Source organism: Bordetella genomosp. 11, assembly GCF_002261215.1.
Lineage (GTDB): Bacteria > Pseudomonadota > Gammaproteobacteria > Burkholderiales > Burkholderiaceae_B > Bordetella_C.
Genome location: NZ_NEVS01000001.1, coordinates 854498 through 967990, shown reverse-complemented (window position 1 = coordinate 967990; position 113493 = coordinate 854498). Strand labels below are relative to the sequence as shown.

At 66.7% G+C, this 113493-nt stretch carries 105 protein-coding genes and 2 pseudogenes (2 of these 107 only partly in view); 36 read left to right on the top strand and 71 right to left on the bottom strand.

Features of this window, described 5'->3' with window-relative positions; translation table 11 throughout:
* From CAL28_RS04375 to CAL28_RS04345, 7 genes are all read right to left on the bottom strand, one after another.
* On the bottom strand, positions 1–1335 hold the 5' portion of the coding sequence (locus CAL28_RS04375; protein WP_176463867.1) for a N,N-dimethylformamidase beta subunit family domain-containing protein. It extends 933 nt beyond the left edge of the window; 1335 of the gene's 2268 nt are visible here — the first part of the coding sequence; the start codon lies at positions 1333–1335; its stop codon lies off the left edge, out of view.
* A 36-nt stretch (positions 1336–1371) separates the two neighbouring features.
* On the bottom strand, positions 1372–2067 hold the full coding sequence (locus tag CAL28_RS04370; RefSeq protein ID WP_094840153.1) for an ABC transporter ATP-binding protein: 696 nt from the start codon (positions 2065–2067) through the stop codon (positions 1372–1374).
* Between the two features lie 2 nt (positions 2068–2069).
* Positions 2070–2846, bottom strand: coding sequence for an ABC transporter ATP-binding protein (locus tag CAL28_RS04365; protein WP_094840152.1), 777 nt, complete (start codon positions 2844–2846; stop codon positions 2070–2072).
* Positions 2843–3814, bottom strand: a complete 972-nt coding sequence (locus CAL28_RS04360) for a branched-chain amino acid ABC transporter permease (RefSeq protein WP_094840151.1) — start codon at positions 3812–3814, stop codon at positions 2843–2845. The genes CAL28_RS04365 and CAL28_RS04360 overlap by 4 nt, the downstream gene beginning before the upstream one ends.
* Positions 3814–4674: a branched-chain amino acid ABC transporter permease gene (locus tag CAL28_RS04355; protein WP_094840150.1), complete on the bottom strand. Its 861-nt coding sequence runs from the start codon at positions 4672–4674 to the stop codon at positions 3814–3816. The genes CAL28_RS04360 and CAL28_RS04355 overlap by 1 nt, the downstream gene beginning before the upstream one ends.
* An 87-nt stretch (positions 4675–4761) precedes the next feature.
* The gene (locus tag CAL28_RS04350; protein ID WP_094840149.1) at positions 4762–5982 is read right to left on the bottom strand and encodes an ABC transporter substrate-binding protein; all 1221 of its coding nucleotides are present in this window, start codon (positions 5980–5982) and stop codon (positions 4762–4764) included.
* 24 nt (positions 5983–6006) lie between these two features.
* Entirely contained in the window at positions 6007–7380 is a 1374-nt protein-coding gene (locus CAL28_RS04345) for an aminotransferase family protein (RefSeq protein WP_094840148.1), read from the bottom strand.
* Between the two features lie 285 nt (positions 7381–7665).
* Here CAL28_RS04345 and hisD point away from each other — a divergent pair, with 285 nt between their 5' ends.
* The 3 genes from hisD to CAL28_RS04330 are packed head-to-tail and all read left to right on the top strand — an operon-like array spanning position 7666 to position 10756.
* The gene (gene hisD / locus CAL28_RS29955; RefSeq protein WP_094840147.1) at positions 7666–8985 is read left to right on the top strand and encodes a histidinol dehydrogenase; all 1320 of its coding nucleotides are present in this window, start codon (positions 7666–7668) and stop codon (positions 8983–8985) included.
* Between the two features lie 2 nt (positions 8986–8987).
* Positions 8988–9749, top strand: a complete 762-nt coding sequence (locus CAL28_RS04335) for an SDR family NAD(P)-dependent oxidoreductase (RefSeq protein ID WP_094840146.1) — start codon at positions 8988–8990, stop codon at positions 9747–9749.
* The gene (locus CAL28_RS04330) at positions 9746–10756 is read left to right on the top strand and encodes a LacI family DNA-binding transcriptional regulator (RefSeq protein ID WP_094840145.1); all 1011 of its coding nucleotides are present in this window, start codon (positions 9746–9748) and stop codon (positions 10754–10756) included. The genes CAL28_RS04335 and CAL28_RS04330 overlap by 4 nt, the downstream gene beginning before the upstream one ends.
* A 75-nt stretch (positions 10757–10831) precedes the next feature.
* On the opposite strand, the gene CAL28_RS04325 is transcribed toward CAL28_RS04330, so the two are convergent.
* The 7 genes from CAL28_RS04325 to CAL28_RS04295 all read right to left on the bottom strand — a co-directional run bounded on the left by CAL28_RS04325 (position 10832) and on the right by CAL28_RS04295 (position 15908).
* Complete coding sequence (locus CAL28_RS04325; RefSeq protein ID WP_094840144.1) at positions 10832–11899, bottom strand: FUSC family protein; 1068 nt, start codon at positions 11897–11899, stop codon at positions 10832–10834.
* A 94-nt stretch (positions 11900–11993) separates the two neighbouring features.
* Positions 11994–12602: a trimeric intracellular cation channel family protein gene (locus CAL28_RS04320; RefSeq protein WP_094840143.1), complete on the bottom strand. Its 609-nt coding sequence runs from the start codon at positions 12600–12602 to the stop codon at positions 11994–11996.
* A gap of 112 nt (positions 12603–12714) precedes the next feature.
* On the bottom strand, positions 12715–13314 hold the full coding sequence (locus tag CAL28_RS04315; protein ID WP_094840142.1) for a YbhB/YbcL family Raf kinase inhibitor-like protein: 600 nt from the start codon (positions 13312–13314) through the stop codon (positions 12715–12717).
* A gap of 81 nt (positions 13315–13395) precedes the next feature.
* Positions 13396–13590 carry a hypothetical protein gene (locus CAL28_RS04310; protein WP_094840141.1) on the bottom strand — a complete coding sequence of 65 codons (195 nt, stop codon included), beginning with the start codon at positions 13588–13590 and terminating at the stop codon, positions 13396–13398.
* Between the two features lie 2 nt (positions 13591–13592).
* Entirely contained in the window at positions 13593–14513 is a 921-nt protein-coding gene (locus tag CAL28_RS04305; protein WP_094840140.1) for a 2-deoxy-5-keto-D-gluconate 6-phosphate aldolase domain-containing protein, read from the bottom strand.
* A gap of 17 nt (positions 14514–14530) precedes the next feature.
* Positions 14531–15208 carry an HAD family hydrolase gene (locus tag CAL28_RS04300; protein ID WP_094840139.1) on the bottom strand — a complete coding sequence of 226 codons (678 nt, stop codon included), beginning with the start codon at positions 15206–15208 and terminating at the stop codon, positions 14531–14533.
* 187 nt (positions 15209–15395) lie between these two features.
* Complete coding sequence (locus CAL28_RS04295; protein ID WP_094840138.1) at positions 15396–15908, bottom strand: DUF1993 domain-containing protein; 513 nt, start codon at positions 15906–15908, stop codon at positions 15396–15398.
* A 290-nt stretch (positions 15909–16198) separates the two neighbouring features.
* On the opposite strand from CAL28_RS04295, the gene CAL28_RS04290 reads away from it, so the two are divergent.
* Complete coding sequence (locus tag CAL28_RS04290) at positions 16199–17704, top strand: FAD-dependent monooxygenase (RefSeq protein ID WP_094840137.1); 1506 nt, start codon at positions 16199–16201, stop codon at positions 17702–17704.
* A 12-nt stretch (positions 17705–17716) separates the two neighbouring features.
* On the opposite strand, the gene CAL28_RS04285 is transcribed toward CAL28_RS04290, so the two are convergent.
* From CAL28_RS04285 to CAL28_RS04255, 7 genes are all read right to left on the bottom strand, one after another.
* Positions 17717–18529: an amidohydrolase family protein gene (locus CAL28_RS04285; protein ID WP_254925979.1), complete on the bottom strand. Its 813-nt coding sequence runs from the start codon at positions 18527–18529 to the stop codon at positions 17717–17719.
* Between the two features lie 101 nt (positions 18530–18630).
* Complete coding sequence (locus CAL28_RS04280; RefSeq protein WP_094840136.1) at positions 18631–19617, bottom strand: Bug family tripartite tricarboxylate transporter substrate binding protein; 987 nt, start codon at positions 19615–19617, stop codon at positions 18631–18633.
* Positions 19618–19736: 119 nt separating this feature from the next.
* Entirely contained in the window at positions 19737–20654 is a 918-nt protein-coding gene (locus tag CAL28_RS04275) for a LysR family transcriptional regulator (protein WP_094840135.1), read from the bottom strand.
* A 40-nt stretch (positions 20655–20694) separates the two neighbouring features.
* Positions 20695–21678, bottom strand: a complete 984-nt coding sequence (locus CAL28_RS04270; RefSeq protein WP_094840134.1) for a D-2-hydroxyacid dehydrogenase family protein — start codon at positions 21676–21678, stop codon at positions 20695–20697.
* A complete protein-coding gene (locus CAL28_RS04265) occupies positions 21675–23051 on the bottom strand; it encodes an MmgE/PrpD family protein (protein ID WP_094840133.1) in 1377 nt (458 codons plus the stop codon). The genes CAL28_RS04270 and CAL28_RS04265 overlap by 4 nt, the downstream gene beginning before the upstream one ends.
* 59 nt (positions 23052–23110) lie before the next feature.
* Entirely contained in the window at positions 23111–24085 is a 975-nt protein-coding gene (locus CAL28_RS04260; protein ID WP_094840132.1) for a Bug family tripartite tricarboxylate transporter substrate binding protein, read from the bottom strand.
* A gap of 85 nt (positions 24086–24170) precedes the next feature.
* On the bottom strand, positions 24171–24875 hold the full coding sequence (locus CAL28_RS04255; protein ID WP_254925978.1) for a GntR family transcriptional regulator: 705 nt from the start codon (positions 24873–24875) through the stop codon (positions 24171–24173).
* Between the two features lie 303 nt (positions 24876–25178).
* On the opposite strand from CAL28_RS04255, the gene CAL28_RS04250 reads away from it, so the two are divergent.
* Positions 25179–26699: a methyl-accepting chemotaxis protein gene (locus CAL28_RS04250; RefSeq protein WP_440588349.1), complete on the top strand. Its 1521-nt coding sequence runs from the start codon at positions 25179–25181 to the stop codon at positions 26697–26699.
* Positions 26700–26819: 120 nt separating this feature from the next.
* Entirely contained in the window at positions 26820–27437 is a 618-nt protein-coding gene (locus tag CAL28_RS04245) for a class I SAM-dependent methyltransferase (RefSeq protein WP_094840130.1), read from the top strand.
* 6 nt (positions 27438–27443) lie between these two features.
* On the opposite strand, the gene CAL28_RS04240 is transcribed toward CAL28_RS04245, so the two are convergent.
* From CAL28_RS04240 to CAL28_RS04205, 8 genes and pseudogenes are all read right to left on the bottom strand, one after another.
* A complete protein-coding gene (locus tag CAL28_RS04240) occupies positions 27444–27860 on the bottom strand; it encodes a VOC family protein (protein ID WP_094840129.1) in 417 nt (138 codons plus the stop codon).
* A gap of 251 nt (positions 27861–28111) precedes the next feature.
* Positions 28112–28801, bottom strand: coding sequence for a helix-turn-helix transcriptional regulator (locus CAL28_RS04235; protein ID WP_094840128.1), 690 nt, complete (start codon positions 28799–28801; stop codon positions 28112–28114).
* A 188-nt stretch (positions 28802–28989) separates the two neighbouring features.
* On the bottom strand, positions 28990–29622 hold the full coding sequence (gene leuD, locus CAL28_RS04230) for a 3-isopropylmalate dehydratase small subunit (RefSeq protein ID WP_176463866.1): 633 nt from the start codon (positions 29620–29622) through the stop codon (positions 28990–28992).
* A 1-nt stretch (position 29623) separates the two neighbouring features.
* Complete coding sequence (locus tag CAL28_RS04225) at positions 29624–31069, bottom strand: 3-isopropylmalate dehydratase large subunit (protein ID WP_094840126.1); 1446 nt, start codon at positions 31067–31069, stop codon at positions 29624–29626.
* Positions 31070–31163: 94 nt separating this feature from the next.
* Positions 31164–32165 (bottom strand): Bug family tripartite tricarboxylate transporter substrate binding protein, encoded by a 1002-nt coding sequence (locus CAL28_RS04220; protein WP_094840125.1) that lies wholly within the window; start codon positions 32163–32165, stop codon positions 31164–31166.
* A 206-nt stretch (positions 32166–32371) separates the two neighbouring features.
* Positions 32372–32823 (bottom strand): annotated as a pseudogene (locus tag CAL28_RS04215) (GNAT family acetyltransferase).
* A gap of 322 nt (positions 32824–33145) precedes the next feature.
* Entirely contained in the window at positions 33146–34033 is an 888-nt protein-coding gene (locus tag CAL28_RS04210; RefSeq protein ID WP_094840124.1) for a LysR substrate-binding domain-containing protein, read from the bottom strand.
* Positions 34034–34194: 161 nt separating this feature from the next.
* Complete coding sequence (locus CAL28_RS04205; RefSeq protein ID WP_094840123.1) at positions 34195–34554, bottom strand: hypothetical protein; 360 nt, start codon at positions 34552–34554, stop codon at positions 34195–34197.
* Positions 34555–34755: 201 nt separating this feature from the next.
* On the opposite strand from CAL28_RS04205, the gene CAL28_RS04200 reads away from it, so the two are divergent.
* Both CAL28_RS04200 and CAL28_RS04195 read left to right on the top strand, forming a co-directional pair.
* Positions 34756–35343, top strand: coding sequence for a TetR/AcrR family transcriptional regulator (locus tag CAL28_RS04200; RefSeq protein WP_094840621.1), 588 nt, complete (start codon positions 34756–34758; stop codon positions 35341–35343).
* Positions 35344–35467: 124 nt separating this feature from the next.
* On the top strand, positions 35468–36508 hold the full coding sequence (locus CAL28_RS04195; protein WP_094840122.1) for an alpha/beta hydrolase: 1041 nt from the start codon (positions 35468–35470) through the stop codon (positions 36506–36508).
* Between the two features lie 59 nt (positions 36509–36567).
* Here CAL28_RS04195 and CAL28_RS04190 read toward each other — a convergent pair whose 3' ends face one another.
* Positions 36568–37191: a Vgb family protein gene (locus CAL28_RS04190; RefSeq protein WP_094840121.1), complete on the bottom strand. Its 624-nt coding sequence runs from the start codon at positions 37189–37191 to the stop codon at positions 36568–36570.
* Between the two features lie 48 nt (positions 37192–37239).
* On the bottom strand, positions 37240–38460 hold the full coding sequence (locus CAL28_RS04185; protein WP_094840120.1) for a helix-turn-helix domain-containing protein: 1221 nt from the start codon (positions 38458–38460) through the stop codon (positions 37240–37242).
* A 105-nt stretch (positions 38461–38565) separates the two neighbouring features.
* On the opposite strand from CAL28_RS04185, the gene CAL28_RS04180 reads away from it, so the two are divergent.
* Positions 38566–39441, top strand: coding sequence for a DUF2182 domain-containing protein (locus CAL28_RS04180; RefSeq protein ID WP_094840119.1), 876 nt, complete (start codon positions 38566–38568; stop codon positions 39439–39441).
* Positions 39442–39516: 75 nt separating this feature from the next.
* Here the strand turns inward: CAL28_RS04180 and CAL28_RS04175 are convergent, their stop codons facing one another.
* Positions 39517–41070, bottom strand: coding sequence for a DHA2 family efflux MFS transporter permease subunit (locus tag CAL28_RS04175; RefSeq protein ID WP_176463865.1), 1554 nt, complete (start codon positions 41068–41070; stop codon positions 39517–39519).
* Between the two features lie 176 nt (positions 41071–41246).
* Here CAL28_RS04175 and CAL28_RS04170 point away from each other — a divergent pair, with 176 nt between their 5' ends.
* A complete protein-coding gene (locus CAL28_RS04170) occupies positions 41247–42248 on the top strand; it encodes a ketopantoate reductase family protein (RefSeq protein ID WP_176463864.1) in 1002 nt (333 codons plus the stop codon).
* 28 nt (positions 42249–42276) lie between these two features.
* On the opposite strand, the gene CAL28_RS04165 is transcribed toward CAL28_RS04170, so the two are convergent.
* The 4 genes from CAL28_RS04165 to CAL28_RS04150 are packed head-to-tail and all read right to left on the bottom strand — an operon-like array spanning position 42277 to position 46868.
* Positions 42277–43656, bottom strand: a complete 1380-nt coding sequence (locus CAL28_RS04165; protein WP_094840116.1) for an MmgE/PrpD family protein — start codon at positions 43654–43656, stop codon at positions 42277–42279.
* A gap of 40 nt (positions 43657–43696) precedes the next feature.
* Positions 43697–44686 carry a Bug family tripartite tricarboxylate transporter substrate binding protein gene (locus CAL28_RS04160; protein WP_094840115.1) on the bottom strand — a complete coding sequence of 330 codons (990 nt, stop codon included), beginning with the start codon at positions 44684–44686 and terminating at the stop codon, positions 43697–43699.
* 45 nt (positions 44687–44731) lie between these two features.
* Positions 44732–45526 (bottom strand): SDR family NAD(P)-dependent oxidoreductase, encoded by a 795-nt coding sequence (locus CAL28_RS04155; protein WP_254925977.1) that lies wholly within the window; start codon positions 45524–45526, stop codon positions 44732–44734.
* Positions 45519–46868, bottom strand: a complete 1350-nt coding sequence (locus tag CAL28_RS04150; protein ID WP_094840113.1) for an MFS transporter — start codon at positions 46866–46868, stop codon at positions 45519–45521. Before CAL28_RS04150 ends, CAL28_RS04155 begins: the two co-directional genes overlap by 8 nt.
* 277 nt (positions 46869–47145) lie before the next feature.
* Between CAL28_RS04150 and CAL28_RS04145 the strand changes: the two genes are divergently transcribed.
* Complete coding sequence (locus CAL28_RS04145; RefSeq protein ID WP_094840112.1) at positions 47146–47853, top strand: GntR family transcriptional regulator; 708 nt, start codon at positions 47146–47148, stop codon at positions 47851–47853.
* 37 nt (positions 47854–47890) lie between these two features.
* Here the strand turns inward: CAL28_RS04145 and CAL28_RS04140 are convergent, their stop codons facing one another.
* Positions 47891–48676, bottom strand: a complete 786-nt coding sequence (locus CAL28_RS04140; protein ID WP_094840111.1) for a class I SAM-dependent methyltransferase — start codon at positions 48674–48676, stop codon at positions 47891–47893.
* 98 nt (positions 48677–48774) lie between these two features.
* Here CAL28_RS04140 and CAL28_RS04135 point away from each other — a divergent pair, with 98 nt between their 5' ends.
* Together CAL28_RS04135 and CAL28_RS04130 are read left to right on the top strand one after the other, a co-directional pair.
* The gene (locus tag CAL28_RS04135; protein ID WP_094840110.1) at positions 48775–49662 is read left to right on the top strand and encodes a LysR family transcriptional regulator; all 888 of its coding nucleotides are present in this window, start codon (positions 48775–48777) and stop codon (positions 49660–49662) included.
* A gap of 76 nt (positions 49663–49738) precedes the next feature.
* Positions 49739–50319 (top strand): annotated as a pseudogene (locus tag CAL28_RS04130) (IS5 family transposase).
* 13 nt (positions 50320–50332) lie between these two features.
* On the opposite strand, the gene CAL28_RS04125 reads toward CAL28_RS04130, so the two are convergent.
* The 4 genes from CAL28_RS04125 to CAL28_RS04110 all read right to left on the bottom strand — a co-directional run bounded on the left by CAL28_RS04125 (position 50333) and on the right by CAL28_RS04110 (position 53794).
* Positions 50333–50827 (bottom strand): VOC family protein, encoded by a 495-nt coding sequence (locus CAL28_RS04125; RefSeq protein WP_094840109.1) that lies wholly within the window; start codon positions 50825–50827, stop codon positions 50333–50335.
* A gap of 148 nt (positions 50828–50975) precedes the next feature.
* A complete protein-coding gene (locus CAL28_RS04120; protein WP_094840108.1) occupies positions 50976–51971 on the bottom strand; it encodes an NAD(P)H-quinone oxidoreductase in 996 nt (331 codons plus the stop codon).
* A 1-nt stretch (position 51972) separates the two neighbouring features.
* Positions 51973–52344: a carboxymuconolactone decarboxylase family protein gene (locus CAL28_RS04115; protein ID WP_094840107.1), complete on the bottom strand. Its 372-nt coding sequence runs from the start codon at positions 52342–52344 to the stop codon at positions 51973–51975.
* Between the two features lie 13 nt (positions 52345–52357).
* Positions 52358–53794: an NAD-dependent succinate-semialdehyde dehydrogenase gene (locus CAL28_RS04110; RefSeq protein WP_094840106.1), complete on the bottom strand. Its 1437-nt coding sequence runs from the start codon at positions 53792–53794 to the stop codon at positions 52358–52360.
* 350 nt (positions 53795–54144) lie between these two features.
* Between CAL28_RS04110 and CAL28_RS04105 the strand changes: the two genes are divergently transcribed.
* The 5 genes from CAL28_RS04105 to CAL28_RS04085 all read left to right on the top strand — a co-directional run bounded on the left by CAL28_RS04105 (position 54145) and on the right by CAL28_RS04085 (position 60966).
* Complete coding sequence (locus CAL28_RS04105) at positions 54145–55089, top strand: LysR family transcriptional regulator (protein ID WP_094840105.1); 945 nt, start codon at positions 54145–54147, stop codon at positions 55087–55089.
* 138 nt (positions 55090–55227) lie between these two features.
* Complete coding sequence (locus CAL28_RS04100) at positions 55228–55893, top strand: GntR family transcriptional regulator (protein WP_094840620.1); 666 nt, start codon at positions 55228–55230, stop codon at positions 55891–55893.
* Positions 55894–55897: 4 nt separating this feature from the next.
* Entirely contained in the window at positions 55898–56785 is an 888-nt protein-coding gene (locus CAL28_RS04095; RefSeq protein ID WP_094840104.1) for an isocitrate lyase/PEP mutase family protein, read from the top strand.
* Positions 56786–57003: 218 nt separating this feature from the next.
* Positions 57004–59718, top strand: a complete 2715-nt coding sequence (gene acnA, locus CAL28_RS04090) for an aconitate hydratase AcnA (RefSeq protein ID WP_094840103.1) — start codon at positions 57004–57006, stop codon at positions 59716–59718.
* A 219-nt stretch (positions 59719–59937) separates the two neighbouring features.
* Complete coding sequence (locus tag CAL28_RS04085; RefSeq protein WP_094840102.1) at positions 59938–60966, top strand: Bug family tripartite tricarboxylate transporter substrate binding protein; 1029 nt, start codon at positions 59938–59940, stop codon at positions 60964–60966.
* Positions 60967–61008: 42 nt separating this feature from the next.
* On the opposite strand, the gene CAL28_RS04080 is transcribed toward CAL28_RS04085, so the two are convergent.
* The 5 genes from CAL28_RS04080 to CAL28_RS04060 all read right to left on the bottom strand — a co-directional run bounded on the left by CAL28_RS04080 (position 61009) and on the right by CAL28_RS04060 (position 65963).
* A complete protein-coding gene (locus CAL28_RS04080) occupies positions 61009–61362 on the bottom strand; it encodes a type II toxin-antitoxin system PemK/MazF family toxin (RefSeq protein ID WP_094840101.1) in 354 nt (117 codons plus the stop codon).
* An 11-nt stretch (positions 61363–61373) separates the two neighbouring features.
* Positions 61374–61646 (bottom strand): AbrB/MazE/SpoVT family DNA-binding domain-containing protein, encoded by a 273-nt coding sequence (locus CAL28_RS04075; protein ID WP_094840100.1) that lies wholly within the window; start codon positions 61644–61646, stop codon positions 61374–61376.
* A gap of 335 nt (positions 61647–61981) precedes the next feature.
* On the bottom strand, positions 61982–62668 hold the full coding sequence (locus CAL28_RS04070) for a Fe2+-dependent dioxygenase (RefSeq protein WP_094840099.1): 687 nt from the start codon (positions 62666–62668) through the stop codon (positions 61982–61984).
* Positions 62669–62692: 24 nt separating this feature from the next.
* Complete coding sequence (locus tag CAL28_RS04065; protein WP_094840619.1) at positions 62693–64894, bottom strand: TonB-dependent receptor; 2202 nt, start codon at positions 64892–64894, stop codon at positions 62693–62695.
* A 181-nt stretch (positions 64895–65075) separates the two neighbouring features.
* On the bottom strand, positions 65076–65963 hold the full coding sequence (locus CAL28_RS04060; RefSeq protein ID WP_094840098.1) for a LysR family transcriptional regulator: 888 nt from the start codon (positions 65961–65963) through the stop codon (positions 65076–65078).
* 135 nt (positions 65964–66098) lie between these two features.
* Between CAL28_RS04060 and CAL28_RS04055 the strand changes: the two genes are divergently transcribed.
* Positions 66099–66812, top strand: coding sequence for an SDR family NAD(P)-dependent oxidoreductase (locus tag CAL28_RS04055; protein ID WP_094840097.1), 714 nt, complete (start codon positions 66099–66101; stop codon positions 66810–66812).
* Between the two features lie 55 nt (positions 66813–66867).
* Positions 66868–67113 carry a tautomerase family protein gene (locus CAL28_RS04050; RefSeq protein ID WP_094840096.1) on the top strand — a complete coding sequence of 82 codons (246 nt, stop codon included), beginning with the start codon at positions 66868–66870 and terminating at the stop codon, positions 67111–67113.
* Between the two features lie 55 nt (positions 67114–67168).
* On the opposite strand, the gene CAL28_RS04045 is transcribed toward CAL28_RS04050, so the two are convergent.
* On the bottom strand, positions 67169–68149 hold the full coding sequence (locus tag CAL28_RS04045) for a Bug family tripartite tricarboxylate transporter substrate binding protein (RefSeq protein ID WP_094840095.1): 981 nt from the start codon (positions 68147–68149) through the stop codon (positions 67169–67171).
* 189 nt (positions 68150–68338) lie between these two features.
* Between CAL28_RS04045 and CAL28_RS04040 the strand changes: the two genes are divergently transcribed.
* The 4 genes from CAL28_RS04040 to CAL28_RS04025 all read left to right on the top strand — a co-directional run bounded on the left by CAL28_RS04040 (position 68339) and on the right by CAL28_RS04025 (position 74938).
* Entirely contained in the window at positions 68339–69247 is a 909-nt protein-coding gene (locus CAL28_RS04040; protein WP_094840094.1) for a LysR family transcriptional regulator, read from the top strand.
* Positions 69248–69439: 192 nt separating this feature from the next.
* Complete coding sequence (locus CAL28_RS04035; RefSeq protein WP_094840618.1) at positions 69440–72820, top strand: acetate--CoA ligase family protein; 3381 nt, start codon at positions 69440–69442, stop codon at positions 72818–72820.
* Between the two features lie 17 nt (positions 72821–72837).
* On the top strand, positions 72838–74022 hold the full coding sequence (locus tag CAL28_RS04030) for an acetyl-CoA C-acyltransferase family protein (protein WP_094840093.1): 1185 nt from the start codon (positions 72838–72840) through the stop codon (positions 74020–74022).
* Positions 74023–74059: 37 nt separating this feature from the next.
* Positions 74060–74938, top strand: a complete 879-nt coding sequence (locus tag CAL28_RS04025; protein ID WP_094840092.1) for an SDR family NAD(P)-dependent oxidoreductase — start codon at positions 74060–74062, stop codon at positions 74936–74938.
* Between the two features lie 3 nt (positions 74939–74941).
* On the opposite strand, the gene CAL28_RS04020 is transcribed toward CAL28_RS04025, so the two are convergent.
* From CAL28_RS04020 to CAL28_RS03995, 6 genes are all read right to left on the bottom strand, one after another.
* Positions 74942–76090 carry a DUF1501 domain-containing protein gene (locus CAL28_RS04020; protein ID WP_094840091.1) on the bottom strand — a complete coding sequence of 383 codons (1149 nt, stop codon included), beginning with the start codon at positions 76088–76090 and terminating at the stop codon, positions 74942–74944.
* Positions 76087–77496: a DUF1800 domain-containing protein gene (locus CAL28_RS04015; RefSeq protein ID WP_254925976.1), complete on the bottom strand. Its 1410-nt coding sequence runs from the start codon at positions 77494–77496 to the stop codon at positions 76087–76089. Before CAL28_RS04015 ends, CAL28_RS04020 begins: the two co-directional genes overlap by 4 nt.
* Before the next feature lie 14 nt (positions 77497–77510).
* The gene (locus tag CAL28_RS04010) at positions 77511–77999 is read right to left on the bottom strand and encodes a periplasmic heavy metal sensor (protein ID WP_094840090.1); all 489 of its coding nucleotides are present in this window, start codon (positions 77997–77999) and stop codon (positions 77511–77513) included.
* Positions 77996–78418: a hypothetical protein gene (locus tag CAL28_RS04005; protein ID WP_094840089.1), complete on the bottom strand. Its 423-nt coding sequence runs from the start codon at positions 78416–78418 to the stop codon at positions 77996–77998. Before CAL28_RS04005 ends, CAL28_RS04010 begins: the two co-directional genes overlap by 4 nt.
* Positions 78408–79007 (bottom strand): RNA polymerase sigma factor, encoded by a 600-nt coding sequence (locus CAL28_RS04000; RefSeq protein ID WP_254926024.1) that lies wholly within the window; start codon positions 79005–79007, stop codon positions 78408–78410. The genes CAL28_RS04005 and CAL28_RS04000 overlap by 11 nt, the downstream gene beginning before the upstream one ends.
* 169 nt (positions 79008–79176) lie before the next feature.
* Positions 79177–79479, bottom strand: coding sequence for a YXWGXW repeat-containing protein (locus tag CAL28_RS03995; RefSeq protein ID WP_094840087.1), 303 nt, complete (start codon positions 79477–79479; stop codon positions 79177–79179).
* Positions 79480–79680: 201 nt separating this feature from the next.
* Between CAL28_RS03995 and CAL28_RS03990 the strand changes: the two genes are divergently transcribed.
* Both CAL28_RS03990 and CAL28_RS03985 read left to right on the top strand, forming a co-directional pair.
* A complete protein-coding gene (locus CAL28_RS03990) occupies positions 79681–80127 on the top strand; it encodes a GNAT family N-acetyltransferase (RefSeq protein WP_094840086.1) in 447 nt (148 codons plus the stop codon).
* Positions 80124–80705 carry a nucleotidyltransferase family protein gene (locus CAL28_RS03985; protein ID WP_094840085.1) on the top strand — a complete coding sequence of 194 codons (582 nt, stop codon included), beginning with the start codon at positions 80124–80126 and terminating at the stop codon, positions 80703–80705. The genes CAL28_RS03990 and CAL28_RS03985 overlap by 4 nt, the downstream gene beginning before the upstream one ends.
* Before the next feature lie 5 nt (positions 80706–80710).
* Here CAL28_RS03985 and CAL28_RS03980 read toward each other — a convergent pair whose 3' ends face one another.
* Complete coding sequence (locus CAL28_RS03980; protein WP_254925975.1) at positions 80711–81847, bottom strand: MFS transporter; 1137 nt, start codon at positions 81845–81847, stop codon at positions 80711–80713.
* An 84-nt stretch (positions 81848–81931) separates the two neighbouring features.
* Complete coding sequence (locus CAL28_RS03975) at positions 81932–82918, bottom strand: LysR family transcriptional regulator (protein ID WP_254925974.1); 987 nt, start codon at positions 82916–82918, stop codon at positions 81932–81934.
* A gap of 190 nt (positions 82919–83108) precedes the next feature.
* Here CAL28_RS03975 and CAL28_RS03970 point away from each other — a divergent pair, with 190 nt between their 5' ends.
* Positions 83109–84521: an MmgE/PrpD family protein gene (locus CAL28_RS03970; RefSeq protein ID WP_094840084.1), complete on the top strand. Its 1413-nt coding sequence runs from the start codon at positions 83109–83111 to the stop codon at positions 84519–84521.
* Between the two features lie 60 nt (positions 84522–84581).
* Here the strand turns inward: CAL28_RS03970 and CAL28_RS03965 are convergent, their stop codons facing one another.
* From CAL28_RS03965 to yghU, 9 genes are all read right to left on the bottom strand, one after another.
* Positions 84582–84782 carry a putative motility protein gene (locus CAL28_RS03965; RefSeq protein WP_094840083.1) on the bottom strand — a complete coding sequence of 67 codons (201 nt, stop codon included), beginning with the start codon at positions 84780–84782 and terminating at the stop codon, positions 84582–84584.
* Positions 84783–84873: 91 nt separating this feature from the next.
* On the bottom strand, positions 84874–86208 hold the full coding sequence (locus tag CAL28_RS03960; protein WP_094840082.1) for a ferredoxin reductase family protein: 1335 nt from the start codon (positions 86206–86208) through the stop codon (positions 84874–84876).
* Between the two features lie 164 nt (positions 86209–86372).
* Positions 86373–86672 carry a DUF3325 domain-containing protein gene (locus tag CAL28_RS03955; RefSeq protein ID WP_094840081.1) on the bottom strand — a complete coding sequence of 100 codons (300 nt, stop codon included), beginning with the start codon at positions 86670–86672 and terminating at the stop codon, positions 86373–86375.
* Positions 86669–88438, bottom strand: coding sequence for a PepSY-associated TM helix domain-containing protein (locus CAL28_RS03950; RefSeq protein WP_254925973.1), 1770 nt, complete (start codon positions 88436–88438; stop codon positions 86669–86671). The genes CAL28_RS03955 and CAL28_RS03950 overlap by 4 nt, the downstream gene beginning before the upstream one ends.
* 20 nt (positions 88439–88458) lie before the next feature.
* Positions 88459–90888, bottom strand: a complete 2430-nt coding sequence (locus tag CAL28_RS03945; RefSeq protein WP_254925972.1) for a TonB-dependent receptor — start codon at positions 90886–90888, stop codon at positions 88459–88461.
* Positions 90889–90954: 66 nt separating this feature from the next.
* Positions 90955–91980 (bottom strand): FecR family protein, encoded by a 1026-nt coding sequence (locus CAL28_RS03940; protein WP_254925971.1) that lies wholly within the window; start codon positions 91978–91980, stop codon positions 90955–90957.
* A gap of 7 nt (positions 91981–91987) precedes the next feature.
* A complete protein-coding gene (locus CAL28_RS03935; RefSeq protein ID WP_094840612.1) occupies positions 91988–92509 on the bottom strand; it encodes a sigma-70 family RNA polymerase sigma factor in 522 nt (173 codons plus the stop codon).
* A 163-nt stretch (positions 92510–92672) separates the two neighbouring features.
* On the bottom strand, positions 92673–93026 hold the full coding sequence (locus CAL28_RS03930; protein WP_094840079.1) for a DOPA 4,5-dioxygenase family protein: 354 nt from the start codon (positions 93024–93026) through the stop codon (positions 92673–92675).
* A complete protein-coding gene (yghU, locus tag CAL28_RS03925; RefSeq protein WP_094840078.1) occupies positions 93023–93910 on the bottom strand; it encodes a glutathione-dependent disulfide-bond oxidoreductase in 888 nt (295 codons plus the stop codon). The genes CAL28_RS03930 and yghU overlap by 4 nt, the downstream gene beginning before the upstream one ends.
* Before the next feature lie 207 nt (positions 93911–94117).
* Between yghU and CAL28_RS03920 the strand changes: the two genes are divergently transcribed.
* The 5 genes from CAL28_RS03920 (at position 94118) to CAL28_RS03900 (ending at position 99847) form a co-directional block, all read left to right on the top strand.
* Positions 94118–95752 (top strand): ATP-binding domain-containing protein, encoded by a 1635-nt coding sequence (locus CAL28_RS03920; RefSeq protein ID WP_094840077.1) that lies wholly within the window; start codon positions 94118–94120, stop codon positions 95750–95752.
* 497 nt (positions 95753–96249) lie between these two features.
* Positions 96250–96966 carry an ABC transporter permease gene (locus tag CAL28_RS03915; protein ID WP_094840076.1) on the top strand — a complete coding sequence of 239 codons (717 nt, stop codon included), beginning with the start codon at positions 96250–96252 and terminating at the stop codon, positions 96964–96966.
* A 121-nt stretch (positions 96967–97087) separates the two neighbouring features.
* Positions 97088–98023, top strand: coding sequence for a glycine betaine ABC transporter substrate-binding protein (locus tag CAL28_RS03910; RefSeq protein WP_440588348.1), 936 nt, complete (start codon positions 97088–97090; stop codon positions 98021–98023).
* A 10-nt stretch (positions 98024–98033) separates the two neighbouring features.
* A complete protein-coding gene (locus CAL28_RS03905; RefSeq protein WP_094840075.1) occupies positions 98034–98687 on the top strand; it encodes an ABC transporter permease in 654 nt (217 codons plus the stop codon).
* Positions 98684–99847, top strand: a complete 1164-nt coding sequence (locus tag CAL28_RS03900; RefSeq protein WP_094840074.1) for an ABC transporter ATP-binding protein — start codon at positions 98684–98686, stop codon at positions 99845–99847. Before CAL28_RS03905 ends, CAL28_RS03900 begins: the two co-directional genes overlap by 4 nt.
* An 8-nt stretch (positions 99848–99855) precedes the next feature.
* Here CAL28_RS03900 and cydC read toward each other — a convergent pair whose 3' ends face one another.
* Positions 99856–103482: a thiol reductant ABC exporter subunit CydC gene (gene cydC / locus CAL28_RS03895; protein ID WP_094840073.1), complete on the bottom strand. Its 3627-nt coding sequence runs from the start codon at positions 103480–103482 to the stop codon at positions 99856–99858.
* Positions 103483–103589: 107 nt separating this feature from the next.
* Here cydC and CAL28_RS03890 point away from each other — a divergent pair, with 107 nt between their 5' ends.
* The 3 genes from CAL28_RS03890 (at position 103590) to CAL28_RS03880 (ending at position 106245) form a co-directional block, all read left to right on the top strand.
* Positions 103590–104552 (top strand): LysR substrate-binding domain-containing protein, encoded by a 963-nt coding sequence (locus tag CAL28_RS03890; RefSeq protein WP_094840072.1) that lies wholly within the window; start codon positions 103590–103592, stop codon positions 104550–104552.
* A gap of 48 nt (positions 104553–104600) precedes the next feature.
* Entirely contained in the window at positions 104601–104861 is a 261-nt protein-coding gene (locus tag CAL28_RS03885; RefSeq protein WP_094840071.1) for a hypothetical protein, read from the top strand.
* Between the two features lie 214 nt (positions 104862–105075).
* Positions 105076–106245: a zinc-dependent alcohol dehydrogenase gene (locus CAL28_RS03880; RefSeq protein ID WP_094840070.1), complete on the top strand. Its 1170-nt coding sequence runs from the start codon at positions 105076–105078 to the stop codon at positions 106243–106245.
* A gap of 7 nt (positions 106246–106252) precedes the next feature.
* On the opposite strand, the gene CAL28_RS03875 is transcribed toward CAL28_RS03880, so the two are convergent.
* From CAL28_RS03875 to CAL28_RS03865, 3 genes are read right to left on the bottom strand one after another with little or no spacing between them, the layout of a single operon-like run.
* Positions 106253–107809 (bottom strand): efflux transporter outer membrane subunit, encoded by a 1557-nt coding sequence (locus CAL28_RS03875; protein WP_094840069.1) that lies wholly within the window; start codon positions 107807–107809, stop codon positions 106253–106255.
* Positions 107809–109389 carry a DHA2 family efflux MFS transporter permease subunit gene (locus CAL28_RS03870; protein WP_094840068.1) on the bottom strand — a complete coding sequence of 527 codons (1581 nt, stop codon included), beginning with the start codon at positions 109387–109389 and terminating at the stop codon, positions 107809–107811. Before CAL28_RS03870 ends, CAL28_RS03875 begins: the two co-directional genes overlap by 1 nt.
* Positions 109386–110597, bottom strand: a complete 1212-nt coding sequence (locus CAL28_RS03865) for an HlyD family secretion protein (RefSeq protein ID WP_094840067.1) — start codon at positions 110595–110597, stop codon at positions 109386–109388. Before CAL28_RS03865 ends, CAL28_RS03870 begins: the two co-directional genes overlap by 4 nt.
* A gap of 116 nt (positions 110598–110713) precedes the next feature.
* Here CAL28_RS03865 and CAL28_RS03860 point away from each other — a divergent pair, with 116 nt between their 5' ends.
* On the top strand, positions 110714–112015 hold the full coding sequence (locus tag CAL28_RS03860) for a UDP-N-acetylglucosamine 1-carboxyvinyltransferase (protein ID WP_094840066.1): 1302 nt from the start codon (positions 110714–110716) through the stop codon (positions 112013–112015).
* A gap of 106 nt (positions 112016–112121) precedes the next feature.
* Here CAL28_RS03860 and CAL28_RS03855 read toward each other — a convergent pair whose 3' ends face one another.
* From CAL28_RS03855 to CAL28_RS03845, 3 genes are all read right to left on the bottom strand, one after another.
* Entirely contained in the window at positions 112122–112439 is a 318-nt protein-coding gene (locus CAL28_RS03855; protein ID WP_094840065.1) for a DUF4148 domain-containing protein, read from the bottom strand.
* A 201-nt stretch (positions 112440–112640) separates the two neighbouring features.
* A complete protein-coding gene (locus CAL28_RS29670; protein WP_094840064.1) occupies positions 112641–113270 on the bottom strand; it encodes a hypothetical protein in 630 nt (209 codons plus the stop codon).
* A 158-nt stretch (positions 113271–113428) separates the two neighbouring features.
* Positions 113429–113493, bottom strand: the 3' end of a protein-coding gene (locus CAL28_RS03845) for a DJ-1/PfpI family protein (protein ID WP_094840063.1). The gene runs 601 nt beyond the window's last position; only the last 65 of its 666 coding nucleotides appear in the window; the start codon falls outside the window, past its right edge — the gene reads right to left on this strand; the stop codon is at positions 113429–113431.

Below are 113493 nucleotides of genomic sequence, written 5' to 3'. Positions count from 1 at the left end.
ATACCCCGGGCGCATCGTCAGGATGGGCCGCAGCCGCGACGACAGGCTGATGCCGGCCGTATCCTTGTGGCGGTTATAGGTGGACGCGCCGAATCGGGTGACCACATCGGGGTTGTGCGGATAGGCGCCCCATGCGCGAATGCGTTGCTCCAGTTCGCCCGCGTAATTGCCACGCGCATGATTGGCGTAGGCCTGGTAGGTCAATGTCGGCGCCAGGAACAGGATCCTCGCGCGCGGTCCGTCCGCGCCGGGCGTCACGTAGAAAGGAATGGTGTCCTTGCCCAGGCCATTGTCCACCTCCAGGCCATACACGCCGGATTTCATGCCGGGCGGTATCTCCAGGTTCAGGGCCTCCCGCCAACCGCAGTCGGCCAGGGCGTCCGCGTGGAAATACAGCGCGGCGTACTCCGCCGGGGCCCGCTTCCAGTCCTGGTTCAGGCCGGTCCACGCCGAGCCGCGCACCGCCCGGCCGGGCATATTGACCAGATCGAGGTCGGGCATGCCAGGCTGGGTGCCGGGAATGCGCGGGTCCTGCATCCCGGCGGACAGGTCCCAGGCGGCGATCAGCCGTTCCGGAAGCTGGGCAGCCGTACCCGCATCCGCGCCGACTGCCGCGACGGCATGCAGCGTGGGCGCTTCCACCAGTCCATTGAAACCCGATGCCGGATGGCCCTGCCATAACGCCCCCAGGCAGAGCCGCGTGGGTGGCGGCAGGCCCGCATCCGCCATTGCCTGCCCGGTCCGGGTCGGGATTGCGGGACCGGCGCCCGGCGTACCGGCCGGCACGTGGCTCAACGACACATCCACACGGCCTGTCTGCCTGTCCACCATCCACTGCACCGCTTGCCAGCGATCCTGCAGCGGATGCAAGCCGGTGGGCAGGTCGCGCGTCGCGCCGCCTTGGCCGTCCAGCACGCGCACGCGCAGCTCGCCCCGGTCCAGCACCAGGGCCAGGCCGTTGGTACCTTGCTCGTCCTGCAGGCTGGCGAGTACCTGCGGACTGTCGTCGCGCAACAGCGTGGGCTTGCACCGCAAGCTCAGCTTCAGGCAGCGGCCGTTGCCGTCGGGCAGCGCGGGCAGCGCGGCAAGCGCGCAGGAGCCGGAATACACCGGCTGGTCCAGGCCGGCATACTCCGCCTGCAAGGGCAGTGCCACGGGTTCGAGCTTCATGCCCGGGCCTTGCGGGTTGGGGTCCGCGCAATGGATGCGCACTACCCGCGCGCTGAATGGCCGGTTGCCTGCCGAACTGATCCGAAAGGACAGTCGTTGTCCGGGCCGCGCGCTGAAGGGGGTGACGTAGCCGACGATAGGCGGGTTTTCAGGGGATGCCGTCATGGGTGCGGATTCGTGTTGGAAATGGCGAACATGGCTTCAGTGCACCGCCAGGTATTGTTCGAGGCGCGCGGGTGTGGCGCGTGCCTCGGCGCTGCCGAAGCTGTCCGCCACCGCGCCGTTTTCCAGCACGACGACGCGGTCGGCGATGTCCAGCGCCATGTTCAGGTTCTGCTCCACGAGCAGGATCGTCAAATCGTCGCCTTTCAGCTGGTTCAGTACATTGGCGACGGCCTTGACCATGATGGGCGCGAGTCCCTGAGAGGGCTCGTCCAGCAGCAACAGGCGCGGTCCCATGGCCAGGCCGCGCGCCATCACCATCATCTGTTGCTGGCCACCGGAGAGTTCGCCGCCCTTCTTGCGCAGCAGCTCCTTGAGCAGCGGAAACAGGTCCATCAGGCGATCCAGCGTGTAAGGCGAACCGGGCCGGTAGCCGAGCATGATGTTCTCGCGCACCGTGAGCAACACGAACGGGTCGCGCGTTTCCGGCACGAGCGTCACGCCCAGCCGCGAGATGGCATGCGGACTCAGGCGCGTAATGTCCTTGCCGTCGAAGGTGATGGTGCCACTGGCGGCGCCGTTCAGGCCCATGATGGAACGCAGCGTCGTGCTCTTGCCGGCGCCGTTGCGCCCGAGCACGGCCACCACTTCCCTGTTCCCGATCTCGAACGAGACGTCGTGGATGGCCTGGCTGGGACCGTAATAGGTATTGATGGAATCGACTTTGAGCAACATGTTCAGAGTCCGAAGTAGGCGGCATGAACGGCCTGGTTTTCGGCGATCTCGGCCGCCGTGCCGGCGGCAATCAACGTGCCCCGGTTCATCACATGGATGCGGTCGGAGATCTCCATGACGACATTCATCTTGTGCTCGATCATGACGATCGTGTATTGCGGCTTGATGGCCGCGATGAAGGTCTTGACGCGCTCCGTTTCGCGCTGCGACAGGCCGGCCGTAGGTTCGTCGAGCAGAAGAATGCGCGGGCGCGTCGCCAGCGTGACGGCGATCTCCAGCAGGCGCTGGTCCCCGTAGGACACCGCGGCGGCCAGCGTGTGCTCGTACTGCCCAAGCCCGAGCTCATGCAGCAGCTGGCTGGCCTGCTCGCGCAGGGCCGTGTAGCGGTCGACCCTGCGCCACCAACCCACCCGGCCGCCCCGCGCGGCGCGATACGCCGCCAGCCAGACGTTCTCCAGGAACGTCAGTTCCAGGTACACGCTGGAGATCTGGTACGAGCGGCCCACGCCGCGCCGCGCGATCTCGTGCGGCTTGAGCCGGGTCACCGACTCGCCTTGCAGCAGGATATCGCCGCCGCTCACGGGAAGATCGCGCGTCAGCAGGTTGAACAAGGTGGTTTTGCCGGCGCCGTTGGGGCCAAGGATGCTGTGCAGCATGCCGGCCTCGAACCCTATGGACAGGTCTTCTATGACCACGTTCGCGCCGAACTTCTTCGTGACCCCGCGGGCCTCGTAGGCATACGCCGGCGCGGCGTTCGCGGACGTCATGACGGCGCTCATGGCGTGCTCCTTTGCTGGCGGCGCGCGGTGAAAAGCCCCCGCACGCGCTCGAACAGCTCGATGGCGCCGCCTTTCAGGAAAAGGACGACCAGGATGATGAACAGGCCGAACAACAGCGGCCAGCGTGCCCAGATCAGGCTGAAGAACCCCTGCAGCCAGATGAACAGCGCCGCCCCGATGATCGGGCCGAAGATCGACGACATGCCGCCGATGATGACCATGAACACCGCCGTGCCGGAGTTGGTCCAGGAAATGGCATCGATGGGCATGATGCGGTAGAGCATCGCGAAAAGCGCACCGGCCACGCCCGAGGCCGCGCCCGCCGCCACGAAGGCCAGGAGTTGCGCGCGGTAGACCGAATAGCCCAGCGAAGCGGTGCGGCGGGCATTCTGCCGCGCGGCGTTCAGCACCAGGCCCAGGGGGCTGTGCATCAGCTGGTACAGCGCGGCGAAGACGGCGACGAACAGTACCGCCGCGAAGATGTAGAAGTTCTCGTGTATCGACATATCCAGCCTGCCGAGGCCCGGTACGTCCAGGTCGGGACGGCGGATCCCGCCCAGCCCGTCTTCGCCGCCCGTGACGCTATGCCAGCTATACGCCAGGTAATAGATCATCTGATTGAACGCGAACGTCAGCATCATGAAGTAGATGCCGGTACGCTTGATGCTCATCATGCCCACCACCAGGGCCACGGCGGCGCTGCCCGCGGCCGCCAGGACGATACCCGCGACCAGCGGCAGGTCCGTGTTGATGAAGACATACCCGGCGACATAACCCCCCACGCCAAAGAAAGCGGCCTGACCGAAGGAATACAGGCCCGCCACGCTCACCAGCAAATAGGTGGCCAGCGCGAAGATGCCGTAGATCAGGATCTCCGTGGCGATGTTGATCGGCATGCAGAACGGTGCCGCGATGGCGACCGCGATGGCTATGGCGGAAACCGCATAAGTCGAGGCGATACGTTTCATCAGCGTTCCCCAAACAGGCCCTGGGGCCGGATCATCAAGGTGGCCACCATCGCCACGTAGATGAGGACGGTACTGGCGGACGGCACGAACACGGACGACACGCTCTGGATGACGCCCACCAGCACGCCGGCCGCCAGTGCGCCGTAGAGGGAACCCAGGCCGCCGATCACCAGCACGACGAAGGCAATCGAAAGCATCTCCGAACCCATGGTGGCGTTGGCACCCAGCAGCGGCAGCACCAGCCCGCCCGAAAATCCGGCCAGGCCGGTGCCCAGCGCGAACCCGGCCGTGATCAACCGGGATACGTCGATGCCGAGGCACTGCGCCATCTCGCGCTTGTCGATGCCGGCACGAATCTGCGAGCCGAGCCGGGTGCGCTCGATCAGCAGCCACACCACCGCGATGGTCAGCGCCGCCATCACCCCGTTGAAAGCCAGGTACCTGGGAAGATAGGTGAAGCCCAGGTCGAAGGCGCCCTCCAGCCATTCGGGCGCCGCCGCGCTCAGGCCCATGGGCCCCCAGATAATGATGATCAGCTGTTCCAGCACCAGCGCCGTGCCGAACAGGAAAAGCAGCTGGTACAGGTAGGGGCCGTTCATCAGACGCGCCACCCCGAGTTTTTCGACCAGCACGCCTACCGCGGCGGGAACCACGAAGGCGATCGCCAGCGCGAGCGCGAAGGGGATTCCGGCCTGCAGCGCGGCGTAGCAGGCATAGGCGCCCAGCGCGTAGAAGGCACCGTGCGCGAAGTTGGGAACGTTCAACAGCCCCTTGATGATGGAAAGTCCGAACGCGGTAAGCGCGTAGATCATCCCGATCGCAAGTCCGTTCAGGAGCTGCGCGGCTAGCAAGGAAATCATGGGTTGCCCTGATGAATAGGGCCACCCGGCGCGCTCATGCGCCGGGCAGCGTGCGAACCGGGGTGGCGGTGCGAGCCTGACGCGGCCTTACGCCGGCCGCTTGCATTCGTTAAGCTCGGGTGGCTGCTGCTTGTCGCTCTGGGCCACGATGGTCGCCAGGTCGAACTCGTTCTTCATGGCCTGGGGTGCCTTGCATTCGATCACGTAGTACGGACGTATGGTCTGATGCGTGCGGGCGTCGATATGCGTCGGCCCATAGATGCTGTCGAACTGCATGCCTTCGAGCGTCTTGATAACTGCCTCCACGTCAACGGATCCCGCCTTGTCCATGGCCATCAGCAAGGTCCGCACCGAGTCATAGCCATAGGCCGCCGCATAGGAAGGCACGTTCTTGTACGCTTCCAGGTAGCGCTTGACGAACGCCTTGTTGATCGGCGTATCGATGTCCTGATAGTAGTTCAGGCCCAGGATCATGCCGCTGCGCATGGCCGGCGACAGCTCGCGCATTTGCTCCACTTCGAGGGTCCACGGGCCGACCAGCCGCACCGACTTCACGCCAAAGCTGTGGAATTGCCGCACCGCGGTCACGGCGTCGGCGCCCGCGGTCAGCAGGCAGATCAGGTCGGGCCGGGTCGACAGGGCTTTGGTGAAATACTGGGTGAACTGCCGCTCGCCGGAGGGATGATTGTCGTTGCCCACCAGTTCCAGCCCCAGCTCCTTCGCGGCCACCTGGGTGTAATGCAGCAGCGATTGCCCGAAGGCGTAGTCCGCCGTGATCGTGTAGATCTTCTTCTTGTCCGGCAAGGTCTTGCTGACGTATTCCAGCGTCGCGCGCAGCGCGGTGTAGGCGTGCGCGGACCATTGGAAGGTGTACGGGCTGCAGCGCGATCCCGTGAAGTCCTCCGACCCGCCGGCGGCGTACTGCAGCACCTTTTCCTGGCGCGCGACCTCGAGTTCGGCCAGTCCCACGGCGCTGGAGAAGTTGCCGACGAAATAGCGCAGCTTGTCCGTGCCGATCGCCTCGGTCAGGCGGCGCACGCCCACGGCCGGTTTTCCTTCGTCGTCGCGCACGATCAGTTCGATCTTCTTGCCCAGTACCGTGCCGTTCCGTTCTTCGAGGGCCAGCTTGGCGCCCTTATGGACCAGGTCGCCGGCATAAGCGAAAGTGCCGGTCTGCTGCGAGATCACGCCCAGGGTAAGGGTGTCGTCCGAGCGCTGTGCCCACGAGATGCCGCCAAGCGACGATCCCAGGGCGGCGACGCCGGCCTTCAGCAAGGTGCGGCGGTCCAGTTTTTTGTCTGTCATCATTATGTTCCCCTTGAAAGCGCCGGCTCAACGCGCGGCTTGGTGGTTTGCGAATCCCATCTCCGCGCCGAAGGTGGTCAGCCCACGCTCCAGCCGCGCCAGCAGATCTTCCATCTCGGTCTTGCTAATGACCAGCGGCGGCGCAAGCAGCGTGGCATTATTCAGCGGCGGGATGCCCGCCGTATAAACGATCAGGCCCGCATCGAAGCAATGGGCCGTGAAGCGCGCGTTGGCATTGCGCGACGGATCCGGCGGTGTCCCGGTGACGGGATCCGTGACGAACTCGAACCCCCACAGCAGGCCGCGGCCGCGAATATCGGCGATCCACGGGAAGCGGTCCGCCAGCCGGCGCAGCCCGGCCTCCATCTGCGTGGCGCGCGCCGCCACGTTGGACAGCACATCGTTCCTGCGCATGTAGTCGACGACCGCCAGGCAGGTCGCGGCGGACAGCGGGTTGGCGCTGAACGTATGGCCGAAAGGCACGGTCTTGCCGGTGGCGGCGAAGGTTTCCACGATGCGCTGATGAAACAGGACCGCGCCCATCGGCGTATAGCCCGAGGTCATGCCCTTTCCCGTGGCGATCATGTCGGGCGCGATGCCATCGTGGTCGCAACCGAACCACGTGCCGGTACGTCCCATGCCGGTGATCACCTCATCGGAGATCAGCAGCACTTCGTGGCGGTCGCAGATTTCGCGCAGCGTGCGCATGTAGCCCACCTCCGGCGTCAGGGCGCCGCCGGCGGCGCCCACGACCGGCTCCACAATAACGGCGGCCACCTTGTCGGCGCCATACTCGCGGATGACACGGTCCCACACCATGGCGCCGTGGCCTTCCACGTCCTGGCCCGACAGCGGAAAGCGGTAGGGATAGGGAGGAGGGGCGACCGCGAAGGTGTGCAGCAGGTCGCCATAGTCGGCGCGACGCGCGTTATGCCCCGACATGGAGAGCGCGCCCATGGTCATGCCGTGATAACTGATCGCGCGACCCAGGACGTGCGCCTTGCCGGGCCGGCCGCGGTCGCGCCAGTATTGCCTGGCCGTGCGCAGCGCCAGTTCGGTGGCTTCGGATCCGCTGTTGACGAAAAACGCGTGGCTGATGCCCGTGGGCGCCAGGTCGACCAGCGCCTGTGCCAACGCTTCGGCCGCCGCGTTGGTGAAGTGCGTGCGATACGTAAAGCACGCCTTTTCCGCCTGGGCATGCATCGCATCCAGCACCTCGCGCACCCCATGGCCTATCGATACGGTCATGGCGCCGCCCGAGCCGTCCAGGTACTGGCGACCCGCGGTGTCGTAGATGTAGACGCCCTGCGCCCGATCCACCACGGGCAGGCGTGCGCCCAGCGGCTGCTTCAGGAGCACGTCGATGTCGGCTGGATTGAATACGTATTCAGAATTGGGCATGTTGGATCGGTTCCGACCAGGCCGCGCGAGGCGTCAGCCGGCATTTCTTCGCAGTTTCAGGGAGGGAAGTCGGGTTGGCGGGGGCCGCGTCAACAGGTTGACTGCGGTGAATTCGGATTCTTAACGAACCGCGGACGAGGTGCTATGGGGGTTTTCCCGGCGCGCCCGGACGCGAGGTCGTCGAAAGGCCATATGCGGGTAAACCTGTATTTGCATACGTATGCAAAGCTCCGATGGTAGTCAGCCCTGTTGACCGCCAATCACCATAAGGAGCCCCGCCCAGCCATGATCCGCTACCTGAAACGCGGCCGTACGGCCCAAGTCAAGACCGAGGGCGACGCCCAGGTTCGCGCCACCGTCGAAGGCATCATCCGCGATATCGAAACGCGCGGCGACGAAGCCGTGCGCGAGTACAGCCGGAAGTTCGACAACTGGGATCCCGCCGATTTCCGCCTGAGCCCCGACGAGATCGCCCAGGCACGCCGCCAGCTATCGCAGCGCGAGATCGATGACATCGCATTCGCGCAGGCGCAGATCCGCAATTTCGCGAGTATCCAGCGCGCGTCCATGCAGGATGTCGAGGTGGAAACCTATCCGGGCGTGGTGCTGGGCCACAAGCACATCCCCGTCAACGCGGTGGGCTGCTACATCCCGGGCGGGAAATACCCCATGCTGGCCTCCGCGCACATGAGCGTACTCACCGCCAAAGTGGCCGGCGTGCCGCGCATCGTATCCACCGCGCCCCCCTACCAGGGGCGCCCGCATCCCGCCATCGTCACCGCCATGGACATGGCGGGCGCCGACGAGATCCTGGTGCTGGGCGGTGTGCAGGCCCTGGTGGCGATGGCGGTGGGTACCCCCAGCGTAGCACCGGTCGATATGCTGGTCGGCCCGGGCAATATGTTCGTGGCCGAAGCCAAGCGCCAGCTCTATGGCCGCGTGGGCATCGACCTGTTCGCGGGCCCCACGGAAACCCTGGTCATCGCCGACGACAGCGTGGACGGCGAACTGTGCGCGGTCGATCTGCTGGGCCAGGCCGAGCACGGCCCTACGTCGCCCGCCATCCTGCTTACCGACAGCGAAGCGCTCGCGCGCGCCACCATGGACGAGATCGAGCGGCAGCTGGACAAGCTTCCCACCGCCGCCATCGCGCGGCAAAGCTGGAACGATTGCGGCGAAGTCATTGTCTGCGACGACATCGACGAGATGGTGCGGGTCGCCGACGAGCTGGCGTTCGAGCACGTACAGGTCATGACGCGCGATCCCGATCATTTCCTCAAGCACATGACGAACTATGGCGCCCTCTTCCTGGGTCCCCGCACCAACGTCAGCTTCGGCGATAAGGTCATCGGGACCAATCATACGCTGCCGACCAACCGCAACGCGCGTTATACCGGCGGCCTGTGGGTCGGCAAGTTCCTCAAGACATGCACCTACCAGCGCGTGCTCACCGACGAGGCCAGCGCCGCGATTGGCGCGTACTGTTCCCGTCTCTGCCATATGGAAAATTTCGCGGGGCATGGCGAACAGGCCAATATCCGCGTGCGCCGCTATGGCAATCGTGCCGATCTGCCCTGGTACCAGCCGGTGCGGGAGGATGCATGACGATGCTGCCCGCCAGCCCCAGCTTCCGCCTGGATGGGCGCCGCGCCTTCGTCACCGGCGCCAGCGGTGGCCTGGGCATGGCGGCCGCCACCGCGCTGGCCCGTGCCGGCGCGCACGTGACCCTGGCCGCGCGCCGCGAGACCGAACTCGGGCAGGTCCGCGACGCCCTGCGGGCCGAGCGGCTGTCCTGCGACTACTGCGTGCTGGATGTCACGCAGCCGGCTCAGGTCGACGCCGCGGTGGCCCGCGGCGAACCCTATGACGTGCTGGTGAACAACGCCGGCATGAACCGGCCACGCCCGTTGACGGAGCAAAGCGACGAGGATATCGATGCGGTACTCGACCTGAACGTGAAGGCCGCCTTCTACACCAGCCGGGCCGTCTCCCGGCGCCTGATGGCGGAAGGACGCCCGGGGGTCGTCATCAACGTGTCGTCGCAGATGGGGCACGTCGGCAGCCCGCGGCGGGCGCTGTATTGTGCAAGCAAGCACGCGCTGGAAGGCATGACCAAGGCACTGGCCTGGGAACTCGGCCCGCATAGCATACGCGTCAACTCCCTGTGTCCCACCTTCATCGACACGCCGCTGACAGCGCCGATGTTCGAGCAGCCGGGTTTCCGGCAGTGGGTGACCGACCGTATCGCGCTGGGGCGCGTCGGCCGCCTGGAAGAAGTAATGGGCGCCGTTCTGTTCCTGGCCAGCGATGCGTCCAGCCTGGTGACGGGCAGCGCCCTGATGCTGGACGGCGGCTGGACGGCGGCATGAAATCGGGCCCGCGTGCGCAGGATGTCGCCGCCCTGGCGCAAGTATCGCAATCGGCGGTCAGCCGCGCGTTCACGCCGGGCGCCAGCGTTTCGGAGGAAACGCGGCGCAAGGTGCTGGCCGCGGCCCAGCGGCTTGGGTATCGGCCCAATGCGATGGCGCGCAGCCTGATCACGCGCCAGAGCCGCATCGTCGCGCTGGTGATGAGCTACCTGGAGAACCAGTTCTATCCACTCGTAGTGCAACTGCTGTCGCAGCGCCTGCAGAAGGAGGGATACCATGTGCTGATGTTCATCGCCGAGATGGACGAAGCCGCGGATGGGGTGCTGGCCGATATTCTGCAATACCAGGTCGATGGCATCGTCCTGGCGTCGGCCATGCTGTCGCCCACGCTGGCGCACAGCTGCGCCGAGGTCGGCGTACCCGTGGTGCAGTTCAACCGAGTGTCGGATCTTGGAGGGCTGGCGCGCCATGCGACCAGTTCGGTCAGCTCGGATAATGCCGGGGGTGGACGCATGGTGGCCGAATACTTGCTGGCGCATGGCTATCGCCGTCCCGCTTTCCTCGCGGGCCTGGAGGACTCTTCGACCAGCCTGGAACGCGAGCGCGGCTTTACCGAAGCGTTGGCGGAAAGCAAACGGGAAGTGATAAGCCGCGAGGCAGGCCACTACAGTTTCGATGGCGCGCAAGCGGCCGTGCGCCGGATGTTCGCAGGCCCGGACGCGCCGGATGCCATTTTCGCCGCCAACGACCACATGGCCATCGCGGCCCTGGACGTGCTGCGGCAGGAACTGGGATTGCGCGTGCCCGCGCAGGTGGCTGTCATCGGCTTCGACGACGTCCCGCAAGCGGCCTGGGGGGCGTACCGGCTTACCACCGTGCGTCAATCCGTGAGCTCCATGGTCGATGCGACGGTCGGCCTGCTGCTCGAGCAGATGCGCGGCGAGATACGCGCGCGCGATGTCGTAGTCCCTTGCGTGCTGGTGGAACGGGATACCGTGCACCGATAGCGCCCGCATGCCGGTCCGGGCGGAAATCGCCGGGCGCCTGCGAACGGCAACTCGGGCCAGGCGGCCGGCAGGCGCTCATTGCCCCCGGGAAAGCCCGCCCCGCCGCTCTCGCAAGGGCAATATCCAAAGCGCCGCCGCCAAGCCCAATGTCCCACCCAATATCGTCTGCCAGGTACGCGCCGCCAGGAGCTCGATGGAATGCTGCCCGCTGGCCGCCAGCGTAACGACGAGGGTGAACGCGAACGCCCCACAAGCAATGTCATAGCGCTTAGGCAGCGCAATACCGTACAGGACCATCGCCAACGCACCCGCGCTCCATAGCAGCACCGGCGCATGCGTGGCCAGGGGCAGGCATATCAGCCCCAGGGGCACACCCACCAATGTGCCCACGATCCGCCGTCGCACACGCTCGACGGTGCCGGATGCCGTGCTCGCCACGACATAGGCCGCGGCCGTGACTGCCCAAACGGATTCCGCCAGCCCGAACGCCTGGTTGATCGCAATGGCTATCACCGCCGCGATAGCCGCCTGTATCCCCATGATGGTTTCGGGGGCCAAGGGCCAGCGGTTCGGAATATCCGCTGGCGAGAGCGCCCCGACCGTCCCCGTGTACTCGAACCGGCCTGCCAGTAACCTGGGGATGATGGCGGACGGGATCGCTATCGATACCGCCACGCCGACCGACACCAGGTCGGTGCGGTCGAAGTTGAAGCTATACGCCAGGATTTCGCCGATGTAGACCTGCGACCCCATTCCCGCGCCAAGGACGCCGAATCGCTTCAGGAATCCCACCAGGAAAGCGCCGAGCACCAGCGCGAATTCCGCGCCCGCCGGCATCAGGCGCGCCAAGGAGGGTCCAACGCCGATATACAGCAGCGCCCCAAGTCCCGATGTCGCGCACAGGACCGCAAGGTCGCGGCACGATGCGCCAGGGGTCGCGCGGGCTTCCGAGACGCTCGCCCAGAGGGCATAGGCCCCGGCCAGGAACGCGAGCGTGGCAGGCGGCAGCCGCAGGGTGGCCAACGCGTGCACGCCGCCCAGCATCGCCGCAATGCCGTACGCCGCCACCAGCCGCAGCCCCTTGATGCGACCGTGCCCGTCGGGGTCGAGGTCCTGTAGTCGGGCCAGCAGCGATGGCATCATGGCGAGTGTCCGGTTCGATCGTTTGTGGAAGAAGCACGTTTTGCTATTCCGGGGGCTGCCGCCGGCGCCCCCATCCCGTGCGCGGCGCGGTCTGCTATTCCCGGGCACCCGCCACGGGCAGGCGCCAGCCGCGACGGATGGCCATCAGCCGCAGGCCGAAGCAAACCAGCGCGCCGGCCAGGGTGGCAGCGATGGCGGGGACGTCGAGCATTTGGCCGACCACTACGATGCCTGCGCCCGCCAGGGCCGCGACGGCGTAGATATCGGCGCGGAGTACGGCGGGGATTTCGGCCGCAAGGATATCGCGGACCATACCGCCGCCAATGCCGGTGAGCATCCCCAGCAGGGCCGCCATCAGCGGGTTCAGTCCGAAGGCGAGCGCTTTCTGCGCGCCAGAAACCGCGAAGAGGGCCAACCCCGCGGCATCGAAGATCAGTACGGGACTGCTCAGCTTCTCGATGGCCGTGGACCAGTAGAAGGTGATCGTCCCGGCCAGCAACGAGACCGCGAGGTACCGCCAGTCGCTGATGGCGCCGGGAGGTACCGATCCGATCAGCAGGTCGCGCGTGATGCCGCCGAAATTGCCGGCGACGAACGACAGCACGAGCACGCCGAAAAGGTCCAGGCGCCGCTTGACGCCGGCAGTCGCTCCGCTCAGGGCGAAGACGAAGGTGCCGGCAAGATCGAGGATCAGAAGCAGCATTTCGGGAGCAGCGTGTCGGTGGCCTGGGGGACCGCCATATTGCCAGCCATGCCAGGGCGGCGACAACAAGTCCGTCGCACCCGCCCGTCCGCGAACGGCCACGGACGGTCGATCACTTCGGAATCGTTTTCGCGGGGCGTCCGTAGCGCAGCATAACGCTGGAATACGCCAGCACGTGCCCGCGCATTTCCTCGATCAGTTCGTCCCGCTTGAGCCCCGACTTCAACGCCCCCGGCTCCAGGTCCAGCGCATACGCCTGGAAGATGTAGTGGTGCGGCTTGTCCCCCATCGGCGGGCAGGGCCCGTAGTATCCGGGACCGTTCGTGCGGTTGGTCCCCGGCGTGGATCCCTCCGGCCCTTTCGCGCCTACGCCGCGCGCCAGGGTTTTGGTCGATGCGGGGATGCCGTAGACGACCCAGTGCACGATGCCCAGGCCTGTCGCGCCGTCCGGATCGTAGACCGTAACGGCGTAGCTTTTGGTACCGGCCGGCGCGTGGTTGAAATAGAGCTCCGGGGATATGTTCTCGCCCCCGCACATCGCCCCTGTCGCATCCTTGGCGTTCGCTGCGTTGGCGCGGCTGAGCGATGCATTGTCCATCAAGCCCTTGGCGACCAGCTCGAAGGGGGGTGCCGCGGTCGCGGACATCGCCCACGACAGGCATAGCGTGCCTGCCGCGAAACCGGCCACGCGTGAACGGAGGGATCGGGTCATTTGGAGCTCCTTCGGTTAGCGCCGGGGGAATCCCGGCGTCGAGACGTTGATAGACAAGCTACCGGTCGAACCCGTTCCCGTTCAATGTCCCGTCGCCGGATAATCCGGCCCCGGGTCGCTGAACCCGCCCATGCTCCAGGGGTTGGCCGCGCCCGGATGCGGCGGGCCCGGATGATTGAATTGGTCGCCAGCGCAGCCGCCCAGCAGCAATCCCGCCACGCATACCGCGGCGATGGTGGCGGCGACTTTCCTGACGCTAATCTGTTGCGTTTCCATGATCAGCTTCGTGCATCGCGCGCACGCTCGAAAATGTCTATCCATTGTGCATATTGTGTGCCGATACGCTGCGCGGCCTCTTCGCGGCCGACCTTGCCGGCCTCGTAATCGGCGACGGCGCTGAAGAAGCTGGTGCGCCCGACGGCAAAGCCGATGAAGCCGGGCACCGGCGCAGCCGTTTCCAGCCAGGCGCGGACTTTGCTGTCGTCCGCGCCGCGGCCCAGGACGATGCAGCTGACGCGGTCGCGGCCGCTCCGGCGTGCCTGCCGCACCACGCTTTCGCAGTCCTCGCGGCGGTCCAGCCCTTCGATTTTCCAGACGTCCGGCTCGACGCCGGCACCCTGCAGGGCGCTGATGGCCTCAATCATCAGCGTGGGCCGCAGCCGCAGGTCGTAGACATCCTTGTCGCCGTTGACGGAGGCCATCTGGGCCTCCGTGGCGGGCACGAGCAATTCGAACATCAGGCGCCGGCCGGCATCGCGGCAGTAGTCGGACAGCGCGCGCAGCCGGGACGCCTGGCGCCGGTTCATGGCGTCGTCGTCCTGCGGGTTGTAGCGCACCAGCACCTTGGCGAAGGTCGGATCGAACTCTTCGATATGGTCCGCGTAGTCGTCGCCATATTCGAAATGGAATTCGTCGGATCCGCTGCGTTCGACGGACAGCGCCGTGACGTAGCCGCGCCGGCGGGCATCGCGCAGGATGGAAGCGCCGAATTCCTCGTCGACCAGGATGCCGGCCTTTTCCCGGGCCAGGCCGCGCTCGGCCGCATTCAGGAAGCCTTCGTAGATCAGTTGTTTGCTGTCTTCCACCTTGGCCTGCTGCGCCGCGCTCAAGGGTGGCTTGAAGTTGAACATGCTCTTGACGTACGAATTGCGATGATCGAACGGCAGCAGGTACAGGGCTTGGTCATAACCGGGTTGCATGGCGGCCTCCTGGAAAATCAATCGTCACGGGCACGCGGCGGCGATGCCCGGACCGGAATATCGGCATCGGCCAACTGGCCGATGCGGTCCAAGGTAATGTCGGCGGAGGGATAGCTGGCGTTCTCCTCGTCGTTCAGGGCATAGTGCCCCTGGCGCACGAAGACGGTGGTGACCCGCTCGCCCCAGGCGCGCTTGATGGCGGCCAACAGGCGCAGCTTGTCGTCGACCATCACGTAATGCGGCGCCGGATGCGCTTGCGCGATCTGCGCCAGCATCCGCTCCTTGTGGACGTGGATCAGGACCCGTCCGTCGACGGCATCCCACAGGCCGGCGGCGCGGATCTTGTGCGGCTGGAACACCACGTCGCCATCCGAAAGGATGACGGCCTTGCCCACGCTGGACAATGCGTCCAGCGCGCCGGGGAATACGGCGCGCTGGAACGGGTACTCCATCAGGAAGGTGGACACCTGGACCAGCTGCGCATCGTTCGCGCCAGGCTGGCGCAGGTCCTGCAGACTGCCGAGGTAGTCCGCGTAGCCGGATTCGTTGCGGCGTTTTTCGTAGACCTGCCGATAGCGCCTGACGGCGTCTTCGCCCAGGACGTCGCGCAGGCGTTCGTCCAGATCGCGGTTCATGCGATCGTTGTCGAACAGTGTGTTGTCGACGTCGAACAGGAATAGCGGTTCGTCGCGCATGCCGTCAGGCCTCCGCAGGGTTGCGTCGCACGGGGGCGCCGGGCGCGCCGCGCGGTACCTCAGGTGTGCTCGGTAGCGAGCACCCATGGTAAGCCAGCGCGGCATGGCACGGCAATCGCCCGACGGTAACGCCGCTGTAGCACTCAGCCGGAAATCAGCCTGTCATGCGCCGGCGCCCGCCCTGGAATCAGCCGGGATACGGACCGAGGAAATCCAGTTTGCCGATCGGGACCCCGCTATGGCGCAGGATGCCGTAGGCCGTCGTGATGTGGAAATAGAAGTTGGGCAGCGCGAAGGACAACAGGTAGGCGTCGCCCTGGAACGTCGGCTTGAAGTCGCCGAAGGTCAGCTGGACGCTTTTGCTTTCGCTGCCTTCCAGCGCGGACGCCGGAACGCTTTGCAGCCAGGCCACGGTATCGGCGATGCGCTTGCGCAGCTCGGGAAAGGTGGTTTCGACGTCCTCGAAGCTGGGGGCATCGAGGCCGGTCAGGCGCTTGACGGCGAACTTGGATGCGTCGCTGGCGCGCTGAATCTGGCCTGACAAGGGATACATGTCCGGCGCCAGGCGGGCATTGACCAGCGTGGACAGGTCCAGGCCATTCTGGGCGGCATGCGCTTCCGCCTTGTCCAGCAAGGCGGTCAGCACGTTCAGGGCGCGGACGAAAACAGGGATGGAAGCCTGGTACATCGACAAAGGCATGATGGGTCTGCTCCGGTTCTATGGGAAAAGGCGGGACGGGCAAGGGACCCGGCCGCGCCATGCACGGGCGGATAGTAGCGTCCCGGCGATGAAGGAACGGCGCACAACCCTGCTGGCGAGCGGGTGAATGAACCGGCGACATCGTTGCATGCCGCGCCGGAAGCGCTTTCCCGATCCCTCGCGCCACCGGCATAATGCCTCCGGCCGGCAACCGCCGGGAACCCGCGGGCGGGTCGCGGGCGGGCATATGGCGCGGACAGGCCCGGCCTGGACGCATCGGAGCGTAACTTATGAACCACCCCGTATTGGTCGTGGGCGCGGGCCCCGTCGGGCTGACCATGGCGATGGCGCTGAAGCGCCGCGGCGTGAACCTTCGGGTCATCGACAAATCCTTCGCCCGCAGCGACAAATCCAAGGCCCTGGTCGTCTGGCCGCGCACGCTCGAATTGCTGGAAATCCAGGGTTGCGCGCCGGCGTTCATCGCCGCCGGCATCCGCGGCCGGGGGGCGCGTATCTTCGCGGAAGGCAATCCGCTGGTGCACGTGCGCTTCGACATCGCGCGCAGCGCCTACGATTACGCCCTGATGATCCCGCAGAGCGAAACCGAGCGTGTACTGGAGGAACAGCTGGCAGCCCTGGGAACGCAGGTCGAACGCCGGGTCGAACTGCTTTCCTTCCAGGACAATGGCGATAGCGTCGGCGCCGTGCTGCGGCATCCCGACGGCCGCGAGGAAACCGTGGACGCCGCCTACCTGTGCGGCTGCGATGGCGCGCACAGCACGGTACGCCATGCGCTCGGCGTGCAGTTCGACGGCAGCACCATGCCGTCCGACTGGGTGCTGGGCGATGTGCACATCGAAGGCGACCTATCGCGCGAAGAGCTGACGATCTGCTGGCAGCAGGACGGCGTGCTGGCCATCTTCCCCATGGGCGAGACCCGCTTTCGCGTCATTGCCGATGTCGGCGCGTCCTCCGTGGCGGCGCCGGCGGCGCCCACGCTGGAAGGCCTGCAGGCGTTATTGGACGCGCGCGGTCCGCAGGGCCTGCGCGCCTACGACCCGTTCTGGCTAAGCGGCTTCCGCATCAACGAGCGCAAGGTGCGGGACTACCGGCGCGGCCGGGTATTCCTGTCCGGCGACGCCGCCCACGTGCATAGCCCGGCGGGCGGCCAGGGCATGAACACCGGCATGCAGGACGCCTTCAATCTGGCCTGGAAGCTGGCCATGGTGTGGCACGGCCAAGCCGCCGGGACACTGCTGGACAGCTACTCGCCGGAACGCAGCGCCATCGGCGACCAGGTCCTGCGCAATGCGGGCAACATGACCCGTATCGCGTTGCTGCGCAATCCCATCCTGCGCGAGCTGCGCAACCTGGCGGCGGGCACGCTTTCGCGCATCCCGGCGCTGCGCCAGCGCATCGTGGACCAGTTGACCGAACTGGACCTGCACTATCGGGAAGGCGGCTCGCTCACGCAATCGCCGCGCGGCGCGGCCGAACACCCCTCGCCGGGAGACCGCGCGCCGGACATCGGCCTGCGCAGCACCGACGGCAACGCCCGCAACCTGTACGCGCTGCTGGCCACGGGCCGCTTCGCCGTGCTGTCGGTGGACGCGCCCGCCGTGGACCTGCCGCAAGGCACGCGTTCCATCGCCGTGGCGGCCGTGGCCGCCGCCGATACCGCCTACCAGGCGGGCCACGTCTACCTGGTCCGTCCCGACGCCTATGTGGCGCTGAGCGTGCGCGCCGGCGACGACGCCACGATCATCGCCGTGCTGGAACGGCTGGAGGCCGGCTGAGCGGCGCGGCGCTCAGGAAAAATACAGCTCCAGCGCGTTCGGCCCGTACACGCGGCGCCGCGCGGCCTCGTCCGGGATGGCCTGCTTGAGCCAATCTATCGCGCGCCGGTAATCGGTGTCCTTTTCGCCGCCGACGAAGGGGCAGTCGCTGGCCCACAACATCTTGTCGTAGCCGACGCGGCGGCAAAGCTCCTGCGCGCAGCCCAGCGCATAATCCCCCAGGCGATAAGCGCCGGACAGCTTGACCCAGGTACGGCCCTTTTCCACGGAGGCGACCATCGCGCGGAAACCGTCGCTGTCGACGCCCTTGGCGGGATCCGGCCGACCGATATGGTCGATGACGATCTTGACGCCGGAACGCTCCAGGTAAGGCAGCACCAGCGGCAGGCGCGGTCCGTCGATGTGTACGTGCACATGCCAGTCCAGGTCCACCAGCCGGCGCAGGAATTTACGGTAATCCCAGCTATCCAGGTCCGGCAGCTGCGGCATGCTGATAAAGGGCAGCCGGACGCCGACGATGCCGTCGCGGTCCATCTGGTCCAGCACGACGCGCTCGATGGACGGTTCGGCGATGATGGTCCCGCGCAGGCGCGGATTGCCGCGCACCGAATCGATCACATAGTCGTTGTAGTCGCCCCAGGGGCTGGCCGCCGCGATGACCGCGTAGCGCACGCCATACTGGTCCATCACCCCGGTCAATTGCTCCACGGTGAAGCTGTATGTGGGAGCGTGGCGCGGATTCGGGATCAGCGGCATGTCCTGCTTGAAGACATGCACATGGGTGTCGACCAGAAGGCCTTCTTCGGGATACGCCGTATTGCTCACGTAGAACTCCTGTTGGCGGCGCGAACGCTGCCATGATCCCCGTCTCGCGACGGAGCGTCCGGCAACCGCGCCATTGCTATGCCAGCCGGCCGGGCTTGCGCTTATTGGCGCTGGATGCCCGCCTGCTGGATCACCTTGCCCCACTTGTCGATGTCCGTTCGCAGGATCGCGCCCATCTCTTCCGGCGTGCTGCCCTTGGCCTCGGTACCCAGGTCCAGGAAGCGCTGCTTGACGTCGGGCATCCGCAATACCTCGTTCAGCTGGGCGTTCATCACCTTCACCGCCTCGTCCGGCACGCCTTTGGCGGCGAAGATGGCATTCCAGCCGGTCACGTCGTAGTCCAGGCCGCTTTCGCGGACGGTGGGCACCTTGGGCAGCCAGGCGGAGCGTTGCGTACCGGTGGTGGCGATGGGCGTGACTTTGCCGGCGTCGACGATACCCTTGACCGCCGCGTAGGACTCGAAGGCGACATCGACGTCGCCGCGTATCAGGGCCGTGACGACGTCGGCGGTGGTCTTGAACGGAATGACGGAAGCGTTCAGCCCGGACGTGGATTTGAACAATTCCGCCGACAGGTTCTGCGTGCTGCCGGGATTGATGGTCCCCAGGACGATAGGCCGCTTCTTCGCTTGCGCCAGCACATCGGCCAGCGTATGCAGCGGGCCGTCGGCCTTGGTCAGCAGGATCAGGTCGAAGTAGGCGACGGTCGACACCGGCGTGAAATCCTTCACGGGATCGTAGGGCAGCTTGAACAGCGACTTGCTGATCGCCGTGCCGTTCGAAAACGCGATGAAGGTATAGCCGTCATGCGCGGCATTCAGCGTCGCGGTGCCGGCCACGATGCCGCCGGCGCCGGGGCGGTTCTCGACGATGATTTTTTCGCCGTAGCGCTCGCCCATCTTCTGCGCCACCAGGCGCATCGAAATGTCCGCCAGCCCGCCCGGGCCGAAAGGGATGATGAAGCGTATCGGTTGCTCGGGATACCGGGCCAGGGCCGGCGCGGCGGCCAGCACGCCAGCCAGCAGCGCCATGCAATAGGCGGCACCGCGACCTGCCCGCGCCAACGATCGCGCGATCGATCGGATCATGAAAGTCTCCCTGGTTGTTATAAGCGGCGTCCGCGGTGCGCCCGCACCGTTCGGACATCGTGTTGACCGGGAGTCTAGGCAGGCGGGAGGGCCCGCACAAATGAATTGTTTGGCGGGATTTATTCGCCGCGTTCATCTTCCGCGCGCGGCAATCCCGCGCGCAGCGCATCGACCAGCAGGTCGCGCAGCGTCTGGGCCGGCCCGGACAGCACGGCGCCGCGGCGCGTCAGCACCGCCAGGCGGCGCGCGATGCTGGGCTGCAGCAATGGGCGTGTCACCAGGCCGTCGGCCTGCGCCACCGAAAGCGCCGGCACCGCGGTCAGCCCCAGGCCCGCGCGCACGAAGTCCAGCGCGACCGCCGTATGCTGCGTTTCGTAGGCCCAGCGCAGCGTCAACCGCCGCTCGCCCAGGGCGTCGTCGATCGCCGTGCTGTTGCCCGCGGGCAGGCTGATGCGGATCAGGGTCTCGCCCTTCAAGTCATCCCATTGCACCGCGCGCCGGCCCGCCAGCCGGTGATCGGCCGGACAGACGAGGACGAAAGGCTCATCCGCGAAGGGTTCGACGGCCAGGTTATGGGGATTCGCCGCGACCACCGAAATGCCGAATACCGTGGTTTCGGCGTGGGTCAGTTCGGCGATCTCCTGGATGGAATTGTCGAACACGCGCACGGCGATCGCCGGATGCAGATCGCGAAAGCGCGCCAGCGCCGGCGCGATGCGATGCGCGGCCAGCGTGGGCAGGCATCCGAAGGCCAGCCATTGCGGCGCCGTACGGCTGTGCTGCCGCAAGGCATCGTAGGAAAGCTCGAATTCGCGCATGGCGGCGCGCACGCGCGGCAAGAGCGCGCGACCCGCGTCCGTCAAGGTGACGTCGCGGGTCGTGCGGGCCAGCAGGCTCACGCCCAGGCTGGACTCCAGCTTGCGGATACGATGGCTGACGGCGGTCTGGGACAGGCACAGATGGGCGGCTGCCTGCTGGAAGCCGCCCTGCTCCACGATGGCCAGGAACGCCTGCATGCCGAGAAAGTCGATTTGCATGCGTCCTATTAAAACGCAATACCGCCGTGCTGCCCGCGACCTATTCCTTCAGGGTGTTGGGCACCGGCTCGCCGGCCAGCCAGGCATCCAGATTGCGCCGCACGCCGCGCGCGAACTCCTGGAATACAGGCTCGGCGACGAAGCCGTAATGCGGGGTCAGCAGCACATTCTCCAATCCCAGCAGCGGATGCCCCCCGGGCAGCGGCTCGGCGTCGAACACGTCGAACGCCCCGAACCCCGGGCGGCCGGCGCGCAGGGCCTCCACCAGCGCATCGGTGTCCATCAGGTCGGCGCGCGAGGTATTGACCAGGATGCTGTCCTGCCGCATCAGGGCCAGGCGCTCGCGGTTCAGCAACTGCCGCGTGGGAGGGGAAGGCACCAGGTGCAGGCTGACGACCTGCGAGGTACCGAGCAGGTCCTCCAGGCTGACCGACGCCGCCCCGTGTTCGGCCGCGCGGGCGGCCGTCATGTTCGGGCTCCAGGTGACGACTTCCATGCCCAGGGCCCGGCCCACGGCCGCCACCCGCTGGCCGATCTGGCCCAGGCCGATAAGGCCCAGCCGCTGGCCATGCAGCACCGGCGGCAGGAAGGCCACGCGCGCGGGATCGCGCCACGTCGTGCGCGCCGGCGTCAGCCTCAGGTCGGCGATACCCCGCGCGGCGGCCAGGATCAGCGACCAGGTCATCTCGCAGGTGCTGGCCTTGGAAGGCCCCCACTCCGTATGACTGACCAGAATGCCCCGTTCAAGCGCCGCCTTCAGGTCCAGCTTGGTATTGCGCGTGCCGGTGTACAGGATATGCCGCAGGTCGGGCAGCCGCTGCATCAGTTCGGCCGGCATCGGCGTGCGGTCGCGGATCAGCACCACGCACTGCGCGCCGCGCAAGGCATCCAGCAGGGCATCGCCGCGCAGCATCGTGTTGTGCAGCACGACATCCGCCCTTGCGCCTATCGCCTTCCAGTCGACGCGCTCGCGCAGGGCGTTTTCCCAGTCGTCCAGGACGACGATCTTCTGTTTACCGCTCATGCCTTCGCCCTTGCCAGCCCAGCGACCTTGCGGGCGTCGGGTGCGTTGCCCAGGTCCCAGCAGGCCTTGATCAGGTCGCGCGTCTGGTCGGCGCCGAGGATCTGGTCGGACATGCCGCTGAACTTGGCTTCCAGGTCGGCGTCGCTCATGGGGCGCTGCAGGGAACCGATGGCGTGTTCGACGAAGATATGGACCTTGCTGCCGTCCTTCAGCGTCGCGACCGCGTCCACGCTGGCCTCGTCGATGGCGTCATCCACCGTGGCGACGACCTTGCGGCGCACATCCACCACGTCGGGACGATTGACGATGTCGTCGGCGTACTCGTCTTCCGAGGCCCGGCCGAAGATCAGGCCGGCCGCGCAGCCGTGATACACGCTGAACTTGCCCTGCAGGCCGTCGGCGGGTTCCTTCTTGCCGGTCAGTTCCAGTACCAGCGAGTGCACGCGCAGGTCGATGCGCTCCAGGTTCTCCGGCGTGACGCCCTTGGCGCGCAGCTGCACGCAGGCATCGATGCTGGGATGAATGACGATGCCGCAGGCGAAAGGCTTGTACGTATTGAACGAGATCTCGAAGCGCTTGCCGAGCTCGTCGGTGATCTCGTTCCAGTCGAACTTGGTCGACGCGACCTGCGCGAAACCGCGCGGGGCCTCGATGGCGCGCTTGCTGGACGTGAAACCCTCGCGCGCCATCAGCGCCGACATCAGGCCGGCACGGGCGGCGCCGCCCGGGTGAAAAGGCTTGGTCATGGTGCCGAACTGCTCGCGCAGGCCGACGGGCTGCGAGGCTGCGATGCCCAACGCCATCTGCGTCTGGTCCACGCTCAGGCCGAGCAGGCGCGCGCACGCCGCCGCCGCGCCGAAGCCGCCGGTCGTGCCGGTGATATGCCAGCCGCGATCGTAGTGCTGCGGATAGACCATGTTGCCGATGCGGCAGGCCACATCGATGCCGATGACGACGGCATCGATGATCTGGCGGCCGCTCGCGCCGGTCAGTTCCGCCAGCGCCAGCACCGCCGAGCACACCGGGCCCGCGGGGTGGATGATCGTCTTCAGGTGCGTATCGTCGAAGTCGAAGGTATGCGACGTAATGCCGTTGATCAACGCGGCGCTGGCGATGTCCACGCGTTCGCGCCGGCCCAGGATGGTGGCTTGCTCCGAGGGCTTGAGCACCTGCACCGCGTGCAGGGCCGCGAGCGCGGCCTCATGGTGCGCGGCGCCGACGGCGCAGCCCAGCCAGTTCATGAAAGTGCGATGGGCCTCGTGGTCCACCTCGTCGCTCCAGCCGCGCGAAGGATGGTTGACGACGAATTCCGCCAATGTGCGGGTCACGGGCGGCGCATTGTGATCGGCATCGATCTTGGTGTTCAGGGCCATGCGTTTCTCTAGGTTGGAGGTGGTGAAAATCCGTCGGCGGCGGCGCCGCCGTCAAGTGGTCATGCATCCAGGCTGATGTGCTGCGCCTTGGCCAGCTTGGACCAGCGGTCGAAATCCTTGCTGACATAGGCGGCGAACTGCGCCGGCGACATCGGCATGGGGATGATGGCTTCGGTGTCCAGCTGCTTCGTCAGCGCGGGGTCCTTCAGGACCTTGTTCAGCGCGGTATTCAGGGTTTGCACGATACCGGAATCCATGCCGGCCGGGCCGGACACCCCATACCACTGAAGCACGTCGTCAAAGCCCGTCATGCCCAATTCCTTGAACGTCGGGACATCGGGAAAGGCGGGATTGCGCTGTTCGCCTGTCAACGCGATGGCGCGCACGGCGCCGGAGCGCAGGTGCGGAACCGCGGCGGCCAGGCCGGGGAACATCGCCTGGGTCTGCTGGCCGAGCAGGTCGGTAAAGGCGGGCGCGATGCCCTTGTAGGCGATATGCACCATCTTCGTGCCGGCCTGCTGCTGCAGCAGCTCCATCAGCAAATGCGTCAGCGAACCGGCGCCGGCCGACCCGTAGTTCATATTGTTATGCGCCTTGGCGTAGGCGATGAACTCCTTCAGGTTGTGGATCGGCAGCTTGGCATTCACGACCAGCACGTTGGGCGTGCCGCCTATCATGCCGACGGCCGTGAAATCCTTGATCGGGTCATAGGGCACCTTGCGCGTGGCCGGGCTGGTGCCCAGGGTCGCGACATAGCCCTGCATCAGCGTGTAGCCATCGGGCTTCGAACGCATGGTCTTCTGGCAGGCGATCACGCCGCCCCCGCCGCTCTGGTTTTCCACCACGAAGGTCGCGTCCAGTTCCTTGCCCCACGCGCTGGTCGTGGCACGTCCCACGTAATCGCTGCCGCCGCCGGGCGCCACGGGCACGATGTAGGTGATCGGGTGGTCGGGGTACTTCGATGCGCCGAAAGAGGCGTAGGGCAGGCTAAGGGCGGTAGCGCCGGCGCCGAGCAGGAAGGAACGACGATTCACGGTATGTCTCCTTGTTGTAGCTGGTTTTTTACGGAATGGGACGAAGGTTGGTATCGCGCCGCGCCGTCCCGCGCGGCGGCACGGTTCATATGGCGGATAGGCGATCGTGGGCGTTGATAACGTGATCGGCGAGCAGCCGCGCGCAATGGTCGGCGTGCGCCGTCGTGATCGAATCGCGCAAGGCCTGCACGATCTGCTTGTGCTCGATGTTGGACTGTTCCCGGTGCGGTTCGGACGACAGGTTCTTCAGGCGCGCCAGGTGCAGCTTCTGGATGACCTCCCGGTAAGTCCTGGCGATCTCCCGATTGCCGGCGTACTCGATGAACAAGCCGTGAAAGCGCAGGTTCTCGCGGTAGTACGCCTGCGGATTCGCATCCCGGATAGCCTCGTCCATGGCCCGGACGCAAGGCTCCAGCGCGTCTACCAGCGCCTGGCGGCGCTCTGCCGGCAACTGCGACGCCATGCGGCCCGCATGGCTGTCCAGGATCGAACGGAATTGATAAAGATCGCGTACCTCGTCGTCGGAGAGTTCGCGCACGTACACGCCGGAATGCTTGCGCGACACCACCAGCCCCAGGCTTTCCAGCTCGCGCAGCGCCTCGCGCACCGGCACGCGGGAGACGTTCAGCCGCTCGACCAGCTCGGATTCCCGCAGGGCTTGTCCCGGTTCGAACTCGCCGGCCAGGATCTGGCTGAGAAGCCGGTCGCGCACCAGCTTGCCCAGCGAGGTGTTCTTGATTTCCGCGAATGTGTCTTGCGCGATGGGCGCCGAGAGCCAGTCCATAGCCATCCGAGAATTGCCGTTTGTCTAATCGTATACGATTATACGAGATACCGCACCGACTGGCCTATCCCCAGGCCCCCCTGCTTCCCGCCTTACATCCCTTCTCCGTCGTCCGGGCCGGCTGCCTGGCCCGCCCCGTCCTGCCCCACAGACGCCAGCCTATTGGCTTGCTGCCTTTTTGCCTCGCCGTCCCGCGGGTTTGGCCGCGCGCCGACCTCGATTTGTCGCAAAATCCGAAATTTTCTGCGACAAGTATTCACAAACTGATTTAAATTCGCTTCAATTCGGGATTTGTGCCCGATTCAGGACATGCCAATGCGAGACATCGCTTTTCTCCTCGAAGCCTCCTACCGCCGCGTCGATCGCGCGATGCTGCCCCTGCTATGGGTGCTGTTCGCCGTCGCGCTGGGCCTGGCCCCGCAGTACGGCCGCTGGACATCGGCGCTGGCCGTCGGCCTGCCGGCGGTGATACTGCCTTCCCTGCTGATCGTATGGTGGCCGGCGCGGCTGTTCACCCGCCTGACCGTGGCGACGGCGCTGATGGTCTTCGCCGCGCTGCATATCCATCTGATGTCGGGCATGACCGACATGCACTTCGGCGTGTTCGTCCTGCTGTCGCTGCTGCTGGCGTATCGGGACTGGCGGCCCATCGCCTGTGCCGCCGCGGTGATCGCCATCCACCATGTGTCCTTCAATTTCCTCCAGCAGTGGGGCTATGGGGTCTCCTGTTTCACCAGCCCCGGGCTGGGCATCGTGGCGCTGCACGCTTCCTACGTCGCGGTGCAGGCCATCGCGCTGGGCTGGCTTGCCTGGCGCATGGAAAAGGACGCCGTCACCGCCGAGGAACTGGCGCGCCTGAGCGCCCATCTGGGCCGTGAGGACGGCGTGTTCGACCTGCGTTTCGGCAGGCTGGACATGAACAGCGAACTGGCCAGCGCCTTCAAGGCCACCATGGACGCCGTGCACCTCACCATGAGCCATGTGCGTGTCGGCGCGCTGGCCATGTCGGGCGCTTCGCGCCAGCTCATGGAGGGCAACGGACAGCTGGAAGAACGTACCCGCATCCAGGCGGAGTCCCTGCAGCGGACCGTGGCCTCCATGCAGATGCTGGCCGACAATGTCCACAATAACGCCGCGAGCGCGGATACCGCCGCGCAGCTGGCAGTGACCGCGCGCTCCGTGGCCGGATCGGGCAGCCAGGCGGTCACCGAAGTGGCCAACGTGATGGGCGAGATCCGCCAGGAGGCGCAGAAAATCTCCGAGATCACCGGCCTGATCGACAGCATCGCGTTCCAGACCAACATCCTGGCGCTGAATGCGGCGGTGGAAGCCGCGCGCGCCGGCGAAAGCGGCCGCGGCTTCGCCGTCGTGGCCTCCGAAGTGCGGGCGCTGGCCCAGCGCAGCGCGACCGCGGCCAAGGATATCCGCGGCCTGATCACCGCGTCGCTGGACAAGACGGACAACGGCGCGCGCAAGGCCGACGATGCCGCGGCGGTCATGGGCGAAATCGTCGACAGCGTCGAGCGCGTGGCGACCATCGTCGCCGAGATCGGCCATGCCAGCCAGACGCAGCGCACTGGCATCGATGAAGTGAACGCCGCCGTCGCCGAGATCGATGAACTGACCCGGCAGAACGGCGCCCTGGTGACCGCCGCCGCGGGCGCATCCAAGACCCTGGAAGCCCAGTCCGCCCAACTGATGGAGGCCATCGGCGCCTTCCGCCTGTACGACAGCGCGGAAGCGGCGCTGATCCGCGAGCCGGCGCGCGACGAGGACGAGTACAGCGACGCCTCCGGCCCGGCCGCCATGGCGCCCTTGCTGCCGGCCTGAAGGCCAGGGACGCGACCGCCATGACGGCGTAAAAGCGCCGTGCTATACAGGACGCCGAAGGCATGGATCGCTGCCCCGCGCCCATGCCCGCGCGACTGCAGGCAGGGTACGGAGAAACGCATGCCATCCAAGGAGCACTGGGAAAACGTCTACGCCAGCAAGCCGGCGACGGCGGTCAGCTGGTACCAGCCGCACGCCGCGCTGTCGGTGGACATGATCCAACGCATCGGCCTGGGCCTTGACGCCGCCGTGATCGACATAGGCGGCGGCGCCTCGACGCTGGTGGACGATCTGGCCGGATGCGGATACGGCGACCTTACCGTATTGGATCTTTCCGGCGAAGCGCTGGCCATCGCCCGCCGGCGTCTGGGATCGCGCGGCGCGGCGGTCCGCTGGCTGGAAGCCGACGTCACGGCCGCGGCGCTGCCGACGGCACGGTTCGACATCTGGCATGACCGCGCCGTCTTCCATTTCCTGACCGATGAAGCGGACCGGCGTGCCTACGTCCGGCAAGTCATGCGGGCGGTGAAACCCGGCGGGCACGTCATCGTGGCGACGTTTTCACCGGACGGCCCCGCCGAATGCAGCGGACTGCCGGTGGTCCGGTACGATGCCGACACGCTGCATGGGGAGTTCGGCCCGGCATTCCAGTTGGTCGGACACGAGGATGAAGCCCACACGACGCCGGCCGGCCGCATCCAGCACTTCGTATATTGCCACTGCATCAAACCGCACTAGGCGTGCTCACGCCGCGATGGCTTCGTGCTCTTGCCGGCCGTGCCGGTGGGTGTTCGAGTCGCCCGGCCGGAAAACGCGCAGCCGATGGCCGTCCGGGTCCAGCACCACGAAGGTACGGCCGAAATCCATGTCCGTGGGCGGCTGCACGACCGCCAGGCCGCGGGCCTTCCAGTCGGCATACAGCGCGTGCAGGCTGTCGTCATCGCCGACGGGAATGCCCAGCTCGCATCCGCCGCCGCGCGTGATGACCATGGGTTCCGCATCGCGCCGCGACCACAGCCCCAGGCGGATGCCGGAGGACAGGTCGAACAATGCGAAGGTCGGCGAGGCTTCCACGGGCTTGCAGCCGAACAGCGATGAATAGAACGCCGCGCTGGCGACGGGGTTTTCGACGAAAAGCAAAACGTGGTTGGGGTGTGGCATGGTGCTTTCCTCTTTTTCATCGGCCGGACGACCGCGCGCGGCATCCGGGCATCCGGATGCAATGCGGTAGGCTATCCAGCCCTACTGTCAGAAATTGTCAGTAGCGTTGGCCGTCACTGGAATATCGTGGTGCCGGCCGAACGCCATGTCGCCGTATCGAACGACGGTCGAGGCCCGGCGGTCTCGACAACAGGCCGTCCGCCGTCGCGACGCCAGGCGGCGCCGTGACCGGCCGTACGATCAACAGGCCGTCATTCCGGGGTCGCGGCCGACATCAGCGCGCGCCAGGTTTTCAGCAGCGCCTGCCGGCGTTCCGGATAGCGGTCGCCCGGCGCGGCCAACGTGACGATGCGGTCGGTGCGAAAGTGGCGGAAACCCTGGCGCAGCTCGCACCACGCCGCCACGATGCGCACGCGCTCGAAAAATCCCAGCGCGAAAGGCCAGATGACCCGCGCCGTTTCGGCGGCGTGTTCGTCGCGATACTCGATGCGCAGTTTGCGCTCCCTGCGTATGGAGTCCCGGATCAGCGCGACGTCCGCCGTATCCGTCACCTGCTCGCCCGGGACCACGAACAGCGCGCCGTCGTCGAATTCGTGCCCCAGCTCCGGCGGCAGCACCGCGGCGATTTTCGCCAGCGCGTTGCGTGCCGCCTGGCCCAGCTGGCTGTCCGCGTGTTCGGCCACCCAGCGCGATCCCAGCACCAGCGCCTGGATTTCCTCTTCGGAAAACATCAGCGGCGGCAGCATGAAGCCGGGCCGCAATACATAGCCCACGCCGGCCTCGCCCTCGATGTGCGCCCCTTGCGCCTGCAACAGCGCGATGTCGCGGTACAGCGTACGCAGGCTGATGCCCAAATGCCCGGCCAGCAGCGCGCCGCTCACCGGATAGCGGTGGCGGCGCAGCATCTGCAGCAGGTCGAGCAGCCGTTGGGCGCGTGACATTGGGTTGGGGGCGGGATGGCGCCTGGATCATTGGACGGAATTATGCCGTCCGGCGCGCCGGCGCGGCTGCCAATTTCAACGCAATTCCTGCCCAAAAGTCCGAACGGCGGAGTCGGACCGTGACTTGGCCCGGCGCCGCCGACCGTCTCCGCGCCCCCCCCGCGCTGGAGGCGCGGGCGCTTCGTCCGCTAATTCGCGCGCGGCAGCGCGTATGCCCAGGGCCGGCCGCCGGTATCGCGGCCGCGGAACGCGTCGATATCCTGGCGCATGGTCAGCGTCAGGTCGATCTCGTCCAGGCCGCCCAACAGCATCGCGCGCAACCGCGCGGGCGACGGGAACGACAGCACCTCGCCGCGCGCCGTGGTAACGGTGTTGCGCTCCAGGTCGACGTCGATCAGCGCGTCGGCCCCGCGCGCCATCGCGTCCGCCGCCATGGCCTCGACCGTGGGTTCCGGCAGGATCACCGGCACCATGCCGTTGCGAAAGCAATTGCCGTAGAAAATGTCGCCGAACGACGCGGCAATGATGACGCGCATGCCCCATTGGCGCAGCGCCTTGGGCGCGCCCTCGCGCGACGAACCGCAACCGAAATTGCGGCCGGCCAGCAGGATAGTGGCCTCGCTAAAGGGTGCGCGGTTCAGGATGAAGTCGGGATTCGGCGTGCCGTCCGGCCGCGTCTTCCATTCCGAGAACAGGCCTTCCTTCAGCACCCCCGGCTCATGCGCGCGCGGCAGGAAGCGCGACGGAATCATCTGGTCGGTATCGATATTGATCTGCATCAGCGGCGCGGCGTAACCCCGGATGCTCGAAAATTTTTCCATGTCAGGCTCCGCTCGGCAATTGGCGCACATGGGTCATGCGTCCGGTCACCGCGGACGCGGCCACCGTGGCCGGACTGGCCAGGTGCGTGCGCGACCCCAATCCCTGCCGGTTTTCGAAATTGCGATTGGTCGTGCTCATGATGCGCTCGCCCTTGAAACGGTCCTTGCCTTGGGCGCACAGACCGCAGCCCGAGTCGTGCCATTCGAAACCGGCCTCCAGGAAGACCCGGTCCAGGCCCTCTGCCTCGGCATCGCGCTTGACCTGGGTGCTGCCCGGCACGCAGATCGCCGTAACGCCCGCGGCCACCTTGCGGCCCTTCAGGACGGCGGCGGCCTCGCGCAGGTCGGACAGCCTCGCGTTGGTGCAGGAGCCGATATACGCCGCGTCGATGCGGACATCCTGCGCCCGCGTGCCGGGCTCCAGGCCCTGGTAGCGCAGCGCGCGCTCGACCCATGCGCGTTCGCCGGGGTCGGCGTAATCCGACGGCGACGGAATACGGCCGCTGATGGGAATCACGTGCTGCGGACTGGTGCCCCAGCTCACCTGGGGCTCCAGCGCCGTGCAATCGATGTCGATTTCGCGGTCGAAGCGCGCGCCGTCATCGTGCGCCAGCGCGCGCCAGTGCGCCTCCGCGGCGTCCCATTGCGCGCCCCCGGGCGCGAACTCGCGGCCGTACAAATACTCGTAGGTCGCGTCGTCGGGCGCCACGAAACCGTACTTGGCGGAGAACTCGATGGCCATATTGCACAGCGTCATCCGCGCCTCGATCGGCAGCGCGGCAACGGCCGGCCCGGCGAACTGCACCGCGTGCCCCGTGCCGCCGTTGGCGCCCACGCGCGAGATCAGGTTCAGGACCATATCCTTGGCGTACACATGCGGCGGCAGGATGCCGTGGAAATTCACGCGCATGGTTTTGGGCCGCGTTTGCATCAAGACCTGCGTCGCCAGGACATGCTTGCACTCGGACGCGCCTATCCCCCAGGCCAGCACGCCCAGGCCGCCGAGCGTACAGGTATGGCTGTCCGGACAGACCACCGTCAGGCCCGGCAGCGCGATACCGAGCTCGGGCGCGATCACATGGGCTATCCCCTGCCGCGCGTCGTCCACGTCGATGAAGTGCAGCCCCAGTTTGCGCGACAACAGGCGCGACTCGTCGATCAGCTGCGTGCCGATGTCGTTCCAGCCCTTGCGGATACCGATGCCGGGTTTGGTTTGGACCGCATGGTCGATCAGGCTGAACACCTGGGCGGGGCTGGCGACGGCGCGGCCTTCCTGCCGCAGTTCGCGCATGGCAACGGTGCCCATGGCTTCGTGCAGCATCAGGCGGTCGATCTGCAGCAAGTGCTCCCGCTCGTCGAATGCCTTGATGAAATGCTCGTCCCAGATCTTGTCGAAATAGGTGCGCGGCTTCGATGCAGCCGCGCCGGCATGGGCAGTTTCAGCCATGTTTCTTTCCTCGATAGGTATGGCGGTCCCGGAGGCCACGCTCCGGAAGCCGTCCTTGCATGCCTCGCGGCCGGATCCCGCGCCGGCGGCGCGTTCAGCCTTGCGCCGAGATATGGGCGGTTTCGATCACCTTCCTGTACTTCGCGATTTCGCTCTGGATGTACGCCGCGAACTGCTGCGGCGTGCCGGGCATCGCCTCCGTGCTGTTCTTGTCGAACGCGGCGATCACATCCGGCAGCGCCAGCGCCTTGTTCACTTCCTGGTTCATCCGCATCACCACGTCGTCGGGCGTCTTTGCCGGCGCCAGCAGGCCCGCCCACGTCGCGGAAACGATGTCGTAGCCCTGTTCGCGCATCGTCGGCACGTCCGGCGCGAAGCGCGAACGCTTATCCGTGGCCATGCCCAGCACGACCAGCTTGCCGGCCTGGACCAGATCGCGCAAGTCCAGCCAGGTACCGAACATCATGGTGGTATGGCCGCCCAGCAAATCGGTCAGCGCCGGCCCCTGGCCCTTGTAGGGGATATGGGTGATATCCAGGCCGCCCATCTGCTGCTTCAGCATCTCTCCCGCCAGATGCGGTGTCGTGCCCACGCCGAACGAGCCGTAGCTGAGCTTGCCCGGATTGGCCAGCGCGGCCTTCTTCAGGTCGGCCAGGCTCTTCAGGCCGCTGCCCGGATACACCGCCAGCGCCTGGTCGGACGCGCCCATCATCGCCACGGGCCGCAGGTCGCGCAGGCTGTCATAAGGCAGATGCTTGACCAGCACGCTGTTGACACAAAAGCTGCCCGCCACGCAGACATACGAGTAACCGTCCGGCGCCGACTTCGCCACGAAATCGACGCCGATCACCGTGCCGGCACCGGGCTTGTTTTCGACGATGGCCGCCTGGCCGACGCTCTGTCCCACCTTGGTCCCGATCAGGCGCGTCACGAAATCGGTGGTGCCGCCGGGCGGGAAAGGAACGATCAGGCGCAGGGGCTTGTCGGGCCAGTCCGCCGCGCGCGCGGTGCCGGCCAGGCCGGACATTGCCGCCAGAGCGGCACCGCCGAGCAGCATGCTGCGGCGCGATAAGGACGAATGGGCGATCGGTTGCATGGAAGGTCTCCGCGTTATGGGTGGCGCGCACACCTATCGCGAGGACGCGCGCAAGAGCCGGAGGCGCGTCTTCCATCGCGCGCTCCGGCGAAAAACGTGGAGTATCGTGACTGCCCAGGGGGCCGGCAAATTGGTTGGACCAGTAAAGCGATGCCCCGGCGTTCCGCCCCTTCCGGGGCGGCGCCAGGACAGCGCTACCAAGCCCATCAGCCCACGGCCTGTTCCCGCGTATCCGGAATCAACCGTTTGCCGTAGCTGATCACATCGTCCTGCCTGAACCCCAGCACGCGGTAGAAGTCCTGCACCGCCTGGTTGTCGCCGCGTATCAGCAGATTGATCTTGGGGCAGCCGGCCTGGATAAACCGCTGTTCCACCGCATCGATAAGCGCCTTGCCGTAGCCGCGCTTGCGGCAGGCTGGGTCGACCGAAAGGTAGTTGATCCATCCGCGATGGCCGTCGTAGCCGGCCATGACCGAGGCGACGACGCGATCGCCGACCGTTCCCACCAGGAACCATTCGGGCTGCACCGTCAGCTTGCGCGCGATGTCCCTGTGCGGGTCGTTCCATGGACGGGTCAGCCCGCAGGCGTGCCAAAGCTGGATAACGCAGCTTCGTCGCGCGACTGGTAGGGCCGGATGTCGAGATCGGGGTGATGCATGCTTGCGCTCCTTGAAGGTAGGGAACGAAGGCCGGGGACATCACCGCATGGGCAGATAGAAAAACGCAAAGGCCACGGGGATGTCGTGGCCTTCAGGGTGGATCGCCGGATCAGCGGCAATCGAACGGCATGAAACCACTCAACGTCGGCGTCGAGTGATTCGTCGGAAAGCGAAGGCGGCGGGGATGCCGATGATGGATGTATTCACTTGCGGTGTCGGGATTTTGCCGGCATGGATGGCGGGCTCGCGGGAAACGTTCCTGCCGCAGCGTGTCCAGGTATGGTGGCGAGCTTACCCTGGCATGTCGACGCGTGGCAAACCTTACCGGCGGGACGCAGCGCCGGCGTCGCTCGCGTGCAACGACGCGCGCAGCCAATCGATAAATGCGTCGGCCTGCGGCGCAAGGGTACGCCCGGCAGCCGGCAAGGCGCATAGACCGCCGTCGAACGCCACCGTGCCAAACGGCGCGACCAGCCGCCCTTCGCCGAGTTCGCGCGCGATCAGGCGTTGTTCGACCAATGCCACGCCCAGGCCCGACAGCGCGGCCTCGATACAAAGGTGGGTATGCGGGAAAGCCAGCGTGTCGCCGCGCGCGACGGACCGGCCCGTCTTCGCTTCCCACTGATCCCAGGCGCTGGAGGTGTATTCATGCGCGATGCGCGCACGCTTGCGCGGGGGCAGTTTCGCGTAATCCGGCGTGCACACCGCGGCGAAGCTTACCGGCGCCAGCGGGAGCGCGCGGCGGCGGTCCGCGTCGCTATAGCCGGAAAGATCCCAGGCCAGCAGCAGATCGGCGCCCTCGTTGCGCATTTCGCGGGCGGACGTCATGGACAGGCGGATGCGGATGTCCGGATGCGCCCGGTAGAACGCCGCCAGTTGCGGCACCAGCCAGCGCATGGCGAAAGTCGCGCTGCAGGCCACGTGCAGGCCCGGGCCGCGCGCGTGGCGGCCCAGCCTATCGTAGGCTTGCTCCAGCTGGTCGAACACCGACCGCACGGCCACGTGGAAATCGCTGCCGGCCTGCGTCAACCGCAGGCCGGTCCCGTCCTTTTCGAACAGCGCGACGCCGGCGTGTTCATGCAGCAGGCGCAGATGGCGGCTGACCGCGCCATGCGTGCGGCACAGTTCTTCGGCGGCGCGAGTCACCGATCCGGTACGGGCGACGGCTTCGAAAGCCCGCACAGCGGCGAGCGGAGGCAATTGGCGCAAGGGAAAGCCCGATGATGAATATCGCCGCGATCATTCAATAAAAATCGCCTTGGATCAAGCGGGCCGTGCCGTCGCGCCTGCGATAAGGTCCTTGCCTGACGAACGGACGGGGCGCGCGGCTGCCCGCGCGCCCCGTCCATCACCGGCTGGCCGGTGCGCGTTTACTTGCCATATTTGGCCTTGGCGTCGGCCATGCACGCGTCCTTGGCGTTGCCGCTCATGGCATCGCACTTTTCCTTGGCGACCTTGTAGTCGGCGTCACGCTTGTCCTTGTTGGCATCGTGGCGGGCTTCGGCCTGCTCCTTGCCCGCCTTCTCGTCCGCCTTGGCCTTCTCGCGGGTGGCCTTGGCCTGCTGCTCGCAGACGTCCTTGTCATTGCCCTTCATGCCATCGCACTTCTTCTGGTCGGCGCGATACTGGGCATCGATGGCCTTCTCTTTCGCGCTTTCGGCGTGGGCACCCACGGAAAAGGCGGACAGGGCGATCAGGGCACTTGCGAGAACCGGCTTCATGGCGTTCATATACTTCTCCTCATGATTTGGCACCCGGCCTTCCTCTTGCAATGAACGAGGAGGCCGTGGCGCGGGTGCGGCCCTATGCCGCACCGCGGTCCGGATAGAGCAAGTGCTGTGCCGCGGCGGACGCGGGCCCCCAACATCGCATGCATTGCCCAAAAAGAAAAAGCTTGCGTTATCTATCTGTCAGTAGATAGAATGCCTTCCATGGAAACGACGACCGTCCGCGAACAGCTGTTGAACCATGCCAGGGTGCTACTGATGACCCGCGGGTACAACGGCTTCAGCTACCGAGACCTTGCGACGCTGGTTGGCGTAAAGACGTCCAGCATCCACTACTACTTTCCCACCAAGGAAGACCTGGTGCTGGAGGCCGTCAACCGCTACAGCACGGAAGTGCTTGCCCAGGTGCGCGCCATCGACGACGCGCAGTCCGCCGCGCGCCAGCTGGAAGCCTACGCGCAGGCCTTCGGGATGTTGATGCACGATGGCGACCGCATCTGCCTGTGCGGCATGCTCGCCTCGGACATCGCGTCGCTGCCAGAGAACGTCCGCAGCGCTGTGCAGGGGTTCTTCCGGGCTAACGAACGTTGGCTGGAGGGCGTGCTTGCGCGGGGCCGCGACGATGGCACGCTGCGCGTCAGCGGCGATCTCGGATCCGCCGCGCGCGCGCTGTATGCCGCCTTCCAGGGCAGCGTGCTGGCGGCGCGGCTGTTCGGGTCCAAGGCAAGATTGCAGGATGTGGTCGCCAGCGTACGGCAAGGCGAACACAAGAAAGACCGCCGGGCGAAATAACCGCCCGCACGGATTTGGCCCACGGTACGCGAGCCGGCGTACCGGCCTCGCTTAATGCGAGGTTTTTTTCAACCCCTTTGTCTATCTATAGATAGATAGATTTCTTGACCCACGGAGAAACACCATGAAAGCCTTCAAGAAACTGATCCTCGCCGGCCTGGTTGCCAGCCTCTCCACCGCCGCCGTCGCGGCGGGCACCGCGGGCAGCGACAATGCCAAGCCTCATCCCGACACCAAGGTGGCCGATTTCCTGCGGGTATTGAATGGCAGCAAGGGACCGGCCATAGAAACCCTGTCGCCGCAGAAAGCCCGCGCGGTGCTGGTCGGCGCGCAGGAAAGCGTGAAGGTGGATCTGTCCGGCATCGAGGTGTCCGAGAAAACCATCACACAGGATGGCCTGACCGTACCCCTGACGATCGTGCGTCCGGCCGGCGCCACGGGAACTTTGCCGGTGTTCATGTTCTTCCATGGCGGTGGCTGGATCCTGGGCGATTACCCCACGCACCAGCGACTGGTGCGCGACCTGGTGGTGCAGTCGGGCGCCGTGGCGGTATTCGTCAACTACACGCCTTCGCCAGAGGCGCACTACCCCGTGGCCATCAACCAGGCCTACGCCGCGACCAAGTGGGTCGCGCAGCACGGCCAGGAGATCAACGTCGACGGCAGCCGCCTGGCGGTGGTGGGCAATAGCGTGGGCGGCAACATGGCGGCCGTGGTCAGCCTGATGGCGAAGGACCGCCAAGGCCCGGCCATTCGCTTCCAGGGCCTGTTGTGGCCCGTCACCGATCACAACTTCAACACGGGCTCGTACAAGGAATACGCCAACGGCTACTTCCTGAGCCGTTCGATGATGCGCTGGTTCTGGGACGCCTATACGCGGGACGAAGCGCAGCGCAACGACAAGTACGCCTCGCCCCTGCGCGCATCGCTGCAGGACCTGAAAGGCCTGCCCCCGGCGCTGGTCCAGGTCGCCCAGTTCGATGTGCTGCGCGACGAGGGCGAAGCCTACGGCGCCAAACTGGATGCCGCCGGCAACGAAGTCACGGTTACCCGCTACAACGGCACCATCCATGACTATGGCCTGCTCAACGCCCTGGCCGACGATGCCGTCACGCGCACCGCGCTGACGCAGATGGCCAACGAGATCCGTATCCGCCTGCGTTAAGCGTCCCGCGCGTCGCCGGCCCCGATCCATTCCTCACCGGGCGGGGCCGGCCGCCGTTATCACTCCGGGCGGCGCACTACTCGTATCGTCCCGCTGTTGCCGCCGCCGCAATACAACAAATCCCGCCCATCGGCCTCCAGTCCGGACACGCCGGTGCCGGCGGGCAGATCCAGCTGGGTAAGCACCTCGCCCGTGGCGGCATCGATTTTCCGCAGGTCGCTGGCGTCGCCCTCCCAGGTGCCGTGCCACAGCTCGCCATCCAGCCAGGTCACGCCCGTGACGAAGCGATTGGACTCGATGGTGCGCAGGATCTTCCCCGTTGCGGGATCGAGTTGATGGATTTTGCGCTCGCGATACTGCGCGATCCAAAGGAAACCCTCGGCCCATGCCATTCCGGAGCAGCCCGGCGGCGCCGGAATGGCGCCGGATACATGCCCCGTCCGCGGATCGATTTTCTGGATCCGGTCGCCCGCGATCTGGAAAATATGCTTGCCGTCGAAGGCGGTGCCCGCATTGGCCTCGACGTCGATGGTACGCAGGGTCGTTCCCTTGTGCGCGTCCACGCAGTGCAGCTTATCCCCGGACGCGAACCAGACATGCTCGCCGTCGTAGGTCACGCCGTGCACGGCGCTGACGCCGGGAAAGGGCCCCAATTCACGGATGATGCGGGCAGGTTGTTTCATGGGGTCCTCTCCTCGTTCATGGAATCGATAGGTTCTTATGGACCGATGCTAATCAACGATGGGCGGCAGCGGGAGTAACAAGGTTGTCGTGTAGCCCGGCGGCGCCGGCGCCATCCAGCGGCGCGCGCGGCCGCGCCCGGCGGCCTGGGCCTTGCCGCGCGAGGCCAGGGTTTCCAGCGCGCGCTGCACCGTGCGCTGGCTGGCGCCCAGCGCCAACGCCAGCGCGGAGCTGGACCACGATTCGCCATCGGACAGCAGCGCCATCACCGCCGCGTGCGGCTCTTCGGAGGGATGCGCCAGGACCACCACGTCGCGCCCGCCGCGCGGCGTCAGCTGGAACCCGCGCGGCGTGGCGTCGATGCCGGCCAGGCCTTGCAGCGCGCGGCGCAGGCGGCCGATTTCCACGCGCAGGCGCACGCGGTGCGACTCGTCGCCGTGGCGCGTCCGGAACGCCGTTTCGATGAGACTGTCCCGGGAGACATCGGCCGGCCATGCCTGGGCCAGCAGCCTTGCCAGGGTGAACAATACGGGGCGCGTCGCCAGCAGTACCGTGGTGTTGCCTTCGACGACGACATGGCGGCAGGCATCGACGATGAAGGACCGCGAGCCCAGTATCGCTTCCACCTCTTCCAGCCGCAGCAGGCGTTCGGCCCCGGCTGCCACCAGGCGCGCGGCCGGGATCTGCAGCGCGCGCGCGGCGCCGTCGACTTCCGCCATCAGCGCGGGGATGCCGGCATTGCGCGCGGCGCGGCGCGCGCGTACCAGCGCATCGCGGGCCGCGCCGGCGTGCACCCTGCGTATCGCGATGCCCGCGCGCGCGAGTTCGTGCGCCACCCGGGTAGCGGGGCTCAAGGCGGTGGGATCGATGCCGGCAATGGCACGGTCGGCTTCGTCCAGGCGGCCGAGCAGCAGCAGGCGCCGCACCTCCAGGTGCCGCGCGTGCGCGGCATTCATGCGGTCGCCATGCGCGTCCAGTGTCGCCCGCGCCGCGTCCAGCGCCTTGGCGGGCCACGCCAGGTCCCGCGACACCAGCGCGATCTCGGCTTCGGCCACGACGCAGCGCGCGCGTGCCGCGGCATCGCGGCCGCCGTAACGCGTGGCCGCGCGGCGCAATAGCGCCCTGGCGCGCGCGAAATCCCCCAGCTGCGCCATCGCCAGGCCCCGCAAGGCCAGCGCCGGCGCGTCCTCGCATAGGGCGACGCGGTTCAGCGCACCCAGCGGATCGCCCGCCGCCAACGCCCGCGCCGCCATCGTGATCAGCTGTTCCATAAGGATTCCGCCAAATTTGTCACTCCCTGCCGCGGGCAGGGCGTCCGTAATCTACCACTGCCCGGCAATCGAACGAAGTGCCGGCGAACACGGGCGGGCGCATCGATGGACACGACAGGCAAGCACGACACGGCAACGGTCCAACAGGCAGCCACCGCGAAACGCCATCCATGGCGGCTTCCCGCGGCGGCGCGCGCGGCACCGCCATATCGGCGCTTCGGCGGCTGCGCGCTGGTGCTCCTGGCGTGCGCGGGATTGACAGCGGCATGGCACATCGCGCTGCCTGCCATCGCACGCCTGCCCCTGTGCGGCGAATCGATGCCGGGGACGATGTGGCTGCGCATGCCGGGACAGACATGGCCGGGCGCGGCCCTCTCCTTCCTGGCCATGTGGACCGCGATGATGGCAGCGATGATGCTGCCCGTCCTGGCGCCCGCGTTGTGGCGCTATCGGCGGGCGATAGGCGCCGGCGGCGCGGCAGCCGCGCGGGTTCATCCGGACCGCGCCGTCGTAGTGGCAGCGTGCGGATACCTTGCCGTGTGGGCCGGCCTGGGCGTTTTCATTTATCCCCTGGGCGCGGCGCTGGCCGCCCTGCGCATGCACCAGCCGGTCCTGGCGCACGCGGACACCTACGCCGTGCCGGGCATCGTGGCGGCGGCTGGCCTGTTGCAGCTCACCGCCTGGAAAGCGCGCCATCTGGCCTTTTGCAGCGATGCGCCGATCGACCTCGCCACGCAGGCCCCCGTGCGGCGTGCATGGCGCTACGGCACGCGGCTGGGCGGTCACTGCATCCAGGCCTGTTGCGGACTGACCGCGGTATTGCTCGCGACCGGTCTCATGAACCCGGCGTCGATGATCGCCGTCACCGTCGCCGTTGCCGCCGAACGCCTGCCGCGCAACGGCACGCGCGTCGCCCGCGCCACCGGTGCCGTGCTGGTGCTGGCCGCGCTGGCCATGGCCGCGCGAGGGGATCTGGCTTGATATGCAGGCACGGCGGCAACGGCGCGCGCCGCGCCGACGCCGCATGCGCATCCCGGACAGCGTGCGCGCGCCGCCCTATCTGCCGCCCATCCCCGGCGTCACCCGCGCGGGCAGATAACGCAGCGCGATCGCCATGGCCGTCAGCGCCGCGATGGCGGCGACCGCCATGCCCGTGCGGTAGCTGCCGACGTAGGCGTCCAGGATCAGGCCATGCAGCATCTGCGCCGTGTGCGGCGCCGCCGTATCCGGCGCGCGCAGGGCCGCCAGCCTGGAGGCTCCCGCCAACAGGGCCGCGCGCGTACCGTCGTCGACAGCCGCCTGCGCCAGGCGATGGAACAGGTAATACGGGAAGGACACCAGCGAAATCATGCCCGCCGCCGCAACGGCGAGCACGCCGGCAATACGGCTGACGGCGTTGTTGATGCCGGAGGCGACACCCGATTCCTCGTCGGCGACGGAACTCAGCACCGCGGTGGTCAGCGGCGCGACGCTGATCGTCATGCCGACCGCCATCAGCAGCAAGGCCGGCAGATAGCCTGTCCAATAGTCGATCGCGCCGCGCCCTTCGACGATCGCGAAGGCCATGCATCCGGCCGTGACCAGGCCCGCGCCGGTACTCAAGGTCGCGCGCAGTCCCCAGCGATCTCCCAGCCTGCTGGCCAGCGGCGACAACAAACCCATCACCAATCCAAAGGGGATCAGCGCGGTCCCCGCCTGCAACCCGCTATAGCCATGCACCTGGATAAGCGTATAAGGCAGCAGGAAAAACACCACGCTTAGCGCGAAATACAGGCCCACGGTGATCCCGTTGGTGGCGCTGAACACCCGCGACCGGAAGATGGACAAGGGCACCAGCGGCGCGCGCGATCCCGCTTCGTGGACCACGAAGGCGGCGAGCGTCAACACGCCGGCCGCGAGCACGGCCAGCAGCGCGCCGCGACCCTGATGCGCCTGCGGCAATTCGCCGGCCGCGTAGATCACCAGCGCCAGCCCCGCCGTGACCAGCAAGCCGCCCAGCCAGTCCGTGGCGCCGCGAATCGCGCCGTAGGTTTCCGGGACGAAGCGCAGCGTCAGGGCGACGGCCAACAGCGCCAGCGGAAGGTTGATCCAGAACACCGCGCGCCAGGACAGCAGGTCGATGAATACACCGCCCAGGACAGGCCCCGACACCGTGGTCAGCGCCGCGGCCGCGGCCCATATGCCCACCGCCCGTCCACGTATGTTCTTCGGATACGCGGCGGCGATAATGGCCAGGCTTTGCGGCACCAGCAGCGCGCCGCCCAGCCCTTGCAGCGCGCGCGCCGCGATCAGCGCGCCAGCCGACGGCGCCAGCGCGCAGGCCAGCGACGCCAGCGCGAACAGCACGATGCCGGTCGTGAAAACCCGCCGGCGCCCATAACGGTCGCCCAGCACACCGCCCATCAGGATCAGCGCGCCCAGAATCAGCGCATAGCCGTTGACCACCCACTGCAGGACTTCAAAGCCCGCATGAAACTCCCCCTGGATCGCCGGCAGGGCGACGTTCACCACGATGCTGTCGATGAAGGCCATCGACGACGCCAGGATGGTCGCCGCCAGCAGGAAAGGCCTGGCGGACGGCGCGCAGGGGGTGGCGGGATCCGAAGTCATCGCTCGTGACGGTAGCATGTCCCGCCATGCGCCGGAACCGCGAGGCCCGTCCTGCTATTCTGGCAATTCGCGGCTTTCCCCGGCGCCGGCCAGGGCCGGATCCAGGCCTTGTATCGCGCCGCCGGCAGCGCCGCTCTCCCGTCGATCGCGCCTCGCGCGCCAGGAGCAAAAAAGACATGGACGTATGCGTTTTCGGCGCGGGCGCCATCGGCGGTTTCATGGCGGCGCGGCTGGCCGCCGACGGGCAGGCGAAAGTATCCGTGATCGCGCGCGGCGCGCATCTGGCGGCCATCCAGACCCATGGCCTGCGCGTGCTCTCCACCGGCGGCGACATTGCCGCGCGCCCCGCGCATGCCGTGGACCGGCCGCAAGACCTGCCGCCGCAGGATATCGTTTTCGTGACGCTGAAAGCCTACGCGCTGCCGGCCGCCGCCTCCGCCATCGCCGTCCTGCTCAAGCCCGGCGGCCACGCGGTCTTCGTCACCAACGGCCTGACGTGGTGGTGGAAGCATGGCCTGCCCGATCCCGGCCCCCTGCCCTTGCTGGATCCGGACGGCGCGCTATGGAACACGCTCACCCCGCAACGCGTGCTGGGCTGCGTCGTGTATGCGCCCACGGAAGTCATCGAGCCGGGCGTGGTGCGCCATACCGGACCGAACCGCTGGCTGCTGGGTGAACCGGATGGCGCGGACAGCGCGCGGCTGCGCGCCACCATCGAACTGATGCGCCACGCCGGCCTCGGCGCGGAGGCGCCGGCGGACCTGCGGCGCGAAGTCTGGTCCAAGCTGATGCGCAACGCCGCCTTGAACCCGCTGTGCGCCCTGACGCGGCTGCCCTCCAATGAACTGGCCAGCGATCCGCAATTGCTCGCCATCGGCGATGGCATCATCGCCGAACTCGTGGCCATCGCCGCCGCTCAGGGCAACCATGTCGAGGACCAGGCCGAAGAAGCGCGCTCGGCGCTGCGTCGCGGCGGCCCGGCCGGCAACAAGCCGGTAGGCGGCATGCGGCCGTCCATGCTGCAGGACGCCCTGGCCGGCCGCCCCACCGAAGTGGAAGCCATCCTGGGCCAGTTGCAGGCATTCGCGCGGGAAGCCGGCGTGCCCTGCCCGCATATCGACGGCGTGCTGCCGCTGATGCGCGGACTGGACCGGTCGCTGCGGCTGTCCCGCGATTGACGCCCGCGTCCGCGCCGCTACGCGATCCCTATCGGCTGCACAACGAAAAATCCACCGAGGCGCGATCGAAGGCGCCCTCGATATGCGCCAGCAGCGCCCGCGCATCCGCCTCGGTCAAGCCGCCATACGCGCAATTCGCCTGGAATTTCCGGATCAGGTCCTCATCGCTGAGCGGGTGTTCCGCGCCGCCCTTGAAGTAGCCCTGGCGGAATTCATGCACAGAGCCGTCGGCCATCTTCACCCGCACATGGCCGGTGAACTGCTTCGGATAGGGATTCTGGGGATCCACCACATACGACACCTTGGAAGCCACGCCCAGGATGGCCGGGTCCTTGACGATCACGTCGTCGTACTCGCGCAGCCCGGCATCGCCGCGCACGATCGCCACCGCGATCGCATACGGCACGCTGAACTTCGCGGCATAGCCATTGGGCGGCCTGCGCTTCTGGTCCAGGGGCTCCCACAGGCGGTGCAGTACGCCCTCCGCCGCTTCGCATTCGATGCTGGCGATGGACGCGGGATCCAGGCCCAGCTTGCCGAACTCGCGCGCGCAGTCGATATAGGGATGGCACATCGTCCCGCAGGCATAGGGCTTGAAGGCGATGGTCGGCCAGATCCAGGTATCGCCGAAGCCCGCCATCATCGCGTCGAAGTCGCCCGCCAGGGTATTCGCGAAGCCATGGAACAGGCCGTGCGAACCTTCGAACACGGTGCGCGGCCCCTTGAAGCCTTCCAAAGCCAGCCGCACCGCGCGATAGCCCGACTGCGCGGCCCAACCGGGATGCATGCGCTTGGTCCACGAGCCATCGGCCAGGTATTCGATGATGCCCGATGCCATGCTGCCCGCGATGCCGAAGGCATCGACCAGTTGCTGCTCCGTCAGCCGCAGCGCCGCGCCGATGCCGGCCACGGCGCCCATCACGCCGAACACCGCCGTCGGATGAAAGCCGGCCTTGTGTACCTTGGTCGGCGCCACCGCGCACAGGCGGCACATGATCTCGGAACCGATGGCCAATCCGCGCAGGAAGTCCTGCCCGGAAAACCCATGGCGTTCCGCCGCCGCGATCAACGCGGGCACGATCACCACGCCCGCATGCACCGGGCCGCCCTCGAAGGTGTCGTCGAAGTCCTCGCCATGGGCGGCGATGCCGTTCACGAAGGCGGCGCCTTCGACGCCCAGCTTGCGGGCATGGCCCAGCACCGTGCATGGGCCATCCGCGTCGATGGACGCGATGGCCGCCGCCACATACGGCTGCTCGCGCGCCGCGATGCAGATGCCGGCGATATCCAGCACCATGCGCCGGCCGGTTTCGCGGGCGCCGGGGGCGTTCTCCGGCCGCGCGGCCAGGATGCCGCGCGCCAGCCGCTGGGATATCGATACGTCGGGGTTCTTGCTTGCTTCGGACATGCTGTTTCCTGTCGAAATCGGTGGATGACGCGCGGCGGCGTCAATCGATGCTGATGTTGCTGTCGTGGGCGACTTGCGTCCACGTGCGTACTTCCTTGGCGATGTAGTCGCCGAACTGGGACGGGGTCATCGGCATCGGCTCGATACCGATCTGCTGCAGCTTCTGCTGGAACTCGGCCGACTTCAGGATGTCGTTGACCGTCGCGTTCAGCTTGTCCGTCACGGCCTGCGGCATGTGGGCGGGGCCGACCACGCCATACCAGGTCAGCGCCTGCATCGTGGGATAGCCCAGCTCCTGGAAGGTCGGCACGTCCGGCAGGACGGCCTGGCGCTTCTCGCCGGTAACGGCCAGCGGCGTCACCCTGCCCGACCGCACCGCGGGCAATCCCGCCGCCACGCCGGGAAACACCGTCTGCACGCGGCCGCCGATGACGTCGGTCAGGGCCTCGCTCATGCTTTTGTACGGCACCGACAGGTCATTGAAGCCGGCCACATGCTTGAACTCTTCCATCGCCAGATGATTCAGCGTGCCGTTGCCCGAGGTGCCGTAGCTCAGCTTGTCCGGATTCTGCTTGGCGTAGGCCACGAAATCCTTCAGCGTCTTCACATCCAGGTGCGGTCCGACCAGCAGCATGTTCGCCGTGCCGCCGATCATGGCGACCGGCGTGAAGCTCTTCACGGCGTCGTAGGGGGTTTTGCGCACGGCGGGATTGGTGCCGTGCGTGCCGACGTAAGCGATCATCAGGGTGTAGCCGTCCGGCGTGGCGCGCGCCGTATCGGACGCCCCGATGATGCCGCCCGCGCCACCCTGGTTCTCGATATAGAACGATTGCCCCAGCCGCTGGGAAAGCTGCTCCGTCAGCAGGCGGCCGACCACGTCCACGCCCCCGCCGGCCCCCTGCGGCGCGATCACCCGGACTTTATGGTTGGGATAATCGGCCTGCGCGTGGGCGGCCTGCGCGGCCATGCCGAACGCCAGCGCCAAACACGCGCGTGCCGCGATGCGCGCGGGGGTAAGTACCATCTTCATGTCGTCTCCTGGAAAATCCTTGTGTCGCCGGGCCGTCGTCCACGGCTAGCCCAGATAGGCGCCGCCGTTCGCGTGCATCGTCTGCCCGGTCAGATAGCGCGCCTTGGGCCCGCACAGGAACGCCACCAGATCGGCCACCTCTTGCGGGGTGCCGCGCCGTCCCAGCAGCGTCGAATGCTTCGCGTGATGCGCCGGCGTCCCTTGCGCGGAATGTCCGCGCGCCGTATCGATCAAACCGGGCACCACGCAGTTCACCGTCACGCCGTCGCCGCTCAGGTCGTGGGCCAGGCCGCGCGTCAGCCCGACCAGCCCCATCTTGGCGGCGATCACATGGGCGCGGCCGGCCGACCCGCCGTGCGCGGACATGCCGCCGATATTGACGATGGCGCCCGCCGGAGAGCGCCGCAGCCAGGGCGCGGCGGCGTGCGCGCACAGATAGGCACCGTCCAGGATCACGCCGGTGACCTCGCGCCATTGCGCCCAGTCCAGCTCGTCGAAGCTGGACTCGCGACGGATCGCCGCGTTGTTCACCAGGATGTCGATGCGTCCGAAGCGCGCCACCGCGGCATCGACCAGGCTTTGCGCGCCTTCCGGATTCGAGATATCGGCCAGATGCATCAGCGCCCTGCCGCCGGCCTGCTCCACCAGCGCGGCCGTTTCACGCGCCTCGTCGGCCGATCGCTGCGCGTTCACCACCACATCGGCGCCCTGCCGCCCCAGTTCCACCGCGATGGCGCGGCCGATATTGCGGGCAGCGCCCGTGACGATGGCCACCCGCCCGGACAAGGGCCGGTTCGTCGATTCACTTGCCGTTGCTTCACTCATCGCTGCTTCACTCATGCGCGGGACTCCTGAATTCCATGACGGGTGCCCCGGATGCCGGGGTCTTGGCCTTGGACACCGGCGTCCCGGCCTGCAAGACCTTGTCGGGCCGCATCCAGAACGACATCACGATGCCCACCGCCAGAATCGCGATCGACACCACGAAGGGCGAGGTATAGCTACCCGTGGCATCGACGATGTAGCCGAAGGTGATGGGCGAGATGACCGCGGCCAGTCCCGCGGCCGTGCTGACGAAACCCGTGGCGACGCCGGCATAGGCGGGCGCCACGTCCATCGGTGTCGCGAACACCGGCCCCGCGCTCAGCTCCAGGAAAAACAGCGCGGCGGCCAGGCACAGCGCCACCACGGTCTCGTCCTGCACGAACAGCACGCCGGACATGAACAGAATGGACCCGCCGAAACCCAGGATGACCACGTTGCGGCGCGCCGCGTTCACCTTGCCGGTGCGGGTGTAGAGCCAGTCCGTCAACATGCCGCCGGCGGTATTGCCGACCACGGCAGCCAGGAACACCGCGCCGGTATAGAACGCCGAGTGCTTCAGGTCGATGTGGAAGTGCGATACGAAGAAGCTGGGCAGCCAGCTCAGGTACATCCACAGCGCCCAGGCGTGCGCGAAGAAGACGATGGTCACGGGCAGGATGCGGCGCAGCAGCGCCAGCCAGGGCACCGGCGCGCGCTTGCCATCCTGCCCGCGCGCGGCGTCGGTATAAGGCGGCAGCGCCGCCAGCTCTTCGCTCGTGATCGCGCGATGGTCCCGGGGATCGTCGCGGAAGTAGCCGTACCACAGCGCCACCCAGACCAGGCTGATGACGCCCATCACCATGAACGAGCCGCGCCACCCCACGAAGGGAATCATGAACACGACCAGAGGCGGCGTCAGCGCCGCGGCCGCCCGCGAGGCCGAGTGCGTGAACCCTTGCGCGAATCCGCGACGTTCGCGCGGCACCCAGTTGCTCATGGCGCGCGTGGCGACCGGTATGGTGCCGCCCTCGCCGGTGCCCACCAGCAGCCGCGCCACGATCAGGCCGCCCAGGCCCGTCGCGAAGCCGGTTGCCAGCGTACCCAGCGCCCACACCACACCCGACAGCGCCAGCATGCGCCGCGGCCCCAGGCGGTCGCCGAGATAGCCGCAGACGATCTGGAAGATCGCATAGCAATAGCCGAAGGCGGCCAGCGCCACACCAAGGCGCGTATTGCTCAACCCGAATTCCTGCTTGATCAGCGGCGCCGCCACCGACAGGTTCACCCGGTCCACATACTCGATGAAATACATGGCGCACAGCAGGATGAACACCCTGCCCGGCGTGCCACGAAACATCCTCGCCTTGATAGCGACCATTTGTCTCGACTCCACGGGGTTGCCGCCAGCGCCTTGGGACGCTGCCGGTATTCGGCGCTGTTGCCGCGCCTTGCCTGCTTCCTGGTTGGATGCCCCCGCGGGCCCAGACGGGCGGTGGTACTTGCCACCGCCTCGAAAGAATTGCATTCTACAGATTGTCGACGATTCTACAATCTGCGGCATACAGTACTTTTGATATCCTTACCGCGCGCTGAAGTTAAGCCGGCGCGCCCACGGATGTGGGAAGAGTCCATCGTCACACCAAGGTCGTACCCCCATGCCGCCCAATGCCGCCTCGCCCTTCGATCTATTGCGTTCCATGACCCTCTCGGGCTTGGTGCAGGAGGAAATCCTGCGCGGCATCAAGTCCGGGGAACTGACCGTCGGTTCGCGCCTGAATGAAAGCGAGCTCTCCCAGCGCCTGGGCGTCAGCCGCAGCCCGCTGCGCGAAGCCTTTCGCGCGCTGGAGGAAGCCGGCCTGGTACGCCTGGAGAAAAACCGCGGCGTGTTCATCCGCGACCTCTCCGACGAAGAAGCCGCCGAGCTCTACGACGTCCGCGCCGGCATGGACGAAATGGTCGGCCGCCGCCTTGCGCCCCGCATCACCGAGGAACAGCTGGCCGAACTGGGCGCCATGCTGACCGAACTGGAAACCACCTCGGCGCGCGACGGCGTCAATCGCTACTTCGAATTGAACCTGGCCTTCCACGACCGGCTGGTGGAAATGACCGGCAATGCGACGCTGCTGGGGCTGTATCGGCAGGTGGTCAACCGAATACACCTGCTGCGCCGGCGCGGCTTCTCCCTGGCGGGAAGTTCATCGGCTTCGCATGCGGAACACCGCGCCATCCTCGACGCCCTGGCCACCCGCGACCCCGACATCGCGGCGCGCGCCATGCGGCAGCATGTGGAAAGCGGCTTCCAGCGCGCCGTCGCCGCGCATCATCTGGAAGAAAGCCCGGCGCCGACGCGGATACCGGCTTAGGCGCCGGCCGCTGCGGAACGCGGGTTGCGGCTGCGCGTCAGCCAACACGCGCCGCGATCGCCGACCAAATCGTCCACCGGTCCTGTTCAACAATTGCAGAGCCGGCCGGAACCCGCTGGCGAATGAAGCCAATCAGTTCCTCGATCTCTGCATCGCTCAACTCGTGCAGGATGGACCGCCCCGTGCGGGCGCGCAGATCGCTGGCCAGCGCTTCGAAATCCCCATACGTCCTGCGCGTTTCCCATAAGGTGCGCGACTCGATCCCGCCAAAGCCGGCCGCCTCCAGCGCCTGCCGTACGCGGCCGTCGCTGGGGCGCCGCCCCGACTCGAAGGCCGCCAGGCGGGGAAAGCACTCGAAGAAGTAGCCGCGTATATGTTGCGCCGAGCCGGGCAACCGCACGTCATCCACGGTGCGATCCTGCACCAGCAGCATGCCGCCCGGCGACAACAGACGCGCCGCTTCGCGGAAGCAATCCGTGTAATCGGCAAGGTGATGGATCAGCGCGCGTTCGAACACCACATCGGCGCTGCCCGCCGGCAGTCCCGTATCGTCGGCAGCGCCCACCTGGAACGACAGACCGGGCCGTCCATCGGACTGCCGCGTGGCCGTGTCCACCATGACCTCGGAGAAATCGACGCCCGTTACGCGCGCGGCACCCAGGTCGGCCCAGGCCAGCGAGTAGATACCGCCGCCGCAGCCCACGTCCACCACCCGCTTGCCGGCCGGCCGCGCCAACGCCTCCATGGCCTTCGCCCAATCCGCATGCGCTTCGCGATGCGCGTAGGTGTCCTTCACCGCTTCAGAATGGAAATCGATGCTCATTACCTGTCTCCGGTTTGCTCGAATTCTGAAGGCGCATTAGCCATATGTAAAATATATTGTTCGTTCCATATGAATATGTTTTTCGTCTTCAAAAATCCATGGAACTCCGACACCTGCGTTACTTCGTCGCCGTCGCCGAAGAACAGCACATGACGCGCGCCGCGCTGCGGCTGGGCATCCAACAGCCGCCGCTCAGCCAGCAGATACGCGATCTGGAAAACGAACTGGGCGTACGGCTTTTCGATCGCACGCCGCGCAGCATCAAGCTGAACGCAGCGGGCCAGGTCTTCCTGAAAGATGCCCGCCGCCTGCTCGCCGATGCGGCGGATGCGGTCGCCCGCGTCAGGCAGGCAGCACGCGGCGAATCCGGCCGCATCGCCGTCGGCTATACCAGTTCCGCGTCGTTGCATCCCCTGGTGCCCCGCCTGATGCGCGCGTTCCACGCCGAGCATCCAGACGTCGAACTGGAATTCCAGGAGAACGCCACGCGGGATCTGCTGGAAGCGGTGGCCGGCGATGCGGTGGATGCCGCGTTCGTACGCTCGTCGTCCGATCGGTATCCGGGGTTGCGTGCGGTCGTGCTGGCGCACGAGCCGATGGTCGTTGCCCTGCCCGCTGGGCATCCACTCGCGAAGCGGCGCAAGGCGATCGCGATGGCGGATCTCGCGGACCAGCCCTGGATCTTCTATCGACGTGCCGATGGTCCGGGCATACAGGACGAATTGATGCCGGCCTGCCGCAAGGCCGGTTTCGCCCCGCGCATCGTCGCTGATGTGTCCAGGTTGTTATCGGCGGTGACCCTGGTGTCCGCCGGGCGCGGTATTACCGTCGTGCCGCGGGCGCTGGATGCGATTCATCAGGGAAGCGTGATTTATCGGGAGCTGGATGCCAAGTCCTCGTTCACCATTCCATTGACCTTGGTGTTCCGCGATCCCGCGTCGGCGTTGGTCCAGCGGTTTGTGGACATGGCGCGCTCGGCTGCCTAGGGTCGAAACTCAATCAGCGGGGTGAGCAAGCACAGTTTTCCTGATTCACTTGTGCGTGGATCACGGGAGGTGGCGTATGGCTTTATTCTGGTTGTCGGATGCGGCGTGGGCGGCGATCGAACCGCATCTGCCTAAGAACCAGCTTGGGGCACGGCGTGTCGATGATCGGCGTGTGATCTCCGGCATCCTGCATGTTCTCAAGGTCGGCTGCCGCTGGTGTGATTGCCCGGCCGACTACGGCAGGCGATCGGTCGCTCGCGCGGTGGCTGGACGACCAAAGTCCACGCGCTCACTGACGTCGTCGGCCGCCCCTATGCCCTGATGCTGACACCCGGCAATGTCAGCGACATGAAGGCTGCTCCCGCCCTTCTCGAGCGGGCCGGACCGATGCGATACCTCCTCGGCGACAAAGGCTATGATGCGGACCGGTTACGCCGCCTGGCCCGCGAGGCCGGCGCCACACCCGTCATACCGGGCCGCCGTAACCGCAAGCGCATCATCCGATATGACGAACAGCGCTACCGGAGCCGCCACCTGATCGAGAACGCCTTCTGCCGCCTCAAGGATTTCCGGCGCATCCACACCCGCTACGACAAGCTCGCCACCAACTTCCTCTCCGCAGTAGCCCTCGCCACGGCTGTAGCCTTCTGGCTCTGATCGAGTCTCAGCCCTAGGGCCCAGACTCAATCTGCATTGTGATTTTGGTAGCCTCTGGCGGTTGCATGAACTCGATAGTCGCGCCATCGGGGCCGACGGCGTAGATCACCTTCGTTCCCGCTCGGGCACCGCCAGAGATCACCTGCGGCTTTCCCTGTGGTCTCCATTCGTAGACTGCAATCCGTGCCAGAACCCTGTCTATGTCGTCCACGATAAGAGCTAGATGAGCAAATCCTGGATCGAATGGCCTGGACGCTCGGTGTTGTAAATCGACACCTCGATACTCCAGTAGTTCAATCATCTGCCCTGCCAGGGATACGATGGCCATGCGGACGGAAGCTCCGTGAGCCCCGGTCACCTCTCCAAGGAATTCGCCACCCATATCGCCGGTCCGAACTAGCTGCCCACCCAATCCTTCAACCCAGAAACGAAGGGCTAAGTCCAGCGAGGCAACGGAGAAGCCGACATGGTCGGCGCGACGCACGGCGAAGTTCGATTCCTCAGGCATGAATTCTCTCCAAAGGTGTGATCAGCATCCTAGCACTCCCGTGACCTATAACCACCGAATCACGAAATCCACTACGCATCAATCAGTTGATTGAGTTTTGACCATAAGCTCGCGGAGACTTCCAGCCTCGCGCGCGGGATACCGTACCTTAGGTCCGGACGTCCATCGTGAGAATGATCTTCCCTACATTCAACGATGACTCCATCCGACGATGGGCTTGCGCGGCGTTCTCCAGCGTAAACGTGCTGTCGACGACGGGTTCCAGACTTGAGCCACCGGTGAAGCGTTCCAGCCAATGCTCGCGAAAACGCCGTACCATTGCATGTTTCTCGGCCTGCGCGCGGGACTTCATCACCGTACCTATGATCTGCAGGTGACGGTACAGGATCTGTTCAAGGCCGATGTTGACTTCGCCGCCTCCACCCAGAATGCCCACCTGCACCAGCCGGCCTCCGTTTGCGAGCGACGCCACATTCCGGGAGAAATACGGGGCACCAACGAAATCGATGACGACATCCACACCACGCTTGTTTGTCTTGTCGGCGACGACCTCGGCGAAATCCTGGGTTGTGTAGTCAATCGCATAATCCACGCCAAACTGGGCAACGCGTTCCAGCTTCCCGGCCTCGGCGGTCGCAAAAATCGTCGCGCCCGTGGCATAAGCCAGTTGAACTGCAGCCGAACCCACGCCTCCCGCTGCGGCGTGGATAAGCACCGAGTCGCCGCGCTGGAGACGTCCCAGATGCACAAGCGCCTCGTGCGCGGTCACGAAAACCTCGGGTATCGCGGCAGCATGGACATAGTCGAGTGCATCCGGAATCGGCATTGCCATTCTCCAATCGATGCGCGCGAGCTCTGCGTACGCGCCGCCGCCAACGACACCCATCACGCGATCGCCGACCTTATAACCCTGCACGGCACTTCCAGTACCTATCACTTCACCGGCGATCTCCAGTCCCATGATCGTAGAGTCACCGAAGTCCGGCCGGCCATAGCCGCCTCGCCGGTGCGTAAGATCCGCTCGATTCACGCCAGCCGCATGTACGCGCACCAGCAGATCGTCAGGCCGGACTTCCGGCGCGGGAGCGTCGCCAAGCTGAAGAACATCGGCTTCCCCAAACTCCTTGAATATGATGGCTTTCATTTCAATCCTCTTTGTTTGCTGATGCATTGCCTGTGTCGCTTTCAACCTGCGGCAGGACACCGAGCGTCACCTCGGCGGCTGCCGATGCCGAAATGGCGGCAGGAAACCCCGCATAGAAGGCGAGGTGCGTAATCGCGGCGGAAAGTTCTTCGCGGGTAACACCATTGGACAGGGCTCGATGGAGATGCGACGGCAGTTCATCGGAATGACCGCCCGTCACCAATGCGGCGATGGTGACAAGACTGCGATCACGTGGCGACAGCGATGGGTCGCTCCAGACGCGCGGGTACAGTATGTCGTCGACAAATGCCGAGAGTTTCGGGGTAAAGGCACGCGCCGCTTCGCGCGGGCTGCTGAAATCTGCGTGGGACATGGCGATGTTCCTTTCAAGCCTGACTGATGAACTTCTGCGTAAGGTAGTATTCGATGCCATCGGAACCGCCTTCCGACCCATGGCCGCTTTCTTTCATGCCGCCGAACGGCAATTCGGTCGCGACGATGCGGTATTGGTTGATGCCGATCATGCCGGCTTCGAGACCATCCGCCACGTCGATCGCAGTACGCGCATTATTGGTGAACGCATACGCGGACAGGCCGTATGGCAAGCGGTTGGCTTCCGCCAGTCCATCCGCAAGATCGTCGAAGCGCATCAGCACCGCGATCGGGCCGAAAGGCTCTTCGTTCATCACCCGGGCGTCCATCGGCACGTCCGTGAGCACGGTGGGTTCGAAGAAATAGCCGTCGCCCTCCATTCGCCTGCCGCCGGCACACACCTGCGCGCCGCGCGCCACGGCGTCGGCGATAAGATCTTCCATTTTGGCTAGCTGGCGCGGATTCGCCAGAGGGCCGACTTGCGTTTCCGGATCCAAACCGTCACCGACCTTGAGCGCCTTGGCAGCCCGCACGAAGTGTCCGACGAATTCGTCGTAGACATCGCGCTGGATCAAAAAACGCGTCGATGAGATGCAGATCTGGCCTGTACCGCGAAAGCGGTTCGCCACGCCTTCGACGGCGGCCTTTTCGACATCCGCGTCGTTGAAGACGAGAACAGGTCCATGACCACCGAGCTCCAGCGTAATCGGCTTGACGCCCTCCGCTGCGCGTGCGGACAGCAGCCGGCCGATCGGCACCGAGCCGGTGAAGGTCACCTTACGAACCACAGGCGAAGCGATCAGGTGCTTCGATACCTGGTCCGGAACACCAAAAACCACTTGCACCACACCCTTGGGGAGCCCGGCGTCATCGAGTGCGCGCGCCAGTGCGAGGGCTGTCGCGGGGCTTTCCTCGCCGGGTTTGATGATGACGCTGCACCCTGCAGCCAGTGCGGCGGAAAGCTTGCGTGCCGGCGTGATAGCCGGGAAGTTCCAGGGCGTGAATGCGGCGACGGGTCCGATCGCCTGCTTCTTTACCAGCTGCTGCACGCCCCGCCGATTGGACGGAACCACACGGCCATCGATACGACGCGCTTCTTCAGCGAACCACTCGAAGTAGTCGGCGGCCCGCAGCACTTCATCGCGGCTTTCCGCCAGTGGTTTGCCCTCTTCGAGCGTCATCTGGGTAGCGATGTGCTCGGCTCGTTCGCGCATCAGATCCGCGCTTCGTTTGAGGATACGGGCGCGTTCGGCCGGGACGGTGTTTCGCCAGACGTGAAACGCGCGCTGCGCAACCTGCAATGCACGGTCCAGATCGGCGCTTGACGCAAGTGGCACTTGGCCCAGCTCTCGACGCGTGGCCGGGTTGATCACGGCAGCCGTATCGCGATTCTCCGCGCCTATCCATTCGCCGTCGATAAAAAGATGAAGGGTGTCGTAAGAGCTGCTCATGGCAATAATTTCCGGGGTCGATTATTGGTTGCAATAGGAGGCGGATTCGATTTATCACCGTTGCGCCGCAAGCCGTGGTGGCGCGAGGCGCTCGGCCTGGGATTCGCGCAAAACCGGTGACTGACTACGGAATCAAGTCTAGGGGCGAACCGGGCGGTGATTTAGTGGGGGCAGGAAGAATGAATGTTGTCCCTGGAGGGAAAATCCCGCCGCCTCGATGGACAGAGGTGATGAATCGATCGTCCGCCATGGACGCGCGACGCATAGCGCCGCGAACCGGGTGGGTGCCCTATGATGAGAAACCGGCCTGACGCGGCAGGTCGACGAATGATAGAAAACAAGGATGCGCGATGGATAAGGTTCACAACATGTCGGTTTTCGCAAAGGTGGTCGAAATGGGCAGCTTCACGGCTGTCGCCAATCACCTCGATACAACGGTCGGCAATATTTCGCGGGCTGTATCGGTACTCGAGGAGAGTCTGAACGCACGATTGCTTCAGCGCTCCACACGGCGGCTGGCCGTAACCGATGCGGGTCGACGTTTCTACGAACGTAGCGTCGCCATCCTGGCGGATATCGATCTCGCGGAGGCCGAGGCGCGCGATGCGCTGCTGGCGCCGCGAGGGATGTTGCGCGTACACGCGGTCCCCGGCCTGGGCCGGCAGCTCGTTTCACGTGCCGTGCTGGCCTACCGGGGCGCTTACCCCGATGTATCGGTCGATCTTCTACTGTCGCAAAGAATGCCCAACTTGCTCGAAGAGCAACTTGATGTGGCGGTGGTGATCGCGCGCACGTTGCCAGACTCCGCGTACGTCAGCCAGAAGATAGGCGTGAGTCATTGCATTCTCGCGGCATCGCCCGGATATCTCGCGCAACATCCCGCGCCGGAACGGCCCGAGGATCTCGCCGATCACACATGTGTGCTTCTCAGTACGGTCGATTACGTGCCGGACGAGTGGCATCTGGAAAGCGGGGACAGCAGCGCGGTATATCGCCCGGTCGGGCCGCATTTCAGCGTAAACGACATGGATGCCATGTCCACGGCGCTGCGAGACGGCGCGGGAATTGGGCTGATCGCCGGCTTCTCGGCGATCGATGACCTGCGCAACGGCTCGCTGGTTCGCGTCCTGCCCGGATATCACACTTATCAACGCAACGTCTACGCGGTTTATTCGTCGCGTCAATTCGTCGACGCGAAGATCAAGCGTTTTATCGATGTGCTGAAAACGCATGTGGGTGACCCGCTGAACGCCTACGCGAACGAACTTGCCATCAAGGTCGGCGAACTCGTATGAACGCGGGACACCGGATAACGCGAGAAGCACTCCGCCCCCTTTTCTCCCTAAGCCATTGATCTGTACATAAATTCCCCGGGGCTCGACACTACCGGCAAAGTGTTGACAGTACCGCTTCGCTTCGTCGATGATGCGGACATGGAGACGATCGAACACGACGGCGCGGCCGGCGCTATGCCGCGTGGCGAAACGGTTTTTCGCCAATTGCTGCAAGAGATCTACACCGGCCGCTTTCCCCAGGGCGCGGTCGTAAACGAGCTCGAACTCGCCAAACGCCTGAACGTCAGCCGGGGCCCCGTCCGCGAAGCCGTCCAGCGCCTGCAAGGCATCGGCGTGATCACGCGCACCCCTTTCATGAAGGCGCGCGTCATTAAGCTAAGTGTCAACACTATGATCGAGCTGTTCGAAGTCCGTGCCGCGCTGGAGGGCATGGCCTGCAAGCTCGCCACCGAACGGATGTCCGACGAGGACCTGGACGAACTCGAACACGCGCTGCACGGCGACTTCCTGAAGGATCAGGACGCGCCGTCGTCCCTGCCCCGCTTCGACTTTCACGCCCGGGTCGCCCAGGGCAGCGGTAACAGCCGCCTGATCGACGCGCTGAGACAGGACAACTACAGCTTGCTGCGGCTATACCGAACCAATGCTGCCGCCATCCAGCAGCGCAAGACCGCCGCCTTCGAGGAACACGCGCAAATCGTCATGGCCATGAGAACGCGCAATGGCGCGCTGGCCGAATCCCTGATGCGCTCCCACATCCAACGTGCTTCGCAGCACATGCAGCAGCAGCTTGAAGAGGATTGAGCAAATGCCCGAGCAGCAACCCACCCTGAAGGAATTGATCAACGCGCCGGAGATCCTGATCACGCCCGGCGTCTACGACGGATTCAGCGCCCGGCTCGTCGAGAAAATGGGTTTCAAGACGGCGGGCATTTCCGGGGCCGGCATTTCGGAATCCCGGCTGGGCCTGCCCGATCGCGGCATTGTGGGGCTGACAGACAACGTCGATACCTGCACCCGCCTGACCTCTTGCACCAAGCTGCTGCTGCAAGCGGATGCGGACACCGGCTACGGCAATGAGGTCAACGCCTACTACACCGCGCGCGCCTTCGAGAAGGCCGGCGCGGCGGCCATCATGATCGAGGACCAGGTGTTTCCCAAGCGGTGCGGCCACATGGCCGGCAAGCAGGTTATCCCGGCCGAGGACATGGTCAAGAAAGTGCGGGCCGTTGTCGCCGCCCGCCAGAATCCGGATTTCGTCATCAAGGCGCGCACGGATGCGGCCACCCCGCTGGGCGTGGAGGAAGCGATCCGCCGCCTGAATATGTATGCGGAAGCCGGCGCCGACTGTCTGTTCGCGGACGCGTTGCGCAGCGAGAAGGATATCGAGCGCGTGGTGCGCAATGTGCCCAAGCCGCTGTCGGTGAATATGGGATTGGGCATCCGCGCGCGTTCGACGACGCCGTCGATTTCGCCGGCGCGCCTGCAGGATCTGGGTGTCGCGCAGGTGACCTATCCGCGCCTGCTCAGCGCCGCCGCGATTCGCGGCATGTTGAACGCCATGGCGGTGTTCAAGGAAGACCTGCTGGAGAAAGGCATCGTGTCCGACCGCGCCGATCTGCTGGTCAGTTTCGAGGATATTTGCGAGCTGGTGGGCCTGGACGAGCTGGATCGCCTGGAAGCAAGCTTCCAGTGAGGGCCGCGTGAAGCAGTGAGGCGCAGGGAACCCCCACCACACATAACCCAGCGCACTTATCCAACGCACTTATCCAACGCACTTATCCTGCCCACTTACCCACCCCAGTTAGCTGGACCACTTAGCCAGACCATTCAGCCAAGCGCATCCAGCAAAGCACACTTAGCCAGGCGTATCTGCTCGGTCGCACAAGAGCACATAAGAAACACGGAGACGGCATGACGGCATCATCCCTGCAACTGGACGGACAACCGGTCCGCTACACCGATATCGCGGCGATCGCCGCGGAATCCGGCCGCGATATCCGCGGCTTTCCCTACGTTATCCGGGTGCTGCTGGAGAACCTGGCGCGCCACCGAAGCTGGGGCGCGGACGTATCGGACGACGAGCTGAACGCACTGCTGGACTGGCGCAACCATGTGGACGCGGGCCTGCCTTTGCGGGTCGCGCGGGTGTTCCTGCCGGATTCCAGCGGCCTGCCGGTGTTGCAGGACCTGGCCGCGCTGCGCGATGCGGTGGCGCGGCACGGCGGCGACGTCGATGCCGTGGATGCGCGTGTGCCCGTGGACCTGATCGTGGATCATTCGCTGCAAGTCACCCATTGGGGCGATTCGCAGTCCATCGTGCGCAATATGCAGTACGAGTTCAAGCAGAATGCGGAACGCTATCGCTTCCTGAAGTGGGCGCAGCAGGCCTTTAATGGCCTGCGCGTGTTTCCGCCGGGCACCGGGATCATTCATCAGGTGAACCTGGAGTTCGTTTCCCCGGTGGTGCAACAGGAAACGCGGCCCGATGGCGAGTGGGCCTATCCCGATTTCGTGATCGGCGGCGATTCCCATACGCCCATGATCAACGGCATCGGGGTGCTGGGCTGGGGCGTGGGCGGCATCGACGCCGAGGCCGCGCTGCTGGGCCATGCCTATACCTTTCCGGTGCCCGAAGTCGTCGGCGTGCGGCTGGTGGGCCACATTCCGCCGCCGGCGCTGACCACCGACGCCGCCCTGCTGATCACGCAGAAGCTGCGTGAATTCAAGGTGGCCGGCAGTATGGTGGAGTTCTTCGGCCCGGGCGTGCGCGAGCTGGCCGTGCCGGAACGCGCCACCATCGCGAATATGGCGCCGGAGTACGGCGCGACCTGTGGTTTCTTCCCCGTCGATGCGGTCACCATCGAATACCTTCATGCCTCCGGCCGCGATCCCGCCGTGATCGAACGCGCGGAACAATATTGCCGTGCCAATGCCCTCTGGCGCGAAGACGCCGACGAAACGCCGCCGCAGTTCAGCCGCGTGCTGGAAATCGATCTGTCCGAAACGGTACCGTCCATGGCTGGCCCGCGGCGCCCGCAGGACCGCCTGCCCCTGCCGGCGATCCCGGCCGATTTCCGCGACCGCCTGCACAAGCCGGCGCTGGAAGGCGGTTTCGCGGTGCCGAAGGACGCCGACGTAGCCCAGCGCGCCACATTGGCCGACGGCGACCAGCCGCTGCGCCTGCCGCATGGCGCCATCGTGCTGGCCGCCATCACGTCCTGTACCAATACCTCCAACCCCACGGTGATGATGGCCGCAGGGCTGCTGGCGAAGAAGGCGGTAGAGCGCGGCCTGCGCGTGCCGGAATGGGTCAAGACGTCGCTGGCACCGGGGTCGCGCACGGTCACGCGTTATCTGCAGGCGGCGGGGCTGATGGATGCCCTGGAGACGCTGGGATTTTTCGTGATCGGCTACGGCTGCACGACCTGCGGCGGCAAGTCGGGCGCCCTGTCCGACCCGGTCGTCCAGGCCATCGAGCGCGATCGCTTCGTATCGGTATCGGTGCTGTCGGGCAACCGCAACTTCGAGGGCCGCATCCATAAGCTGATCCGCGCCAACTACATCGGCGCGCCGCCCATGGTGGTGCTGTATGCGCTTGCGGGCCGCATCGACATCGACCTGGACAAGGAGCCGATCGGCCAGGACCGCGATGGACAACCGGTGTACATGCGCGACGTCTGGCCCACGCCCGCGGAGATCCAGGCCGTGTTGCCGCTGGCCAGTACGCGCGAGTTGTTCGAAGCCGTCTACGATCCCGCCAACCTGGATATCGAGGCCTGGCGCGAGATGCAGGCACCATCGGGACCGCGCTTCCCGTGGGACCCGCAATCGCTTTATCTGGTCGATCCGCCGTTCTTCAAGGACGAACCGGATGGCGACAGCCTGGGACGCCTGGCGCGGGCGCTGGAGTCCGCCAGCGTGCTGGCCGCCTTCGGCGATTCGCTGACCACCGACCATATCTCGCCGGGCGGCGAAATCCCGCTGGAAACACCCCCCGGACAATACCTGGCCGATGCCGGCGTGCCGCAGCGCGAGTTCAACAGCTATATCGCGCGCCGCTGCAACTTCCATGTGATGACGCGCGCCACGTTCGGCAACATCCGCATCCGCAATGCACTGCTGGACGGCGAGGAAGGCGGCAATACGCTGCACTTCCCCGACCGCGCGCGCATGACGATCTTCGATGCCGCCAATGCGTACCGCAAAGAGGGCCGCGCCACGATCGTCATCGCCGGCAAGGAGTACGGCACGGGCAGCAGCCGCGACTGGGCGGCCAAGGGCACGGCGCTGCTGGGCGTCAGGGCCGTGATCGCCGAATCGTTCGAACGCATCCATCGCGCCAACCTGATCGGCATGGGCGTGCTGCCGCTGGCCTTCCTGCCCGGCGAAGGCTGGCGCCAGCTGGGATTGCGCGGCGACGAAACCTTTAGCTTCGAGAACGTCGAGGCGGGTATCCGCGAGGGTGGACCGATCCGTGTGATCGCCCGCCAGGGCAGCCGCGAAGTGCGTTTCGACACGATCCCGCAGGTGCTGACCGCCGCCGAACGGCGCCTGATGGCCGACGGCGGAATCCCGATGAGCGTATTGCGGGCGCTATTGCCTGACGCCGCCACGGCGGGAAGATGAAGCGACCGGCACCGTATCCGGCATCGCGCCGCCAGGATCGGATGCGGCCCCTGTCATGGCGGCCTTGCGCGGGCCCGGCGCGATGGGCAGCGGCGAACGCAGGGACACGAACGCCGGGACAGGAACGCCAGGACAAGGCGTGCCCGTGCCGGGCCATACCCATCGTCAACCAGGAGGAGAGGAACGACGCGCGGATACGCGCCCGTACCGGAGCATAAGATGAACGACAAACAAGATGCCCATTCCCACGCGTATGCGCCGCGCCTGCCCTCGCGCCGCGCGCTGATCCGCGGCCTGGCGGCCGCCCCCTTCGCCGCGCTGATCTGGCGCGCGGCCCGCGCGGACGACTTCGCCGGCAAGCCCGTGCGCCTGGTGATACCGTTCCCCGCCGGCGGATCCTCCGACACGCTGGGCCGGGTCGTCGCCAATGCACTGTCGCAACAACTCAAGCAGACGGTGATCGTGGAAAACCGCGGCGGCGCGGGCGGCAACATTGCCGCCGATTACGTCGCCCGCGCGCCCGCCGACGGCCACACGCTGTTGATGGCGGGCCAGGCCATCATGGCCATCAACCAAAGCCTGTACAAGCACCTCAGCTACGATCCCGCCACCTTTCCCTACATCGGCATGATGGGCGACAACGCCAACGTGCTGCTGGTCAATGAACTGACCCTGCCGGTCAGGAGCGTGGCCGAACTGGTGGAACGCGCCAAGGCCAAGCCGCGCGAGATTCCCTTCGGCTCCAACGGCGTGGGATCGCTCAGCCACTTGACGACGGAATTGCTGGCCAGCTCGGCGGGCGTGAAGTTCCTGCACGTGCCCTATCAGGGCGCGGCGCCGCTGGCCACCGACCTGCGCGCCGGGCGCATCGCTTTCTGCTTTACCGGGTCGACCCTGGCGGTGGCGCTGGCCAAAAGTGGAAACCTGCGTCCCCTGGCCGTGACGACCGCCGTTCGCCTGCCGCAGTTGCCCGATGTGCCGACCCTGGTTGAATCCGGCTACCCCGCGCTGGACGCCCCGTCGTGGTGGGCGGCCGTCGCCACGCCAGGCACGCCGACGGCGACGGTGGCCATGCTGCAAAAGGCCTTCGCCGCCGCCACCGGCACGCCCCAGTACCAGGAAGCGCTCAAGCAGCAAGCCACGCTGCCGCATCCGATGACGCCGGAAGCAGCCCGTGTTTTCCTGGCCGCCGAGCGCAGGAAATGGGCCGCCGCGGTGAAGTCGAGCGGCGCGTCCGTGACGTCGTAGGGAATGTTCGCGTAAAGACCACTCGGAAGAGGAGCTTTCCGTTTATGGCTGAAAATATTGCTGCAGGCGAGTCAGGATAGGCACGAGTTCGCGAATGTGGAGCTCGCCGATCACCCCATCCAGGCGCGACCGATCCAATACCCGCACCTGGTGGATTAAAGCGAAACCCCTGATACCGCCGGTCGTTACGGGAATACGGACGGCATCCGCTTCCCCTTTTGTGGTCACCGGAACTACCGTTACTATCCTGGCGCCTGTGACCCGATTGATCGCATTTGGCGACACGATGACGCATGGGCGTCGCCCAGCCTGTTCACTTCCTACCGTAGGATCAAAGTCGACCCAGTACGTTTGCCCGCGACGAATCTCGGCGGCGATTGCCGTGTTGAGTTGCATACTGCTCCCGATTAGAACTTGCCATCCTCTGGCAATACGTCGGGAATCAACAAGGGGTCGAGCGTGTCTGTCTCGATCTGTTTGCGAATCGCAGCCCCAAATCCAAAGGGGTCGTCGTCCTCTGTCGCTGGACGCAACCGCAACTCGCCAGCTATCTTTTCGACTTCTATGCCTTGGCTGAAGTCCAAGCCTTCAAGAAGAGACTTAGGAAACAGGACGCCCTGTGAATTCCCGATTTTGCGGAGTGTCAGCCGCGTGATGACGTGCTCCAAAGTTTCAGACATGGCATTCTCCTTCTCATGCAATTCGGACCTTTACGGAAGGCCCAAGACCCGCGCCGCAATAACGCTACCCCTTCGTTGCAAAGACGGTTAACCACAGCGCACCCGTCTTTCAGGGTGGTAGGGACATTTTGGGAGGGGACTTTTTCCAAAACTTCCCGACAGCGTCGAGATGCCCTCCATCGGCATGCGCCCATATGCCGCGCAGCCGTTATAACGCGTGGAATTTAACGCGTTAGAACATGATAGGAAAGTCATAGGTCGGAGTCAACCCCCGTCTAGCGGCTCGGAAAGGCTCCCCCTTCGTGCCAAGGGTCGCGTAGCATGGGCCGCCACGCTCAGGTCTCGCTCCATTCCCGCAGCAGGTTGTGATAACAACCCACCAATTTGCTGCGCGCGACGGGGTCGCCCTGGGTCTGGTTCAGGCGCTGGATGGCATTGTCCAGGTCGTACAGCATGCTGCGCCGGGCGTCTTCGCGGACCAGGCTTTGCACCCAGAAGAAACAGCCCAGGCGCGTGCCCCGCGTGATCGGCGTGACCTGGTGCAGGCTGCTGGCCGGATACACCACCATGTCGCCCGCATCCAGCTTGACGCTGTGCAGGCCATAGGTATCGTGCACCTGGAGTTCGCCGCCGTCATATTCCGAAGCGTCGCTCAGGAACAGCGTGATGGAGACATCGGTGCGCACCTTGCGCCCGGTGTGCGGATGGATGCGCACGCCGCCATCCACGTGCGCGCCGAACGTCATGCCCACGCCGTACCGGTTCACCATGGGCGGATACGCCACGTTGGGCAGTACCGCGCTGATGAACGCGGGATTGCGCTCCACCGCGCCCAGCACGATGTCCTGCACGCGATGGGCCACGCCGGACTGCTCGTCGATCTGCTGGTTGAACTTGACGGCCGCGCCCTGGTAGCCGGCCGAGACCTTGCCGTCCACCCACGCGGGACCCGCGTTATCCAGCAGATCCCGCAGGGCCCGCACCTGCACGGCATTCAGAACCTTGGGTATGGTGATCAGCATGGTCGATCCGGCGGCCGCGCCGGCCTATTGAAGATGGTACGAAAGGGTCAGCATGGCGGTACGGCCCGAGCCGGGCACCGAGCGCCCGCCGTCCGAGGGGATCAGCGCGTCGTAGTAGTGCTTGTCGAAGATGTTGAACAGGTTCAGGCGCACGTCGTATTTGGGCTGGTGCCAGGCCACCGTGCCGTCCCACCGCGTGTAGCCGCCGACCTCCACCGCATCGGTGTTGGCGGCATAGCGGGACGACGTGTACACCGGGCCGCCGCCCACTTCCCAGTCCTTCAGGAACTGGTATGTCGTCCATAGGTTGAACGTGTTCTTCGGCGTGTTGGCGGGCGTGTTGCCCTGGGTGCCGTCCGCCGCTTCGGTGATTTCGGCGTTCAGGTAGGTATAGGCGGCGTAGACCTGCCATTGCTTCGTCAGGTGGCCCGAGGCCCCCGCGCGCACGCCGTTGACGCGGACGGTGCCGTCCAGCTCGTAGACGCCCGGGCTGATCTGCGTGCGCGCGTTTTCTTTCTTGATCTGGAAGACCGCCGAGTTCAGCGAGAGGTTGCCGTCCAGCAGGTCCCACTTGCCGCCCAGTTCGTACGATCTATTCGTTTCGGGTTGCAGGTCGTCCTGCCCCACCGTTGCCGTCAGTTGCTCCAGCGAGGGATTGAACGAGGTGCCGTACGAGATGTAGTAGGACTGCCAGTCGCTGGGTTGCCAGATCGCGCCCGCGCGCACGCTGGTGTAGTGCACGGTCTGGTCCGCCTCGGCCGGCGTGGTGCTGCGCGGTATGGAGTTGGTGACGGTGGCTTGGTAGCGGTCCCAGCGCAGGCCGCCCACCAGCTTGAACTGGCGCGTCAGTTCGATCGTATCGTTGGCATAGACGCCGACCGTATTCGCGGAGCCGGTGGCGAAATTACCGGGTACCTCGGGCAGGTCCGCCGAGGTATGTGTCGGGTCCACCATCGGCGTGCATCCGACGAAGCCGCTGTTCAGCGTGAACCCGTCGCAGGTACCGGTACGCGCATAGGCCTGGTTGCTGTAGTGGTCGTGGCCGAGCTCGATCCCGGTCAACAGGGTGTGCTTTACCGAACCGGTGTCGAACTTGGTGGTGAGTTCGGTCTGGTTGAAGATGGACTCGTCATGGATGACGCGATCGTGGCTTTGCTGCAGTATCCACAGGTCATCCAGCGGCAGATCGGTGACGTTGCCGGCGGGCAGTTGCTGGAAGCCCCTGGGCCCCAGCGTGCCGACGGCCTGCGGCGCGGTTTCGCGCGCGTCGGTACGCACGTTGTTGTACTGGGTCTGGTTGCGCAGCACGACGTCGGGCGTGAACTTGTGCTGCACCGATGCATTGACCATCGCGATATCCTGCATCGTGCGATCGTCGTGGAAGCCATACGCGGTGTTGCGTCCGACCCCGGCGGGATGGCCGTTGACCGACTGCACGCCGTAGTCCGCCATGTCGTCGTTATGCTGCAGCAAGGCCGACAACGTCACTTCCGTCGGCGTACCGATGCCGAAGCGGAACGAAGGCGCGGCGCCGAAGTCCTTCACATGGGATTGGTCGCGCGTGGTCGCGTCGCCGTTCTGCGCCATGCCATTGAAGCGGAACGCCGACGTATCCGACAGCTGCATGTTGGTATCGACGGTGGACCGCGTCAGGCCATTGGTCGTGACCGATGCGCTGACGTCGGTGAAATCGGCCAGCTTGGGCTTCTTGCTGACCTGATTGATGATGCCGCCCGTGGAGCCGCGCCCGAACAGCATGGAGGACGGTCCCATCAATACCTCGACTTCGTCCAGGTCGAAGGTGTCGCGGTAGTACTGGCCGCGATCGCGGAAACCATCCAGATAGATGTCGGTCCGCGCCGAGAAGCCGTTCAGGTTGATGTTGTTGCCTATCGTGCCGCCCTCTGCCGCGCCCAGCGTGATGCCGGCCACGTTGCGCAGCGCGTCCTGCAGGGAGTTCGCGCCTTGGGACTGCATCAGCGCCTTGTTCACCACGGTCACGGATTGCGGCACGTCGTGCAGGTCCACTCCCAACCGGGGCAATGAGGATTGCTGCGTATTGAAGTCATCCGACGGTGCGGCGCCGTTGACCTGGACCGTGCCCAGCGTGGTGACCGGCGTGGCGGCGGAACTCGTCGGCGCGGCGGTCGCGGCCTGCGCGTAGACCGGGACGGGACAAGCGAATACGGCCAGGACGGCCGCGGCTATCGGTGTCAGCTGCTTCATGGAAAAGGCGTCGCGCAAAGTGTCGGAACCTGGCGGCCGCGCTTCTCGCGGCAGCTCCAGGGCGTTTAATTGCGGCGAATGCTAACCATTCCTAATTCCATTATCAAAATCTTTTTCAAATCTGTCGGAAGGCTTTGCCTGCGCTGTCGACATACTGAACGCGGAGCGAAAGAACGCGCCTTTATGCCTCGAACAGGCCGCGCTCGTCGGCGAATAGCCGGATCAGGTAATCGACCACCGTGCTGACCGCCGGGTTCTTGCGGTCCTGCCGGCGCGTCAGTATCCATATGCCGCGCGGCGGCATGACCGGATCCAGGCGGCAGAGGCGCAGCGCGGGGTCCTGGCGTCCGATGTAGTGCGGCAGCATCGCCAGGCCCACGCCCGCGCGCGCGGCGATGGCCTGGGCGACGTGGTTGTTGGCGCGGAACGCCACCCGCGCCTGCGGATATTCGCGGGCCAGCCAGGCCGCATCGGGCAGATAGGCGTTGATCTCGTCGAAGCCCACCAGTACCGGCGCCGCGCCGTCCTCGACCGGCTTGCAGACGTCCGGCGTGCCGTAAAAGCCATACGCTATCGTCCCCAACGGTTTGGCGATGAAATCGCCATCCTGCGGACGGTCCAGGCGGATGGCGATATCCGCCTCGTGACGTTCCAGGCTGACGGCGCGCAGATCCGTGGCCAGGTCTATGTCCAGGCCGGGGTAAAGCACCGGCAGCGCCGCCAGCCGACCGATCAGGAAGCCCAGCGACAGGGCCGGCGAGGCATTGACGCGCACCCGCCCCTTCGGCGTTTCGTCCGCGCCGCCGCGTGCCAGCGTTTGCACCGCCGCTTCCATATCGCCGGCCGCCGCCAGGGCACGCGCACCCGCCGGGGTCAGGATGTAGCCCTCCGGCCGGCGCTCCACCAGCTTCTCGCCCAGCGTGGCCTGCAAGGACCCGATGCGGCGCGCGATGGTGGCATGGTTGACGGACAAGGCGCGCGCCGCGGCCGACAGGCTGCCGTGACGGCCCAGCGCCAGGAAGACGCGCACGTCCTCCCAATCGACCTCTGTGCGTTTTTTCTCAGCCATTGCGCGCGAATAGCGGATTCCGCGAAAAAGGTCACAAGCTTAGGCTACGTCCCATGCCGAATCAATACGGAGCCAGCCCGACACGGGCACCGCGCATCCGGTCGGCACACCGACAACCCACGCAAGGAAAACATCATGGATACCCAGCAAAAAGTCGCCATCGTCACCGGTGCGTCGCAAGGCATCGGCGCCGGCCTCGTGCAGGCCTATCGCGCGCAAGGCTATGCCGTCGTGGCGAACTCACGCAACATCGAGGCGGGCGCCGACGACGGCGTCATCGCCGTCCCCGGGGACATCGCCGACCGTGCCGTGGCGCGGCGGGTCGCGGACATCGCCATCGAGCGATTCGGCCGCATCGACACGCTGGTCAACAACGCCGGCATCTTCATCAGCAAGCCCTTTACCGAATACACGGCGGAGGACTTCGACAAGGCCATCGGCGTGAACCTGGGCGGCTTCTTCCACATCACGCAGTTCGCCCTGGCGCGGATGCTGGAGCGCGAGCACGGCCACATCGTGCAGATCACGACCGCGCTGGTCGAACAGCCGCTGGCCAATGTGCCGGCCGGCCTGGCCAGCCTGACCAAAGGCGGCCTGGCCGCGGTGACACGCGGCCTGGCCATCGAGTACGCCGGCCGGGGCATCCGGGTGAACGCCGTCGCGCCCGGCATCATCAGGACGCCGATGCACCCGCCGGAAACCCATGCCTTCCTGAGCGGTTTGCATCCGGTCGGCCGCATGGGCGATATCCAGGACATCGTCGATGCCGTTCTATACCTGGAGCGGGCCGGCTTCGTCACCGGCGAAACGATCGACGTCGACGGCGGCCAGCACGCGGGCCGCTGGTAATCCAGCCTATCCATGCAGCCCCGGCGCCGGCCGGGGCACATTCCGGAGACCAGCCATGCCATACGTGAATATCAAGGTGACCCGCGAAGGCACCGCCCCGGGGGCGACCGCCACGACGGCGGAACAGAAGGCCGCGCTGATCAAGGGCGTCAGCGAACTATTGCTCGACGTCATGGGCAAGCCCTTGAACAGCACATTCGTCGTGATCGAGGAAGTCGAAATGGAAAACTGGGGCGTGGGCGGCGTGCCGACGCCCGAGTACCGCAAACGCCTGCGGGAACAGGAACGTCAGGGGAAATAGGCCCTGGACGCGCGGGTCCGGAGCCTGTCCGCGCAACGCGCGCCGACCCGCGCGCTTATTCGCCCTTGATGCCGGCCTTGCGAATCACATCGGTCCACTTGTTCATTTCGGCGTCGATGAACTTGGCGAACGCGGCGGCATTTCCGGGGTATGGCTCCATGCCCTGCGCCAGCAGCTTGCGCTGTATGTCCTGGTCCTGGAGCGCCGCATTGATTTCCGTATCCAGTCGGTTGACGATGGGCGCGGGCACGGCGGCCGGCGCCATGAAACCGTACCAGCCGGACGCGACCACATTCGGCAAACCCTGCTCGCGCAAGGTCGGCGCCTGCGGATAGATTTTGCTGCGCGTCTCCGACGCCACGCCCAGGACGCGCAGGCGGCCGCTTTCGACATGCGGCAGCGCCGCCGTGATGGCGGTCAACGTGGCATCCAGCCGGCCGGCCAGCAAATCGGTATAGGCCATGACATCGCCGCGATACTGCACCGACAGGCCCTTGACGTTGGCATCCCGCAGGAAAAGCTCCGCCGCCAGATGCGGCAGGGATCCCGTGCCGGGCGTGCCGAAGGTCAGCCCATGCGGCTGCGACTTCCCATAGGCGATCAGCTCCTGCGCGGTCTTGGCCGGAGACTGCGCATTGACCACCAGGAACAGCGGGACGGTCGCGGCCATGGCGATGGCCTGCAGGTCCTTGCGCGGGTCGTAGCCCAGCTTGCCGTACAGGGCTTCCAGCGTCGAATAAGGCGCCGCGGCATACAGCAAGGTATAGCCGTCGGCCGGCGCATGGGCGACGTACTCGTTGCCCAGCCGGGTGCCCGCCCCCGCCTTGTTCTCGACGATGAAGGACTGCCCCAGCCGCCGGCCCAGGTATTCGGCGAACAGCCGCGCCGACAGGTCGTTGGGACCGCCCACGCCGTAGGGCGAGACGATCCTGACGGGACGGGCAGGCCAGCCGTCCTGGGCGAATACGCGCGGTGCCGCGCCCGCGCACAGGCCTGCGGCCGCCGCCCCCAGCAGCGTCCGTCGGGTCATTTTCATGGATGTCTCCTGCATTTTCGAATAGGAATCGCGGCCCGTCCGCCATCGGGACGGCGGGAACGGGACGCCAGCTTGGAGTGGCGATGATAGAGGGCCGAATCTATTAGGACAATTTTCATTTTCTTGATGACTTAAAGGCTAAAGTTATAAATTGCGCGAGTCGCGCCACAGTCATGCGAAGGAGGCCCCATGGCGATCGAGGTAACGCTGCGGCAACTGCGCGCATTCCTGACGGTGCTGGAATGCGGCAGTTTTTCGGAGGCGGCGGAGAACATGCATTTATCGCAGGCGGCACTGAGCGGCCTGGTGAAGGAACTGGAGAGCCGCCTGGGCGTGCGCCTGCTGGACCGCAACACCCGCAGCGTCGGTGCCTCGGAGGTGGGCGCCGCGTTCGAACCCATGGTGCGCCGGGTGCTGGCCGACCTGGACGAGGCCCTGGAAGGCGTCAGCAATCTGAAGGAACTGCGGCGCGGTCTTGTGCGCGTCGCCGCCCCCGAACCCCTGTCGTGCACGCTGCTGCCCGAATTGATCTCCAGCTATGGCGCGAGCCATCCGGGCGTCGAGGTGCGATTCGACGATGTGCCCATCGAACAGGTCCTGGCCAATCTGCATAACGGCGGCGCGGACATCGGCTTCGGGCCGGCCGGCGTGTTGGCGGACGAGGCCATCGAAGCCCACGTCATCCGCGCGGACCCGCTATGGGCCGCGCTGCGCCGCGACGACCCGCTTACGGACGACGAGACGGTCAGCTGGAAAGCCCTGCGCGACCGGCCGCTGGTCAACTACATGCCCAACCTGGCGGTAAATGTCCTGAGCAATGTGCCGCCGCGCCACCATCCCCGGGACATCGTGCCCGTGCATCGGGTCAACACCGCGCTTTCCCTGCTGCGGGTGCGCCCGGGATACGTGATCTGTCCGTCGATGGCGCGATCGCTGGTGGAAGGGTTCGGCCTGGAGTTCCGGCCCATCCGCCAGCCCACGGTCACGTGGCGCATCGCGATTTTCGTCCGGCCGCGCGCCTCGCTGTCGCCGGCGGTCGAGCGCTTCCTGGATTTCACCCTGGAGAGCGCGAAAAGCTGGGACGAGGGCAAAGCGTAGACACCCCGGCAAGCGCCCGTCGGCCGCCCCGGCGCGGTCGCTCAACTAATAAGATCAGCTTATAGAAAGTTCGGAAAACTCAGTTTGCCTGATAAGAATCGGGCGGGTATCTTGGCCGGTCCCCGGGATGCTTCACAGGCATCCCCAGCCGCGCCGCGCAGGCGGCGCGCCCTGTTCGACGCCACGCTGCCCATGACTTCGCCAGACCTCGATTCCTTCCTGTCGCCCCGCTCCATCGCCATCGTCGGCGCTTCGACCCAACCGGGCAAGATCGGCGCGGTACCTGTCCGCTACCTGATCGAACACGGCTACGCCGGCGATATCTTCCCGATCAATGCCCGCGCAGAGCAGGTGCAGGGCCGGCGCGCCTACCCCTCGCTGCGCGAGGTCGGCAGTCCTATCGATTTGGCCATCTTCGCCATTCCGGCATCCGGCGCGATGGCGGCCCTGGACGACGCCATCGCCGCGCAGGTGAAAAACATCGTCATGTTCTCCGCCGGCTTCGCCGAGATGGGCCCGCAGGGGGAACAGGCGCAGCGCGAGTTCGCCGGCCGCGCGCGGGCGGCCGGCATCCGTGTGCTGGGACCGAACTGCCTGGGCTTCATGAATGTCGCCCGCTCCGTTTTCGCGACCTTCTCTCCCGTCGTGTCGACCGGCCTGATCGAATCCGGCAAGGTCGGCATCGTCAGCCAGAGCGGCGCCTTCGGGGCCTATGCCTATGCCATGGCGCGCGAGCGCGGTATCGGACTGTCGGCCTGGGTCACCACCGGCAATGAATCGGACATCGATGTGGCCGACTGCATCGCGTGGATGGCGCGCGACCCGGCCACGCGCGTGATCATGGCTTACCTGGAAGGATGCCGCGACGGCGCGAAGCTGCGCCGCGCGCTGGACCTGGCGAGGGCCGCCGGCAAGCCGGTGGTGGCCGTCAAGGTGGGCCGCACCGCGCTGGGCGCCATGACGGCGGCCTCGCATACCGCCGCGCTGGCCGGCGATGACGCCGTGTACGACGCGCTGTTCCGCCAGCACGGCGCTTATCGCGCGCGCTCGATAGAAGAGTTCTTCGATGTCGCGCACGCACTGGCGGTCGCGGGGCTGCCCCCCAACACGCAGGTTGGCCTGTTGACCGTGTCCGGCGGCGTGGGTGTGATGATGGCCGACGACGCGGCCGAGGCCGGCCTGGACGTCGCGGAGCTGCCCGCGGCGGCGCAGGAGCGCATTCGCGCCCGCGTACCGTTGGCGGCCACCCGCAATCCCGTGGACATCACCGGCCAGGTGACCGCCGAACCGGATCTGCTGGAGGCCACCGCCAGGACGATGCTGGAAGCGGGCCATGGCAGTTTGCTGATCTTCCTCGCGGCCTTCGGCGGCACGCCGGCCATGCAGCCCTTGCAGCGGCAGTTGGCGCGCGACCTGCGGCGCGATTTCCCCGGACGGCTGGTGATCTTCAGCACCTTGTCCGACGCCGCCCAGCAGCGCGCGCTGGAAGCCGAGGGCTGCCTGGGTTTCGCCGACCCGGCCCGCGCGATCCGGGCGATGGCCGCCGCCTGCTTTTTCTCCGCCGCATTCGGATCCGCAACCGCCGCCGAATCCGGGGTGGAAGCCAGCGGCAACGCCGCCGCGGCGACCACGGCAACGATCGAAAGCACGCAATCCCTGGCCCTGCGCGCGGGTACCTATAACGAGGCCGACGCGCTGGAATTGCTGCGCGACGCGGGCATCCCGACCGTCCCGTTTCATCGCGCGCGCAGCCGCGATGAGGCGGTGGCCGGCGCACGCGCGCTCGGCTTTCCGGTTGCGCTGAAAATCCTTTCGGCCGACATCACGCACAAGAGCGATATCGGCGGCGTCATCCTGAACGTGCGCGACGGCGAAGAAGCTGGCGCGGCCCACGCCCGCATCCTCGCGTCGGCGGCTGCCGCGGCGCCCGGCGCACGGGTCGACGGTGTGCTGGTCGCGCGCATGATCCACGGCGGCGTCGAGTGCATACTGGGCGCGCGCCGCGACCCGGCCCTGGGCGTCGTGGTGATGCTGGGCTCGGGCGGCGTGAACGTCGAACTATTGGGCGACGTCGCGCTGCGGCTGGCGCCGATCGGCCTGGACCAGGCCCGCGGCATGATCGACGAATTGAAGACCGCGCCGTTGCTGCGCGGATTCCGCGGCGCGCCGCCCGCGGACGTCGACGCCCTGGCCCATGCCATCGTGCGGCTCGCCGATTTCGCGCTGTCCGCGGGCGATACCCTGGCGTCGGTCGAGTTGAATCCTTTCGTCGTCCTGCCCCAGGGCCAGGGCGCCCTCGCGCTGGATGCGGTCCTGCTCACCGCGCCCCCGGCGTCCGAGGCCGTGCGCCAGAGCGTCACGATGACCCTTCCCCTGTTCGAGATGGCGCGCATGCGCGCCGCGAACACCGCGCGCAAGCATCCCGTGCAAGGCTACGCCGGCGACAACCCGGCCTCGCGCATGCGCTGGGTCAACCAGTTCACGCACACCCGGCGCCTGCGCGGGCCGGACGACAAGGAAGTGGTCACGCCGAATAACGACACGCTGTTCACCAATGCCTGGCTGGATCTTTCCGCCGGGCCGCTGGTCATCGACGTGCCGGCGATGGGCGGCCGCTATTGGGTGCTCGGCTTCCTGGACGCATGGACGAATCCCTGGGCCTATGCCGGGCGGCGGACCACCGGCGGCCAGGCGCAGCGCCTGTTCGTGCACGGGCCCGGCTGGCAGGGTAAGGCCCCCGCCGGCATGCACGTCATCGCCGCGCCCAGCGACGACGTCTGGGTGATCGGGCGGATCCTTGTCGACGCCAACGCGGAGGATCTGGCGGCGGTGCACGCGCTGCAGGACCGCTTCGCCATCACGCGCCTGGACGGCACGCCCGCGCTGTCGCGTGTCGATACCCTGATAGAAGATCGTGGCGCCGGCGTGCCGCGCGCGGAAGAATACCTGCGCGTGCTGGAGACCATGCTCGTGCGCAATCCCTCCGCCCACCCCCTGCCGGCCTGGCCCGTGCCGCCCGACGTGCTGCAGGCCGCGCTGACGCAGGTCTATACCGAACTGCGGAATGTCGCCCAGGCCTCTGAACTGGGCGGCGGCTGGACCACCGCCGTCAGCGTGCGCCGCAGCTTCGGCGATGACTTCACGACGCGCGCCCGCGTGGCGCGCAACTGGATCGGGACGCTGGGGATCGAGGAGGCGATGTACATCATGGCCGAAGTCGACGACAGCGGTTCGGCCTTGAGCGGCGCGCATCGCTACGTCTTGCGCTTCCCGCCGGGCGGCTTGCCCAAGGTCGGCTCGTTCTGGTCCATCACGCTCTATCGCCGCAGCGACTGCCTCCTGGTGGCCAACCCGATCGGGCGGCATTCCATCGGCGACCGCACGCCGGGCCTGCGGCCGGACGCCGACGGCGGGCTTGCCATCCACATCCAGGCCGACGACCCGGGCCCGGGAAAGAACTGGCTGCCCGCGCCGGCCGGGGAAGGCTTCTACCTGACGCTGCGCCTTTACCAGCCGGACCAGGCCCACCTGGACGCCACATTCGACTACCCGCCGGTACGGCGCATCGCCTGAACCGCAGGAGACCCCGCATGCAAAAAGACGTTTATGTCGTCGCCGCCGTCCGCACCGCCATCGGCGGCTTCGGCGGCACCCTGAAGAACACGCCGCCCGCCGAGCTGGCGACCCTGGTCGTGCGCGAAGCCGTCGCGCGCGCCGGCGTCGCGCCGGAAACGGTGGGACATGTGTCGATGGGCACGGTCATCACCACCGAACCGCGCGACATCTACATGAGCCGCATCGCGGCGCTCGATGCCGGGCTGCCGCAAAGTGTCTCGGCGTTCAACATCAACCGCCTTTGCGGTTCGGGCCTGCAGGCCATCGTTTCCTCGGCGCAAGCCGTCGCCGCGGGGGATTGCGAGGTCGCGGTGGGTGCTGGCGCGGAATCCATGTCGCGCGCAGGCTACCTCGCGCCGTCGATGCGCTGGGGCGCGCGCATGGGGGATGGCGTCATGCTGGACCTGATGCTCAACGCGCTGCACGATCCCTTCAACAACATCCACATGGGGATCACCGCGGAGAACGTCGCGCAGCGCTTCGGCATCACGCGCGCGATGATGGACGAGCTGGCGGTCGAGAGCCATCGACGCGCCGCCGCCGCGATCCAGGCCGGCCGCTTCAAGGACCAGATCGTTCCCGTGCGGATCGCGACCCGACGCGGCGACATCCTTTTCGATACCGACGAACACGTAAAGCCCGACACCACGCTGGAAGTGCTGTCCGCGATGAAGCCGGCCTTCAAGCGCGACGGCGGTACCGTCACGGCGGGCAATTCGTCGGGGATCAACGACGGCGCGGCTGCCCTGGTATTGGCCAGCGCCGATGCCGTGAAAGCGCAGCAGCTGGCACCGATGGGCCGCCTGGTCGGCTACGCCTACGCGGGCGTGGAGCCGGCCATCATGGGCACCGGCCCCATCCCGGCCACCCAGGCCGTATTGGCCCGCACGGGATTGAAGGTTGCCGATATGGACGTCATCGAGTCCAACGAGGCCTTCGCGGCACAGGCCTGCGCGGTCATGCGGGCATTGGATTTCGATCCCGCGAAAGTCAACCCGAATGGCTCGGGCATATCGCTGGGACATCCCATCGGCGCCACCGGGGCCATCATCGCCACCAAGGCGCTGTACGAATTGCAGCGTATCCGCGGCCGCTACGCGCTGGTCACCATGTGCATAGGCGGCGGCCAGGGCATCGCCGCCATCTTCGAACGGGTGTGATCCAATCGGCCGGCCGATAACGAACCAAGGGAAAAGCATGTCGAACGGATTGCAGCAACGGGTAGCCATCGTGACCGGTGCCGGTGGCGGTTTGGGACGCGCGCACGCCCTGGAGCTGGCGCGGCACGGCGCCCGCGTGGTGGTCAACGACCTGGGGGAATCCGCCGGCGCCGTGGCCGAGGAGATCCGCCGCGGCGGCGGGCAGGCCATCGCCCACGCCGGCGATGTCAGCCGGTACGAGGACATGGAGGCAATGGCCGCCGCTGCCGTCGCCGCCTTCGGACGCATCGACATCCTGGTAAACAACGCGGGCATCCTGCGCGACCGCACGTTCGCGAAAATGTCGCTCGACGAATTCCGCCTGGTGCTGGACGTCCACGTCATGGGCGCCGTGAACGCCACCAAGGCCGTCTGGGCCGGCATGCGCGAACAGAACTACGGGCGGATCGTCATGACCACGTCGTCCTCCGGACTGTACGGGAACTTCGGGCAATCCAACTACGGGGCCGCGAAAATGGCGTTGGTCGGCCTGATGCAGACCCTGGCGCTGGAAGGCGCCAGCCGCAACGTGCGGGTGAATTGCCTGGCGCCCAGCGCCATCACCGCGATGACCGAAGGCCTGCTGCCGCCCGAAGCGACCGCGGTCCTCACGCCGGAACGCGTCAGCCCCGGCCTGATTGCGCTGGTGGGCGAGGACGCGCCCACGCGCATGATCCTGCTGGCCGGCGGCGGCAGCTTCGAATGCGCGCACATCACCATGACGCAGGGCATCCATATCGCCGATGAGGAAGATCCGGCCGGCACGCTGGGCGCCCGGCTGGACGAGGTGCGGGCGCGGACGGAGCAGGCCGTGCCCGACTCGGGCTGGGAACAGCCCCGCCACGAATTGGCGAAGGCCCAGGCCCGGCAGGGCTGAAGCTCAGGCGCGGACCAGGCCGGTTAGAGGCCGCGGCGCGCCGGCCCGTCCGAACAGCGCGCTTGCCGCGCGCTGCGGATCCAGCGCGAGGCTTTCGGCCGCGACGCCGGCAATCAGCGCATCCAGCGACGTCGTCGGTTTCAGATCGCGGCCTTCGTACAGATCGCCCGGCGCCAGTCCCGGCCAGTCCGCCACCACGCGGCCGCCCGCCAGCGCGCCGCCGGCCAGCATGGCGACGGACCCCTGCCCATGATCGGTGCCGCCGGTGCCGTTGGCGGCCGCCGTGCGGCCGAACTCCGTCGCCACCAGCACCGTGGTCTCGCGCCAATGCGGGCCCAGGCCATCCCGCAAGGCCGCCAGCAGCGTATCCAGCGCCTTCAACTGGGTGGCCAGGCGCGGCGCCTGCGCGCTATGGGTGTCCCAGCCGCCCGTTTCGATCATCGCGATGCGGGGCCCGTCGGGACGCGCGAGGAACTCCGCGGCAAGCTTGCCCAGATGGGCCGGATCCTGCCGCGCGCCCGCATCGCCGGCCAGCCCGCGCGTCTGCATGGCTTGCGCCCACAGCGGCCCCAGCTGCGCATCGTGTTCGTACAGGCCCGACACGCGCGTCAGCAGATCGTCCGGCGCCGGCGGCAATGCGGAGGGCGCATAAGACGTGGCCTGCACGGCACCGCGCAAGGCGGCGGGGATCGTCGTCGCGAAGGCGATGGCTTTCTCCCGGGTGGCGGGCAGCATGGCCACCAGGCGGTTCAGCCAGCCGTCCTTTACCTGGTAGGGCGCGGTACCGCCGGTTTCCAGCACGTTCTGGCCATCGAAGTGCGAACGATCGCGATAGGGCGATGCCACGGCGTGAACGAATAGGGCCTGCCCGGCCGCATACATGCGCGCGGTCTGCGCCAGCGCCGGATGCAGGGCGAACATCCCGTCCAGGCGCGTCGCCGCCGCGGCATCGATCGCCAGGTCGCCCCGTAGGCCAGCATAGGCGGGATCCGCGTACGGCACGACGATGTTCAAGCCATCGGCCGCGCCGCGCTGGATGACGAAGACGAATCGGCGTTCGGTCGCGACGTTGGCGAACACAATACGCGGCGAGGCAATCAGGGTAGCGGCGCCCAGGCCGATAAAGTGGCGGCGGGTCAGCATCGTCTTCATCTCCGTTGGAAATCCGGCGAAACGAGCAGCAGCGCGATCGCGGTCTGGACGCTTTCGGCGCGCCCCACGGCCACGGCGGTGGCCGGACTGATGGATCCGGCCAGCAGCGTGCGCCCCAGCGCGCGCGGGTCTACCTGGCCGCCCACGCGGGCCGCCAGGCGCTGCGCGACGTCGACGCGGCGGACCAGCGCATCGGGCGCGGCCCAGCTGGCCGCGATATCGTCGTAGCCCGCTGGCGAACCGGGGCGCCAGACGGGCTGGCCGAGCTGGGCGAGCAGCGGCGCGGGGCGCAGCTTGCCGGGGCTTTGCCAGCCCAGGCCCCGCATGCAAGAAATCATCCATTCCCAGGGCGTCTTGAATTTGGCGGCGGCGGGCGACCATGCCCGCGGCTCGTCGATCAAGGCGCGGTAGACCGCGGCCAGGTCGCCGCCGCCGCTCAGATAGGCGGCGGCCAGGCGGTCCGTTACGTCGGCCGGCGGATCGTCGGCCACGAAATGGCGGGCCAGCTTGAAAGCGATATGGCGCGCCGTCGCGGGCGAAGCGGCAAGATCGTGCAGGACGGCCAGCGCCTGCTGTTCGCCTTGCTGTGGATAACGGCGCCCCATGACGACGCGGACGCCGGGCTCGTGCAGCCCGGGGCGGAACACGAATGCGCCGGGCACCGCGCCGTCCGTCCGCTGCTCGCGGACGCCCGCGATGCTCCAGCCGGTCAACGCGCGGGCGAATTCGGTCACGTCGGCCTGGGTATAGCCGGTGCGCGCGCCCAGCGTGTGCAGCTCCATGATCTCGCGGGCCAGGTTCTCGTTCAAACCGCGCCGGCGCGCCGGGTCGCGCCGCGCCGCGCGTTCGGCGGCCTTGCTGTCGGGACCCACCGAACGCGTCTGGTCCAGGAACAACTGCATGGCCGGATGCCGCTCGACGGCCACCAGCATGTCCTGGAAGCGGCCCAGCACATGCGGCCGTATCGCCTCTGCCTCGAAGGAGCCCGCCAGCGCGGCCACGGCCGGCTTCTCGGTGGAGACCGCGAAATGGTTGGCCCAGAAATGCACCAGGCGTTCGATGAACGGCGTCGGTGTCGCCAGGGCGCTATCGACGCGCGCGGCGACCGCATCCTGGTAGGTGTCGCGCACATCCATGTTCAGGGACCGGCGCGCGGCCTGTTTGTCGCCGGACGGCGCTTGCGCCACCGCCATGCGCCGCCGGCCCAGGTCGGCGGCCAGCACGGCCGACGCCGGCAGCGACGCCCAGGCGGCGGGCCGCGCATCGTAGCGGTCGAACTGGGCCAGCAGCCACGCCTTGGGATCGGCCGGCGGCGCGTCATCGGCGCGCGCGCCCAGGCCGAAGCGGTTCAGGGCGATCGCCGCCGCGTTCGGCTTCATTGCCTGGGATTGCGCGGGGTCGGCCATGGCGGTGTCCTCGATTACGGATTGACCGGCCGTCGCTGCGCCGCCGCGGGCTCGCGCCACTGGCCCCGCTGCCGCAAACCGTCGACGAACTTCAGGCGTTCTTCCGGGGACAAGGTCGCGGCGAAATCCGCCACGGCGTTCTCCACCTGGGTGCGCAGCGCCGCATCCGCTGCGCGCGTCCTGGCCAACGCCGCATCCAGCGCCGCGCGATCGAGCTGCGGCGCGGCCAGCAGATCCAGCACCTCGCGGCGGGCTTCGCGGCCGCCCCGCGCGTAGTCACGGCCCTGCCGCCGCGCCTCCCTGATCGCATCCAGGAACTGCCGTTGGCGTTCGGGGGAAAGCCGATCCGCCGCGAAACGCAGCGCGACCCGCGCCGCGGGCGCGGCTTCCTGCACGCGCTGCGTCGCGAACCACTGATAGGCACCGCCCGCGATGCCGCCCACCAGGAAAGCGTTCAGGATCAGGGATCCGACCAGGAAGAACTTCCAGCCGCGCCCGTTCATTCTTCGCTCCAATCGGCCACCGGGCTGCCGAAACCCGTCTCCAGCCAGGGCGCGTCATGGTGCGGCGGCGGCGCCGCCGCGACCATCATGGACAAGGACACCGCGCAGGCGCCGGCGAACGCGCCCGCGGCGCCGACACCGGCGAACACCGCGCTGGACCACCAGACCCGGCTGCGCCGCCAGAACGGATGGCGCGCCGGCGCACCCGCCACGATGCGGTCGAACATGGCCCGCGCGGGCGGCGCGACGGCGTGGCTGTCCAGCCACGCATCCAGCGGGGCTGCCTGCGCCAATATCCGATCGGCCTGGATCCGATGCGCCGACGCCCATGCCTGCGCCGCCGCGCGCTCCGCCTCGGGCCACCGGCGGACGTCGGCGCCATAGGCATCCACGATGGTGCGAAATCTTTCAGGTGTCATGACGTGTCTTCCCAATATCGCCAGCGGCCAGTCTTTCCCGCAAGCCGCGCCGTGCCCGCGCCAGCAGGCTTTCCAGCGCGTCCACGGTGATGTCCATCACCGCGGCGGCCTCGATGTTCGACAGCTCCTGGTAGTAAGTCAGGACCAGCGCCTCGCGCTGCCGCGGGGCCAGCGCCGCCAGCGCGGCCTGGACCTGCATATCGCGCGTCCTGGTCTCCACCATCGCATCCGGCCCCGGCCCGGGGTCGGGATGATCCGGCCATTCGTCGACCGGCTCCTCGCGGCGGGCGCGCAGCCGGTCATAGCAAAGATTCATGGCCACGCGATGCAGCCAGGTGTCGAATCGCGCCTCGCCTTCCTTCCAGCGCGGCGCCTGCTTCCATATCCGCACGAACGCTTCCTGCGCGACGTCCTCGGCTTCCATGCGGTCGCCCAGCATGCGCGTCGCGAGCGCCAGCAGGCGCGGCAGCTTGCGGGCGACGAGCTCGCGCACGGCCGACGGGTCTTGCCTGCCGACCCGGGCAACCAGGCCGGCATCGGGGTCGCGTTCGCTCAAAGTGCGGTTTGTACCGTGATAAGAGTCGTCAATAAACGTACACCGGCCGGACGTGGACCGGCCGTGCCGGCACCACGACGCAACCGCTCAACGTGGCGGCGGCCACCAGCAGGATAGCGAGGGTTTTGATCATTTTGGAATCTCCAGGTTCGGAATCCGGCGCGGGTATCGCGCGATTGAAGCAGTGACGATGCGGCGCGGCCTAGGCCCAATGGCCGGGGATCCAATGCCAATTGGGCCCGCGCGCTGCCCAATGGCCGGGCACCCAATGGTGTCCCACGCGCACGGGCCGCCAATGGCCGGCCATCCACACGTAGCGCCCATGGTCCCAGCGCCAATGCCCGCCGTCCCAGACATAGCCGGCGCGCGGCGCGGGGACCACTTCCACCCGTGGCGGCGGCGGCGGGGCCGTGGGCTCCACGATGACCAGCTGGGCGAACGCGGGCGCCGCTGCCGCGAACGCCACGGTCGCGATAAGCGCCTTCAGGGGAACTGCAGGTTTCATGTCGGGCTCCCAGAGCTTCGAGTCCAGGGCAAATCGCCCTGTTTCCCGTTGAACGGACTGAAGCGGGAAATCCCGTCGCCGGCATTTGTAAAAGTGCGTAATGGCCGATCGGCCGGCATGGGGCGGGGGAGACCCGGTTCGATAAGGGGTTGCACGGCTACTATTCACAGGAACTTGTCCCGTTTACTCCACGAGCGCCCCATGGACGGAATCAACACCAAGGTGGAAGTGGTCTCCAACGACACCCCTGAAATAGTGGAAGCATTCGCCAGGCTTTTGCCTCAGTTGTCTCGATCGGCGCCGCCATTGACCTTGGAGCCACTGGATCGGATTGTCTCGTCTCCCTCGAATACGGTTTTCATTGCCAGAAGCGGTTCATCCGGACAAATCGTCGGCACCCTAACCCTCGTTCTCATGCGCATACCCACAGGTCTGCGCGCATGGATCGAAGATGTCGTGGTTGACCAGATGACGCGTGGGACGGGAGCCGGACGCGCATTGGTACAGGCTGCGCTTGACCATGCCGGTCGGGTGCAAGCGCGCACGGTGGACCTCACATCGAACCCTACACGCATCGCAGCCCACAAACTGTACGAGAAAGCCGGTTTCTCGATTCGCGAAACGCGGGTTTATCGCTACCAGCCATGACGCCAACAGGCCGTTCCGACGACGTCTACGCCGATCGACTGAAAACCATTCTGCTGAATGACCCGAGGCGGCGCGAGGTGCTGCTTTGCGTGCGTGCGCTGAATCTTCCGGACTGCTGGATTGGTGCGGGATTCGTCCGCAACGCGATATGGAACGAGCGTGAGCAACGTACGGCACACCACTACCCGGCCGATGTCGATGTCATCTGGTTCGATCCGGAGCGGGCATCCGCGGAGTTTGATTCGGGCATCCAAGACGCGCTGCGCGTCATGAATCCGGATATTGCATGGTCCGTGAAGAACCAGGCACGCATGCACATACGCAATGGCCACGATCGCTATCTATCCTGCGCACATGCGATGGAATTCTGGCCAGAGACCGCGACCGCGGTTGCGGTGCGCTATGCGCAATCCCACGAGTTCGAGTTCCTGGCGCCGTTCGGCTTGAGCGAGCTGTTCGCAGGTATCGTAAGGCCAACACCCTGGGCGCGACGCGACGGCGCGGCCGCATTCGACATACGCTTGCGGGAAAAGAAATGGCTTGAGCGATGGCCATCCCTTCGCGTCCTGCGCGATTGACTGGCCTAACGCCCGATACGACTTACCTGCCGGATACCCACGGCGGCGATCAGGCCCATGATGGCCGCGACCACCGCCAGCGCCACGCGCAGGGTGGAATGGTGCGTAATGCCGCCGATGATCGCCGGCCCCAGCAGCATGCCGGTATAGGCCCATCGCGCGATCGCGGCGACGCCTTGCGCCGGGCTCAGGCCGGGCAGCCGCGCGCCGGCCAGGAAGAAGAACGGCATCAGGTTCGCCACGCCCAGGCCCATCAGCAGCAGGCCGGCCAACGTCCAGGCGGGTTGCGGCAGGCATACGGCGAGCGCGATGCCGGCAAAGCCCATCCACGCGCTGATTGCCAGCGTGCGGCTATCGCCGATGTGACGCCGCAGCGGATCGGCGGCGAAGCGTCCGCAGGCCATGCCCGTGGAAAACGCCGCATAGCCGTAGCTGGCCAGTTGCGGCGCGGCGTGGGCGACATCGCGCAGATAAACGCTGGCCCAGTCGTACATCGCGCCTTCGCAGATCAAGCCCAGGAAGGCGAAAAAGCCCAGCACCCATAGCGCTGCCGGAACGCGGCGGCGTCCCGCCGCCGCCGCGTCCTCGTGCGTGGGCGCGTCGTCGAGCAGCCGCGGCGTGCCGATGGCGATCGCCGCCAGCGCCATCACGGCGATGCCGCAGGGATACATCCAGTGCGGCAAGGCCGCCAGCGCGGCCAGGCCACCCAGGCCAGCGCCCACCATGCCGCCGACGCTGAACATGCCGTGCAGGGTGGACATGATGGGTTGGCCGCCACGCGTTTCCACGCCGGCCGCCTGCACGTTCATGGTCACGTCGAAGCCGGCCATCGCCATCCCGAACACCAGCAACAGTCCCAGCAATGCGGCGTAGTCGGGCATCAACGGCACCAGGGCGGTCGTCACCGCGTAAACGATGCCGCTGATCGTCAGCGCCCGCGCGCTACCGATGCGCGTGGCCCAGCGGCCGATCGGCCCCATCGCGATGATGGCGCCGCCCGCGACGACCAGCATGGCGAACGACAACACGAAATCCGAGAGCGCGAATCGCGACTTGATATCCGGAATCTGCACGCCCCAGGCGGCGAAGGCGGCGCCATTGACGAAGAACTGCGCCATCACCGCACGAGTCGCGGCGCGCATGCGGGCGGCTTCCAACGGGGCCGATCCACTGGAAGGTATGACGTTTACTGAGTCGGACATCGTGTCGGTACCATCGGTTATGCATTAGACGGTCAGGAATCGCGCGCCGCGTTCCCGCGTCTGGGTCTCCAGCACGGGCGCCAATTGCCGCACGGTACGCCTGAACTGCTGCGCCACCGGGCCCAGCGGTATCGCGCGGCGCCGGAGCAAGCCCAGGGTACGCCTGACTTCCGGGCCGGTCAGGGCGCGTATCGCCAGTCTGGCATCGGGGGAATCCGGCAGTGCAGACAACGGCACCACGGATATTCCCAGGCCGGCCTCGACCAGGCCCAGCGCGCTGGTCAGGTGATCGATTTCCACCAGGTGGTCGCGCTGCCACCGCCACTTGCGCAAGGCCTGTTCCAGCACCGCGCGGTTGCCGCTGCCCGGCTCCGACACGATCAAACGATAGGGCTTCAAGTCGTTCCAGCTGACAGGGCCGCGTTCGGCCAGGGGATGATCGGCGGGGCACGCCAGCAGGAAGGGCTCGGTCAGCAAGGCATCGAAGGCCAGCCCTTCGGCGGTCCGCGTTTGCAGCGTCACGCCGAAATCCACGGAACCGTCCAGCACGGCGGACATCACGCCGGCGACGTTGGCTTCGACGATACGGATGCGGGTTTGCGGCCGCTGCTCGTGGAAAGAGCGCAGGATATGCGGCAGCAGAAGCCGGGTGGCGGTCGGAATGCAGGCCAGGCTGAGCTGGCCGCTGCGGCTGGCCAGCCTGTCGTCGATCGCCGACAGCGCCTGCTCCAGGTCATCCAGGATGCCGCGCGCGCGCGGCAGCAGCAGTTCGCCGATGGGGGTCAATTGCACGCGCCGCGTCGTCCGTTCGAACAGGGGCGCGCCGATGGCCGTTTCCAGGCGTTGAATGCGCCGCGTCAGCGCTGGCGCCGAAATATTGAGCTCGCCGGTTGCCAGTTGGAAACTGGCATGCCGGGCCACCGCGACGAAGCCGCGCAAGCCTTCGAGATCGATCGCGTTCAAGGAAGCCATAAGGGCATGGGAGGACAGCGTCGGCAGATGGCAGGGCATGGCCCCGGCGCCTGGGGCGGCATGCGGCGTAAGGCAAAAAAAGACCGGACAACGCCGCGCCACGAATTATTCCACTTCACGCAATAATAACGGTGCAATAGGCAATTCACAATGCGCCCGCGCCCGCCTGATACTTGCCGGATCAACGCCAATCGCCAGATTACTCAGGCAGCCTATCCCGGAGACAGCCATGGGCCACGCGCCAGCCACCGACGAAGTCCAGAATCCCTATACGCGAGGCATCGCGGAGTTCATCGCCACGTTGAAGTACGAGGACATCCCGGACCACGTACGGGAACGCATCAAGTTGCTGATCCTGGACTCCTTTGGCTGCGCGATCTTCGGCGCCGAGCTGCCCTGGAGCAAGATTCTGCTGGAAACGCTTTTGGCGGAAGACCACACCACCACCACGCCGGTCTGGGGCACCGACAAGCGCCTGTCGTCGCCGCATGCGGCGCTGGTCAACGGCACGCTGGTGCAGGGTTTCGAAATCGACGACGTGCATCGCGTGGGCGTGCTGCACGTCGGCGCGGTCACGCTGCCGGCGGTGCTGGCGGCGGCAGGCAGCCGCCCCGGAATGAGCGGCCGTGATTTCCTGCGGGCCTGCGTGGCCGGTTATGAAATCGGTCCGCGCGTGGGCATGTGCATGGGCCCGGAACATATCGCGCAAGGCTGGCATTCCGGCGCGACGGTCGGCGTGTTCTCCGCCGCGGCCGGCGCGGCGGCCGCGCTCGGCCTGTCCGCCGAACAGGCGGTCCACGCGCTGGGCATCGCCGGCACGCAGTCGTCGGGCCTGATGGCCGCGCAGTTCGGCGCCATGGTCAAGCGCATGCACGCCGGCCGCGCTTCGCAAAGCGGCCTGTATGGCGCCCTGCTGGCCGCGCGCGGCTTTACCGGCATCGTCGACGTATTCGAGAACCCCTACGGCGGCTTTTGCAGCACCCTGTCGCGCTCCACGGACCGCTTCGACCTGACCAAGCTGACCGCCGGCCTGGGCACGCAGTTCGAGGTCATGCGCATCGCGCTGAAGTTCTATTCCTGCGTGGGCAGCAACCATACGACGCTGGATGCGCTGCGCACCATGCGCGCGCGCAAGCCCTTCGGCGCCGACGACGTCGAGGAAATCGTCGTGGAAGGATCGCGCGTGACCGTCGACCATGTCGGCTGGAAGTATGTGCCGCAGGGCCTGACCTCCGCGCAATTGAACCTGCCTTACTGCGTGGCCACGCTGCTGCTGGACGGCGACGTTTTCGTCGATCAGTTCACGGAAGCGGACGTCACCAACCCGGACCGCATCCGCGTTTCCCAGAAGGTAAAGGTGGTCGAAGACCCCGCCATTACCGCGCGGGGCGCGGTCTATCGCCACATGGTCAATGTGAAGCTCAAGCTGAAGGACGGCACGCGGATGGAAGAAACCGTCGAGGCGCCGCGCGGCAGCGAGCATTCCTTTGCGTCGGCCGACGATGTCATCGAGAAGTTCGTCAAACTGGCGTCGCGCCGCATCGCGCGGCAGCAGGTCGACCGCGTGGTCGACACCATGATGAATATCGAAAACCTCGACGACATCGGCACGCTGGTCGACGCGCTGACGGTCAAGCGCTAAGCGCCGCCAGACGACACGGGGCCCGGCATGCGCATGCCGGGCCCCGGTTTTTTCTGGGCTTTACGCGGTGACGTGCAGCTGCGTGCCCACCATGCCGTAGCTCGACAGCTGGGGCGCCACCGAACCGATCAGGCTAAGGATGGTCTGCGACTGGCTGTCCAGGGTCTTGCGCAGCAACACGTTCTGCGCTTCCTGCATCGCGTTGGCCTGCTGCAGGCCGACGGCGGCGCCAACGGTGGCTTCGATCGAGGAACTGTCCATGGTGGGTAGCCCAATTAGGAAAGATTCCGAAGCATACAGTATGAATGTGTCATTTGGTACCCTCATCGTCGTCCGGGCCGCCGGATTGCCCTCAACGCATTTGAAAGAGCTCCTGGTGAAACCGTTCGGCCGGCAGACCATGGGCAATGAAATCCTGGCGCAACGCCTTGCCGAACGCCGGCGGGCCGCAGAACCAGAAGCTGGCGGTCCGCCATTCTGGGACACTGTTCCGGATTCGCTCGCCATTCAGGCGTCCGTCCTTCCCATCCACCAGCAGGTGCAGGTGGACACCAGCGGCGGCGGCGTCGGAGGCAAGGCGGTCGATCGCCGCCTGCTCGAAATCCGCGGTCGTGTGGAACAGATCGATCGTTTTCGAGTCCGGCACGGCGGCCCGTTGCTTTAGCCGGGCGACAAAGGGCGTAATGCCGATGCCGGCGCCTACCCAGATCTGGCGCGGCTGCGCATCGTCGAAATCGAAACAGCCGTAAGGGCCTTCCACCGTTACGGACATGCCGACACGGAGCCGATGCCGCAACTGGCCGGTATAGTCGCCGAGCGCCTTGGTGATAAAGACGAGCTTGCGGTCGCTGGGGTTCCAGGCAGAAGCGATGGTGTAAGGGTGGGCGCCTTCGCGCTTGTCCGAAGTGACGAAGGCGAACTGGCCCGCGACGTGGCCACGCCAGCCGTTCTGCAACATGACGGTGGTTTCCAGCACGCGCAGCGCCGGATATTCGATCAGCCCGACAATAGTGCCTGCGACCTGGCGGTTGGCGCCTATCCTGCCGGCCAGGGCCAGCAGTGCCGCCGCGCAGCCGCCCACCAACAATGCCGCCAGCACCCACCCGACCGGCTGTGTCCAATAGTCCGCCTTGACGAGCACGACCGTGTGGTAAACCAGGACAAGATAGACGGCCGCCAGCCATTTGTGGGTCTTGGCGAACAGGTGGTAAGGGAACCGCTTGACCAGTGCCAGCGCGATCAGGACGACGGCGACGTAGAACGCCCATTCCCCCAGGGATTCAGCCAGTCCACGCTGGGTGCGCGACCATCCTTCAATCGCGCCGTGCGTTACCACCGGCCGCGGACCGCGTGCAGGTCTTTCCAGCCACCCCCAGCCCACCATCCACTTGGTTCCCGTGGCCCACCACCAGTGCAGGATGGATACCACCAGCGCGCTGATGCCCAGCCACTTGTGCAGGCGATAGATCTTGTCCAGCCCGTTCAGGCGCGGCTCCAGCCATTTGGGCCGCAGTGCCAGCATCATGGCGATGCTCATGGCGCCAATGCCGAGCACTCCACTGAACTGTATGAAAGCCGCGCGGAACGAAAAGTATGTAAACGGCGTGGGCACCAGCGTGTCGGCCGCCAGCCATAACCCTACCAACACCAGCAGGATGGCCAGGTAAAAGATTTTGATGCGCTTCACGGAGGTCCTCCGATGCGATGCGGGCCATTGCGGCACTCAATGTCGCTATACCCCGTTCCTGGAAGACTCCATTTGAGAAATGTCAGCCTCGGCGGACATTTCCCGCGCACCCGGGCGAACCACGCATCGGTCGTCGCCATGACGGCCGACGGAAGGACGCCGCCCTACCTGGAACCAGGAAGAACGTCTTTCCCCCGGCGGGCGCGCGCAGCCAAGCCCAGGTACACCAGCCCGGCCGCCACGCTGGTGTGGCCGCTATAGCTGACCAGACCCAACCCCCAGCCCTGCCCGGCGACGACGATTCCCAATGCCAGGGCAAGCACGCCCCATCCCGCCATGCGCAAGGCCCGCGTGCCGCGCGCCGGCAAGTGCCGGCCGAACACCGCTTCCTGCTGCCGTTCCGTCGCCAGCGCCAACGCGGTGAAGCCCGCGGTGCAGCACATCAGGACCAACAGATGGATCATCGCCCGGCCTCGCGGCGCGGCGGGCGATTGCCCGGCACAGAGTCCTTCTTGCGCATGGTCCGCCATGCCAGCGCCGCATGCAGGATCGCGAACACCCACATCACCAGGTCGAACCCCGCGTAGACCCAATCCCCCGCCGCCACGCTATGCCACAGCGGCCGTTGCGTGGTCAACGCGTTCAGCACGGGCAGTAGCGCCAACAGGCCGGCCGCCAGCCACAACAGCTCGATCCATGCCCGCCGGGCCGGCCGTGCCAGGGAGTACAGCAGCGTCGCCGCCCAGGCCAGGAAGAACACATCGATCTCCGTGCCGGCGCGGGCTGTCAACGCCATCGGTAGCAGCCGGTTGCCCCATAGGAAAGCCGCCATCGCCACCGACAGGCCGGCAATGGCGGCGATATTCAGGCGCTCCACCAAAGCAAAGCCGAAATAAGGCCGCAGCGGATCGGCCAGTTTCTGGCGGCGCTTGACGGTCCACATGACCAGCCCGGTGCCCACCATCGCCGTACCGGCCAGGCTGACGATGAAATAGAGCCAGCGCATCTGCAGATCGCCGAAGCGTCCCCTGTGCAAGGCGAACATCACACCCCGTACCTCGGCCGCGGCGCCCACGCTATCCCGGGCTTCCAGCAGTTTCCCCGTGGCGCCCTCGAACAGCAGATATTGCGGGCTGGTGGACACACGGCCGGATTCGCCGCGCGTGACGGCAACGCGCGCGGCCGCGTCGCCCGGCAAGGTGACGGTGACCCGGCCGACGTTGTCCTGGCCCCAGCGCGCCTGCGCCTGGCGCACCATCGGCCCCAGCGGCGCCAGCGCGGCCTTCTGCCCGCTGGGCTGGCCCGGCTGTATGAAGGCGCTGATCTGGGACCGCAGCTCCTGGCGCTGTGCCGGTGTCTGCAATGCAAGGTCCTGGCCCCATGGCATGTACATGGCCATCAGCGTCACCAGGCCGGTATAGGTGATCATCAAATGGAAAGGCAGGCCGAATACCGACAGCGCGTTGTGGGCGTCCAGCCACGATCGCTGGCCCTTGCCCCCTCTGAAGGTGAAGAAATCGACGAAGATCTTCTTGTGCGTGATCACGCCGCTGACAATGGCCACCAGCATGAACATCGCGCACAGGCCCGCCACCCAGCGGCCCCACAGCGCCGGCATGTAGTGGAACTGGAAGTGGAAACGGTAGAAAAACTCGCCGCCCAGCGTGCCGCGTGCGGCAACGCGATGTCCGGTGGCAGGGTCGAAGGTGGCCGACTGGAATGCGCGCCGGCCCGGCTCCTGTTGCGGCAGGCGCCAGAATACGTCGACGGCGTTGCCGCGTTCCGTGGGCAGCTGCATGCTCCACTGCGTGCTGCCGGAGGCAACGGTGCCCAGCTCATCGGCGATGCGCTGCGCCACCTCGGCCGCGTCCGGCCGATGCGCCAGCTCCGACAGCTCGGGCCGCATCCACTGCGATATCTCGTCCTTGAAATAGCTGACCGTGCCGGTCAGGAACATGGCGTACAGCACCCACCCTGCCAGCAGGCCGGCCCAGGTATGCAGGTCTGACATGGACTGGCGGATGCCCCGCCCCGTATGCGTGGCGAACACCCATATCACCGCGCCCGCATACACGGCAAAGCTGGCCAGCATGCCGGTCAGCACCGCCTGCGGCCGGCTGATCGGCAGCGCCAGCGCCGCCACGCTGGCCAGCGCGGCCAGGGCATAGCCGCCGGCCACGGCGGCGAAGATGCGTATCACGAGCGGTCCGACGCGTCCGATCCGGACCATGGCTGCCTCCCTTTCATTCGTTAGAAATCGATCTGCGCCGACAGCAGCAGGGTGCGCGGCGCGGCGACCGTCGCATAGGTACCGCTGACCAGCCAGTAGTCCTTGTTGAACAGGTTCTCGATGTTGGCGCGGAACACCACCGATTTGCCCATGACGTCGGTCACGTAGCGCGCGCCGATGTCGTAGCGCGTCCAGGCAGGCACCTTGATGGTGTTGGCCGCGTTGAAGTACGTCGACGCGGTATGGATGACGCGGGCATTCAGGCTCAGGCCGCGGATCCACGGCGTATCCCAATCGACGCCCAGGTTGAAGGTGTTGCCGGGCACGCCATTGGCGTCGTTGCCGTCGTTCACACCGCCGGCGGTGCGCTGCAGCGTCGCATCGTAGAAAGTCGTGCTGGCCATCACGCGCAGCCCGCGCGTCATCTCGCCATAGGCCGACAGTTCCAGCCCGCGGTTGCGTTGCTCGCCGTCGAAACTGTAGATGTTGGTATCGGGGTCGGTCATCGCGTTGGGGCGGTCGATCTGGAACACCGATGCGGTGGTGATCACGCTACCCCAGTCGACCTTGACGCCGGCCTCGTACTGCTTGGACTTGTAGGGCGCGAACACCTGGCCCGCGTTGGCGGCCGTGGCGGGCGCGATGCCGCCGCGCGTCAGTCCCGAGGTGAAGTTCCCGTACACGGACACATTGGACAGCGGCTTGAAGACGATGCCCGCCAGCGGCGAGACCGCGCTCTCGTCATAGGAAGAGGTCCGCGCGCCCGTGGCGGTGGAATAGTTGTCCAGTACCACGCGCTGCTCGCGCACACCGGCCGTGATCAACAGCCGCCCGTCCGCGAACGACAGCGTATCGGTCAGTGCCACGCTGGTCAGCGCGGTTTCCGATGCCTTGGCCGGCGATTGCCGGTCGCCCGTCACCGGCGGCAGCGGCGCCGGATGGTAAATGTTCGAAGCGGCCCGGGTCGCCGAGGTCACGTAGGCATTGCCCGCTTCCTGGTCCAGCCGCGTGGCGCCCAAGGTCAGGGTATGGCCGATGCCCCAGGTATCCAGCCGCACCCGCACGCCGACGTCGCCGGTCGTGGTCTTGCTGTACGAATCGTAGTAGGCATTGGTGACCGTGAAGTTGCCTTGCTGGTCCACCGGCCCCGAGGGAAAGGTCTGGTCCGCCGACCCGTAGCGGTAGCCGACGGCGCCATAGACGGTGACGCGATCCGTCACGTCGTACTCCATGCGGGTGGCGATAGTGGAATCCTGCAGCTTCAACCTGGTGCCGGGATAGAAGTTGCGATGCCCGGACGGCGGGTCCGGCAAGGACGTGACGGACGACTGGAATCCGACCTGCGGCCGGAAGTTATCGGTATCCTCGCGCTGGTCGTAGGCATCCAGCGACCAGCGCAGCCTGGTCCCGCGGTAATCCAGGCCGATGGCGCCCACGGTTTGCTGCTGGTTGCCGTTGTCGATGGGCGTCGCGCCGTCGCGATAGACCCCGTTCACCCGGATGCCCCAGGCATTGTCCTCGCCGAAGCGGCGGCCAACGTCGAACTGGCCGCCCAGTTGCCCCTTGCTTTGATAGGTGGTGGTCAAGCGGGTCAGCGGATCGTCGCCGGCGCGCTTGGTGACGATATTGATGCCGCCGCCGATGCTGCCGTTCGGGCTGATGCCGTTCATCAAGGTGCCCGGCCCCTTCAGGACTTCCACGCGCTCCATGATCGCCACCGGCATGCGGCTGGCCGACGCCAGGCCGTACAGGCCGTTCAAGCCCACATCGTTACTGGCCACGGTGAAGCCGCGGATCTGGAAGTCTTCGCCGAAGCCGTTGCTGGCGGTCAGCATGCGCACCGACGATTCGTTCTGCACGACGTCGGCCAGCGTCCTGGCCTGCAGGTCCTCGATCGCCTCCGAAGTGTAGTTGGTGGTGCTGAAAGGCACGTCCATGGCGTTGGACGTGCCCAGGATGCCCAGGCTGCCGCCCGTGGCGATCTGCCCGCCCGCATAGACTGGCGGCAAACCGTTGTCGGCTGCCGTGCTGACCCTGACGGTCGGCAGTTGCACCGCGTGCGCGCCGGTATTCGCCGGCGGGCTCAGGACATAGCTGCCGTTGCCCTGCCGCCCGGCGTGGATGCCCGTATTGGCCAACAGGGCGTCCAGGCCGCCCTGGATGGTGTACGCGCCCTTCAGGCCGTCGCTGCGCCGGCCTGCCGTGACCTCAGGCCTGAACGACAGCATGATCCCCGACTCGCGTCCGAAACGGCTCAGCGCGTCCTCCAGCGTTCCCGCGGGAATGTCGTACTCGCGGACCTGGACGGCCTGTGCCTGCGCCGCGGGCGACGCGGCAAGAAAAACCATCGCGCCGATGGCGCCATGGGCGATACGCGCGGCCGCGCACGTCAACGCGGCACGCCGGGTTAGCAATTTGAAGGGACGCTCGCGTCCGCGGACCTGATGCATGTGTGGCCTTTTGTCTGGAGTGAGGATGCGTTCTCACTTCCATGACCCGCGAAACAGGAAAACGGCTCATCCGGCTCCCCCCGCGGCCGGCACCAGCCGTGTCAGGCGCTGCCCCCAGAACCGCGTGCGGATTTCCAGCCGCGCGCCCACCGTCGTGCCGACGGTGCGCAGGACCTCGTCGATATCGCGCAGCGGAAAAGAGCCGGACACGCGCAGCGCGGCGATGGCGGGATCGCAGGACAGCGATTCGGCGCTATACCGCCCCAATTCGGCGACGAAGTCGTCCAGGCGCATGCCGCGCGCCACGATGAAGCCGTCTTTCCAGGCGAGGCTGGATGCTTCCACCTGGCGCGGCGGCGCGATGGCGCTGGCCGTGTAGGTGGCGGCGTAGCCGGCCGGGATGTCGATCGCGCGGCCGTCGCCGGCGGGCCGGATGCGTACCGCGCCCGCGAAGACGGCGATTTCGGTGCCGCCGTGGCGCCGCCGGGCGGTGTATTGCGTGCCCAGCGCCTGCGCCGTCCCCTCGGCGGTTTCGACCAGAAAGGGCCGCGCGACCGGTGCGGGATCGGCGGCGGTGGCGATGAATATCTCCCCGCGTATCAGGCGGATCCGCCGCTCGCCGGCGGTGTACCGGACGTCGATGGCGCTTTCGGTGTTAAGCACCAGCCGCGTGCCGTCGGCCAGGACCAGCGCGCGGCGTTCGCCCACCGCGGTGCGATAGTCGGATGTCCATACACGCCAGGGCGCATATTCCTGAAGGCCCCACGCGGCACCGCCGGTGAACGCCAGCGCCGCCAGCGTCTTGACGGCCCGCCGCCGCCCCGGCGCCGCCGGCGGCGCCAGCGAGGCCCGCGCGATAGCGGCGTTCGGTGCCGACGCCAGCGGCCGCAGCCGGCCGTTGACGGCCTCGATGCGTTGCCATGCCCGCTCGTGATCCGGGTGGGCGCGGCGCCAGCGATCCCATTGCGCCCGCACTTCCGCGGACACGGCATCGCCTTGCAGTTCGACCAGCCATTCCAGGGCGCGCTCGGCTACCTCCGGCGCAATGCCGGCGGCGTCGGGAGTATCGCGATACCAGGGCGAGGCGGACAAGGCGGCGTCAACCCGTAAAGGACAGGTCGGCGAAGTAGCAGCGTTGCAGGGCCTTGACGATATGGCGCTTGACCGTCGCGATCGAAATGCCCAGCGCTTCGGCGACCTGCCCATGCGTGTATCCGTCCAGCTGCGACAGCAGGAAGGCCCTGCGCACGATAGCCGGCAGGCCGTCCAGCAGCCTGTCCAGCTCGAACAGCGTTTCCAGCACGATGGCGCGTGCCTCCGGCGACCACGCCGTCGCCGCCGGCGCGGCGGCGAGTGCCTCCAGGTAGGCTTTCTCCAGCTTTTCCCGCCGCCAGTGGTTGGAGACCAGGCGCTGGGCCACCGTGGTCAGGAAGGCGCGCGGCTCTTCGATGGCCGGCGGCACCCGGTCGCTGCTCAGCAGGCGGATGAAGGTGTCGTGCGCCAGGTCCGCCGCCTGTTCGGCGTTGCCCAGGCGCCGGTGCAACCATCCCTTCAACCAGGAATGGTGGTCGCTGTAGAGCGCTTCCACGGTGATGGGGAAGAAATATCCCGAGGTACCCAAGATCGAGCCTTTTTCGTCGGCCGCCCGATCCCGCCGGACCGGCGGCAGCCAGTGCACATCTGCAAATAGTAATCGTTACCATTATCAAGTGTACACCGGCCGCGCGACCGACATCGCGACCCCTGGGGGCCCGCGGGTTACGCCCCCCCCGGGGCCGGCGCCGCTAGCCGCCCAGCGCGCCCAGGTTCAGCGCGTGGCTGCGCCCGATCCACATCGCCCTGTCGCGATGGTCGGCCAGGGCATCCCCGGTATTGGGGTGGAGGAACACATCCAGCCCGTCGTGGTTCAGCGCCAGCCACGTCGCCACGCGGGCGAGTTCGACCGGCGCGAAGGCCAGTTGGTAGCTCCACCGGGGATGAGGCCCGACCGGGCGCTCATGGAAGCGCCCCATGGCGACGGTGTCGCCGAATACCTCGACGATGCGCTGGCGCAGCGCATGGGCGGCGTCGCGGGTGGCGGCGTCGAAATACACATGCGCGTGCCAGCCGTCCACCACGGACAAATCGTCCTGGGTCATGACTGCGCGCCGCCGGCCGGCTGCAGCTTGTCCTGCGTGCGGGTGTCGAAGTCCGTGGCGTCGTGCCGCTCGTGCAGCTGGCTGGCGGGGTCGCCGTTGACCCGGTTGACCATCCTGCCCCGCCGCACCGCCGCGCGCTCGCCGATGACATCGGCCCAGCGCTGCACATGCTTGTAGTCCTGCACCGACAGGAATTCGCCCGCGCCATACACCAGGCCCTTCGCCAGCGCGCCGTACCACGGCCAGATGGCGATGTCGGCAATGGTGTAGTCGGCGCCCGCGATGTATTCGCTCTCTGCCAGGCGCTTGTCCAGCACGTCGAGTTGCCGCTTGGCCTCCATGGCGAAGCGGTCGATCGCGTATTCGATCTTGACGGGCGCGTAGGCATAGAAGTGGCCGAAACCGCCGCCCAGGTAGGGGGCGCTGCCCATCTGCCAGAACAGCCACGACAGGCACTCGGCACGCCCGGCCGGATCGGCGGGCAGCAAGGCGCCGAACTTTTCGGCCAGGTACAGCAGGATCGCGCCGGACTCGAAGACGCGGATGGGCCGCGGACCGCTGCGGTCCATCAGCGCCGGAATCTTGGAATTGGGATTCACCTGCACGAAGCCGCTGCCGAACTGGTCGCCATCGCCGATGCGGATCAGCCACGCGTCGTACTCGGCCCCGCGATGGCCCAGCGCCAGCAGCTCCTCCAGCATGATGGTCACTTTCTGGCCGTTCGGCGTGGCCAGCGAGTACAGCTGCAAGGGGTGGCGGCCGACGGGCAGTTCCTTTTCGTGCGTCGGTCCGGAGACCGGGCGGTTGATGCTGGCGAAATGGCCGCCATTGGCCTTGTTCCAGGTCCAGACTTTCGGCGGCACGTATGCGGATGAATCGCTCATTAACAGCTCCACGTAAGGGTCGGTCATGTTGACGACCGGTATTCGGATAAACAATGCCACGCGCCGCAACCCCGCGGGGGGCGCGCGTGGCCCATGCATTCGTATAGCACCCGCCGGACGCGCACCGGCCCAAACCCACACCCGGCGTGCGGTCAAGCCGGCCTGCGGTATTCTCCCGGCAGTCAGTCAAACGCAAGTGGAGCAGACGTGGCGCACATCATTCCGGACGGCTGGGAACGCCAGTCGCGCAGCGGCCCGGCACAACGCGAGCTGGATACCCTGGCACGCCTGAAGGCCGGTCTGCCGGACGACTATACGGTCTACCACGCCGTGCACTGGACCAATGTCGAGGGACGCCACGCGATCTACGGCGAGATCGACTTCGTCATCGCCAACCGCGCGGGCGACCTGCTGGTCATCGAACAGAAAACCGGCGCGCTGGACGAAACTCCGGATGGCCTGGCCAAGCGCCACGAAGGCAAGGCGCGGCTGATTTCGGTACAGATGGCGCGCACCGCCGAAAGCCTGCGGGCCAAGCTGGCGCGCAGCCTGGACGGTGCCGATATCCATCTGGACTATCTGCTGCACTGCCCCGATCATCGCGTGGTCGCGCCCACGACGGCCGGGCTGGTCCCCGAACGCATCGTCGACGCCGGCCGGCGCGATCGCCTGTGCGCCATCGTCCAGGAGATCCTGCCGCCCGGCACGGCCTCGCCCCTCGCCGCGCGCGTCGATCGCTTCCTGCGCGACATCATCCGCCTGGAAGTCGACGTCAGTGCCCTCATCGGCCAGACGCGCACGCTGGTCACCCGGCTTGCCGGCGGCCTGGCGCATTGGGCGCGCCAGCTGGATATCGACCCCTATCGCCTGCGCGTCACGGGCACGGCCGGTTCGGGCAAGACCCAGCTGGCGCTGGCCGAATACCGCGACGCGGTCGAACAGGGCAAGCGTCCGCTGTACGTCTGCTTCAATCGGCCGCTGGCCGACCACTTCAACCGCATCGCGCCATCGGGCGGCCTGATCTGCTCCTTCCATATGCTTTGCGACCGCCTGCTGCGCGCGGCGGGCCGCAAGCCGGATTTCTCCCAGCCGGATGCCTTCGCCCGGCTGGTCGATGAAGCCGCGGCGCAGCCGGTGCCCGAAGACTTCCTGTTCGATACCGTGATCGTCGACGAGGGCCAGGATTTCGACACGTATTGGCGCGACATGGTGCTGCGCCTGGCGCGGCCCGCCGCGCGCGTTTTGTGGCTGGAGGATCCGCTGCAGAACCTGTACGGCAATACGCCGCCGGAGCTGCCCGGCTGGGTGCGCTTGCGCGCGCAAAGCAATTTCCGCAGCCCGCGGCCGGTGGTCGACTTCCTGCACACCATCCTGCCCGACGACACGCGCATCGACGCGCAGGCGCCGGTGCTGGACGCCGACGTGGAAGTCCTCTCTTATCACGACGAAGAGAGCCTCGCGCGCGCCGTCAAGCAAGGCATACGCAAATGCTATTCGGACGGCTTTCGCCAGGAAGACGTGGCGCTGCTCAGCTACCACGGCCACAAGACCTCGCAGGTCCTGCGCAAGGACAGGCTGGGTCCGCATACGCTGCGCCGCTTCACCGGCCGATACGATCTTTTCGGCCAGCCCGAATATTCCGCGGGCGAAGTCCTGGCCGAATCCGTCTACCGTTTCAAAGGTCAATCCGTGCCCGCGGTCGTCTTCGCCGAGATCGATTTCGACACGCTGGACGAACAGGCCGTGCGCAAACTGTTCGTCGGTGCCACCCGGGCCACGCTCAAGCTGATCCTGATCGCCGCGGAACCCGCGGCCGCGGCACTGCGGAACAAGCTGGACTGAGCCGGCGCGAAGGCGATGGGGCGGCACAGGCCGCCACATGCAACGTCGGCGATTTCCCGCCGCGCAGCAGTCAATTTCGACGATACTGATGTCTTCGTGCAGAGCCGCCCTGGACGCAGGCATCAAAAGCCTGTATACTTTCGGTCTTTGCCGATGCGCCAGTTGCTGATTTTCCGAAGATCTTTCGAAAATTTTTCGCACGATTTTTCGAAGGTTTCTAGCAAACGAGGGTCGGCAGCAAAAAACGATTCCACGCGTTCAATGGTGGCCTTTCCGCGGCGTTCGCTTCGGTGGCCGCCACCGGCGATGCATCGATGGGCCGCGCCCCGATGCCGCCACGGCGATCACGCTGCGTGATCGCCGGGATAGATCCAAGCCGATCCATTCCCCTGAACGTTCCTTCGGTTCCGACCGATCGCATGCATGGCCGCATCCGCCGCGCATGCAGGGCCCGGCATTGCCATGTCGCGCCCAAGAACCTGCACGGAGGCCCAGGCATGAACATCCGGCTGGCAAAGTACGCCGCCACGCTCACCGTCATCGCGATTGCGGTTCTGCTGCTCGCGCACGCCATCGGCGCGCAGGCATGGCGCCAGTACAGCGGCGACCTGCGCTACTACGCCGGACGGCATCTGATCCTGGTGGGCTATTCGATGGCCCTGGCCCTGGCGGTCGGCGTCCCCGCCGGCGTGCTGCTGAGCCGGCGCCGCGCCGCCCGCTACGCCGAGCGCCTGATGCAGGTCTTCAATGTGGGCAACACCATTCCCTCGCTGGCGGTGCTGGCCATCGCCCTGGGGGTATTCGGAATCGGCGAACCGCCAGCCGTCACCGCGTTGTTCCTGGCGTCGCTGCTGCCCATCGTGCGCAATACCTATGAAGGCGTGAAGAACGTCCCGGCCGCCATGCTGGAGGCCGCGCGCGGCATCGGCATGACGCCATGGCAGGCGCTGCTGCGTGTCGAGCTGCCCAACGCGCTGCCCATCATCGTGGGCGGCATTCGCACCGCGCTGGCCATCAACGTCGGCACGGCACCGCTGGCCTACCTGATTGGCGCCGACAGCCTCGGCACCCTGATCTTCCCCGGCATCTACCTGGACAACACCCCGCAGATGCTGCTTGGCGCCGCCGCCACGACGGCGCTCGCGCTGGCCCTGGACGGCATCGTCGCGGCCGCCAGCCGGTATGCGCTGGCCTGGCGCGCCAAGCCCGCCTGAACGACATCCCCCAACGCACGGGCCCCGGCCCCGCGTAACGCTTTCGTCGGACGCTTCGCCTTGACCGGCGTGGGCCGACCCCGTCTTGCCGCCCGATGGCGGAAAAGGAGAACCTCGTACGATGCAGCGATTCCTCCGCAGGACATGCCGCCTGCCACGCGCGCCGATGCGCGCCCTGTTGCTTGCCCTGGCGTGCGCCATCCTGGCGCCGGGGGCCGCGCGCGCCGCGAACACCCTGCGGGTCGGCGCCAAGAATTTCACCGAGCAATACGTCCTGGCCGAAATCACGGCCGAATATCTCCGTACCAAGGGCTATGGCATCGATGTCCGCGCGGGCCTGGGCAGCACCCTGATGCGCAGCGCCCAGCAGAATGGCCAGTTGGACATCGTTTGGGAATACACCGGCACCGCCGCGCTGGTCTATCTGAAGATCCCGGATGCCGTAAAGCTCGACGCCCCCGCGCTCTACGAAAAAGTCCGGCAGCTCGACGCCCGGAATGGCCTGGCGTGGCTGGATGCCTCGCGCCTGAACAACACCTACGCCCTGGGCGTGCCGCGCCAGGTCGCGCAGGAATGGCAGGTCCGGACCATCTCGCAATTGTTCGCGAAACTGCGCGCCGAACCGCATGGCAAGCATGTCTTCGCGATGGACGCCGAATTCGCCAACCGCCCGGACGGCCTGCGTCCACTGGGCGCCGCCTATGGCATGCAATTCGATCGCGCGGACATCAAACAGATGGACCCCGGCCTGGTCTATACGGCCCTGCATAACAACCAGGTCACGGTCGGGCTGATCTACACGACCGACGGCCGCGTGCGCGGTTTCAATATCGTCCCGCTGGAAGACGACAGGCACTATTTCCCCAACTACAACGCAACGCCGGTGGTACGGCGCGAGGTGCTCGATCGCAACCCCGCGCTGGCCGGCCAGTTGAATGCCTTGTCGGCGGCGCTGGACAACGACGCCATGCTGGACATGAACAAGCAGGTGGATATCGACGGCCGCTCCGTGCACGACGTGGCGGCGGATTTCCTGCGCACCCACAGGCTGCCCTGAAGGAGACGCCATGACTCTTTACGACTACCTGTCGGCCAACTGGACGGATCTGCTCGCGCTGACACTGCAGCATATCTACCTGGTCGGTAGCGCCGTCGGATGCGCCATCCTGGTCGGCGTGCCGGCCGGCATCCTGGTCAGCCGCCACGAATGGCTGGCCGCGCCGCTGCTGGGCATCGCGACCGTCGTGCTGACGCTGCCTTCCATCGCCCTCTTCGGCCTGATGATCCCGCTGCTGTCGAGATTCGGCGCCGGCATCGGCGCGGTGCCGGCCGTCATCGCCGTGTTCCTGTATTCGCTATTGCCCATCATGCGCAACACCTACCTGGCGCTGCACAACGTCAGCCCCGGGATCAAGGAAGCCGGCATCGGCATCGGCATGACGTTCTGGCAGCGGCTGCGGCTGGTGGATCTTCCGCTCGCGGTACCGGTCATCCTGGGCGGCGTGCGTACCGCGGTGGTCATGAACATCGGCGTCATGACCATCGCCGCGGTCATTGGCGCGGGCGGGCTGGGCACGCTGATCCTGCGTGCCATCGGCCAGAGCAACATGATGAAACTGCTGGTGGGCGCCGTGCTGGTCAGCCTGCTGGCCATCGCCGCCGATTTGGCGCTGCAAGCCTTGCAGCGACTGCTGACTTCGAAGGGGGTACAAAAGCCATGATCGAACTGGACAAACTGACCAAGACTTTCATCCAGAAAGACGGCAAGCCGTTCAATGCGGTGGACGCCGTCAGTCTTAACGTCGAGGAAGGCGAGTTCTGCGTGTTCCTGGGCCCATCCGGCTGCGGCAAGACCACCACGCTGAAGATGATCAACCGCCTGATCGCGCCGTCGTCCGGCCGCGTGCTGGTCGACGGCCACGACACCATGGCGATGGACGAGGTCGAGCTGCGCCGCCACATCGGCTACGTCATCCAGCAGATCGGCCTGTTCCCCAACATGACGATAGAAGAGAACATCACCATCGTCCCCCGCTTGCTGGGCTGGGACCGGAAACGCTGCCGCGAACGCGCGGCGGAATTGATGTCCATGGTCGCGCTGGACCCGAAGATCTACATGAAGCGCTATCCCCGCGAGTTGTCCGGCGGCCAGCAGCAGCGCATCGGCGTGATCCGCGCCCTGGCCGCCGATCCGCCGGTGATGCTGATGGACGAGCCGTTCGGCGCGGTGGACCCGATCAATCGCGAATCCATCCAGAACGAATTTTTCCAGATGCAGCGCGCGTTGAAAAAGACGGTGATCATGGTCAGCCACGACATCGACGAGGCGATCAAGCTGGGCGACAAAATCGCGGTCTTCCGGCGCGGCAGGCTGGTGCAGTACGACCATCCCGATACCCTGCTGGCGCACCCGCGGGATGAATTCGTTGGCGCTTTCGTCGGCCAGGACGCCACGCTCAAGCGCCTGCTGCTGGTCAAGGCGGGCGACGCCGCCACGCAGCCCGGCACCGCGCACGCCGAGACGCCGCTGGCCCAGGCCTACCGCGACATGGAAGAAAACGACAATGGGCATCTGACCATCGTCGGTCCCGACAATCGCGCGCTGGGCTTCGTGCAGCGCCGCGTCGCGCGCGGCGGCCAGGGTAATTGCGGCCAGCACCTGCGCGCGTTCTCGGCTTCGGTCGCGCCGGACGACAATCTGCGGGTGGTGCTGTCGCGCATGTACCAATACAACTCATCCTGGATGCCCGTGATCGACGCGGACGAGGGCTACGTCGGCGAGGTCACGCAGGATTCGATCGCGAACTACCTGAGCTCGGGCCGGTCGCGCCATCGGACCGGGCAGATCGCCACGTCCTGGCAGACCGCGGCGCAAGCGTAGCGGCGGCCTCAATGCGCGCTGGCGCGCGCGTAGAAGCCCTCCCGCGCCAGCAACGCTTCATGCGTGCCGGCCTGGGCCAGCCGGCCTTCCTGCAATACCAGGATCAGGTCGGCTTCGCGGATGGTGGACAGGCGATGGGCGATGACCAGGGTCGTGCGATGCTGCATCAGCAGTTGCAGCGAATGCCGTATGCCCAGCTCCGACAGGGTATCCAGATGCGAGGTCGCCTCGTCGAGGATCAGCACCGGCGCATTTTTCAGGAAAGCCCGCGCGATCGATATCCGCTGGCGCTGGCCGCCCGACAATTGCATGCCGCGTTCGCCCACCCTGGTCGCCAGGCCGTCGGGCAAGGCGCGCACGAAGTCGGCCAGGGCAGCCTGTTCCAGCGCCGTACGCAGGTCGTCATCGCTGGCGTCCGGCCGCGCGAGCCGGATATTCGCTTCCAGCGTGTCGTTGAACAGATAGGTGTCCTGGGTCACCAGCGCCACGCACTCGCGCAAACCGTCCAGTTCCAATTCGCGCACGTCGACGCCGCCCACGCGTATCGTCCCTTGAACGGGATCCCAGAAACGCAGCAGCAGGCTGGCGACGGTGCTCTTGCCGGCGCCGGATGGGCCGACGATGGCCGCCATGGCGCCCGCCGGCACGTTGAAGCCCAGGTCCTTCAAGGTGTACTCCCGCATGCCGGGATAGGCGAAGCTGACGCGATCGAATTCCAGCGACAGGCCCGCGGCGGCGCGGGGCGCGGGACGCGGACCGTCGCGCACCGGCTCGGGCTCATGGTTGACGACGTGCAGCCGGCGTGACGCGGCGATGGTGTCCGCCAGCTGGCGGCTGACCTGTGAGATCTCGGACACCGGCAGGAAAGTGGCCAGCGATATCAGGATCAACAGCGGCAGCATGCCGGCGTCCAGCGTGCCGGCCGCCACCTGCATCGCGCCGACGACGGCGACCGCAAGGCCGCCCAGGCCCATCGCGACCTCGAAGCGCGCGGCTTGCCCCGAGAGATCGCGCAGGATGTCCAGACGGCGCCGGCCATAGCGTTCGGCCAGCGCCAGGAATTCCGCCCGCCGCCGCGCGGTGGCCTGGAACGCCGTCAGCTCGCCCAGGCCCTGGATGGTGTCGGTGGCATGCGCGCTCATTTCACCCAGCGCGGCGCGGGCCTTGTCGCCCAGTGCATCCACGTGGCGGCGCCCGCGCACGGGGGCGAACAGGGCGTAGGCCAGGAAGGGCAGCAGCGTGACGGCCACGGGCCAGCTGAAGGCGAACAGGAAACCCAGCACGGTCAAGGGAACCAGCAGCGCGACGATGGCCGGGGCGATGGTGTGCGCATAGAAGTACTCGATCATCTCCACGTCCTGGGTGGCCAGCGCGACCAGGTCGCCGGAGCGGCGCCGCAGCAGATACGCGGGTGCGAGCCGTTCCAGCTTGTCGTAAAGGTTCACGCGCATGTCGCCCAGCAGGCGATAGGCCATGGCATGGGCGAGCCAGGACTCCAGCCAGTGGAACAGCGCGGCCAACGGCGCGGCGATCAACAGCGCGACGATCAGGGCGCCGGCATCCCGGCCGTCGCGCACGGCGGCCACGACCAAGGCGCTCAGCACACCGACGCCGATATACGCCGCCACGCGGGCAACGCCAAGCACGATGGTGGTGACGAGCGTCCCGCGCCAGGGCCGCACGACGGCCAGCAAGGTGGCCACGGTGGCGCGCCAGCCGACGTGCCGCGCGTCTTCGTCGAGCGCGCGCGGCTCCGGGGGCGATTGCGTGGGCGTGTCGTTCCGCGGCGCGGTGCCGGCCTCCGGGCCCGCGTCCGGGCGGGGCAGAGCCGTAATGCTCGCCGTGCCGGCGAGCGCCGCCGATTCCTTCTGCCGGCGCGCCTCGTCCTGTTCGTGCATCAGCGCGTAGTACAGGCCGCGCCGCGCCATCAGTTCGGCATGCGCGCCCTCTTCCGCCACCTTGCCGGCATCCAGCACCAGGCAGCGGTCCGCGCCCAGCACGCTCGCCAGGCGATGCGCCAGGATCAGCGTGGTCCGGCCGGCCATCAGGCGGTCCAGCGCCTGCTGGATGATGGCTTCGTTCTCGGTATCCACCGACGATAGCGCCTCGTCCAGGATCAGGATGGGCGCATCGCGCAGCAGCGCGCGCGCGATCGCCAGACGCTGGCGCTGGCCGCCCGACAGTTGCAGTCCGCGCTCGCCGATGTGCGTGGCGTAGCCGTCGGGCAGCGCCATGATGAAGTCGTCGATATTGGCGGCGCGGGCCGCGGCGCGGACCTGCTCGGGCGTGGCGTCATGCCTGCCCAGGCGCAGGTTGTCGTCCAGCGTGCCATGGAACAGGGTGATGTCCTGGCTGACCACCGCGATGCGCGACAGCAGGGCCTGCGGGTCCAGGTCCCTTACGTCGTGGCCGCCCACGCGGACGGCGCCGTGCTGCGCCACGCATTCCCGCAGCAGCAATCGCACGATCGTCGACTTGCCGGCGCCGCTCGGGCCGACGATCCCCACGCGCTCGCCCGCGGCGATGCGAAAGCTCAGGCCGCGATGCGCGGCGCGCCGCGGCGTGTAAGAGAAGCTGACGTCATCGAACTCGATACTGGGGCGGAAGTCCGCCGCGCCGATGCCCGCGCCGCCGGCTTGCGCCGCCGCGGAACCGGCATTCGCAGCCGCCAGCGCCGTTGCGCCGGATTCCGCATCCATCAGGGCATGGATGCTGGCGGCCGCCGATTGCCCCAGCATGCCCCGGTGCAACACCGCCCGCAAGTCCCGCAGGGGCCGGAAAATCTCGGTGCCGGCCATCAGCACGATCAGCAGCGCCTCCACGCTCATCGCGCCATGGCCGACGCGCCATGCGCCCAAGGTGAGCGCCAGCGCCGCGCCCAACGCCACGCCCAGATCGCTGATCCCGCGCGTTAGCAGGCTGACCGACAGCACCCACATCGTGCCGTCGGACAGGCGGCGCGCCCGCTCGGCCAGCCGGCGCCCCCAGGACTTGCCCTGGCCGAAGGATTTCAGCGTGGGCAAGCCCTGCACCGCATCCAGGAAATCCTCGCCGAAATCCTGCAGCGACCTGGCGCGCTCGAGGCTGGCGCGCCGGTCCAGCATATGCACCGCCATGGGCCCCACCAGGGCGAAGATCGCCGCCGCCAGCAGCACCAGCGCCGTGGGGACGTCCCAGAACGCGATGACGGCGAAGATGGCGAAGGGCGCCGCGGCGGCGATCGCCACTTGCGGGAGATACTGGCCGAAGAAGGTCTGCAACTGCTCGACGCCATCGACCACCGTCAGCATCACGCCGCCGGTGCGCTGGTTGGCGAACCATGCCGGCCCCAGCGCAACGATGCGGTCGTACAGCTTCGCGCGCAGCACCTGCTGCACGGTGGCGGCGCAGCGGTTGGCCTGGACGGTGCGGCCATGGTCCAGCACGGCGCGCAAGAGCACCAGCGCCGCGGCGGCGGCAGCCGGCCGCATCCAGCTTTGCCACGGATCGCCGGCGAACACGCGCGCCAGCATCTGGCCCAGGAATACGTAGCGGCCGATGCCGGCGGCCAGCGCGAGCAGGCCCAAGAGGATGCCGCCGGTTAGTTGCGCCCGCATTCCGCGCGTCAACCGCCACAACCGAAAATCGAAATACATCGCGCCCGCCCCTTTTCCTTGCTCTTCACGTACCGGGATTGTTGCTTTCCCCAGGGGTATTGGACTAGTGATAGTTTTTCGATCCTGGGTAGAGTTAAATTACACCCATGTCGACCTTGCCTTTCCGTACCCCGCCGCTGGCCGCCCTGCGCGCCTTCGAAGCCGTCGCCCGGCTGGGCAGCTTAAGCCGCGCGGCGGCGGAATTGAACGTGACCAAGAGCGCCGTGAGCCATCAGCTGCGCGGCCTGGAGGCCGACCTGGGGGTGGTGCTGCTGCGGCGCGGGGGCACCACCCGCCGCGCGGAACCCACCGACGCGGGCGCCGACCTGCTGGCCTCGGTGCAACAGGCCTTGACCCTGCTGTCCACCGCGTGCCGCAACGTACGGGCCACGGCCCTCGGACGGCAGGCGCATCGCCTGAACATATCGGCGAACCCTTCGCTGGCCGCGCTATGGCTGGCGCCGCGCATCGGCCGCTTCGCCGAGCTGCACCCGGAGATCGACGTGCAGGTGTATCTGCATGCCAACCATGATCCGGCATGGCAAGAACAAGGCATCGATCTGGCGTTTCTTCATGTCGGCGACGAAGGTCCGAACCGGCCGGCGCCCGGCGACATCCCGCTGATCCGGGAAACCGTGATACCGGTGTGCAGCCCGAGCCTCATCCCCGAGGCGGAGCGCGATGACCCCGCGGTATTCGCGCGCTATCGCTGGCTGGAGGAAAAACACGTTGCCAGCCCCGAGACCAGTTGGCGCACCTGGCGCAAGCGTTTGAAGCTGAACCGCGCGCAGTGGCAGGATCCGCTGATCCTGAGCGGGCTCAGCACGGTGGTGTCCGCCGCCGTGGCGGGCGCGGGCATCGCGCTGGGCAGGTCGCCGCTGATCGATGAGGAGCTCGCGCGGGGCGGACTGGTGCCTTTGGCGCCGGCGCTGCGCATGGCGGGATCGTGGGGCTACGTGATGCGCATGCGGCCGGATCGACGGGACGATGCCGCGCTGCCGGTGCTGGTGGAGTTCCTGCTGAACGAAGCGCGCCAGCCGGCATTTTGCCCACCATGGCCGCGGGAATGACGGTTGCGCCCCATCCGGTGTCTCTTACAAACGATATGGAGCACCGACATGACCGACCATCGTCCCATGGAAGATCCCACCCGCACCGCGCCCCCCGAACCTTCTACGAAAAGCCAGGTCGACATCGCCAACGATGTGCAGGACGGTTTGCGCGAATCCAAGGACAAGGCCAAAGGCCGCGGGCCGACCGTCGGCGGCAAGGCGACACAGTTCGACGGCAATCCCAACCCGGAGCGCGACGGCGAAGGCGGCGTGTTCAGTCCGCCGGACGACACCCCTTCCGTGCTGCCCAAAAAAGAAGGCACGTGACGCCGCACGATGAGCAGGCGCCACGTACGGTGCCTGCTTTTACGCGGCACGCCCGAGCGTCGCGGCTGCTGCGTCTCCCATCCTGACGGCATTCAACCGCGGGATTCACCTTCGGAATTCATTGGCGGAATACACCGCGCCCTCGCCCGCCCGACGGCATGCCGCTTGCGCCCATTGCCGCGCGTAACGTCCACACACTGCATGGGAGACCGCGATGCGCGCACTACGCTGGCATGGCAAGCACGATATCCGCTGCGACACTGTCCCGGATCCGCAGATCGAACACCCGCGCGATGCCATCGTGAAGGTGTCGTGCTGCGCCATCTGCGGCTCGGACCTGCACCTGTTCGACGGCTTCATGCCCGGCATGAAGCACGGGGACATCATGGGGCACGAGTTCATGGGCGAAGTGATGGAAGTCGGCACGGAGAACAAGGCGCTGAAGCCGGGCGACCGCGTCGTCGTCCCTTTCACCATCATCTGTGGCGAATGCGACCAATGCAAACGCGGCAATTTCTCCGTTTGCGAGCGCAGCAACCGCAACAAGGCACAGGCCGACAAGCTCTTCGGCCACACCACCGCGGGCCTGTTCGGCTACACCCACCTGACGGGCGGCTACGCGGGCGGCCAGGCGGAATTCGTGCGCGTGCCGTTCGCCGACAAGACGCATATCCGGATTCCCGAGGGCTTGAGCGATGAGCAGGTGCTCTTCCTCGGCGATATCTTCCCCACCGGCTGGCAGGCGGCCGCGCAGTGCGATATCGAACCCACGGATACGGTGGCCATCTGGGGCGCCGGCCCGGTGGGACAGATGGCCATCCGCAGCGCGGTCCTGCTGGGCGCCAGGCAGGTGGTCGCCATCGACCGCGTGCCGGAGCGGCTGGCCATGGCTCGCGCCGGCGGCGCCGTCACGATCAACTTCGACGAGGAAAGCGTGCTGGACCGCCTGCGCGACCTGACGCAGGGCAAAGGCCCGGAAAAATGCATCGACGCGGTGGGCATGGAATCGCACGCCACGCGTTCCATCGACGCCATGTACGACCGCGCCAAGCAGGCCGTCATGCTGGAAAGCGACCGCCCGCACGTCCTGCGCGAGATGATCTACGTCTGCCGGCCCGCCGGCGTACTGTCCATCCCGGGCGTGTACGGCGGGCTTATCGACAAGATCCCTTTCGGCGCGGCGATGAACAAGGGCCTGACCTGGCGCATGGGCCAGACTCACGTCAATCGCTGGACGGACGACCTGCTCAAGCGCATCGCCGAAGGACAGATCGACCCGTCGTTCGTGATCACGCACCGCGTCAGCCTGGAAGACGGACCGGAGATGTACAAAACCTTCCGCGATAAAGAGGACGGTTGCATCAAGGTAGTGCTGAAGCCCTGACGCGTCCTCAACGCGACGACACAGCCCCCGCGCCGCTGTCCGCTTGCCATCCTCCGCCCAGCGCCTTGTATAGCGCGACCAGATCCGTCGTGACGCGCACCGTCGCGTCCGCCATCTGGATACGGCTGTTGGAAAGCTGGCGTTCCGTATCCAGCACATCGATGAAGCTGTTCAGGCCGTTCACATACCCGTCGCGCGCAAGCTCGAATGCGCGCCGGTTGGCGTCGAGCACGGTCGATAGTGTGTCCCGGCGTGCCTGGTCGGTGCGGTACCTGACCAGGGCGTTGTCGACGTCGTGCAGCGCCGACAGCACGGTCTGCCGATAGGCAAGCACGGCCGCCGCCTGGTCGGCGCGCGCCATGGCGATCTGCGCCCGCAGCGCCCCGCCCTGGAAGATCGGCAGGCTGACCTGCGGGCCGATGGAATAGAAATGGCTGGCCCAGCGCGTCAGATAGCTGGCCTCGGTCGCGCGCAGGCCGATGCTGCCGGTCAGGGATAGATCGGGAAACAGCTGCGCGATCGATGCGCCGACCTGGGCCGTGGCCGCATGCAGGTCCGCCTCGGCGCGGCGGATGTCCGGCCGGCGGCGGGCCAGGCTGGACGGCAGTCCCACGGGCACGGCAGGCGGCACCGGCGGAACGGCCCCCGGCGTGGAAAGCTCGGCGTCCAGCGTTCCCGGCGGCGCACCGATCAACAGGGCCAGCCCGTTCAGCGCCGTCGCGGTCTGCTGCTCGTACAAGGGCAACTGCGACCGCGACGCGCCCAGTTGCGCCTGCGCGCGCTCCACATCGGTCTGGCTGGCGAGTCCGGCCCGTTGCCGGCTGCGTGTCAGGTCCAGGACTTCCTGGTCTTCGCGGATCTGGTCGCCGGCGATGCGGGCCAGCAGTTGCGCCCCGCGCAGCTGGGCATAGGTCTGCGCGACTTCCGCCTCCAGCGATACCAGCGCATCGTTGCGCGCCTCGATCGCCGATTCGGTTTGCGCGTTCGCGGCCTCCACCGTGCGGCGCACGCGGCCGAACAGATCCAGCTCCCAGCTGGCATCGAAACCGATCTGGTACAGGCTGACGGGGTCTTCGATCTTGTCGATCAGCGATTTCCCGGCGGCGCTCGCCGCCGCGCCTGCCCCCGGCGCCACGCTGTCCAGGGGGGATCCCGGCGCGCCCAGGCGGTCGAGCTTTTGCGGCACGCCGCGCGACTCCAGCATGCCTTTGGCGCCGAGCTGCTGGTAGGTATAGCTGCCGTTGGCATTCAGCTGAGGCAGGGCGGCCGCGCCGGCGGCGCGGGCCTGGGCACGCGATGCCGCAATGCGCTGCACGGCCTGCTGCAAATCGAGATTGCCCGCGATGGCGCGGTCGATCAGCGAATCCAGTTGCGCGTCGTTGAAACGCCGCCACCAGCGCGGATCCGGATCCGCATCGTCCACGACGGAGGCTCCCTCCGCCGCGTGCGCGCGGGCGCGATCGGCATATCCCGCCGGCACCTGGGGATCCGGCTTGTGGAAATCGGGCCCGACGGTGCAGGCGCTGCATAACAGTACCGCCGCGATGGCAAGAAAGCCCCGCATCAATGCCCTCCCGGCTTGCCCGACGCACGGGTCGGCGAAAACAAAAAGGTCAATGGAATAAAGCACCACGCGAATATTCCGCAGATGGCGAACACATCGATATAGGCCAGTATCGTGGCCTGCGAAACGAACATCTGGTACATCTGCCCCGTGGCCGCCTGCGCCGCATCGCCCGCCACCCCGGCGTAGTCGCGCAAGGCCCGCGCCACGTGGTCCAGCGTGTCCTGGTACGGCTGGTACAGGGGCGTCATATCGTGGGACAAGTGCGCCATGCGCGCTTGCGTGCGCTCCCGTATGCCCGCCGTCGCCAGCGAGATCCCGATCGACCCGGCAATGTTGCGGAACATGGTGAACAACGCCGCGGCGTCGTCGTTCATTGCCTGCGGCAGGCTGACGTAGGCCAGCGTGCTGGTGGGCACGAACAGGAATGCCAGCGCGAACGACTGCGCCATGCGCATCAGCACCAGGGTGTTGAAATCGATTTCCGGTACCAGGTGGCGCGAATAGAACAGCGCCGCGCCCAGCAGCAAAAAGCCGACCGCGATAAGGTGCCGCGTCTGCACCAGCGGCATGATCTTGCCCACCACCGGGATCATGAAAGTAATCAGCAAGGCTCCCGGGGACAGCAGCAGGCCGGCCAGTGTCGCCGTATAGCCCAGGTGCTGCTGCGCCAGCTGTGGCAATAGCACCGAACTGCCGTACAGGACGCCGGCGAAGGCCGCGATGGTGATGCACCCCAGCGTGAAATTGCGGTCCTTCATGACACGCAGATCGACCACGGGCCGGCGCGCGGCCAGCAGCCAGGCGATGGCACCCGATATGCCCAGGGCCGCCAGCACGGCGAACACGCGGATGAAACCGGAGCTGAACCAGTCTTCGTCTTCGCCGCGATCCAGCATCACCTGCAGGCAGCCCAGTCCCAGCGCGATCAGGCCGATGCCGGGCAGATCGATATGCAGTTTCGATAGCGGCGTCGGCTTCTGCCAGGGCGGATCCTCCACCACCTGCATGACCGCCAGCGCGGTCAGGATGCCGACCGGCACGTTGATCAGGAAGACCCAGCGCCAGGAAAAATTGTCGGTGATCCAGCCGCCCAGCGTGGGCCCGAGCACGGGCGCCACCACGATCGCGACGGCCGATACCGAGAACGCCCGGCCGCGCTGCGAGGGCTCGAAGGTATCCAGGATGATGGACTGCTGGCTGGGCTGCAGACCGCCGCCGAAGAAGCCTTGCAGCATGCGGAACACGATCAGTTCGCCCAGGTTCGTCGCCACGCCGCACAGGAAGGAACAACATGTGAAGGCGACGATGCAGATCAGGAAGTAGCGCTTGCGTCCCAGGGTACGTGCCAGGAAGCCCGAAATCGGCAGGACCACGCCGTTTGCCACCAGGTACGAAGTCAGCGTCCAGGTGGCTTCGTCATAGCTGGCCGACATGGTGCCGGCGATGTGCGGCAGCGACACGTTGACGATGGTGGTGTCCAGCACCTCCATGAAAGCCGCCAGCGTGACCGACACCGCGATGAGCCACGGGTTGGCGCTGGGGCGCCATGTCGAGGCGGATGCCGTGGCGCCGCTCATTTCACATGCACCGTCGGCGTGACCGACAAGCCCAGCGGCAGGGGCAGCGAGGGGTCCAGGCCGTCGTCGATGACGATCTTGACCGGCACGCGCTGCACGATTTTCACGAAATTGCCGGTCGCGTTCTCGGCCGGAAAGGCGGAAAAGCGCGAGCCCGATCCCAGCTGCACGCTATCGACATGGCCGCGCAGTTTCAGCTGCGGGTAAGCATCCACCTCGATCTGCACAGGATCGCCCGGGCGCATCCGCTCCAGCTGCGTCTCCTTGTAGTTGGCGGCGATCCACACCGTGGAAGGTACCAGCGCGAACAGCGACATGCCGGCCTGCACCAGCTTGCCGTCCTGCACGTTGCGCCGGGTCACCCAACCGTCGACCGGCGCGCGCACCTCGGTATACGACAGGTTCAATTCAGCTTGTTCCAGCTGCGCCTGCGCCGCGCGTACCTGCGCCTGCCGCGACTCGACCAGGGCACGCGCTTCGGCGATCTGCTGCGGGACCACGCTGGCCGCCTTGACTTCCGACTGGGCCCGCGCCACGTTCGCCAGCGCGGTACGCATCTGCGCCGTCGCCGTATCCACGTTCTGCTGGCTGGTGGCGCGCGGGTCCACGCTGTGCTGGCGCCGGTAGCTGGCGCGCGCGTTGGTCAGATCGGCCTGCGCGGCCTGCTCCTGCGCCTGGGCCTGCGCCAGCTGCGCGGGGTATTGGACCTGTGCCAGCGCCAGCTGGGTCTGGGCCTGGTGCAACTGCGCGTCGGCCAGCGCCCGTTGCGCGCGCGCCTGGTCGCGCGCGGCGATGTAGTCGCGCGGATCGATGCGCAGCAACAGGTCGCCGCGATGCACGCGCGTGTTGTCGCCTACGCGCAGATCGACGACATACCCGCCCACCTTGGGCGCGATGGTGACCGCATCCCCCTCCGTGTAGGCATCGTCGGTGGAAATATCGTTACGGGTCAAAAACCACCAGATGGCCCCCACGATGCCCAGGAGCACGACAACGACGATAAGAATGATCAACGGCTTCCTGCTGCGGCGCCGCTGGCCATCGGCTTGCCCGCCGTGTCCGTCCCCGCCCTGGCGGGAATCGTCGTCCTTGCCGCTCGTTCCTTCCTGGGCGCTTTTGCTTTTTGCGCCGTTCTTGCCGTTTTCGCCTGCTTCGCCGCCCTCGGCGGGCGCGCGTGCTTCAGGTCCTTGCTGGGATGGATCTGTCATACGGAATGTGCCATGGGTTGAGCACGCCGCGACAGCAAGGACCGTGCCTTTCGCGTCCAACTTTTCCCGTGGCATGATAGGCGCCTCGCATTCGACAGCGCCTATCCCTTTCCACTATGTCCAACCTGATCGTGCACGGCGGCCTTCCTCTACGCGGCGAGATCGTGCCGTCCGCCAACAAGAACGCCGTCCTGCCCATCCTGTGCGCCACCCTGCTGACCGACCGGCCCCTGCGCCTGGTCGGGGTACCCGAGATCACCGACGTCAAGAAGATCCTGGATATCTTCCGCACGCTGGGTAGCGACGTGTCCGTCGACTTCGCCACCGGCATCCTCGACCTGCATCACCGCGCGACCGCGTTCGATCCCGCCGTGCACAAGCTGCCGGAGGAAATGCGTTCCTCCATCATGCTGGTGCCGCCGCTATTGGCGCGGTTCGGCGTGGCGCGGCTGGAGAACGATGTAAAAGGATGCACACTCGGCGTGCGAGAGATCGACCCGCACGTCGAGGTGTTCGAGCGCTTCGGCGCCATCATCGAACGGACGCCGGACTCGCTCATCGTGCGCGCGGCCGGCCGCATGGTGGCCAACCATCATTGGCTGGACTATGCATCCGTAACGACCACGGAAAACTTCGTCCTCTGCGCGGTATCCGCCGGCGGCACATCGACCCTGGTCAACGCGGCATCCGAACCGCACGTGCAGGAGTTTTGCCGTTTCCTGTCGATGCTGGGCGCCTCCATCGACGGTATCGGCACATCGCGCCTGGCCGTGGAAGGCGGCAGCGGACTGGGCGGCGGCGAATTCCGCTTCAGCGAGGACTTCCACGAAATCGCGACCTTCCTGGCGCTGGGCGCGATTACCGGCGGCGATATCGCCGTCAGGAATACCGCGCCCGAACAGTTCCCGCTGATCGACCGGACTTTCGCGAAATTCGGCGTGGACGTGGAGCATCGCGACGGCTGGTCGCACGCCCGCCGCGAAGGCCCGTTGCGCGTACGCAAGCCCTTCACGCAGAACATCCTGACCAAGGTCGAAGCGGCACCGTGGCCCTACCTGCCGGTCGACCTGTTGCCGATCTTCATTGCGCTGGGCGTCCAGGCCGAAGGCAGCGCGATGTTCTGGAACAAGGTATACGACGGCGCCATGGGATGGTCCGTCGAGCTCTCCAAATTCGGCGCGCACGTTTTCCTGTCCGATCCGCACCGCCTGATCACCTTCGGTGGACTGCGCCTGAGTCCGGCCAAGGTGGAAAGCCCCTACATCATCCGCGTTGCCATCGCGCTGCTGATGGTCGCCGCGAGTATCGAGGGCCGTTCCGAAATCACCAATGCGCTGCCTATCCGGCGCGCCCATCCCAACTTCGTGGAAAACCTGAGGTCGGTCGGGGCGAATGTCGAATGGACCAAAAGCGAATAAGACAGGCAGTTCCGCAGAACGACGGACGTGCGCCGGCATCCATGCCGGCGCGGCGTCGGCTCCGGTGGGCCCGCGTGGCGAAGCCGCCCGAAGCCGGTACGCCGGATCAACCTTGGAACGGCATGTTGTCGGTGTCGCCGAACTTCATGTGCGCCAGCCCGCTCGGATCGCGATCCGTGGAAGTCGCCACATTGGGCTGGGCGGCATTGCTTTCCTGTTGCGCCGTGAAGGGCCGGTTATCCATCTCTTCGTTGCTGTTCATTCCCGCAGCGCGGGCCGCGTGCATCTCCTGCACCACTTGATCGCGGGTCACATTGCTGTATTGCTTGCCGTAGACGCCCTGGAAGGGCGTGGTCTGCGCCTGCGCGACGCCCATGGCGGCGGCCGATAGAATCAAGGCGGAAACAATAGTCGTGGCTTTCATGGCGTACTCCTCGTCCGGTTGGGTCAGCGATGACACCACGGCGGTGCCGATGCGGTTCGCTGCCCTTCTGTATGGCCGGGATTCTGCGCGCGCGCGGCCTCCGGATAAACCCTAGCAACGCAAATCAATTTTTCACAAAACGGGGTAATCCGGCGCGCGATGACAACGCCGTGAAACGTCATCCGCGTTCGGGCCGCCGCTCTATTTCCCGCCGCCGGACAAGGCGGTGCGAAGCGCCGCATGCGCGCTGTCCAGCGGCCTGCGTCCGTCGGCCGCGGGCCGCGCCGCGTCGGCCATCCAGGGATGGGCGAACGCCACGACATCGGCGCCCGATTCATACGCGGCGTCGGCCGCCAGCGCCGTGCGGGCCAGCGCCGCCGGCACATCGCCCTGCAGGTACAAATCCCATATTTCAGGGATATGACGGACCGTCACCGTCGACCCGGCCGCGGGCGCGTGGGCCGCGAACAGGCGCCGGGTTGCATCCACGGCGGACGCGGCGGCGCAGATCACCGTGACGTCCCCGCCCTGCGCCATCGCGGCTTGCGCCAGCGATTTATCGGCGCGTACGATCGGCACGCCCATGGCTGCGGTGTCATCGACCGCGGCACCGAGCATCGCGCACGTCACGATAACGGCGTCGGCCTCGGCGGCCAACGACCGCAGGCAAGCCTGGATCCGCGGCGCCTGCCCACCCTCGCGCTGCATGGCCTCGCGCAAGTCGACGCGGATCTCATGCCGCAATGCGAGGGCTGGCGGCCCAAAGGTGGCGGCGACACGGTCGAATACCGCCGGGTTGGTCTCGATACTGTGCAAAAGGGCGATGCGCATGGCGGACTATCTCCTTGACGATGACAGGCGCGGACGGCGGGCGCGCGCGCCAGGGCCCGACATTCTTTTGCATCGTCTCCGCGCCAGCAAGATGAGCGGCTCTACCAGTACCCGCAATACCCCCATGCCATCCCGGGCGTCGTTCGGGAAAGAAGCGATCACCGTAACGGCACCGGATCACTCGTGCGCCGGCGAGTGCCGCCCTGAGTCGACACCACCGGCA

Bases quoted from the DNA above. Each gene is read 5' to 3' on its own strand.
- CAL28_RS03955 (WP_094840081.1), bottom strand. From the start codon at position 86,672: ATGATCCATCTGTTGGTCCTGATGTGCTGCACCGCGGGCTTCACCGCG.
- CAL28_RS04330 (WP_094840145.1), top strand. From the start codon at position 9,746: ATGAAATCGGGCCCGCGTGCGCAGGATGTCGCCGCCCTGGCGCAAGTA.
- CAL28_RS04235 (WP_094840128.1), bottom strand. From the start codon at position 28,801: ATGTCACGCGCCCAACGGCTGCTCGACCTGCTGCAGATGCTGCGCCGC.
- CAL28_RS04080 (WP_094840101.1), bottom strand. From the start codon at position 61,362: ATGCAACTCAACACGGCAATCGCCGCCGAGATTCGTCGCGGGCAAACG.
- CAL28_RS03855 (WP_094840065.1), bottom strand. From the start codon at position 112,439: ATGAAAGCCACGACTATTGTTTCCGCCTTGATTCTATCGGCCGCCGCC.
- CAL28_RS03915 (WP_094840076.1), top strand. From the start codon at position 96,250: ATGAACATCCGGCTGGCAAAGTACGCCGCCACGCTCACCGTCATCGCG.
- CAL28_RS03890 (WP_094840072.1), top strand. From the start codon at position 103,590: ATGTCGACCTTGCCTTTCCGTACCCCGCCGCTGGCCGCCCTGCGCGCC.
- CAL28_RS04055 (WP_094840097.1), top strand. From the start codon at position 66,099: ATGGATACCCAGCAAAAAGTCGCCATCGTCACCGGTGCGTCGCAAGGC.
- CAL28_RS04195 (WP_094840122.1), top strand. From the start codon at position 35,468: ATGAAAGCCTTCAAGAAACTGATCCTCGCCGGCCTGGTTGCCAGCCTC.
- CAL28_RS04060 (WP_094840098.1), bottom strand. From the start codon at position 65,963: ATGGCTGAGAAAAAACGCACAGAGGTCGATTGGGAGGACGTGCGCGTC.
- CAL28_RS04135 (WP_094840110.1), top strand. From the start codon at position 48,775: ATGGAACTCCGACACCTGCGTTACTTCGTCGCCGTCGCCGAAGAACAG.
- CAL28_RS04140 (WP_094840111.1), bottom strand. From the start codon at position 48,676: ATGAGCATCGATTTCCATTCTGAAGCGGTGAAGGACACCTACGCGCAT.
- CAL28_RS04355 (WP_094840150.1), bottom strand. From the start codon at position 4,674: ATGATTTCCTTGCTAGCCGCGCAGCTCCTGAACGGACTTGCGATCGGG.
- CAL28_RS04270 (WP_094840134.1), bottom strand. From the start codon at position 21,678: ATGAGCGGTAAACAGAAGATCGTCGTCCTGGACGACTGGGAAAACGCC.
- CAL28_RS04030 (WP_094840093.1), top strand. From the start codon at position 72,838: ATGCAAAAAGACGTTTATGTCGTCGCCGCCGTCCGCACCGCCATCGGC.
- CAL28_RS04290 (WP_094840137.1), top strand. From the start codon at position 16,199: ATGAACCACCCCGTATTGGTCGTGGGCGCGGGCCCCGTCGGGCTGACC.
- CAL28_RS04190 (WP_094840121.1), bottom strand. From the start codon at position 37,191: ATGAAACAACCTGCCCGCATCATCCGTGAATTGGGGCCCTTTCCCGGC.
- CAL28_RS03860 (WP_094840066.1), top strand. From the start codon at position 110,714: ATGTCCAACCTGATCGTGCACGGCGGCCTTCCTCTACGCGGCGAGATC.
- CAL28_RS04345 (WP_094840148.1), bottom strand. From the start codon at position 7,380: ATGCCCAATTCTGAATACGTATTCAATCCAGCCGACATCGACGTGCTC.
- CAL28_RS04100 (WP_094840620.1), top strand. From the start codon at position 55,228: ATGGAGACGATCGAACACGACGGCGCGGCCGGCGCTATGCCGCGTGGC.
- CAL28_RS04370 (WP_094840153.1), bottom strand. From the start codon at position 2,067: ATGTTGCTCAAAGTCGATTCCATCAATACCTATTACGGTCCCAGCCAG.
- CAL28_RS29670 (WP_094840064.1), bottom strand. From the start codon at position 113,270: ATGCGCATCGCCCTTTTGCACAGTATCGAGACCAACCCGGCGGTATTC.
- CAL28_RS04015 (WP_254925976.1), bottom strand. From the start codon at position 77,496: ATGGCCGACCCCGCGCAATCCCAGGCAATGAAGCCGAACGCGGCGGCG.
- CAL28_RS03930 (WP_094840079.1), bottom strand. From the start codon at position 93,026: ATGACCCAGGACGATTTGTCCGTGGTGGACGGCTGGCACGCGCATGTG.
- CAL28_RS04300 (WP_094840139.1), bottom strand. From the start codon at position 15,208: ATGCGCGACGAACCGCTATTCCTGTTCGACGTCGACAACACACTGTTC.
- CAL28_RS03970 (WP_094840084.1), top strand. From the start codon at position 83,109: ATGGGCCACGCGCCAGCCACCGACGAAGTCCAGAATCCCTATACGCGA.
- CAL28_RS04040 (WP_094840094.1), top strand. From the start codon at position 68,339: ATGGCGATCGAGGTAACGCTGCGGCAACTGCGCGCATTCCTGACGGTG.
- CAL28_RS03990 (WP_094840086.1), top strand. From the start codon at position 79,681: ATGGACGGAATCAACACCAAGGTGGAAGTGGTCTCCAACGACACCCCT.
- CAL28_RS04105 (WP_094840105.1), top strand. From the start codon at position 54,145: ATGGATAAGGTTCACAACATGTCGGTTTTCGCAAAGGTGGTCGAAATG.
- CAL28_RS04005 (WP_094840089.1), bottom strand. From the start codon at position 78,418: ATGACACCTGAAAGATTTCGCACCATCGTGGATGCCTATGGCGCCGAC.
- CAL28_RS04245 (WP_094840130.1), top strand. From the start codon at position 26,820: ATGCCATCCAAGGAGCACTGGGAAAACGTCTACGCCAGCAAGCCGGCG.
- CAL28_RS04150 (WP_094840113.1), bottom strand. From the start codon at position 46,868: ATGGTCGCTATCAAGGCGAGGATGTTTCGTGGCACGCCGGGCAGGGTG.
- CAL28_RS04035 (WP_094840618.1), top strand. From the start codon at position 69,440: ATGACTTCGCCAGACCTCGATTCCTTCCTGTCGCCCCGCTCCATCGCC.
- CAL28_RS03885 (WP_094840071.1), top strand. From the start codon at position 104,601: ATGACCGACCATCGTCCCATGGAAGATCCCACCCGCACCGCGCCCCCC.
- CAL28_RS03995 (WP_094840087.1), bottom strand. From the start codon at position 79,479: ATGAAACCTGCAGTTCCCCTGAAGGCGCTTATCGCGACCGTGGCGTTC.
- CAL28_RS04225 (WP_094840126.1), bottom strand. From the start codon at position 31,069: ATGGCTGAAACTGCCCATGCCGGCGCGGCTGCATCGAAGCCGCGCACC.
- CAL28_RS03980 (WP_254925975.1), bottom strand. From the start codon at position 81,847: ATGCGCGCCGCGACTCGTGCGGTGATGGCGCAGTTCTTCGTCAATGGC.
- CAL28_RS04180 (WP_094840119.1), top strand. From the start codon at position 38,566: ATGGACACGACAGGCAAGCACGACACGGCAACGGTCCAACAGGCAGCC.
- CAL28_RS04325 (WP_094840144.1), bottom strand. From the start codon at position 11,899: ATGATGCCATCGCTGCTGGCCCGACTACAGGACCTCGACCCCGACGGG.
- CAL28_RS04145 (WP_094840112.1), top strand. From the start codon at position 47,146: ATGCCGCCCAATGCCGCCTCGCCCTTCGATCTATTGCGTTCCATGACC.
- CAL28_RS04265 (WP_094840133.1), bottom strand. From the start codon at position 23,051: ATGGCCCTGAACACCAAGATCGATGCCGATCACAATGCGCCGCCCGTG.
- CAL28_RS04010 (WP_094840090.1), bottom strand. From the start codon at position 77,999: ATGAACGGGCGCGGCTGGAAGTTCTTCCTGGTCGGATCCCTGATCCTG.
- CAL28_RS04275 (WP_094840135.1), bottom strand. From the start codon at position 20,654: ATGCAAATCGACTTTCTCGGCATGCAGGCGTTCCTGGCCATCGTGGAG.
- CAL28_RS04115 (WP_094840107.1), bottom strand. From the start codon at position 52,344: ATGTCCCACGCAGATTTCAGCAGCCCGCGCGAAGCGGCGCGTGCCTTT.
- CAL28_RS03945 (WP_254925972.1), bottom strand. From the start codon at position 90,888: ATGCATCAGGTCCGCGGACGCGAGCGTCCCTTCAAATTGCTAACCCGG.
- cydC (WP_094840073.1), bottom strand. From the start codon at position 103,482: ATGTATTTCGATTTTCGGTTGTGGCGGTTGACGCGCGGAATGCGGGCG.
- CAL28_RS03975 (WP_254925974.1), bottom strand. From the start codon at position 82,918: ATGCCCTGCCATCTGCCGACGCTGTCCTCCCATGCCCTTATGGCTTCC.
- CAL28_RS03900 (WP_094840074.1), top strand. From the start codon at position 98,684: ATGATCGAACTGGACAAACTGACCAAGACTTTCATCCAGAAAGACGGC.
- CAL28_RS03965 (WP_094840083.1), bottom strand. From the start codon at position 84,782: ATGGACAGTTCCTCGATCGAAGCCACCGTTGGCGCCGCCGTCGGCCTG.
- CAL28_RS04320 (WP_094840143.1), bottom strand. From the start codon at position 12,602: ATGCTGCTTCTGATCCTCGATCTTGCCGGCACCTTCGTCTTCGCCCTG.
- CAL28_RS04125 (WP_094840109.1), bottom strand. From the start codon at position 50,827: ATGCCTGAGGAATCGAACTTCGCCGTGCGTCGCGCCGACCATGTCGGC.
- CAL28_RS04255 (WP_254925978.1), bottom strand. From the start codon at position 24,875: ATGGCTATGGACTGGCTCTCGGCGCCCATCGCGCAAGACACATTCGCG.
- leuD (WP_176463866.1), bottom strand. From the start codon at position 29,622: ATGGAAAAATTTTCGAGCATCCGGGGTTACGCCGCGCCGCTGATGCAG.
- CAL28_RS04045 (WP_094840095.1), bottom strand. From the start codon at position 68,149: ATGAAAATGACCCGACGGACGCTGCTGGGGGCGGCGGCCGCAGGCCTG.
- yghU (WP_094840078.1), bottom strand. From the start codon at position 93,910: ATGAGCGATTCATCCGCATACGTGCCGCCGAAAGTCTGGACCTGGAAC.
- CAL28_RS04120 (WP_094840108.1), bottom strand. From the start codon at position 51,971: ATGAAAGCCATCATATTCAAGGAGTTTGGGGAAGCCGATGTTCTTCAG.
- CAL28_RS03870 (WP_094840068.1), bottom strand. From the start codon at position 109,389: ATGAGCGGCGCCACGGCATCCGCCTCGACATGGCGCCCCAGCGCCAAC.
- CAL28_RS03910 (WP_440588348.1), top strand. From the start codon at position 97,088: ATGCAGCGATTCCTCCGCAGGACATGCCGCCTGCCACGCGCGCCGATG.
- CAL28_RS03905 (WP_094840075.1), top strand. From the start codon at position 98,034: ATGACTCTTTACGACTACCTGTCGGCCAACTGGACGGATCTGCTCGCG.
- CAL28_RS04075 (WP_094840100.1), bottom strand. From the start codon at position 61,646: ATGTCTGAAACTTTGGAGCACGTCATCACGCGGCTGACACTCCGCAAA.
- CAL28_RS03875 (WP_094840069.1), bottom strand. From the start codon at position 107,809: ATGCGGGGCTTTCTTGCCATCGCGGCGGTACTGTTATGCAGCGCCTGC.
- CAL28_RS04350 (WP_094840149.1), bottom strand. From the start codon at position 5,982: ATGATGACAGACAAAAAACTGGACCGCCGCACCTTGCTGAAGGCCGGC.
- CAL28_RS04165 (WP_094840116.1), bottom strand. From the start codon at position 43,656: ATGTCCGAAGCAAGCAAGAACCCCGACGTATCGATATCCCAGCGGCTG.
- hisD (WP_094840147.1), top strand. From the start codon at position 7,666: ATGATCCGCTACCTGAAACGCGGCCGTACGGCCCAAGTCAAGACCGAG.
- CAL28_RS04160 (WP_094840115.1), bottom strand. From the start codon at position 44,686: ATGAAGATGGTACTTACCCCCGCGCGCATCGCGGCACGCGCGTGTTTG.
- CAL28_RS04085 (WP_094840102.1), top strand. From the start codon at position 59,938: ATGAACGACAAACAAGATGCCCATTCCCACGCGTATGCGCCGCGCCTG.
- CAL28_RS04175 (WP_176463865.1), bottom strand. From the start codon at position 41,070: ATGACTTCGGATCCCGCCACCCCCTGCGCGCCGTCCGCCAGGCCTTTC.
- CAL28_RS04305 (WP_094840140.1), bottom strand. From the start codon at position 14,513: ATGCAACCCGGTTATGACCAAGCCCTGTACCTGCTGCCGTTCGATCAT.
- CAL28_RS04250 (WP_440588349.1), top strand. From the start codon at position 25,179: ATGCCAATGCGAGACATCGCTTTTCTCCTCGAAGCCTCCTACCGCCGC.
- CAL28_RS04095 (WP_094840104.1), top strand. From the start codon at position 55,898: ATGCCCGAGCAGCAACCCACCCTGAAGGAATTGATCAACGCGCCGGAG.
- CAL28_RS04110 (WP_094840106.1), bottom strand. From the start codon at position 53,794: ATGAGCAGCTCTTACGACACCCTTCATCTTTTTATCGACGGCGAATGG.
- CAL28_RS04240 (WP_094840129.1), bottom strand. From the start codon at position 27,860: ATGCCACACCCCAACCACGTTTTGCTTTTCGTCGAAAACCCCGTCGCC.
- CAL28_RS04185 (WP_094840120.1), bottom strand. From the start codon at position 38,460: ATGGAACAGCTGATCACGATGGCGGCGCGGGCGTTGGCGGCGGGCGAT.
- CAL28_RS04170 (WP_176463864.1), top strand. From the start codon at position 41,247: ATGGACGTATGCGTTTTCGGCGCGGGCGCCATCGGCGGTTTCATGGCG.
- CAL28_RS04155 (WP_254925977.1), bottom strand. From the start codon at position 45,526: ATGAGTGAAGCAGCGATGAGTGAAGCAACGGCAAGTGAATCGACGAAC.
- CAL28_RS04220 (WP_094840125.1), bottom strand. From the start codon at position 32,165: ATGCAACCGATCGCCCATTCGTCCTTATCGCGCCGCAGCATGCTGCTC.
- CAL28_RS04065 (WP_094840619.1), bottom strand. From the start codon at position 64,894: ATGAAGCAGCTGACACCGATAGCCGCGGCCGTCCTGGCCGTATTCGCT.
- CAL28_RS04280 (WP_094840136.1), bottom strand. From the start codon at position 19,617: ATGATCCGATCGATCGCGCGATCGTTGGCGCGGGCAGGTCGCGGTGCC.
- CAL28_RS04295 (WP_094840138.1), bottom strand. From the start codon at position 15,908: ATGCCTTTGTCGATGTACCAGGCTTCCATCCCTGTTTTCGTCCGCGCC.
- CAL28_RS03865 (WP_094840067.1), bottom strand. From the start codon at position 110,597: ATGACAGATCCATCCCAGCAAGGACCTGAAGCACGCGCGCCCGCCGAG.
- CAL28_RS04315 (WP_094840142.1), bottom strand. From the start codon at position 13,314: ATGACCCGATCCCTCCGTTCACGCGTGGCCGGTTTCGCGGCAGGCACG.
- CAL28_RS04070 (WP_094840099.1), bottom strand. From the start codon at position 62,668: ATGCTGATCACCATACCCAAGGTTCTGAATGCCGTGCAGGTGCGGGCC.
- CAL28_RS03880 (WP_094840070.1), top strand. From the start codon at position 105,076: ATGCGCGCACTACGCTGGCATGGCAAGCACGATATCCGCTGCGACACT.
- CAL28_RS04200 (WP_094840621.1), top strand. From the start codon at position 34,756: ATGGAAACGACGACCGTCCGCGAACAGCTGTTGAACCATGCCAGGGTG.
- CAL28_RS04025 (WP_094840092.1), top strand. From the start codon at position 74,060: ATGTCGAACGGATTGCAGCAACGGGTAGCCATCGTGACCGGTGCCGGT.
- CAL28_RS04335 (WP_094840146.1), top strand. From the start codon at position 8,988: ATGCTGCCCGCCAGCCCCAGCTTCCGCCTGGATGGGCGCCGCGCCTTC.
- CAL28_RS04365 (WP_094840152.1), bottom strand. From the start codon at position 2,846: ATGAGCGCCGTCATGACGTCCGCGAACGCCGCGCCGGCGTATGCCTAC.
- CAL28_RS04360 (WP_094840151.1), bottom strand. From the start codon at position 3,814: ATGAAACGTATCGCCTCGACTTATGCGGTTTCCGCCATAGCCATCGCG.
- CAL28_RS03950 (WP_254925973.1), bottom strand. From the start codon at position 88,438: ATGGTCCGGATCGGACGCGTCGGACCGCTCGTGATACGCATCTTCGCC.
- CAL28_RS04020 (WP_094840091.1), bottom strand. From the start codon at position 76,090: ATGAAGACGATGCTGACCCGCCGCCACTTTATCGGCCTGGGCGCCGCT.
- acnA (WP_094840103.1), top strand. From the start codon at position 57,004: ATGACGGCATCATCCCTGCAACTGGACGGACAACCGGTCCGCTACACC.
- CAL28_RS04205 (WP_094840123.1), bottom strand. From the start codon at position 34,554: ATGAACGCCATGAAGCCGGTTCTCGCAAGTGCCCTGATCGCCCTGTCC.
- CAL28_RS03985 (WP_094840085.1), top strand. From the start codon at position 80,124: ATGACGCCAACAGGCCGTTCCGACGACGTCTACGCCGATCGACTGAAA.
- CAL28_RS04050 (WP_094840096.1), top strand. From the start codon at position 66,868: ATGCCATACGTGAATATCAAGGTGACCCGCGAAGGCACCGCCCCGGGG.
- CAL28_RS04310 (WP_094840141.1), bottom strand. From the start codon at position 13,590: ATGGAAACGCAACAGATTAGCGTCAGGAAAGTCGCCGCCACCATCGCC.